This window comes from Saprospiraceae bacterium, assembly GCA_016717265.1.
In the GTDB taxonomy this organism is placed as follows: Bacteria; Bacteroidota; Bacteroidia; order Chitinophagales; family Saprospiraceae; genus Vicinibacter.
On the sequence record JADKFX010000001.1, the window covers coordinates 3,213,329 to 3,328,671 of the forward strand.

The following is a 115,343-nucleotide window of genomic DNA, read 5'->3' on the forward strand; positions in this document are numbered from 1 at the left end:
AACTAAAAAGGAAAGAACTGTTTTAATATTTTTAGAACTAAAATTCATACAGTGATTTCGAAGAGATGCAGGATCGGTTATTAAGAGAGCTATTCGTTTTGAATGTTTAAACACGCTGTAAGTTATAGCGGTGTTGCCATAGTTAGAGCTAAAAAATCCAATTTGGAAACAAAGTGCTTCCATTTGAATCAGAATTTATAGCGTTTGTGATGATTCCGGATTTATAGGCAAAAAGATACCACTTGATTTTTAAATCTAGATGGATGCTATAAAACCTTAAAATTGTAAGAAAACAAAATCTTAAATTCAAATTAAAAGCTGAATTGCTGCTGGTTCTTATAATTCGCAATTTGTAATTGATATTTGATAATATATTTGTACCGCTTTTTAAAACCCGCTAAATCTTGCAACCAACAGATATTAAAAATCCCGAATACTTTCATAAAGTAGTGGACTGTCAATATGCTTGCCCAGCTCATACCCCAGTTCCTGAATATATTCGGCTCATAGCTGCTGAAAAATATACGGAAGCATATATGCTCAATTGGGAGTCCAATGTATTTCCAGGTATTTTAGGTCGAACCTGCGACCGACCTTGTGAGCCAGCGTGCCGAAGGGGTCGAATTGAAGAAGAACCTGTTGCCATATGTAGGCTAAAAAGGGTCGCTGCTGATTTCAAAGGAGATGTCCGAAAACACATGCCACAAGGTCCATTTCCGCCAAATGGTAAGCGAATTGCCTTAATTGGTGGTGGACCTGCATCTTTAACAGTAGCAAGAGATTTGGCTCCATTAGGTTATGAAATACATCTTTATGATGAACAAGAATTTGGCGGTGGTATGATGCGAAGTCAAATTCCATCTTTTAGGTTACCGGATGAAGTACTTTCAGAAGAAGTCAATTTTATCTTAGAATTAGGCATTCATACCCATTTTAAAACCTATGTTAAGAGTTTAAAATCGATTTTAGAAGAACGATATGATGCTATTTTTATAGGTACAGGAGCACCAAGAGGCAAAGATTTGGATATTCCTGGCAGATGGGATGCTAAAGCGAATATTCATATAGGAATAGAATGGCTGGCGAGCGTAGCATTTGAGCACACCAGTCAAATTGGGAAAAAAGTTATTGTGGTTGGTGGTGGAAACACTGCCATGGATTGTTGCAGAACTTCCAGACGTCTTGGTGGTCAGGATGTTAAAGTAGTTGTGAGAAGTCCATTTTCTGAAATGAAGGCATCACCCTGGGAAAAAGAAGATGCAATGCATGAAGATATCCCTATTTTAGATTGTCACGTACCTAAATCGTTTCTAATAGAAGATGGCAAATTGAAAGGTATGTGTTTTGAAAAAGTTCAAGTACAATTAGATGCTTCCGGTAAACGAAAACTGATACCTACAGGTGAAGCAGATGTAATTATAGAAGCAGACGAAGTTTTATTAGCAATTGGCCAGGAAAATAGTTTTCCTTGGATTGAAAGAGATCTTGGAATTGAATTTAATCAATGGGAATTACCGACGGTTGATGCGATCACTTATCAGTCGAGTTTAGCTTCCGTATTCTTTGGGGGAGATGCTTCTTTTGGACCAAAAAATGTCATTACAGCGGTAGCTCAAGGTCATCAAGCCGCTGTTTCCATTGATCTATATTGTCAGCATAAGAATCTTAACGAACGGTTACATCCAATGGTGAATCTTGTTTCTCAAAAAATGGGTATTCACGAGTGGGCATATGATAGTAAAATTGTTGATGATATTCGGTATATCGTACCGCAGGCTGAAAAAGCAATTACTCTTAAAGATCGCAAAAAAGAAGTTGAATTAGGGTTTGATCTTCAAACAGCTTTTAAAGAAGCTCAAAGATGTCTAAACTGCGATGCACAAACCATTTTTACAACCAGCCGTTGTATTGAATGCGATGCTTGTGTCGATATTTGTCCAACATCCTGTATTTCATTTGTTCCAAATGGCGAGGAAGAAGATTTAAGAACCCGATTAGGCGCTCCAGCAAACAACCTTTCTCAAGACTTGTATGTTTCAGAAGTACTGCCAACGACTCGGGTAATGGTAAAAGATGAAGACGTGTGTTTACATTGCGGACTTTGTGCTGAACGTTGCCCAACTTCAGCATGGGATATGCAAAAATATTTTTATTCAGTGACTAAAGCCGGTTCATGCAATCACATCCATTAATTAATGACTTTGTAGTTCGATTTGCAAACGTAAATGGTACCGGAAGTGCTAGTGCAAATAATATGTTTGCAAAAGCTATTTTCAGAATGGGTATTCCCGTAACACCTAAAAATATTTTTCCTTCAAATATTCAGGGATTGCCAACTTGGTTTGAAGTCCGGGTTAGTGATCATTTTTATTTAGGAAGAAGAGAAGGAATTGATATTATGGTTTGTGTGAATCCACAAAGTATGATGCAAGATGTTGTCAATGTAAAACCTGGAGGATATTTTATTTATGACAGTTCAAAACCACTTCACAAAGAATTTATACGAGATGATATTCACTACATAGGAATTCCATTGACTGAAATTACAATTCGAGAATATACAGATCCTCGACAGCGAATGTTATTTAAGAATATTATCTATGTAGGTGCTTTGTCTGCCTTGATTGATATTGAAATGGAAGTTCTAAAAAACCTGGTGGCAGAACAATTTCAAGGAAAAGAAAAACTAATTGCACCGAATCATCATGCACTTGAATTAGGAAGTCAATATGTAAAAGATCATTTCAAATGTCCACTTGAGTATAGATTAGAACGAAGAAATTTATTAGATCATAAAATATTATTTGAAGGAAATGCTGCTTGCGCTCTTGGAGCCATTTATGGAGGCGCAACAATTGCAGCTTGGTATCCAATTACACCATCGACTTCTGTAGTTGATGCCTTTTCCGATTATGCAGCTGAGTACCGAATAGACCCTCAAACGGGAGCTAAAAATTATGCCATTGTTCAAGCAGAAGATGAATTATCTGCAATGGGTATGGTGATCGGTGCTATGTGGAATGGAGCCCGTGCTTTTACCGCAACAAGTGGACCCGGTGTATCCTTAATGCAGGAATTTTTAGGTCTTGCATATTTTGCAGAAATCCCTGCTGTATTAATTGATGTTCAACGAACAGGCCCGTCAACAGGAATGCCTACGAGAACACAACAATCTGATATTCTGGTTTCAGCATATGCATCCCATGGAGATACAAAACAAGTGTTACTATTTCCAAATTCTCCAACAGAATGTTTTGAATTAACTGCTTTGTCATTTGATTTAGCCGAACAATTACAAACTCCCATTATAATTCTTTCTGATTTGGATTTAGGAATGAATGATCATGTTTGCGATCCATTAAAATGGAATGACGAAACAAAATATAAACGGGGTAAAATATTAGATGCTGATGCATTGGATAAAATTGAAAAATTTGGACGATATCTTGACATTGATGGTGATGCTTTAACCTATAGAACTATACCTGGTACGCATCCAACCAAAGGTTCTTTTTTTACCAGAGGTTCTTCCCGTGATGAGTATGCAATTTATACTGAGGATGGAAATGCATATAAACGCAATATGGATCGCTTATCAAAAAAATGGGAAACCATTAAAAGCTATGTACCAAAACCAGAATTATTTCAAAAGGAAAATTTGTCGAAATTTGGAATGTTATTTTTTGGTACCAGTCATTATGCTGCTTTAGAAGCAAGAGATTATCTTGCAAAAGATGGATTATCATTAGATGCTATTCGATTAAAATCATTTCCATTTCCTAAAGAAGTCGAAGATTTTATTGAATTTCATGATGTCATTTTTGTGATTGAACAAAACCGAGATGCGCAGATGCGAAGTTTATTAATTAATGAATTTGATTTAAATCCTGAGCGGTTAATTCGCATTTTAAATTATGATGGAATGCCAATAACAGCCTCTAATATTCAAAACCAAATTCAAAATTATTTCAAAGCCAGGTCAATTGAAATTCCAAAACTTAATTACGAATTTGAAATAAAGTAAAGATTCAAATTATAAAACCCTATTCTGAAAACTCCTAAACTATAAAAAGCGGATCCATGACTTACCTAAGACCTAGTTTCAGACATCCTGAACTTCCTATAAATACTTTAGGATATCACAGGAAAGATTATGAAGGATCCTTATCAACTTTATGTGCAGGTTGTGGACACGATTCTATCAGCAGTGCATTAATACAAGCATGTTTTGAACTAAATATCGAACCGCACCGTTTAGCAAAACTTTCTGGAATAGGTTGTTCATCAAAAACTCCAACCTACTTTTTAGGGAACTCCCATGGTTTTAATTCCGTTCATGGCAGAATGCCAAGTGTTGCTACTGGAGCTAATCTTGCAAATAGAGATTTAATTTATCTTGGTGTTTCTGGCGATGGTGACACCGCTTCTATTGGCATGGGACAATTTGTACATCTCATCAGACGAAATTTGAATATCACGTATATCGTCATGAATAATGGATGTTATGGATTAACGAAAGGGCAAGACTCTGCTACAGCAGATCAAGGTTCCAAAAGCAAAGCGGGTGCTGCGAATTTATTTCAAAATATTGATTTACCAGGTTTAGCGATGGAATTAGGTGCAGGTTTTGTCGCCCGAAGTTTTTCAGGTGATAAAATTCAATTAATTCCATTAATAAAAGCAGCTTTGGCACATCCTGGATTTGCATTAATTGATGTAATTTCTCCTTGTGTTACGTTTAATAACAATGTTGGATCCACAAAATCCTATGACTATGTACGGCACCATATCGATGCTACTGCGACTTTTGATTTTGTCCCAATTGCTACCGAAATTAAAACTGAATACGAACAAGGAACCACGCAAGAAGTAAAAATGCATGACGGCTCCTATCTTCGTTTTAATAAACTACAAAATGACTGGGATCCCTGCAATAAAGAATCTGCAGTTCAAGCACTGCATCGGGCAAATCTAAATGGAGAAATACTTACAGGACTTATCTATATAAACGAAGATTCCGAAGATTTACATTCCTTACTAAATACAAATAAAGCGCCTTTAAATAGCTTACAAGAAACGGATCTATGTCCAGGCCTGTCTACCCTTCAGCAAATTAATGCAAGCTTGAAATAAGCTATTTCCAAACGAATTCAAATACCTGCTAAATAATAAAGCAGGATTTCTTTACTCCTCCAACAATTGGGCTAACTTTGTATATATAAAGCTACTATATGTTTAATGCATTATTAAAGAAATTATACCCACATCTACTGGTTATCCTGATTTTCATAGTTGTTATTTCTTATTTTTTTTATCCACACTGGCAAGGCAAAGTAATCCAACAAGGAGACGTGTCATCATGGCAAGGATCCGCACGAGAAATCATAGATTATAATAAAACACATCCCGATGACCCAGCACTTTGGACAGGTACTATGTTTAGCGGAATGCCCTCTTATCAGATATCAACACCCATGGATTATAATTTTTTTAATTATATTCAAAAGCTATTAGCTCTTGGTTTTTTAACCGGGCCAATCGCGATTTTCTTTTATTGTTCGGTTTCCTTTTATATTTTATATCTGGTATTAGGTTTGAATATTGGTTTTGCTTGTGTAGGTGCATTGGCAACATCTTTAGTAACTGGTAATTTCATAGTATATGAAGCGGGACATATACCAAAATTAGTAGTGTTATCCATGATTGGTTTTATTCTAGCAGGGATGATCTTATCCTATCGCGGGAAATGGCTTCAAGGTGCTGCATTATTTGGATTAGGAATGGGCATAAATATTTTGAATAATCACGTTCAAATGAGTTATTACACCTTCTTGTTAATGCTCCCACTAATTTTTTCATTCGCTTATTTCCATTTTAAAGATAAAGACATTAAAGGATTTTTAATACCGAGTGGAATTTTAACAGGGATAACGGTGCTTGCATTATTAGCATCATCCAGTACAATTTTTCCAACCTATGAATATGCAAAAGAAACAATGCGCGGCGGACATATTTTATCAACTAAATCAGGTACTACGGATACAGATATAAATGCAGCCGGATTACAATGGGATTATGCAATGAATTGGAGTAATGGGCTTGAAGATTTATTTTCCTGTATTATCCCAGGAGCTGCTGGTGGAGGAACTTCAGAACCTATAGAAACAACTTCTGCAACTGTAAAAAATCTACGAAAACAAGGATATAATCCTCCAAAAAGGATGCAAGCCCCACTCTATTGGGGTTCGCTACCTTTTACAAGTGGTCCGTTTTATTTCGGTGCAGTGATGTGTTTATTATTTGTACTTGGTTTATTTACTGTGAAAGGTCCAATTAAATGGTGGATAGCAATTTCTGTTACACTTGGTTTATTACTCTCCATGGGTAAACATTTCGAAATGTTAAATCATCTTTTATTTAATTATCTGCCGTTGTATAGTAAATTCAGAGCCCCTAGCAGTATACTTTCAGTGGTCTCTTACTTTTTTCCAATTCTTGGCATGATGGCGATTTATCAATTGACACAAAAAGAACAAAAGGATGAAACGCTTATAAAAAAATTATACTATAGTGTTGGGATCACTGGTGGAATCTGTTTATTCTTTGCTGTATTAGGACCTAGTTTTTTTGGTTTTTCACATCCCTCTGATCCAAGCTATTTGAAACAAGGTTTCGATACGGAGTCGCTTATTGCAGATCGAAAATCATTAATGCAAAGCGACTCCATTCGTTCTCTATTATTGATTCTAGCGAGTGCCGGTATCTTGTGGTTGTATATTAAAAACAAAACAAGCACCCTCGTAGTTGCTTGCGTATTAGGAGCATTAATTTTATTTGATTTTGGTGGTGTTGCAACAAGATATGTACATAAAGAAGATTTTATATCCAAATCTAAAAAAGAGCAATCTCAAAAACCAAGACCTGTTGATAATCAAATTTTAAGCGACAAAAGTACGTATCGGGTTTTGGATTTAACCGTAAATACTTTTAATAGTGCAATGCCTTCCTTCTTTCATAATCATGTAGGTGGTTACCACCCTGCAAAATTACAGCGCTATCAGGATATTATTGATCGGCATATTGATCCGGAAATAAATCAGCTTTTTGCTTTTTCTCAAAATGCTGGATCAGATAGTAGTTTAACTGCTTCCTTATCTACACTCAGTGTTTTAAATATGCTGAACACTAAATATTACATTTTAGGTCAACCTGGAAAAGAAGTTGCTTTACCAAATTCATCTGCAATGGGTAATGCCTGGTTGATTCAAAATATTAAATTTGTAAATTCACCAGATGAAGAAATAGCAGATCTCGAAAAAAATAATTTAAAACAGTTTGTTATTATCCATAAAGAGTTTGAATCTAAAATTTCAAAAACACAATTTGATGGAAATGGATCTATTAAATTGAGTTCATACAGCCCAAATAAATTGACCTACGAATTTGATAGTCAAACAGATCAATTCGTTGTTTTTTCAGAGGTTTGGTACGGACCTGATTTAGGTTGGCACATTATGATTGACGGAAAAGAAACTGAATTGGTTCGTGCTAATTATGTACTTAGAGCAGCACAAATACCGGCTGGCAAACACCAAATCGTTATGGAGTTTAAACCCCGTTCATTTGCATTAGGCAAAACACTTTCCATGCTTTGTTCACTACTTTTGATAGGACTCATTGGATTTGTAGGATATAGAGAATTTAAGAATTTAAAATCAAGCACTATCAATAAACATTAGAAAGGGAAAAGTTTTTTAAAACGAAATAAGATGAAAAAATCAGTAATTTTTTTAATTTTATTAGGCACTTTATGCTTGAGTTTCAGGATAATAACTAGACATTTCTTTGAGACGCCGGCTGATTTAGTTCATTTTATAAGAGGATTTGGAGTTGGAATTATCATTGCTGCATTGTTACTACAAAAAAAACTGGAAAAGAAATCTCAAACCTAGAAGAATTTTTAATAACTATTCTGGAATGTAATTTAATAGTATTTCTTTTATAAAAAGACTAATTATTAGTGCGGTAAATTGAACTAAATTATTTGTTCAATCGGTATCCCACTTTTCTTGAGTAGCATATTAAACAAACAAATTTTATTTGTAGAAAAAGAATATAGGTAAAACTTTTGATGAATATATCCATGGACCTTATCTCGTAATGGAGAATACAAATTCCCACGCCATTTTCCCCATTTTTTATTTGTTGCTGAAATGCCCGTTTATCCAATATTGAATGGATTGCAATTACAGTGCATTTCAGTGTGTTATTTTTCCAGCATCCTTTCTGGATTTTTTTTCTTTCAAATAAGTGCTTATCAAAGAGAAAAACTGACTGTATCGAAAATTATAACGGGACACCAGATTGTCAAGGAAGAATGCAGCAGCAGCATGGTGTCCTTTAAGAATTCTGCAGAGAACAGGACCCAAAAAAGGATTGAACAGGAGTTTGTGCACGATATTTCCCTGCCGGATGATATCTGTTATAAGACGAATTTTGAAAAGGTAGGCTTCTTCCAGATTGTCATATTGATCGCGATCCAGAATTGCCTGTATGGCCTTTTGTCCAGATAAGATTGCGAAATAAATGCCTTCCCCGTTGACAGGATCCACGAACCCAGCCGCATCTCCAACTAAAAGAATATGATCTGAAGCAAGCCGCTTCGGAAAGCTGCCATAAGGTATGAAGGCACCTTTTACTTTAGCTGAATCGGTTACTATTCCTAAAGTATTCAGAAACGAAAGCAGTTGTTCTTTCATTTTTAGGCTGTTACTTTCAGGACCACCCACGCCCACGGTATATCCTTCTTTTTTTGGAAAGACCCATCCATATCCATTGGGTATCACTCCGAAATAAACACTAACCAATTCAGGATTCCGATCCTTAAGTTGACCAAATCCGATCTCCTGTTCCAGGCAAAAACCGGATGAACGGTAATCATAATCCAAAAACTTACGGATACTGCTGTTTGCCCCATCGGCTCCAATCAAGTAAGTGTAATGAATGCTATACGCTGAAAGATGTATGCTGCGGTTAGTCGTATTGATAAGGCTTAGTTGAATGTTAGACTGATAAACATCGCCACCCAGATCTTCAAATTTTTTTAGCAACAAATGATCAAACTCCTCCCGATATGTAAAATAAAGAGATATCTGAACATTAAAATCAACTAAAGCATTAGACCCATTTTTGATTTCAACCTGATTCGATTTAAAATTATATAAGCCATCCAGTCGGATATCTTTGCAGATCTCAGTTACGAGATCCAGTGTCTTTTGCGTAATTAATCCTCCGCAGAGTTTTTTTCTGGGAAATTGACTCTTGTCCAGAATGCAGCAGCTCAATCCATGATTTCGTGCAGTAATGCCCGCAGCAGTTCCAGCCGGACCTCCACCTATAATCACTACATCATAATTCTTCTGCATGAGCTAATTTTGCAAGTAGGAATCCATTATTTCCAAAAATAAGTTCTGCTAAGCCCGAGTTGAACAAGGGGTCAAGTGCTGCAAGGTACACTATAAAATCTTCAACAGTAGCAGTTGATCCCTTTTATGAAATCCTCTTACTTTCAACACAGATGGAAACAATTGATGAAATATTTTGAGAACTTAGGTTTTGATAATTTTTATCTCAAAATTATCCCTATTTCTATTTTTTCCTTAATATTTAAGCTAAGCTTTATAAATTTCTAAACTAAAAATTTAGATTGTAATACTACAACTACTTTGGCAACCATTATTATCAGTCACAGTAACAGAATAGGTGCCTGGATTCATAACTGTAATACATTGTGAAGTTGCACCGGTATTCCATAAATAGTTAGTATATCCAGTAGAAGCACATAGCGGAGTTGAAACTCCTAAACAAAATACAGCGCCACTAGTAATGGTACATGCAGGTGCTGGCAAAGAGCTTACAGTTTTAGTACAGGTACTTGAACATCCGGCATTTACCGTTACCGTGTAGGTTCCTGGTGCATTAATTGTAATGCAACGGGTAGTTTCTCCTGTACTCCATAAGTAACCATTCCCTACGCCGATTGGGGCACAAAGTTGGGTGGTTCCACCTTGACATACCGTGTTACTTCCAGTGATTGTACAATCCGGTGCAAAACTTAAGGTCACCATATTTGCATTTAAATTTATAGCTCCGGCAATGGAAAGTCCTCTACCAAAAAGAGAAGCACCTGACGCCATGTTGATAGCACCATTAACCAAGAAAGTTCCTCTTAAAACAGATCCGGTAGCTTGTGATAGTGCACCATTTATTTGCCAATAGACATTACATAAATTGGCTTGATTTGCCAACACAATATTTGAAAATGCACTAGCAGAAAAAGCACCGTTTATTTTAAATATAAATAAAGCATTCGGATCTCCAAGTGCATCCAAAGTCAAGGTTCCATTCAATACAGAAGCACCGCCGAGACAATAAACATCTGGAGTTAATACTTGGCCACCTCCTAAAGTGGTTCCAATTACTGATCCACAGGTAATCCCACTCATAAACGTATATGCAATACCTACATCTGTGGCGGCTGTAGAGGAAACTCCATCCATGACATGAATATTTCCAATGACCGTGCCCGGAGGAAAACCTGCAAATGCACCATTATTGGTTCCTATATCACCCACCACCATAGTAGCTCCGGTATTACCAAAAGCACCTACAGCTGTAAATAAAGCAAATGTAGAGGCAGTCCCTAGATTTGGAGCTTGTGCATAAGTGAAAAATGGAGAGACAAATAGCAGAATCGCTATAGATAATTGACAAAGTTTCGTTTTCATATGTTCAATAATTTGAATACACCTATAAGGCCCTCCAGTCCAGAACAAAAACTCACTACTCAACTAACGGTTAAAGATTAAGACAAGCTTAAACTTCAAATTCTGATAAAATGCTAAAAATCCTTACTGTTAAAGGTCGTCATGTAAAATTATAAAAATAATTTAAATAAATACAAATTTTGTAAATATATATTTCTATAATTTTTTACATACCAAATAAAATATAATTATTAATGCAATTTATAAATAATAAATCTAATATTAGTCGTGTTTTCAGAATTTTAATAAAGCATTGTCGAATTCTGTTTTGTCTTATCATATTTTATTAAATGTATCTTAAACTACAAAAATTAAATAATTTCTGTATTAATCTCCTCTAACAATGCTGACAACCTTTCTGTTAGTTTGGTTCTGGAGTATTTTAGAATTTGAAATTTCATCAGGATCAAATGAATTTTCTATTATTAGTTTAAATGTAGCGTTCAAATTGTTCATTAGCAAATCGGCATCCTCAAAATTAGCATTCAAACCAGCTTTGGTTTCATTGAGAATAGTTACTACATCGCTTTCAGCTGGTGATATTGAGAAAATTGGTTTTCGTAAAAATAAATATTCGAAAAATTTACCGGTTATTACGCCTTTATGATTTGGCACCCCGATCATTAATAAAATATCAGCTTTATTCAAAAAGTTTTGCAATTCTAAATGTGACATTGAAGAATGAACGACTAAATGTTTAGCCAATTTTGATTTTCTCAAATCTTCAATTATGGTCTTGTCAATATTCCCTATTAGAAGTAATTGGAAATTATGACTGATCTCAGGTTTGCTTCTTAAAAATTCTGTCAGTTGTTCCCAAAATATCTTTGGATTCCTATCTGAACTTAAGACACCAGTATATATCATGGTAATTTTTCCATCACTATCCAAAAATGACTTTCGCTCAAACTCTTCATATCCATTCGTTATAACTTCAATTTTTCGGTTCACTCGCTTTTGAAGTCCGACCTTACAATCATTGCTCACAGTAACTACACAATTTGCTTCCTTTAATACAGAATACTCCAGTCTCAAATGAATATTTTGCGCAAGCTTACTTAAGTTTAATTGGCTAAAAAAATAAATCTGAGTCCAGGGATCTCGAAAATCCGCTAACCAGGGAATCTTATGTTTACGCTTTAGATTTCTTGCAATTAAATGTGTACTATGTGGTGGTCCAGTACTTACAATGACATCTACTTTATTGCGTTCTAAATACGAATTTAAATAATTAACTGAAGGACGAATCCAAAACATTCTTGCATCTGGTATAAAAAAATTACCTCGAATCCACAGTAAACATTTCTTAAAAAAGCTACCTTTTTCTAATTCGGCCATAATTGTAGGATCCACTTTAGTATCAATTCCAGAAATTTTTCTGTACATAGCATATGGCTCCCAAACAGATTTCTTAAGAACTTCAATTCCTGGAGGAATATGTTGACTCAAACCTTCATCAAGATATGGATATTCACCATTCGAAACTGTATATATGATTGGTTCCCAACCATATGAACGAAGATGTTTTGCAAAATAAAGCCAACGCTGCACACCAGAACCTCCAGATGGAGGCCAATAATAGCTAATTATTAAAACCTTTTTCAATTGTATTTAATTAGTTTAGGTTTAACACTTCGGGGTAAAAATACAGAATATAAAGAGATAAGAACTAGCTTTAAAAGCAATAGCTTAACTAACTTTGCTTTTAATAATATGTGTGGATTATCTGGTATATACCATTTGGATGGTGCTCCAATTGAAACAACATCCCTCCTTAAAATGAACCGCCTTATAAGGCACCGGGGTCCAGATGATGAAGGATATTTATTAATCAATACAAAGACAGGAGCACAAACGCATCATTTTCATGATGATTCAATTACTGAAATAAAAAAGACATCAACACAATTACCTGAATCTACAACTTCAAATTTAGGAATCGCATTCAGGAGATTGTCAATTATCGATTTATCAGTAACTGGACATCAACCAATGTCTGATCATGAACAAAATTGTTGGATAACATTCAATGGTGAAATCTATAATTATATTGAAATCAAGAATGAATTACAATCATTAGGTCATCGTTTTATATCTGGTAGTGATACGGAAGTTTTATTACATTCTTATAAACAATGGGGAACTCATTGTTTAGAACGCTTTATTGGAATGTTTGCTTTTGTCATTTACAATCATAAAGAAAGAACTTTATTTGTAGCAAGAGATCGAATTGGAATTAAACCTTTCAATTATTATTTTGATGGAAATCGGTTTGTTTGGGCATCGGAAGAAAAGCAATTTTCAAAATCCAATCTTGTAACATTATCTCCGAATGAATTTAAGATGGTAGAATTTCTTCGAGACAATAAATCCTTTGAAGATACAGACACTTTTTTTAAAGAAATCAAACAACTAGCTGCCGGGCATTTTGCTTTAATAAACCAAAATGGGCTTACTATAACGAAGTATTGGGATTTGCCAAAGCAAGTAAATCAAATATCCTGGAACGAAACACAAAGCATCGAATCTATACAATCTCTTTTAAAAGATTCCATAAAATTAAGATTGCGCAGTGATGTACCTTTAGGTGTTGCATTAAGTGGTGGTATTGATTCATCTTCTGTTTGTTGTATTGCCAGAAGTTTAACAGACACTTCTATCCAAACCTTTTCTGTTTATTATGAAGGTATAAAATATGACGAACGCAAGTACATCAAGGCTGTTTTAGATACTGGTGGATTTAAATCTACCTTTTATTCAGGAAGTCATGATGTAAATTTAAATGAAATTAAAAACTGGATATATCAACAAGATGCACCCACTACTGGTGCAAGTCCATTTTCGGCTTTTCAAAATTACAAAAATGTAAAAAACGCTGGAATTATTGTTCTCCTGAATGGTCAGGGTGGAGATGAACTGTATGCTGGTTATCCTTATTTTATTAAATATTACCTGGCTCAATTACTAAAAGATCACAATTATTCTGCGTATGGTAAAACAATCTATGCACTCACTCAGAACCAGGGAATTAAAAAAGTTTTATCCCATGCATATCTTTCCTGGAAAGTTTTACAAAAAAATAGTTCCGTAGTTCGACAATTAGAACATCAAAAATATGCAACCAGGGATTTATACCCGAACACGCTCCTTCAGAATAATTTTCCAAATGAAGATTCCTTTATTGACGCCGCATTGTCAAGATCCATAAAACAAACACATCTACCTCATATGTTACGATGGGAGGATCGGAACTCTATGGCTAATTCAATTGAAAGCAGAGTACCCTTTCTTGATCATAGATTAGTTGAATCTTCTTTTAATATACCTGCGTCACTTAAACTTCACAATGGTGTTAATAAGTACATTCTTCGACAAAGCATGAAAAATATAGTTCCTGATATAATTTTAAATAGAAAAGATAAAATCGGATTTGGAACGCCAACTACGCTCTGGACTCATACTACATTAGCACCTGGAATTCAAGATATAATTCAATCGAAAGAATTTTTAGATCGCCCCTGGTGGAATGGAAAAGCAATACGACGTAAATTTGAAAAAAATCCTCACACATTTGGCGAAAATGAACTTTGGAGAATCCTGTCCAGCGAATTGTGGTATCAATCCTTTTTCAATTAATTTAAATTTACAAATGAAATCATTAGAAAAAGGAAGTTATTCATTTTCATCTATTCTGGAAGTCTCCAGACAATTGGAACAAGATATCATACACTTGGATTTTGAATCGCTAAATCTTCATGAGCGTGTAAAAAGTTATTTTCGATTTGACTTGGGTAAAATTAAATATGTGAGTGAATGTAATGCTTTCATATTATTTCATATTCTGAATGATTCTTTAATAAATATTCAGGACCATATAATAATTGATCATGGAGCTGGAATTGGATTTTTTTCATTTTTGGTTAAACGTATTGGTGCAAAATGTATAAGCCATGATATTTCTGAAGAATATCTTGAAGGCATAAAAATACTAGCCAAAGAATTGAATGCTGAACCTGATTATTATATACTTGGTGATACCGATATATTAGTTGAATATTGCAATTCAAATATGCTTAAACCTACTGGCCTAGGTTCTCGAAATGTCATTGAACACCTGCCAGACTATACGCAATTTTTTAAACAGTTAAGCGTTTTAAAAAGTGATAAATTTAATTCCGTAATAACCACTTCTGCAAATATACATAATCCTATTGTTAAACAAATCCACCGTAAAATCCATTCAAAATATGAAAATCTTGGTAGCAATATGGATATGGATAACCCCACTTTAGATACTGCAAATTGTGGAATGAAACTGCGATCTGAAATTATAAAAAACCAGTTTCCAGAATTAGACCAGAAGCTAATCGAGAAGTTAGCTAAACGAAACCGTGGTTTCGCTCAAGCCCAAATCATCGAGCGTACTCAAGCTTATATTCAAACAGGATTGCTTCCTGTTTTATCTCAAGATTCAACAAATACCTGCGATCCATATACAGGTGCTTGGGTGGAACGATTGGTTTCTGTAAAAGAGTATGAACGAGCTGCACAAAATGCACAATTTAAATTTAGTATAATCACTGGTTTTTACAATACGCAATACCATTCAAAAATTAAAAATATAATAGCCATCATCTTAAATAAAATTTTAAAATTAAATCCACCCTTTAAGCTTCAATTATCTCCATTTTTAGCGATGAAATTGGTAAAATGATACGATTTAATTTGATTTTAAATATAAATTAAAAATGAATTCAACTCCTATAACTTACCTAATTTATTTCACCTATGCAGTTCTTAATATATTTTCCATAGTATAATGAACTTTTATAAAACCAGTTTTTTAAGCGGTCTTTACTCTGTAGTCAATCTTATTACTGGATTGGTAATTACGAAAGTAAGCGCCAGTTTAATTGGCCCAATTGGTACAGCATATATTGGAAAATTTGCAAATATTACTGGACTGATTCTTATTTTTTCTACGGCTTCTATTGCTACCGGAATTGTTAAATATGTTGCACAATATAAAAATAATGAAACCGAACTAAAAAAAATAATAAATACAGCATTCGGAATTATTTTGATAGGATCTGTCCTCGGCATGATAGTCGTTTTTACATCTTACAAATTTTTGAATATTGCTGCTTTTAATAACCAGAATTTTGAAAACGTATTTTTACTTTATGGAATATTTTTACTTTTTATTTCACTTCAAATTATCATCACCAGTGTTTTAAATGGTATCGGAGAAATTCGAATGTTGAGTTATGTGAATATTTCAGCCGCACTACTTAATTTAGTGATTACTACCTATTCAATATATAATTTTCATATTGCTGGCGCTTTATTTTCGAATTCCATATTTGGAATATTGACAACAGTCACTGGATTGTTTGCTTTCAAAAAGCTTAACATGTTAAATACTCAATATTTCAATCCAAAAATTGATTTGCCATTAGCTTTTCAATTGATCAAATATGGAGTATTTGCTGCTATTACGTCCTTTAGCTGGATGTGGACTATGATTTTTATTCGGGAAAATATTGAACATCAACTTACTACAAAAGATGCAGGTTTATGGCAAGCAATGTTTAGTTTATCAGATCGCTACCTGACGGTCATAACGAATATTATGATTGTTTACTTTATTCCAAAATTATCAGAATTATCAGAAACGCAGGACCTGGTGACTGAAATCCGGAAAGCATTTAAACGTATTGTCCCTATTATGATTATCTTGTCTGGCAGCATTTGGTTATGCAAAGACATTATTATCAGCTTGTTATTAGCAGAATCATTTCGGCCTATGAGGGAACTCTTTAGCTTTCAAATGATTGGTGATGTATTTCGGATTACGGCTTCTATTCTAAGCTATTTGATAGCATCAAAAGCAATGTTCAGATCAGGACTTAAAGCCGATTTGACATTTCATCTTAGTCTACTTTTGGGATCCTATTTTCTTGTAAATCAATTTGGATTAGTTGGAGCAAGTTATGCGTATGCCATTGCAACCTTTTTGTACTTGTTAATCAATTTATTTATTTTCAAAGATCTTATGGTATTAGTAAAAAAAAGTGTATTACCTAAGCCCTGGCTTAAATAAAAATTTATGGAGGAAGCTGTTCATAAATTTAAAATCCAAAAATTAAGATTTCAATATTCTTAAATACTCAATCCAAGGTCCTGTATCTTCTTTAAAGTGTTTTGCCATGACTCTTGAAATTTGGCAAATATGATCCAGATCATGAACCACCCAGGTAGACAATAATTGATGCAATGTAACGTGGCCGAAAGAAGGATGTATGCCTTTCTTTTCAAGGTCAAATTGGGTCAGCTGCATTGCTCTAAGCGCATTTATATTTTTAAGTCGTTCCAATTTAAATTCACCCAACAATTGGTTATTTGACTTTCCTTTACAATTTTCAAATTGTGCCAATCTATCAAAATTAGCAAACGTACCTTCCCCATTAAAATTCAAAATAACTTCAATCCTTTGAATCCAATTTGTTTTTTCAGCATGTACAAAATGACCTAAAACATCCGTTGCCGACCATGTTTCAGGACCTTCATTCGGGTTTGTCCAGAATGCCGACAAGTCTTTTAAAAAAGATTCTAAAATTCCTGGAGTGCGCTCCAATAATTCTATAGTTCGTTCCAAATCAAAATTCATAATTTGGTATTAATGAATAATAAATGATAAAATACCAGTTAGGACCATAGTAATACCAGTAATGATTCCAGCATTATGTTCCCATGTATGGGCATTTATTCTTTTTATGCTTCGGAAGGCAATCCATACCCAAATGACCATGCCAAACAAGCTAATAATTGCATAAATAAATACACATAATAAGAGTGTTCCCCAACCATATAAACTTGCATTCATAAAATAAGCCTCTATTTCAAGACAAGGAGACAAAAACATAAATGCCAATAAGGCATAAAGAATTTGCTTGCGTGTCTTTGTGGGGTCCATCATGTGGTCATCAATATGAAAATGATGATGCGTATGATGTCGATACATAAAATAAAAGCCAGATGCAATCAATATTATAGGCCCTATCCAGAAAAATTTCTGATCATAAACAATTTGAAAACCAAACAGAATACCCCCAAGTAAGATACCCAATAAGACAGTACTTAATACATGTGCTAAGCCAAGATAGAAGGTATACCTAATCGTTTCTCGCTCTGACCATTCCTGTGCTTTAGCCAAAGCAATGAGCGGCAGCCAATGACTTGGTATAAGTGCGTGTAAAACACTTATTAAAAAAGTGCCAAAAAGAAGTTGATACATGTGAATGGCAAAGATCCATTATTCAGTACAAATTATCAAAACTTTTTAATTATTAGAATTGTGCACCCCCTTCCCGAAGCTTAACCCTGCCCATTTATTTAAGATCATAAAGCACTAAAACCGGGTATTTTAGTTTTTTGACAACAGAAATAGTATGACCTCTAAAAAAAAGATAGTAAAGAAAATTATGACTATGTGGAAGTAATACTAATAATGAAGATTCTGATGCTTGCATAAAAGCCTCTAAAGAATCTGTTAAATTTTTTGAAAAAATATATTTAATTCTGGTTTTTAACTTTCCAAATAATAATGCAACCAATTCTGTATGCTTTTCCTTAAAAATTGGATACTTCTCATCACTAATATGTACAAACTGCACAGTAGCAGATTTAATAAAACTAAAGGACTCAAAAATAGCTAAAGATGCTTTATTTAGTTTCAAATGAAAATCCGTAGCAAAGCATATTTTTTTATTATAATCTTCATATTTAAATCCTTGTGGAATAATCAAAAGTGGTATTTTAGATAAACCTAAAACAAATTGGGTATTGCTGCCAACAACGATCCTCGAAATGTTTCCGGAACCAATTGCGCCCATTACCACCAGTTCTGCTGCTTGTTCTTTTGAAATTTTTAAAATAGAATCTGCTACAGTGCCACTTTCGCAAATTACCCCAGTAGCTAATTTTGACAGATTATTCTTTTGCTTAAATTTGAATAAATAATCCTCTGTAGCTTTCTTTCGTTCCTCCAAATATATTGAATAATCAAAAATTTGGTAGATATTATTATCCAATCCTGAATATGGCGAAACGACATGCAATATAATTGCCTTAAGCTTTTCCTTTTTCGACAAATTCAAACCAAATAACAAAGAAGATTCTGAATTTTTTGAGAAATCAATTGGCAACAAAATAGATCTCATGATTATAGAATTATAGGTATTAGAAAACTAGAACGAAATCAAAATTAGTGCGATATATATATAAGAAGAGCACATAGCTCATTTGTTTGCATGATTATTGTCATACTATAAAATAAGAAAAGTCTGTAAAACCCAGCTTGTTCAATTTAAAATAGCCTACAATGCCCCGTTAAAACCAAACCCAAAGTTGTTTTGAATGCCTTCCTACCGTTATTTGAGGTTTATTTGATAACAATCACTAACCAAACTGATTACAATCAATATACTAAAGCTCTGTATTCTCTATTTTTACCATTAAAATTCATTAAATCTATTAAAGAATTTGATATGAAGAGAATTCTGGTACCTATTGATTATTCTAATCCGTCACTGCAAGCGGCCAGATATGCCTTTCACTTTGCTCTTGAAAGTGGTGCCACTTTGGATTTTCTGCATATCTTTTCAATTCCTGTTTCTGCCGTAGATTCATATGTATACGTACCAGATCATGAAGAAATAGAAGCAATCAGAAATAATCACTTAAATCATTTGAATGAAATTGCTTCAGATCTCAGACTAAAGAGTGCAATTTCAATCCAAATAAATGTCCATTGCGTTTATGGTCATCCAATCGAACAGATTCTTGAATTTGGTAAACAATATAAAAATGACCTTATTATTATAGGACTGCAAGGTGAGGGTTTCCTTAAAGAGCGATTTGTAGGAAGTATAACAACCCACTTGTTTAGAAAATCCCATATTCCAGTTATAGCAATCCATTCTACAACAACCTATTCAAAAATAAAAAATATTCTCTTTGCATATGACCTTAAACCATTTTCAAATAAACAATTATTAAAACCACTGGTAGAACTGGCAAACTATTTTAATGCACATGTGCATGTACTAAATGTTACAGACGAATTGGAAATATTTCCTAACATCTCTGAACAATTACAAGCCAACCACTTAAATCCTCCATTGAATTTAAATAATACTTCCTATCATATTGTTGAAAACGAGAACATCGTAGATGGAATTAAGGAATACTTAGCTATGAACACCATAGACCTCATTGTTATCATTTCTAGAGAACATTCTGTAATTACAAATATCTTCGACGAGCGGATTTCAAAGAAAACTGCATTCAATTTAGATCTACCTATTTTAGCATTCCATGATTAAAATCCAGCTATGAAAATCGAAATCATTGAAACCAATTCCATTTTGGATATACAGAAATCCTTTTCTAAAAAATATCCATTTCTTAAAATGGAATTCTTTACTAAGCCCCATCCTATTCATGGGGGATCAAGGAAAGAATTCATAATTTCCAATGATACACTTATAAAAAATTGTCGAACAAAACATAACGAAGGTATTTTGGAAATATATCCACATACTATAGTTGCTGAACTTGAGAAAAATTTTAATGACATATTTGGTCTTTCAATACAAGTCTTTAGAAAATCGGGTGATGTGTGGATTGAAACAACTGTGACAGATGACTGGACATTAGAAAAACAAAATACGGAGGCAGAATCGTTTCATAATGACCTCCAGGAAAGGAGCAAAACGGATCGGAATCATTTGCTATCGTAAATAATAAACAATATTATTATTGAAATTTAGACATTGTAAAATAATTCTTGGATTCTATTATGATCAAAAATTACATATTAGGACTCATAAAATTTAAATCCAATAATTGTAAATTCTTGTGTAGGCTTGCTTAAAAGAATTTAATCCAGATAAAATTAATCTAAATATTTCCAACTTCAGATACAATTACTATGTAAGCCTTACCATCTAGTAATTAAAATTTAAAAATACTGTTTACCGGAATGTGCCTGATTTTCAACCAAAATATTATATTCTAGCAACTAACCCCAATAAAATCAATCATTTATTTTAGTATACATTCACTAATGAAATTGATTTCACTATGCATAAATAAAATTATAAAAAAATGCTCCAAATAAACATTGAAATAAAATAATATCCCAAAATCCATTTGAAGCATATCCTCAAAACGCCTATTTATGCTTTACTATAAATAGACGTGATTATAAAAAATAAAAACTCAAAATTTAAACCTAAATGAATACTTTTCTCTGCCTTTTTGATGCTTATAAAATTCAAAATTAGAATTTGATTCCGAATTTAAAAGCACTCTTTATAAATTCATATCTTCAATTATACATAATCCCAAAATATAAAGGAATTATAGATCCATTGGCAATTTGCTTAGAATTTCCTATTTAACAACCAAAACTGGGCATTTTGCATTTCTTAAAACATCTTCTGCAACACTACCAAGAAATACTCTCTTCAGTCCTTTTCTCCCATGTGAACCAATTACTATAAGATCTGCATTTAGCTTGACTTGTACTTGTATCACAGATTCTCCAATATCATTGTTTTCCTCTACTAAAAAATCAATTTTCAATCCCGGATTATCAGCAATTAATTTCTCCTTTAATTCGGAAAGTTTTAATTGCTCTTCATCTCTCATTTTATTTAATAAATCCATTGCCAACAAATTGTTTCCCAAAATTGGACCCCCTCCATCAAACATAAATGGATTTACTAGGACATGCAAAACAGTAAGTCGCTCTCCACTTGTTTTAGTTAATCTAACTGCATAGTCTAAGGCTTTTTCAGCAAACTCAGAAAAGTCAAAAGGACATAAAATTTGACTAAAAGATCTCATATCTAATTTATTTTACCAAATATACAAATAAATAGTGTGCTATACAAAATTTCATATCCATTTTGTTTCTATTAAATTAAAAACAAACCAAATATCATTTAGAAGTCATAGAAATTTCATCACAATTTAACTTTTACTTGCAGTAGCCACATATCTCAGAATGTCATAAGGTGTTAAGAGTCCCATCAACTCTTTTCCATCCACAATTGGAAGACAATGAAAATAATTGGTTAAAAACACTTCAATCGCAAGCTCAATTCTATCTTGTGGCTCTAATTTTCCCAACCTGACTACCATAATTTGCTTTACTTTAGTAAATTTCAATTTTTGGTCCTCTTTTATATCAATACTAATAGGATCCATATCAGAATTAGCATACAACTGTAAATCAGATTTACTAATTAAGCCTACAAGATCCTTAAAATGCACTAGGTATATGATGTATTGAATGCATATCAAATAGTTGCTTCACCGTTAACAAGTTATCCTCTGGAGTCACTGTTATCAATTCTTTCGTCATGATGTCACTTACAGGATTTTTCAAATTCATAAGCTATATTTTTTGTAAAAATAGATGCAAGTTCGATCTAAGTTCATGATCTTTGTCAGCAAAATCAATGATAGCAATCATATGGATCAACACGGCTTTCATAAAAATAGCAATTTTTTAAGTTCCGTTTTTGAAACGGCCATTGATGCTATTATAATAATTAATAAATTAGGTATCATCCAATTATTAAATAAAAATGCAGCTGCAACTTTTGGATACGAAGTTGATGAACTCATTGGTCAAAATATCAATATTATTGTTCCTGAACCGGATAAAAGTAAGCATGACCAATATATAAAAAATCATTTAGAAACCGGAATTAAAAAATTATTGGAATTGGACGAGAGGTAACGGGATTAAAAAAAGATGGCCATATATTTCCAGTTCGTTTAGCGGTAAGCAAATTTATCATAGAAGATCAAATTTATTTTACAGGAGTGATTCATGATCTAAGTGCGCAAAAGGAAGCGGAGAATAAGTTGTGGTATGTAAATAGAAATCTTGAAAATTTGGTGGACTCCAGAACTGGTCAACTTCAAGAAAGTATTAATCAATTAAGTTCAAGTAATCGTTTTTTAGAGCATGAAATTGATTTCAGGATCACCGTTGAGCAAAAATTAAAAGTGAGAGAACAAGAGTTGCTTGATGCCCTGGAAAAAGAACGCGATTTGAGTCTTTTAAAATCCCGCTTTGTATCTATTGCATCTCATGAATTTCGAACCCCTTTGGCAAATATACTAAGCTCTATTAATCTAGTAGATCGGTATGAAAGTGCTGAATTCGTAGATAAACGCAAAGTGCATATTTCTAAAATCAAAAACAACATTCATTATTTAAATGGAATTTTAAATGAATTTTTAACCCTTACGAGAATCGAAGAGGGCAAATTTGAACTTAAGATTGAATCCTTTGAAATACATGGCATGCTGCATGAAATCATTGAAGACTTTAATTTAATCAAGAAAACAGGACAAACACTTAAATTAAATACAAACAACTTAGAAGGCGCCTTAATAGAAACTGATAAAACCTGTCTAAAACACATTATGAATAATTTAATATCGAATGCTATTAAATATTCTGGTGAACATGCTACTATTGAAATTGAACTTTCTAAACTTAATAACTTTTATAATATTTTAGTAAAAGATAACGGGATAGGAATTCCAAATACTGAACAAAAATTTATATTTGATATTTTTTATCGCGGTTCTAATGTATTAAATATACAAGGAACCGGACTCGGACTAAATATTGTAAAAAAATATCTGGATACAATCAAAGGTAATATTCGATTTGAATCCATGGAGACCGAAGGAACACAAATAACAATTCAATTACCTGAAATATTTAATTATGAAAAAAATTCTGATCATTGAAGATAATACAGAAATGCGAGAGAATATTACTGAAATTCTGCAGCTTTCTGGATATCATGTTTTCGCAGCAGCAGATGGTGTGCTTGGAGTACAAGCAGCTCGGGAGCACAAACCTGATCTCATTTTGTGTGATATTATGATGCCTAATTTAGATGGTTTTGGAGTTTTAAAAATCTTAAATCATGATGAACTATTAAAAAACACACCCTTAGTGTTTCTAACAGCCAAAGCCGAGAAAGAAGACTTTCGTAAAGGCATGAATTTAGGCGCTGAAGATTACTTGATCAAACCCTTTGAAGATTCCGATTTATTACAAGTAGTTGAAAATAAATTGCATAAATATGAAAATTTATCAAAGTCTCGAGCTTCCAAAATATTAACCGGACTTATTCATTTTGAAGAATTTGTAAATCTAAAGCAAGTTCAGGATTTAATAACGCATTGTGAAACCAAGGAGTTTGGAAAAAAATCAAAAATCTGGATGCTTCATGAAAACATTAATAATATATATTACATCGAAAAAGGGATGGCCAAAGAAGTAATCGAAACGGTAGGAGGAAAAGAACTTATTCTGGATTTTTATCGAGCACCATGTTTTATGGGTTTATATCATTTATTTCAAACAAAATACAAATCGACTACAGAAATTATAGAACCGTCATATATTAAATCAATTTCAAAAAAATTGATTGAGGATATTATTCTAAAAGAGAATTTATTGACATCATATCAACATCACTTTGCTGAAAGATCCCAAGATTATGTCCAACGATTAGCGATAAATTCCTTTGGCAATGTCCGGGAAAAAGTAGCGTACCATTTATATAATCTTTCCAAATCTTTTCAAGAATCTGCAATCCACCTGGGTCGTGAGGATTTAGCTTCCTATTGCGGAATTGCAAAAGAAACGCTCATTCGCACCTTGACAGAATTTAAGGAAGAAAAATTAATTCAGTTAAATTCAGAAGGCATAATTATTCTGCAATCGCAGAAATTGATTTCCTTCTTTCTATAGATTTTGAGCGGCTTTGCTTTTTTGGAATTTTAAATTGTATTCCAAACATTGCACTTAATAATATTGGCAACGCTAAGAATGCTAATACAGGAATTCCGATATACATTGGAACAACAACTGCAAGCATCATCAGATAAAATCTCATAATCAGTTGATCGATTGATAAATTGTACATACTTTTGAATTTTATACAAAATTGTAGCTTAATTAGACTTCAGGCAATGACGAATATCACCGTGCTCAATGAATTTTATCAGGATTGTGCAAAACGTAAGTTATGAAAACAATCATAGAACCTTTTCGAATAAAATCTGTAGAACCCATTTATTTTAATTCCAAAGAAGAGCGCAAAACGATTCTTGAAGGTGCATCTTACAATGCATTTCTCATCCATTCCCAGGATGTCCTCATTGATCTACTCACAGATAGTGGCACGAGCGCCATGAGCAGCAATCAATGGGCAGGAATTATGCAAGGCGATGAATCCTATGCTGGAAGTCCAAGCTTTTTCAGATTTGAAAAGGTAATCCAACAAATTACTAGTATGCCATTGGTAATACCAACACATCAGGGAAGGGCTGCAGAGAAAATCCTCTTTAGTATTCTGGGAGGTAAAGGAAAGTTTATTCTCAGCAACACTTTATTTGATACCACCCGGGCAAATATTGAATTTTCTGGAGCTGAAGGTATTGACCTTTTATGCGCTGAAGGAAAACTTCCATCTGTACCGTCTCCATTTAAAGGAAATATGGATGTGGAGGCCTTGAAGCAAGTTATTAAAGAAAAAGGATCAGAAAATATTCCATTATGTATAATTACAATAACTAACAATTCAGGAGGTGGACAACCTGTTAGCATGCAAAATATTAGAGCTGTAAAAGAGATCTGCATACAACACAAAATTCCTTTATATATTGATGCCTGCCGGTTTGCTGAAAATTGTTACTTTATAAAATTGCGAGAAAAGGAATTTAATGACAAACCGGTTTTAGAAATTGTTAAAGAATTATTTTCATATGCAGATGGTTGCACGATGAGTGCAAAAAAAGATGCTTTTGCAAACATAGGTGGTTTTCTAGCAATGCATGATGAAGAGCTAGCACAAAAATGTCGTAATTTATTAGTTATTACAGAAGGCTTTCCTACCTATGGTGGACTTGCCGGAAGAGATCTGGAAGCCATAGCAATCGGACTCATGGAGGTCATGGATGAAAATTATCTACAATACAGAATACGCAGTATTGAATATCTTACGAATAAATTAATAAATGCAGGGGTTCCTGTAATGCAACCTGCTGGTGGGCATGCTGTTTATATCGATGCAAAAGAATTTTTACCACACATTCCTATAAACCAATATCCAGGGCAAGCTTTAGTTTGTGCACTTTACGAAGAAGGTGGCATTCGAAGTGTTGAAATAGGATCTTTAATGTTTGGAAAATATGATGCATCGAATCAGTTGATTTCAGCGCAAATGGAACTCGTACGACTTGCCATTCCAAGACGGGTTTACACCCAAAGTCACATTGATTATGTTGCGGAAGTAATTCTTGAAGTTTTTGCAAATAGAACTGCAATCAAAGGTTTAAAAATAATTGAAGAAGCTCCAGTCTTAAGACATTTTACGGCAAAATTAAAACCCATTTAATTAGCAATTATTAACATTGACTGAATAAAATATACTTCTGTAAATTCATAATAAAAAAGTATATTGTATGCTTATTGCCCAATTTTATCTAATAAAAGAAAAATTTCAAAACCAAAAAAAAAGTCAAATTGCATGGAATCATTAAAATGTAGTGACTACAATAAATTTGGCTAAATATTCAATTTCTCTGTCAATCTTTCAAAGCACAAAAAAAGCCCCCACTATTGTAGAGGCTTGTATTGAAAAACTTTATTTATCACTCGATATTACGATATCATTGGAAAATATTTACCGTTAAAACGAAGACTAAAATTTATTGCGGTTACTTTTTTGAAGCTGTTGGAGCCGCTTTAGTTTGTTTTACTTGGTTTGCAGCTTCTTGTTTGCCAGCAGATTGTGCTGCATCCGTTTTAATTTCAGTTTTAGCTTGCATTGCCTGTGTATATTCCTTTACCATATCATTCATCATGGTAATGACATTGTCTTTTGATGCTGTTAAATCTTTTTGCAATTGCTTTAATTCTTCAGAATTTAAAATCTCTGAAATACGCACTTGTGTAATTTTCAACCAGCTATTCATAAATGCTTCATAATTTGGGGCTTTCCCTTCAGTTTGATATAGTGTCCAGAAATTTTCCATAGTTTCTGTCATACTGTCTTTAGCTTTACCATACACTTTATTTTGGAAACTCATGTTCTTTTCGATATAATCAAGGAAAGTTTTTCTTCCATTGAAATATTTCTCAGACATTGCTTTAACATCCGCTTTCAAATTAAAATCTCCAATAATTGGTTTGGACTGATCAAATTGTTTTAAAAAGTCTGCATACAATTTTCCAATAGGTTCTAAAATTGTATTTTTAGTATTTGTCTCTACCTGACCATTTAAATTGCTAACTGCATTTTGAGCATCTTTTTGAATAGATTCTAATTTCTCAAAATAAGTTTCGTAAAAGCTATCAAAAGCTTCTGTAGACTTTTTCAAATTCTCGATTGAGTTTAAACCCATCAGACTATCTACGATTTTATTAAAAGAATCATTTGGAAAGAATGAATGAAACTGCTCTTTTGTAAACATTCCTTTCATAACTCCATCTTCAAGAATTTTTTTCCAATGGATTTGCATATCTTCATATGCTTTGAAAAAATGACTTAGGAATGCATTATCACCAGCAACCGCTGCAAATGGATTTTTAAAATCACCTGTAAATGCTTTTTTCGCATCATTTATCATGGCTTCCCAAGATGCTATTGTTTGCTTAAAAGATTCTGAAAATGTTTTATTGTTTGCCTGGAATTTTTCGAAGGCAGTTCCGTTATAGGATTGGAATAAATCTTGCCATTTTTGAGCATATTCTTGTTGCATACTCAACCAATTTTGAAAAAATTTAGGAGCATTCTGCATATTTTCAGTCATATCCTTTGGATTCACCTGGCTAAATATGTTTTGATTTGCTTTTGCATTTTCATTTAACAATTCAACGCTAGCCTTAAAAGGTGTTGTCATAGCCTGAATTGAATCTTCCAAGATAGTTTTAGAATTATTAGTCCACTGACTGATAGCTTCTTGTTGTTTTTTTACTAGGGTTTCAAATGTTTCTGTAGGATTCATGATTAATTTTTTTATTTTAATTAAATATTGTATTTCTACATGCAAAGTTATGTCAGGTACATAGCCTCCTAAGCGAAAACCATGCGAATAAGGCTAAATTAAGGGTGAACAGCTAATATAGCTAGGTGAATAAGCTTTATGGAATTACATAAAGAGCAATCTGGTCATGAGATCTTCTTTATAGGCTGGTCCGATGGGTATTGCTTCTGAATCAATGATCAATTCTCCTTCTTCAATAGCTTCAATAAAATCGATATTTACGATATAGGACCTATGAATTCTTTTAAAACTAGTGTACGGAGTCAATTTTTCTTCCATTTCCTTAAGCGTATGCCCTATTAAGTATCTGGCATCTTCGGTTTTAATGATGGAATAGACATCTTTTGCCATAATCCAACGGACTTGGCTGAACTTGATTTTTTCCAAGCGATTTTTAACTTTTAAAAAAATACCGTCATAAGTGGGTTGGCTTTGATTGGATTCAAGAAGAATTTTGAACTGACTAAGATTTATAAAACTTTTGAACTCGTACTTTAAAGACCAACTGATAGAAGGATTACTACCGTCAAATATTCCCAAGAGCATTTGTTTAAAGCTTTTTAATTCAGGGGTTTCATCCAGGATTTCCTGAAGCTTCGACTCAGAATCCAGATAAATACAAATGAGTTTATAATTACTAAGATTGTCTTTGGGGTTAAAATCCAAAGCGTTATGATAGATTTTCAAATGCTGAAAAACATTTTGATCCTTTGTAAATAGAGCAAACTCAGCCAATACAGTAGGTTTGAAGAATTAATATAGAATCGCTCACTAGATTCTAAAAGTCAAAACTACAAAATTATATCTTCCTTTTAATTAACATTGTATTATGAAATGTTTAGACTCGAAATTATCTTTAAGTTTTATTTAAATTAAACCAAAAATCATGAATCCAGGAATTAAAACAGTTGCTTTAGTAACCGGCGCTACGGGAGGATTGGGCACCGCTATGTGTCAAAAATTATATCAAGATGGTTATACGGTACTTGCAAATTATCGAAATGATCAAAAAGGAATGGAATGGAAAAAACAAAACCATGATTTAGGTTATGATTTTACAATCGTTAAAGGAGATGTGACTAATTTTGAAGATATCGGCCGGATGATGGCTGAAATTAAAGACACGCATGGAGGGGTTTCAATTCTAATTAATAATGCTGGAATTACCCGGGATACACCTTTATGGAAAATGTCACTAGACCAATGGCAGGAAGTTATTTCTTCAAATTTGAATAGTGTATTTAATTGTACACGCCATGTTATCGAAGATATGATTCAGAAAGGATTTGGGCGAATTATTAATATTTCCTCTGTGAATGGTCAGCGAGGCCAATTTGGGCAAACCAATTATTCATCAGCAAAAGCGGGTATGCATGGCTTTACGAAATCGCTTGCTATGGAAGTAGCTAAAAAAGGAATCACAGTGAACACCATTTCTCCAAGGTTATATTGCTACTGATATGGTCATGGCTATTCGGGAAGAGGTTCGAAATAAAATCGTCGAACAAATCCCAATGGGCCGACTCGGTGGAACGGAAGAGATAGCACATTTAGTCTCTTTTTTAGCATCCGAAAAAGCAGCTTATATCACCGGAGCCAACTATGCAATAAATGGAGGACAGCATGTGTATTAGAAGGTCTTAGCTTGGTTCATATTGTTACTTTCATTAATAAGAAATTATTGAAAACAACCAAAAAATTGAATTTAGATACATTTATTTTAATTATACCATTTTGTATTGCTTATTGACTATTGATTATTAACTATTGCTTATTGACTATTGACTATTAACTATTGATTATTGATTATTGCTTATTGACTATTAACCATTGACTATTAACTATTGACTATTAACTATTGACCATTGACTATTAACTATTGCTTACTGACTATTGACTATTGACCATTGACTATTGACTATTGATTATTGACTATTGACTATTGCTTATTGACTATTGATTATTGGTTCACTTTCCTATACAGAACGTAATTTAAATTGATTATCAATTAGTTATAAAACATAGGTACAAATAATAAACAAAAATAAAATGATAATTACATCAATCACTTGGAAACACAATTTGAATGGTAATTATCACAGCTCTATTGCTTGAATTACCACTTTGAATAACCTTCCCACATATATCTGAATTACTAATTAATCCTGCACATTGAGCTAAAATTTGAGCTTTCTTATGGTAGGCACGGAGAAACCCAAGGGCTAAATTTTTATTCCAAGGACTCGCATCTTCCTTACATAAATCTTGAAAATAATATGGACCCTCCTTTTTGTTACATGACTTAACAACTTCGTTTAAATATTCATATTCTGTATTAATAGCTACTTTGCCATCATAGTTAGTTAAGTCAGCTGAACCAATAAAATCGATATTAATTTTCGGTTTAAATTTATCTAAATTACTTTCACCTAAACTTAATTCTTGATTTATAAAATAAACAATATTACTAATAAAACTATTTTCAACTTCTTCAAGGTCGTATGTAAACTCTCCCAAAGGGTAATAACAGATTCCAGATCTAATATCAATCAAATTAGACCTTGGAGTAAAAACAATAACTATTTCTTGTCCTTGTCTATTAAAAGTTATGTCATTATCTGGCATTCTGTACTTATAAATTTTATAAACAAAATCATTTAATCCACCTTTGATCAATTTTTCAACCCAATCCACATACATATTCCTTCTTATATCAACAGGAAAAGTATCCCTTTGATTTGCAATTTTATCATTAATAACTTTTAATTTAATATTTAATGAAGGGAGGTAAGGAAATATCTTTTGTGCTTTCAATAATAAATCTAATGCCAACGAATACTTTCCTTCTTTTTCATAACTCTCCGCTTTAAGAAGTAAGTCTCTATAAATGTCATTTTTCTTCGATTCAAGTCTTGTAAAAGATATATAATTATCTTCACCTCCACAATACTTAATCAAATTATAATAATAAAGTAAAGAATTTGACAAATCATCGCTGTATTTGATCTCCCCTGATAAATTCTTACTACTTGTGCACTGCAAAATCTTATCCACTTTTATAGCTAAATCATTTCTTATTTCATAGATATCTAATCCATAAGAATTAAAAAACTTTATGTCATTCAAACTAAACAATTTATTATCAACCATATTCATAAAAACAAATAAGTCGTCATCTAATTGTTTTCTCCTTTTCTTTTTTACTTCCCTGTCAGTTTGTTTAGGTGATTTTATATCAATATAATATGAGTTTGCAACCTTAATATAATTTAGTAATAAAGGATGTTCCTTGAAAAACTTTTGATACTTTCTATTACAATTTATTAATTTATGAAAATCCTTATTATTCGGACTGACTCCATCATAAGTATCCAGAATACCAGGCGATGCTCTTAGTTTATTAGATAAGCCAGAAAATGCTTTTCTTATTTCATTAAATATATCTTTAGGTTTTAATGTCCCGTTAATTTTAATTGACTTTCCAGTATCAATTCTATAAAAATTTGTGCTTTTTAAATCCAAACTATAAATCGAATCTGAATAATATTCAGCTTGATATGGCAATAAATATTGATAGAATAGATTCTTGTTAACTTCATTATAAAATGTCAAATCATTTTTGTCATATAACTTTTTAGTTACTTCACTCAAATTTAAAGAATCACCGTCCCCTCTGAATTGTACCCTTTTAAAATTATCTACAATAAAAACCCTACCTTTTAGATTAAATACATCCAGGACCAAATTACTACTGTCCTTAAAGTAAAATCCTATAATTCTTTCTGCATCATCATTAAATCTTGAAGAATGTTCAATCTTTTCAATTAGTTTAAAAATATCTTTTGAAATCTTGGGCATGTTTTTCTTATCCTTAATTTCTGAATTTATTAGGTTAATATATTGTTTAGAAATTTCTTCAATTTGATTAAAGCTATCAATACTATGGTGATATGCCGGATGAAATCCAAAAAACTCAATTCTTTGACACAGTATGTTGACTGGAAGAAATAATAAAAACAAATAAAAAAATTTAAAATCTAATTTCATAACTCTGTTTTGTCGAACTATTCTTAAAGGTAATTTTATCTCCCTTATAAATATTACTTGCTAAATACGACCCATTAGGTTCGGGATAATCTACTATTATATCGTTGATTATTACTATATCAAAATTAAATCCTATTTTTTCAGGGTAATATACCGTTGGTTTTATTTTATCCCTCCTTATTTTCGCCATATTCGATATTGGTTCTTTCTTAATTACCTTTTTGGATTCATTTTTATGAATAAATTCATCTTTATGAACATTCGTATCAATAGGATAGATTTCAACTTTTATATTAACTTTGTCCCTAATATCTTCTACATCATTATAAGCAAATGTTTTTAGTTTTAGGCTTACGTTTTTTATTATTTTTTCACAAAAATAATAAATTGGTTTACCCACTTTACTAACGGTAGAATATTCCTTTTCAATTAATATTAAAAAAGTTACTATCGCTATAATAACTAACAAACTCTGTATTGCTAGATATGCTTTTGGATATTCGTTTTTGAGTACCCTAATATACTTATCATATTCTGTTTCATTCATCTATTTACATTATTAATTTATATTATTCAATCATCATATATTATAGCACAATCATTCTAACCAGCAACCATTTCAAATTATCTTTTTAAATTAGGAGCACCAAGTTTCTTGCCTATCTCAACCTAAAAATCCTATTTATTACTAAATCGATATATAAAAATATCTCCTGTTTCACTTAAAAAACCATACTCTATATAAACTGGAATCCATCCTAAATCATTATAAATTGGCCTTGAGAAAAGAAAAATACCCTGATTTCTGGTACAGAAATTTTCTATTGCTCGAAACAACTTGCCCTCAGATGAATGTCCTCTGTTAAAGGTACTTTTTTGAGGGAAAAGATTTTGATCCAGATTGCCACCCATAGAATGTGCAATAAAATGCCCTCTGTCGTAGCCAGGCTGGTTTGCAATAGTTTTCATTCTGTATATATCACGTTTAACTTCACTATTTTTTGTGAAACCAAAAGCAGCTACAACCCTGTCACTTTTTATTTTATTTGATTTTATAGATTCAGAATAATCTTGATATTCTTGGTGACAATCATACAAATAGTGGAAGCCACAACTATCTTTAAGGGTAACTAATTCGATTTTCGATTGCGTAATTAATTTATATTCAGAGCTCCACATTTTGCACAATTCTTCTATTAGGTATTCATTCACAATATGTGTAAACCCATTATGAGGCATATTCTGTAGAATCTGTAAGTATTGCTTAATCACCATCAGTTATAAATAGTCTCAATAATTAGGTTTAAGTTCATTGATTGAATTTATTTTAAATGAATAATGACTCTTACATCTTAAATAGAATAGAATCATTTAAAATTCAAAATTAATATAAGAAAACTCACACCACCATCACCTTCTTACACTCCTCCCCAAACTGACTAATAATCCTCACTGCAATCTTTTGCCCTTCCTTTTTGATTTCAATTGGATGAGAAATATGTCCACACAATCGATCAAAGGCTTCATCATCGATTTCGATTTTGAGAGTTTTTTCTTCTTTCTTTTTGATACTGTCTTTGTCTAAGTTGTCTAAGCCTTTCTTCAATAAATTCACAAGCCAAATCTAATAATAATCAGACATATATTTATTAATGAAGTTGGAAATATTAAAAGTTTTAATGAAATTTGAGGTAATAACTTTCAAAATGGCAGACGTTCATTCCAAATCGATACGCTCATACAACATGAGCCAAATCCGGTCTAAGGATACCAAGCCAGAACTTATAATTAGGAGGTTTCTACACTCCCAGGGATATCGATTCCGGTTACATGATAAATCTTTGCCGGGAAAACCAGACCTTGTTCTGAAGAAGTTAAAGACTGCTATCTTTGTTCATGGCTGCTTTTGGCATGGACATAAAGATTGCAAATATTTTGTTGTCCCAAAGACACAGACGCAATGGTGGCTGGACAAGATAAATGCGAATAAAAAGAATGACAGAACCAAAAAACTTTCACTTGAAAAATCAGGATGGAATACCATTACAATATGGGAGTGCGAAATTAAGCCGGCCAAACAAGAAAAAACACTAAATAAATTATTGAAAATATTAAGTACGTTATCAAAGTGAATCTTACTAATCTCATAAAACTATATTCAGATAAAGGATGCAACAAGGTTTATGTGAAAACGCTTGCAGCAAACGACAATTCAAAAAATCAGGTTTATCTCGGAGGTAACTTTGAAGTACTCAATATTTTTCCAATAAGAAATATTACTCAGGAAGATGTCGGAGACTGGTCCAGAGAAAGATTTAAAACCGGGTTGGACTTCTTCTGGATTGATGAAGACGGACAAACATATCCTGCTCCTTATTCACAATTAATCCTCTATCCAAAATATCCGGAAGTAAGATTTTCCGGGTTTCTCAAAGGCTGCAAAAATGCTCCTTCAGATTTAATGGCCAATAGAATTGTAAACCGGCTTCTGTTTTTCGGAGTTGATAATGATGGTAAAATTCTTGGATATGTCACATCTCCGGGCTCAGCATTAGCCAAAGAATTTAATTCCACCCCAAATCTTGAAATTGAGGGAGTGTTCAGGGTTTTTAATATTCAAAAAGGAAAATTACAAAGAGATTCCAAAGATCAGTTATTAGGAGAACTTAAAAGAATCCATAATAAAGGTTGGATAAAATCAAAACGACTGGGATCTGATAAAGGAATCCTACCTTGCGAATCTTCAAATTGCGGAGGATATACCTTAGAGGCAGAGCTTGGCATTACACCTAATGGATATTCCGAACCTGATTTCCTTGGCTGGGAAGTCAAACAATTTGGTGTGGCTAATTTTTCAAGTTTAAAAAATGCTGTCATAACATTAATGACACCTGAGCCAACAAGTGGTTTTTATGTTAGCCAGGGTGTTGAGGCTTTTATCAGAAAATTCGGATACATTGACAAAAGAGGCAGGGAAGATCGTATGAATTTTGGCGGAATCTATAAAGCTGGAAAATTTCATCCCGCAACAAAATTGACTTTAAATGTACGGGGATTCAATGCAGAAACCGGAATCATGACTGATCCAACCGGAAGCATTGCCTTAATTACAGAAAATGAAGTCGAAGCTGCCACATGGTCATTCTCATCATTATTGAAACATTGGAACAAAAAACATGCAAAAGCTTCCTATGTTCCTTCAAGAACTCAAAAAGAACCGGCAAGAAGTTATTCTTACGGTGGCCAGATTATTTTGGGTACCGGAACTGATTTTACACTATTCTTGAAGCAAATGGCATTAGGAAATATTTATTATGATCCGGGAATCAAACTTGAAAATATGTCCACAAAACCAAAAACCAAAAGGAGAAGTCAGTTCAGGATCAAATCCTTGTATCTTCCTGAACTTTATAGAATCAATGAAATTGTTGATTTAATAAAGGAATAAGCTTGTACAATAAATTTATTATATTAAACATTGTTTTTATATAAAATCTGACGATATTCGTGCCGTTTTAACAGATTTTGATGGCTAGGAGAAAGGAGAAACCCACTTATTCAGGAATTAAAAAACAGCTTCAAATCACCTCAGGAAAGGTATTTGATTTAGGATTAGATTCTTTTACTCATTATCTTCATAACCAGACCCATGGAGGTTCTGATTGCTTTAAGGAAAAGGCAGAGAAATACCTATCCAAACGATTTGATATACTCTCACTCACAGAAGAACCTGACTTTCAGTATTTAATACCATTTCATTGGGATGTGCCCTTTCCTCCTTTATCAAATCCTAAATTTTCATTTATAGATCTTTTTGCCGGAATTGGAGGGTTTCGTATCGCATTTACAAAAGCAGGAGGCAAATGTGTTTTTACTTCCGAATGGGATACAAACTCACAAAAGACCTATGAGGCAAATTTCGGAGAAGTCCCTTTCGGAGATATAACACAGATCCTGGAAAAAGACATTCCTGATCACGACATACTACTTGGCGGATTTCCCTGTCAGCCATTTTCAATTGCAGGAGTATCAAAGAAAAACAGCCTTGGAAAAAAACATGGTTTTGCTGACGAAACTCAGGGCACTTTATTTTATGATATTGTTCGCATCCTTAAAGCAAGACGTCCAAAAGCATTCCTTCTTGAAAATGTGAAGAATCTGAAATCACATGACAAAGGGAGAACCTATAAAATCATAATTGAAGCTCTCAAAGAACTTAATTACATCGTCTTCGATCAGATAATTGATGCTAAACACTATGTTCCACAGCACAGGGAACGGATTTTTATTGCAGGATTTAACAAAGACTTTTTTGATGATTCAATTATTTTCAAATTCCCTGAACCACCGGAACAAGCATTAAAAATTCGGGACATACTTGAAAAGAAACCAGATCCTAAATATACATTGACAGATAATCTATGGAAGTATTTACAGAATTACGCCATAAAACATAAAGCTCAGGGAAATGGCTTTGGTTTCGGACTTGTAGATTTAGATGGTATTACCAGAACTCTAAGTGCCCGTTATTACAAAGACGGATCAGAAATTTTAATTCCACAAGGGAAAGGAAAAAATCCCCGTAGACTTACTCCGGAAGAATGCAAAAATTTGATGGGTTATCCGGACAATTTTATTATTCGTAAAATAGGGGTTTCCGATACTCAGCTTTACAGACAATTTGGAAATTCGGTTGCTGTTCCTGTAGTTTCTGCGGTTGCAAAAAAGATGATTGCTTTTATCAATCAAAATATGAATACAACCAAACAATCGAGTGTAAAATATTCTATTCCAACATTATGAATGCTTTAAATTTCAACTCTATAATTCTAAAAAGCTCTCAAAGCCTATTCTTTTCTATATTTCTTACAAAATACAATCAGGATTGACTTTCCAAAAGCAATGGAATTAAATCAGATAGACTCATTAACCATTGTTGTTAATTATGTGTATATGTTTCTTCTAATTGTCTCGGCAATACAAGTAGAAGACTGTTAGCTCTCATTTCGTTTGTCGGGTTCCCACTGATGGAAGGATGAAGTGTAAACAAGTGCTTATCACTTATCCTTCTTGCTTCCGTAAGTAATTGCCTCCATTTGTCATTACACGCTGATTTTACTCCCTGTATAGTTAGAATAATTATAGAAAATACAGAATCATGAATGTATGCTAACTTCAATATCGCTTTCAAAGATCATCATGCTTTTTATTTGAACCCTTATACTTTTCGACAGGGTAATTTAGTTCATTAATTTTTAATTTATCAAAAATAATTTCTTTGATATCAAATCCATAAGTGTCTGCTAGCAAAAATGCGTTGTAAAACACATCTGCAAGTTCAATTTTTATTTTTTCAATATCTGCTTCCTCTACGCTTTTCCATAAAAACACTTCAAGCAATTCAGAAGATTCAACATTTAAACTTATAGCAAGATTCTTTGCATCGTGAAATTGCTCCCAATCTCTTTCATCACGAAAGCTTTTAATTCTTGTAATGATTTCATTTATTTCCGATTTCATCCTCTATAAATTTTATTATTATGCCAATCAATATATTGTCCATTTGGCTTGTCTATCTCTCTGTTTGGAAGAAATAATAATTCTTTTCCATGATATTGGTAGTATTCTTTTCCATTTTGAAATTCCTCCTTAATTCGCGAACTTATTTCAACTTTATGCTCATTTGTAATAGTCAAATATCCCCCATCAAAAAGTTTATGCATATCAGATCTTAACAAAATACCATTTGAAATAAAATGTGGCCCAGACTCTGCGTATGGCTTTATATGAGCTGCTTCCAAAACAGGTAACGTTTTTTCTCCCGTTATTGAACACCTTCTTGAATACGCATCAGTAACCAGAACCCGGAAAGCACCTTGTCCAAGCCTCACTTTTGTTAAAACAGAATTTCCATAAGCAGGAGTTGACGATTCTTCCAGTAAAAATTGACTTTTACCCTCATCAACAGGGTTTATGTATAAATATTTTTCCAACAATTTTTCGACTCTTGCCCAAATGTTTTTTCCTACAATATCATTAGTGTCATATGATTTCCCTTGAACTATACTTTTTCCCCAATCAACTGGTGTTTCAATCCAATCTTCTTGCTTAAAAAATAAGGGATTTGTCAATACAATACATCCAATTATAGGATTAATATTTAATTTATCCTTCCTGTAATTTAAAATCATTCTCCTAAATTCATCATATGTATCACACCCATTCCTATTGTAGAAAGTATCCCAAGCCACAGACATTGGTAAAAAAGTATGGCTTGAAAAAAATCCAACACCGCCTATTGCATTGAGTGGACTTTTTAATTTGAATAAAAAAGGTGCTCCAGATTGCAATAATTTAAAACTAACGGTGCCACCTGGCTGCCAGAAATTAATATCCTCTGGATTGATCTTTGAAAGATATTTAAACCAATTATTATCGGTCACTCCTAAATAGAACTTCATAAACAAAGTTTAAAAAAGCTATGCAATTGGCTTTTCCTTTAAAAATCAAGTCACTGGTTATTCTTGTATTTTGATAACAATCAGTTTCATTTAGTTTGATGTTACGAAATAAGTTTAAAATACGTTGACCAGGATTGGATTTATCGGTTACTTCATTCAGCCAAAAGGCTGTCTCTATTGCCTCTTGTTGTGCAAAGAATAGCTTCATTGTTGCATGTCTTTATGTATTCTTAAACCAAAAACTTAATAATTCCTTAGTAACTCTTGAGGTGTTTGGATAAGTATCCCTCCAAATCCCCACTTCTTTCCGGCAAAGGTTAATGATATGGGTATTATACTCCTCCGGATTATCATTCCAATCAAATACCTCCTTCTGCCCTTTTTGTCTTGTTGGGATTACTGCTGAATCGGCTTTAAATATCCTCCTGCCTTCCCTTATTAGACTATAATCCAAACTGCCTTCGCTGTCGGTATCATAATGGAGTTTGGGCTCCTCGTAAGGGCTGTTTAGGATAGGGTTGTCGGACGCCATTTTTAAGTCAGGTCAGTATAAGAGGGCTAAAATACAATAAAAACTTAAAAAAGCCCTCATTTTTGAAGCCAAGCCCATTTAGATCTCTTTGTCTGTTGGTACTTACTAATTCCCAATATTCATCTTTCTCTCCATCATTAGTTTAAAATAACCTCCAAAAAGTCCATTGCAAATATCTGTATCCTGAATTGCAAAGCCCATAATCTCGTCGACTTTTAAGTCAATATTATGTTTCTCGATTTCTAGTTACAAATGACTATAAAAAGTATCGAAACAAAAACAAAATTGAACTTGATTAATTCCTATTTGAAAATGATCAAACAACCTTGAAGGATGAATAAATGTATTTGTCAAACCATCCTCAAATTTTGGTGTGTCAAAAATATTTTTAACCATCAAATATTTTTCCTTAAAATAAGAAAATGTAATTAATTCTAATGCAACGAACATGCACAATAGATAAATGAAGTCATTTTTATCATTAATGATTACATCTTTGCTTGGAAATCCAATATAAACCATACCCTCTCCTTGATTTATATATGGAGATTGCTCATGATTAGTTAATAAAATCTTTAAATTATTATAGAACGTATTAATATTTAAATTTTTCTGTCCTTAATTTTACATTATCCTTTTGTAAGAGTATCTATATCTTTTCTTTATTAAATTTAATACAAACTTCATTAAGATGTTCGATTTTCTTTATTAATTCAATTAAGTGAAATGGATAACTATGGTTTCCATTCGTAAACATCACTATGTCTGGCTCACTTATATGACTATTTATTTGAAAAACAATGTACTCAATTTTAATCATGTCATTAAAAAAATCATCATCAAGTATATCTTGAATAATTCGTTTAGAATTTGAGTCAATGGAGCTTCCATATATTCGTTGAAAATCCATCAAAGCAATTCTATTATTATTAAATCTTTTCTGAAAATACTTCCACCAAATCTCATTAGGGTAAGCATTCATTGATCTTGATGGAAATTTCTTCAATTTAATTTTATTTATCTCTGCAATAAATTCAGGGAAATAAAATTTCCTAATATAAAATGAGTCACCAAAGCTGGAATTTGAAATTAATTTTACAGAATCTAAAAATTCCTTCTTCAAGTAAAATGAACAAGAAAAATATATTTGATCAATTGGATCTATTAGACTAAAAATAATATCACGCATTTTTGTATTCGCAAGTTTGTTCATCTCTACCCTTTCCTTCTCCTCATTCAATATTTCCTTAAACTGAGTAATTTCAATAAATATACTTAGCACCAATGCGACAAATCCAATAAACAAAGCTATACTTCCTCTCCTTGTTAATTTATTTTTACTGCCTTCCTTGATGTAAGTTTCATTGAACGAAGTAAAAATTAACAACAAGAATGTTAATATGACAAGTAAGATTTTAATTAATCCAATATATTCAATCATGCTCATTGCAATTCTTTATCTATATTATTATCCAATAATTCTTGAAGTTCAGGAGGAACTACATAATCAGTCAAAGCCTCCCCAGTTGCAACTTCAACCCAATCCATCTTGTCTGGTTCATATTTCCAATTCTGAAATTGATCCAATTCCTTTTCTAATTTCTGATATACCTTATCCTTTTTAGGACGATCAAATCCAAACCTATCAAAGATGCGGTAAGGCTTCAAAGCTATAAAAATATTGTAAAGTGCAGCTATATAAATTTTATATGGGATTTTTAGCTTCGACTTTTTATCGACATCGTACTCTCTGATTATCTTACTTTCATACTTTATTATTTCTATCAAATCCCGTTCTTTGTTTTCAACTGGCCGCATAAATTGAGCACTTGGACTTGTGTATCGCCTGGTCCAGATAGCAAGCCATTCCTTTATTAATGTTTTAGCCATTTCTTCATTTTGCACTATAACATGAAGATGGGGATTATAGCTTAGTCTTTGTGGGTTAAAATTACATTCGATGGATTTTAAGCCTACAAATTGAAATCCACGTCCTCTTTGACTTCTCTTCCGGTATTTATCCACAATCAATCTAAATGCTTTAATCACTGCCTTAACAGCTTTAAGAAGTGAGCTTTTGGAGCAAGACCTAACAGTCAAGACTACAAAATAGGGTTGTTCCCAGGTTTTCAAAACTGGTAAATACTTATGAATCATTTCAGCCTTACGAATGCTATTGCAAACAGTACAAAACCGATTTTTACAATACTTTCCATAGAGTTTGTTTTCTGAACTGATTAATCTATTTTGACAATGATAGGTATTCCAGAATGCTTTCACACTAATTTTATCTCCTATCTTATAAGCCAAATCTATCAGGGCCAACATCAATTTATTCGTTATAATTTTTTTCTTTGCCCTACCTTTCAAAGCCTTTTTGTTGTTCATGTCCGTGCCTTCTCCCCGGACCACTACGACTGGATTATTCATTATTGCTGTCCCTTTTTGCACTAATGTATTGAGAGAGTTTTGCCCTGAACTGTTAGAATTATTGTGCCTTTTCATATCAGACTTTTTTCTTTTTTAGATATTTCTCGGCTTCCACTGAAATTTCTTCATGGGTTTTTCTTCGACCGGATTTGATCCAAGCCATTAGTTCTTGCTTTGAGAAATAAAGCCTACGTCCTTTTTTCGATACCGGAATTTTTGATTCATGAACCAAACCATAGATAGTTGGCACAGTGAGATTGAGCATCTCGGCTGCCTGTTTGATGTTCAAGATAGTATCAGCTTCTTTTATTGAATGACTTGGCTTATGAAGCAATAACTGCTCGATGGTATTAAGCTTTTCATAAATTTCTGAGACAACTTTGGGTAGTTCATTAAATGTTATTTCGCTCATCGCAAATATTATTTATGTCAATAATATTGCAAGTATAAATCCTTAATTCTATGGTCAAATCATATTACACAATGCGGGCAAGAAGACAGGCAACACGGACAAGAAGTTTGGCAATGCGGGCAAGACAGAAGGCAATTCCGTCAACAGATTACCAATTATCTTTGACTTTATTGGACTTAAAGAAAGTTTCAATCGTAGAGAGCTCCCAATTGTCAAAACAATCTATAAATAGTTGAATAAATTTTGCTTTTTTATTAGGGTAATTATATTCTCTGACCGCCAAATCAAATAACTCATAGAACCTTTTTATAACAAGTCCTTTTTCTCCTCTTGAACAATTTATCTTTTGAATTGGCTCTTTGATTTCATTCAGAAATCCTCTTTTAAGAAACGAGACCAATTGATCTTGGGTCAAAAAGTTATTCCCATTTTTGCTTTTCCGGGTTGACAAGACTTCAAAATGTTTTACAACTTGCGCCATTGGTAAACCTTTCCAAAATTTATTTTCAGAATTACTAATTTCAGTTAGTATTTCTTCAATATCTTGATTTGCCAGAGGCCCAACTGGATTTTGAACTATAATATTTGTTTCATTAGCTAGTTTTAATAAATCCAAGTACTCTGATAAAAGTTTTATTAGTCCCAATTTGCATGTAGTCCAATCAGGTGATTGATTATCCCGATTTAAATCATCTAGGCATAATTGGATAAGTAAGATTTTTCGTTTATTATTTTCGATTAGTTCAACTCTAAGCTTTATCTCAGAAAACATCCGATACACATCAGGATTCTTATAGGTATCCCGATATACTGTATGACCAAAATCAGTAAATGGATGCTCAATAAATACTTCCTTAAAAATTTGGTATTCTTCCTTCGTAAGTCCGAGAGATGTAGCCTTTATTAAAACATCCCGAGTAAATGGGCAGCAGCCCTCTCCCATGATTTCTTTACCATCTGATTCAAAATTTTCCTTGAGCCAATTGAAATATTTGTACATAGCTTCGACCTGGATGCACCTTGAAGAATAATCATTTGTTTCAAAGTCAAATATTTTAGCTCCAATACCCCGGTAATCTTTGATTCCTTCTACGATTACCCTTTTAAATATATCCCTTTTGCCCTGAATGTCAACAGAATGATATGGAGTAAAATCATAATAAGTAATTCCTTCGCCTTTATATTCCTTATTGAACGCAACTTCATCCTTAGAAAAAAATTTTGTAAAATCAGGAAAATTCATCAACGGTAAAACAAGTGTCAATAGTATTTGAATATTATTTAATGAATAGATAGGTAATTTTTCTTCAAAGAAAAGTTTTTTATATAATTCCAATTCAATCTTCAATAATCGGTCTTTGGCTCCACTTCGATTGTATCTCTGTTGGAAAATATTTATATATAAGTTAGTTAGTCTTTCAACTCTTAACTCATAATTTCTTTTTTGATGTTCAATAATTTTATTATATTCTGTGAAAGGTAAATATGCAATATATATTAATTCATTACTAACGGGACTTACTATTCGTAACCTCCCCGACTCTACTGACATTGAACTTGCTCCGTCCATCCAATCTTCATAACAATATTCCTTTACTTCTACTTCATATTGTTTGCCATCCTTATCATCAGTTAATTTTTCAAAATACGATTTCATTACTCCAAAATTTACAAAGCTTAAAAATCCAATTTAATTTTATCAGCCGCTTCCCGTTTAGTCCTGTCGATGATCTTAGCATAAATCTGTGTAGTTTTCAAATTCCGGTGTCCAAGCATTTTGGAGACAGTGTAAATATTTGTATCCTTGCTCAATTGAATGGTAGCATAGGTATGCCTGAAACAATGGAATGTAATATCCTTTGTAATTCCTGCTATTCCGATCCAATTGGATAAATGCTTGTTTTCATATGCAGAATAATTAAGACCTTTGAATACTTTCTCATTAGGTGCTTGCCTTATTCCAAGCATTTCGTAAGTTTGATCAGAAATAGGTAGGACTTCTGCACCTTTTGTTTTTTGTTGTTTGTATTTGATTATATATCCCTGGCCTTCTAAATATTCAATTTCACCCCAAACAAGCTTTTTTATGTCACCAAATCGCATTCCGGTAAGTGCGGAAAACAAAGCCGCTCTTTTCATAAGTGGGTTTTTGCAATCGGTTTTTACGAGCATATTTAATTCTTCAATAGACAAAAAGTTCCTTTGCGTTTCCGCTTCCTTAATTGATTTGATTTTTCCATTCAAATCAAGCTGTAATAATCCATCTTTGAAAGCTTGTTTTAAGGCTGCTTTTACTTTATTGAAATAAGATGATGCTGAGTTCTGCGAGAGTCTTGATTTATTGCTTCTGTTACTTTTTACTGTTAATAAATATTCTTTGAAATCATTTAAAATGGATTCATTAAGGTCCGCAAACTTTAAGGTCCCATTCGTAAATTTCAGAAGATAGAGGTAAGCTGAGTTCCAATTATCATAATTTGAATCAATGCGTTTATTCATCAATTGTTTGAAGTATTCTACAAAATTTCGTTCGCCAAGTTCTTTATTTTTTAGTTGTATCTTTTCTTGATCTGTATATATTTCCGGTTTGTTTAATCGGTTCTCCGTTTTTTGTCTCATCTGTTGTGCCAGATATTCGGTCTCTTTATTGTGTAACTTATCAATGGGATTTTTGGGATTGTCAAAAATATAAAGACCTAAAAATTCCCTCCTGGTAAGTTTTCCGGTTTTAGGATGTGGAATTGCAGGATAAAAATCTAAATAGAAACTTTGTCGGTTTCCGGTGATTGATTTAGTCCTTAACTTCACTTTAATCATTTCCTAGAATATTTGTTTATGCTGATATCTATATTTTCTCCTAAGTATAGGATTAATTAATATTAATCGAAACAAATTATCCACTTTATCATATTCAATGATATAATCTTCCCTAATGGTTTGCTCACCTACCACTTTTAATTGCGTAATTTCATTGAACCACTTTTCATTTACAATAGCTCCAATTAAAACAGAACCTGTTAGATCAGCCTGATCCAATTTTACATTTGTCAGATTAGCAAAACATAAATCGGCGTCTTTCAAATTAGCCAAAAATAGATTAGAATTACTTAAATTAACATTTCTCAATGAAGATTCTGACAAATTTGCCTGAAACAAATTGGCATTAGTCAAATTAGAATTATTTAACATTGCTTTAGATAGATGGGAATGACTTAAATTAGCTTCGGACAGATCGGAACACACTAAATTGGCGCCAGATAAATTGGCATACGTTAAATCAGCTTTTTTTAAAAAGTGTCATTTAAACTTAACTTCCTTTCTCCTTCTTCGATTAGTCTTTTAATATTACCAACAATTCTATGCTTTGCTTCATTCTCATACCATCCCTTATAATCATTTATCTCGTCTTTAAGTCTTTGTATCCTTTCACTTTTACTTTTAACCTTATCGTATAATGATAATAAAATGCCAAATATGATTAAATCATAAAAAAGACCATGAGCTTCAACTTTTATATCATGCCAACTAAATTTGTTGTCAAAGCAATCAATAAAAATTAGTAAAACAAAAATAACTATTGCTGAAAACAGAAAAAAAGATGCTGGATTTTTAAAATTCATCTTTAGTAAGGACTTAATTTCTAACATTGACTTCATTTTTTATAAATCTAATTGTGTGGCTAATTTAAGAATTTATGAATTAGTTCCTTAGGAATTTAGAATCGCCAATCTTCTTTTAATTTTTGAATACAATTCTTCTTAATAACTTGTCGCAATGCAGAATCAAAAATTCCATACTTGAGCTGCACTTCAACCAGATTGTAACAGTCAGCAATTTCATACTTCATGGGTCCGGGATTCTTCTGTGCCTGTTCTATCAAAGATTTCGATTGCTCAAACAGCTTGTCTATTTCGGAACGCTTTACCCTTGTAATCCTTTGACCAAGATTTACTGCCTTAATATTACCACTTTCTATGTAATAATAAATCGACCGGACAGAACAATTCAGCAATTTAGCAACTTCTCTGACTTTTAGAAACTCTTTAGACTTTAAATCCTCAAGTGGCTTAGCTTTGATAAGCTGGGTTTCAATATTGCTTTGCTCAACCTTCAGTTTTCTTCCTCTCACTTTATAGGCTGCTTTGGCGCAAGCATCCCCACAAAACTGGGTTACAGTAGTTTTGGCTGTAAACTCCTTACCACAATGCTGACAGATTCTTTGTACCTTGATATTCGAGCTCATTCAGTCCATTTGAAGTCTTTAAGTAACTTTAAGTGCAATTAAACGCAAAATAAAAAGGACATAGCCCCATATTTTGTACCTCACCGGCTCAAAGGTACAATAAAGGTACAAATAATTCCTAAATTGGGGAAAATGTCAGAAAATGGTCAAAAATGGAACAATTTTATATTTGCTTGATTTACTTCATTTTAAATCAATAAATAGGTGTTAATTAGTGGTTGAATGAGGTACAGTTACTTTCCGATACAAATTGTTAAGTGAAAATGTAAACCCTTATTAATAAAGGCTTTCAGGGGTTGCGGATTTATTTGGGCAACAACTGGGCAACAAAACCCACTAAAACAAGTGCAAGTACAGCACAAAGAAAAGAAAAAATGTTGTTTAGTGTAGAGTGTGTTTGTCCTTATCATAAGCAATAAGCGAAGATAAGTTTTTACACTATCTTAATTGACTAACAACTGCTTCCAATTGTAAGCCCATATACTGGCAGAACTCTTCAACGGTAACAACTTGGTGTTGCTGCTTGTTGAAGTACTCTTTAATCCTCTTAATAAGGTATCTACCATATCTGTCGCTTTTGCCTGTGATTATCTGAATGTCTTTCGGATAAATACACAGTCTATTCATTTAACTAATACTCTTTTTATACTCTATCCATACATCAGGTATAAAGTAAACATTGCAAAGATAATATGTTTTTGTGAGTGGTAAAAGTGTGTTTGTTGGAATAATGTGGCAATAACGGAAATGTCGGAAGTGGTTATTTGCAGAGCCTTATAAAGCGTTATAGTTTTGTATCGTGATGAAGAAAATAATTGTATCGGTTTTGTTTTTAACGGCTTTTACAGCCGCTTTTTCGCAAGAAGAAGCAAGGGTTATGAAAGTTAAGGATGGCGATACATACGTTCTTAAAACAACTGCAAAGGAGCATACAATAAGGTTATTAAATGTTGATGCTCCCGAACTAAATCAACACTGGGGATTTAACTCTTGGCTCAATGTAAAAGCCTTGATACTTGGTAAGGTGGTAAAGTTTGAAGTATTGAAAACTGATGTGTACGGTAGAGAATTGGCAATGGTATATGTGGATGGGCAAAGACTGGATGAAATACTTATTGCAAATGGTTGGGCTTGGCACTACATCAATTTTGATACTGATGCAAGGCTTGAAGATTTGATGCGTAAAGCATCAAGCGAAAGAAAAGGACTTTGGGAATGTGGGGCTGAAAAAGTTTGTCCGCCCTGGCTATTCAGAAAGTATAATGCAAGAAACAGATACAGGTTTTGTAAAGGCTGTATCGCAACAAAAAAAGTAATTACTAACAATTTAAATAAATAACAAAATGGCAAGATTAAAAGGCTTACTAAAAATAGAAGGTACATTGGATAACCTTACCTTCTACAAAACACAGGATGGACATCTTGTGAAAACAAAAAGTGGTGTATCTGGTGACAGAATAGCCAATGATCCTAACTTTCAGCGTACCCGTGAAAACGGTAGCGAATTTGGAAGCTCTGCAAGTGCTGGAAAATTACTCCGCAATGCTGTTCGTAATTTGATGATGAACGCAAGTGACAACCGTGTTACCAGTCGTTTAACGCAAATAATGACACAGATTAAAAACTACGATGCCACTTCTCCAAGAGGTGAAAGAAATGTAGGTATCGGAATTGCGGACCCGATGGCACAAGCCTTATTGAAAGGTTTTGATTTCAATGATAGTGCAACTTTGGGTAGTGTTGTATTTGCTCCGTTCACTGTAAACACTGGTACTGGTGATATTGCTTTCCCTGCATTCACTCCTATCAATGATATTTACTACCCTACTGGAGCAACCCACGTTAGTTTTAAATCTGCGTTTGCTGATGTGGATTTTGTAAACAACGTGAGTGCAATTGAATACAGCCCTGTGCAAAATTTGCCAATTGATGGTACAAACACTCCTATCAATTTACTTCCTGCCGGTGTTCCAGCAGGTGCAGGTACAAAACTTTATTTCTTAACAATAGAGTTTTTCCAAGAGGTAAACGGTATTCAATACCCTTTAAAAAATGGTGCTTACAACGTGTTAAACATTGTTGAATTAGCCTAATAGCTTTCTTTCTTATCGGTTAAATAGAAGCCCTGCCCTAGTGGTGGGGCTTCTTGTTTTAAAGCAATAGCAAAGCCCTAAAAGGGCAATGCTGAAAGCTCACGAACACCTGATGGATAACACCAAACGAAACAACCACAAGGAAGCTGATAAACCTTGATGCCAAAAACTGGCTGATGGGCTAACCGAGACCTGCGGATGTAACGCTGATAAGCAAAAGGTGAAAGCTGCAAGTGCTGATGGAGAACCTGCGGAGTAAAAGGACAAATGCCTAACTGGCTGCCTGCTGAAATACGTGGATGATTTTGCATAATGAAATAATTTATATGCTTCTCACAGCAAGGGGGATAAAAAAACCAAAAGGAAACGGAATAAATGATAGCCTTGTGCGTTGGCTTTGTGTTTATGCCGTAGTCTTTTGGTTTTTTTAGTGTTGGCTTTGTGCGTCTGCCCCCCTTGCTATTTTTGCATATAAATTTTTTATGGTGCAAAAGCATTTCCCCAGGTTATGGCAGCCACTACGGCTACCTTTTAAAGTGCCTGTACATCATTGCTTTTTTTACATCGGCTAAGAGTGCCAATGTTTCGTACATCTGTTTTTCTTTTCGTTCTATCAGCTTTACTTTATGGACATCTTGCACAAAGGCATATTTATTTTTGCTGACTGCTTCGGCTTGTGCCTTAATGGTGCTTTTAAAATCACTGATGCGGATAAATGGAATAACTGAACCAGTAAGGAACTGATGAAAATGTTTTGCCTTCCATAAGCCGAAAGAAAGGGTTTTGTAAAAATCCATATCATCTGAATTTTTGCAGGAAATTACAAAGCAATTTGGGCAAGGCTTTTCAAGTGGTTTGCCACTATTTAAACCTTTGCATAAAATGTAAACATCAAAATTGCTTGTTTGATTTTTTGGATTGAATGTGTGAATTTTTGGACTGTGCATAATACTTGCTTTTAAGTTTGTATCTGCTTTTGCCCTTGCCTGTGCTGTGCTTCGCTTACGCTCCGCAACACATATATAATTTGACAAAGAAAAAAAACAGAAAAAAAAAGAAAGCATTCTGATAGGTGGCGTGGCTAAAAAACCAAAAGGAAACGGAATAAGTCCCGAAGGGTGAAAGGCAAATACCAATAAAAAATAAAAGATTATTTGCCTTTCATTATGCCGTAGTCTTTTGGTTTTTTTATCAGCGTGGGCTTGTGTGAGCCACCTAATTTTGCTGCACTTTTTATTTTTATTTTTTTATCCTCTTTTCAAAACTGTATTCAGGATTTCAATAAAAATTCCATTGATAAAAACCGATTGGCTTAAATCAAAATCACTATTCAAAAAACGAAATGTCTTTAGTGCGTTGGATTGGGGCTATATGTCGCAGAAAAAATAAAGCATACCATACTGTGGTAGCGTAGGGAAAAAGCAAGTGTATGACTGAATGGAATGTTGCAAAAAGTGCGGAGGTGCTTGGAGTGGCTTGTAGCTTTTGCTTGTGTGTTATTGCGTTTTTTGTAAATTATTTCAACACAAAAAACATTGAAGCGTAGGCAAAGCAAAAGCCAAGACACGGAAAGCAAAGGGTTGGTTTTGCAATATGGAATGAGGGAATACTCTTGCTGTGCGGTGCAAAATAAATGGTGAAATGAATGGAAGTGTAATGTAGTGGAAGGTAGTGTAGCGAAGCGAAACGCTGTAACGAAATGGAACTGGAATGAATGAACCTTTTATTGCACATTGCCATCAACAACTAATGCTTTATTTTTTTCTGCACCGCTGAAAAGGGTGGTTGGGGTGTGTGGCTTCGGGGGGCTGTGCGGTGGGAGAAAAGACGGCTTCCATTTTATCAAAATGGCTATGGTATTGGCTATTTAACATAATGTTATTATGTGACAGCCTGTGCGGTTGGATGCTTGCATAAGCGATGGCAAAAGGCTGTGCGTAGCGAACACATAATGCCACATTATGTTATTTAGCTTCAGGCAGTTTTTATACTGGCATAAGCGGAACGGTGGTGGTGGTTGGAGTGTAGCGTTTTTTTGTTGCTATGCTGTGTGTTGGCTTGGCTCTTTGGCTGTGGAGCAAAGCGGAACAGGCAATGTGCCAAATGCTTGGGGAGCATAGCCACAAAAAATATGACAGTTAAAAACTGACTGCAATACCATAGAGTGCTTTGAAGAGTTTGCCTTGTGTGTTGGCAAAGCACTAAGCCGTCTTTTCTGTGCGGTGGGTCGGGGGGCTAGTGTTGACGATTAGTAAATGTGACATAATTTGACGAATTGTACGAATTACAAATGTGCTTACACCTGTTGATCAGAATTTGTAGTTGTAGCCAAGTCTTATAACTTGTGTCTCGTAATAATCTGTGCTAATGTATTTGAAACCTTGACCTTGAATTTCTTTTTTGATAATCATCGTGTTTAAAATATCTGTTGCGTTAAGAAATAATTCGCCTTTCCCTTTTTGCAAACTCTTTTTATACCAAAGTCTAAAGAGAACCGTTGGGCAATTTTTCCTTGTGGAATAATGTCGGGAGCCAAATAAATTGCGGTTAATTGTGCATCAAAGTTTTTAGGCAAATGAAAAGTGTTATTCAGTTTTATGTTTCCTGAAATAATTTCTTGTATGGCGGCTGAAAAGGTATTTGGAACAGGATATTTATTTTCAACACTAAAAGCATTGATTTGATTGTGATAACCATTAAGATTTAAATTAAAGGAATACCATTTTGCAACTTCCTGTGTCAAAACAATTTCTAAACCAGTATTATAACTTCTACCTGCATTTTGAAATATTGCGTATATCAAATTGCTGTTTGGAGCAATGCTCGAAATACGAGTAATAGTTCCGTCCGCAAATCGGTGGTAAGCGGCAGAATAAAAATACCCTTTGTTCCAACTTGTTTTATAACCAAGTTCAAATGAATTTGTAAACTGTGGTCGTAGAGCAGGATTTCCAACTTTAATAATTTCTGCATCATCGTATTTAGGAAATATTCTTATGTCCACTTCATTTGGCCTGTCCACTCTGCGATTATAGAAGAATGAAATTTTGTTGCGGTCATTTATTTTGTATGCTAATCTTGCATTAGGAAATGGCTGTGTATAATTATATCCATCACTTTTATAAGTGTTGTGATTTGGATTTACATCATATTGAATTTTCACATATTCTATTCGTAAGCCTAACTCTGCTTCCCATTTTTTGTTTTCAAATATATAGTTCCCATAAACGGCAGGTATTAATTCTTTGTAGGTTGCCCAGCCACCTGCACTGGTGTCTAAAACAGAATTTACTCCAGGAATAAATTGCATATTAGTTGGGATATTTCTATTACGAAGTTTTACACCTGTTTCAATTCTACCATATTTCAAAGGTTTTATGTAGTCAAAATTGAAATCATAAACTTGCTCGTCTGATAATAATTTAAAAGCATCTGTTCCGGTTGTTGTTGGTAAATAGTTGTCATAAAAATATTTTTCATCTTCTCTATGAAATGTATAATTAAAACCAATATTCAATAAATGCCCTGCTTGTTTAAATTTATGCTGATAGGCAGCAGTTGCCATTACCGTTGTTTTTAGTTCGTCCTCCAAAAACTGCCACAACCTTTTTCTTACTGTATTGTCTGCATTAAAAAAAGGTTGGTCGCCTCTGTCAATTATTTTTCACTACCGTATAATGCTGAAATAGTAAGTGTGTTGTTTTGATTAATACTCCAGTCAAAACCTGTCTTTGAAGTAAAAAAGTTGGTATTCCGATTTCTTTTTAATTGCTGATTAATAATAGTTCCATCATCATACGTTCTTGTCACAAATTCATTCTTGTTTAAAGTTTGCGTATAAAGATTGTCTGCTTGAAAAAATACGTTGATTTTCTTTTTTCTATAATTAAGTGATATGGATGGATTTATTTTAGGTGTAAATTGATATTGTGGTCTAATGGTTGGCAGGTTTTCTTGCCTAACCCACAACGAGCCTAATCCAGTTGTGAAACCAACTTTACCATTAAATCCTTCTTGTTTGTTTTTCTTCATTACAATATTGATGATGCCCGCATTTCCATTTGCATCATATTTGGAGGAAGGATTGTTAATGATTTCAATTTTTTCTATTGCCGAAGAAGGTATGTTATCTAAACCCGATTGACTACCAAAACCAGTTAATGCAGTTTGTTTGCCATCAATTAACACCGTTACTTTATCATTACCTCTTAATTGCACCTTTCCATCTTGAACTGTTACGCCTGGCAAATTTTGCATTGTTTGTAAAACTGAACCTCCACTTTGACTGATGTTATCTTCAACTTTAAAAGTCTTTTTATCCATTTTACCGCCTACTTCATCTTGCTTTGCTACAACAACAACTTCAGTTAGTTTTTTATATCTTCTTCTAAATCTATAGTGGCAACATCCAAAAATTCCGAGAGGCTTCCAACATAAATAGATTGCCTTTTAGTAACATAACCAATAAAAGAAATTTCAAAGTAATAGTTGTTTGGTTTTACATTAGAAAGCGTAAAACGTCCTTCTTCGTTACTTACTGTTCCTGTTACAAAGGCACTATCCTTTTCGGTTTTCAATACTACATTTACATAAGACAAAGCGGATTTATTCGCTTTGTCTTTGATTAAACCAGATATGGTAACGCCTTTGTTTTGACTAAAGGCATTAGAAGTTAAAAATGTAACTAAGATTACTATTGAAATTAATTTTGCTTGCATTGTCCGTAACTAAATTTAGTTTTTGATTTCTTTGATAAATTTCCCGTTACTATCAAAAAGAAGATCCATTCCCTTGATTTCTGCTTCGTAAGTTAATGTGCCTTTCGCATCGGAAATTTTAGCAGCCTCTTTTACCTTCTGACCTTTGTAGTTAGCTTTTACATATTCTAAAACACCTTTGGGCAATTGGGTTAATTTAATCTCCACTTCGGTTTCTAATAGGTTGCCTTGTGCATCAAATAAAACCGATTGTTCCGTTTTGTTCAACTCAAATTCTGCTTCAAAATTGACACCTTCCTTTTCCCACTTTTCTACTTTTGCTTGGGGGAAATTCTTTTGAAAAGCTGTTTTAACTGGAGCAGGAACATCTTTTTCCTGCAATTTTTGTGCGAAGGTGAGTGATGTAATCATCGCTGCAACCGTCATTAATGCTAATTTTTTCATTGTCTTGTTTATTTATTTGTTTAAAATTTACAGGACAAAGTTGCAACCCGATTTAGAAGAAAATTAGAATTTTTAGAAAGCCACCGAAAAAGAATGAAAATTGTTTGCAAATGAGTAGGAAGTCTTCCAGTTATTCTGGTCTGCAATTTTCTTGATGATAGCCAAACCCAAACCATTACCCTGTTCGGATGGATTGGATTTAGAAAAGCGGTTGAACAGTTTATCGGCAACTAAGGTTTGTGATTGACCTGTGTTTGAAAATGTAAGAGAATGATTTGAGAGAGTAACTAAAACCTGACCATCACTTACATTATGTCTGATAGCATTTAAAAACAGATTGCTGATGAGAATTTCTGCTAAAACTGGATTTGATTTTACTGCAACAGCTTCATTCATTTCTGTTTTTATAATTAGGTTCTTTGCTTTTGCCTGTTCCGTAAAAAAGTCAAAGTGCTTTTCAATTGCCTCTTTCAAATTAATTGTTTGCTTCTCGTTGTAAATGTCGTTTTCCATTTTAGATAGCAACAATAGGTTTTTGTTCAAACGATTTAGACGTGAAACGCTATCGTTCAAAGAACTAAGCATTTTATATTGTTCCTGTGTGAAATCAGCGTTTTGGATAAGTGTATCAATTTTTGCCTGAAAGACTGCCAAAGGCGTTTGCAGTTCGTGAGCAGCATTTTCAATAAATTCTCTTTGACTATGGTAGATTGAAGTATTCTTCGTAATCAATTTTTCAATACTGTTATTTAAACGATTAAATTCTTCAATATTTGTTTCTGTAAATTTTGGGTGATTGGATTTATCAATTTCAAATTTTTCAATTTGATTTAAGGTTTCATAAAATGGTTTCCAAAGATTGATGGATAATCTTTTTGTGATTACAAATAAGCCAACAAGTAATAGTGAAATGATAACCAAAAAAAGTATTGCTATGCTCTTCATTAAATCCTCTTTTTCCACTAAGTTAATTCGTGCTGAATAGGTATATGGATTTCCCTCTATTAGAATAGAAGCATTAAGCTCACGGTATGGTTCTATTTCAGCGTCTAAAGCATCATAGTAAGAGTTATAAAATATAGTGTCTTTATCAGAATTTTTAAAGGGCTCAATTTTAATATTTCTATTGTATTTATTCCAATTTTGAATATCAGCGTTTTTTAAGGTAGGCAATGAATATTTTACAAATTCATTTTTATGCAGTATAAGTGTCTCGTCCGTTTCTTCAATGTATAATCTCTCTGTAATATAATAGAACAAAGGTGCGGACACGATTAAAAGCATCACTGAAAAAAGCAAATAAACCTTTGATGTTTTATGTAATAGTTTTTTAGTCATTCTGCCATTTGTAACCTAATCCGTAAACTGTTTTTATGTAATCGCTGCAACCTGCAACTTTCAATTTGTTTTTTAGGTTTTTGATGTGAGCATAAACAAAATCGTGATTATCCAGCATATCAGCCATATCGCCTGAAAGATGCTCGGCTATGGCACTTTTTGAAAGCACTCTGTTTTCATTTCCAATTAGATACAACAGCAAATCAATTTCCTTTTTTGTGATGTCAATTTTCTTGGTGCTTACTCTTACTGTTTTGGAAAGTATATCAATTTCAATTTCATTGAAAGCAACAAGATTGTTGCCTTTAAAGTTTTTTCGCCTGATAAGGGCTTGTATTCTTACCAATAATTCGGATAAATGAAAGGGTTTTGTTAGATAATCATCTGCACCCAAATTGAAACCTTCTATTCTTGTTTCTAATGTTTCTTTTGCCGAGATAATAATTACGCCTTCGGTTTTGTTTTGTCTTTTCAGTTCTTTCAATATTTCAAAACCGTTGCCGTCAGGCAACATCAGGTCAAGTAATATGCAGTCGTAGTCATAGATTGAAATTTTGTCAATAGCTGTTTTTGCATTATTAGCCCATTCACAAACAAAACTGTTGCCTGTCAAATAGCTAATTATGCTATTTGCAAGTTCTTGTTCGTCTTCTATGAGTAATAATTTCATTTTACAAAGCTCTTCCCCAATTTTGAATTAATTTAGAATATATCAGTAATTACAAAAACCAAAGGTTACTTTTCCCAAATTTGGGTAAGTTTTCGTTTTCAAAGTGGGGGGGTTAGTTCGTTTCTTCCATTTGTATGTCAAAAGCCTGTTGAATTAAATCCATTACATTATCCAATTCACTCATTTTGCTGATGCCTACTTCAATATCCCCATTTCCCCATCTGCCTTTGTCGGTAACATCTAAACATAAACCCAATGGATCATCAATTTGATTAAACTCAATATTCAATGACAAACGTAATCTTGCTTTTTGTGGTACAATATCAACGAAGTTGGTATTGGACTTGAAAGCTATGTATAGCTTTTTGTATTCCTCTTTTACCGAAGCATCAATGTTTAATACTCTTTTCTTTAAAGCATAGTATAATTCAAGCATATCGCCTTTTAAATGCTCATAGTTTTCAATAGTGTAAACGCTAACTTCTTTTTCTTCACTGCGTTTGTACTTATCCAAAATTTCTTGTGAAAGATTTGGGGCAACCCAAATTTTAGATGCTTTAGCAGCTAATTCAACTGCTCTTTCCTGTATCTTTTCTTCATTCCAAACATTTACTTTTTGCATAAATGAATTTAAACGAAGTGGTGAATGGTCAAAGCCTCCTTCAATTGATTTCTTAATGTCAAAAGGGTTATCGCTTAATTCAGGATTGTAGCCGGTTAGTGTTAAGTTACCCAATGTATGTAAATACTTCTTCTGAACTTCTTGCCAATTATCGCCCAACATTGCTTGCCATTTTACATTCAATTTTGGGTTCTGTGGCATTATGTGTTCTATGGTGTAATCGTCTGTATTAAATATTTCCTTCCTGTTGTAATTTTCTAAGTTATGCAACAAGTAATTTCGGGAACGGAAATTGTAAACGTCTTTTAAACCTATTTCCTTTTCAAATTCAGTATCGTTAGGGAAGCGTTTGTAATTCTCCATCAATTGGAATGTAGCTTTTAAACTCTCCAGATAATGTGATGGATTTATGGACTTGTATAATGTAGCAAATGTTTTGTTCAAGCTGTTTGTTGGAATACCACAAATTGCTCTACGGAAAACATAGTTTTCAACCAGCTTTATTATTTCTTTAAAATCTTCTTTTGTAATTATTTCGGTTGCATAATCATTGTAAACTGGCAGTAGGAAAGGATAAGATACATCTACTTTTAGTTTAAGGATATTGGTAAACAATTTCTTCAAATCTGTATTTGCTTCTTTCCTTAAAACCATATTTACATAGTAGCCAGAGTATTTAAAAATATCCTGTACAACTTCGGTAATAGTTTTTGGTGCTTTGTTGCTTTGAACATAGGTTTTAAACTCTTCGTAAACCTTGTCTATTCTTGGTATTGCTCCTGTTTTAACTGAAAGGTAATCCCTCATAAACCAGTCAAACTTTGTTGCATATTCATTGCCGTAGCTTTGCTCCATTGGAAACCAATATTTTTCGTACAACTCGGTTTGCAGCTTTATATCCTGCCCCATTAAAATATAGTTTCTAATTAGGTCGGCTTGTGATAAGTCCAAACCTGTTGAGTTCATACTCTCAAATATCAATTGCGGATTATCTTTGTCCTTCTCTAATGCTACATCAACAATGAATAATCTTAGCACTCCATTATAAACTTCCTTTACATTTTCTTTTGATATTTTGCCTTTGAAAAATCTGTAATTCTCAACCAAACGCAAAGAGTATTCCCCAACTGGCTCAATTCCTTTTATTAGATTGATTAGAGTTTCTTTATCCCTTTTGGTAAGCAATAGTTTGTATCGTAATTCGCTTTCTTCCTCTGGGTTAAGCAAATAGTAATTCTGTAATTTGGTGAAGTTGGTATCTATATCAACATCGTTGTCCCTTATAAATTCAGATAAAGCAATAATCAATAATGAAACTGTGGTTAACCGCTGCTGTCCATCAATAACCAATAGTTTAGGCACATCAGAAACGGTGTGTATGTTTTCTTGAAAATATACCACTGAACCAATAAAATGCCCTTGTGTAGCTCCATCTGTGCTTACCTTTAAGATGTCATTGAATAGTTTATTGCATTGAGGCAACAACCAACTATATGTACGCTGGTAGATTGGAATTACAAATTGTTTAGGACCTTTTATTACGGTTAATAAGTTTGCTGATTTTGCTTGCATTTATTTTTAATTAGATTTTTGTTTATAAAAACCACAAATTGCTTTTGCCAAACTCTGGAATATTATCATCATCAAAGTATGGGTAAATTCTTGCCACCATTTCCGGGTACAATGTTGTTACTGGTAAATTCTGTTGGCTTATGCTTTTCCAATACATTCGGCTGAACTGATACACTTGGTCAATTAGTTGCTGTATGGTGTTATCATCCTCTAATAATTCGGGCTTTGTACTGCGGAATGATAGTTTGATTGGGAAATGATAATCTTTAGGCTTTAGGACAGAATTTGAAGTGTATCTGATGCTGTTAAACAATAAGTATTTATGTGAACCTACTTTTACAAATGTTCCACTCATAGGCATCTTACCCATTGTGTCGTTTATATCAAAGCCTACAATTTCTCTACTTTCGGTTTTGTTTACTGTGATTACAATAACTGGCAAATCTGCTTTGCCCAATGTGCCTAACATATTGAGTATTGGCTGTAATTCTTTCTTGTCGGATATTTCTTTGTAGAAATGAATGATAACCCTGTTTGCATTTGGTTTACGTTCTAAAAATATTTCTACTGCATTGCGAATTGATCCTGCAAGCATTTCGGTATCTCCTTCTCTAAAACAATTGAAGTTTTCAAATACACCATAGTTACCAAAACAAAAGGCACTACCAACAAATCTTTCTTCTTCATCCTGTGGTTTAAATGCACCTATACCAATAATTATTTCATCTTCATTATCGGCTTGTAAACGCCAGGGAATACCGCCCATTTTTGCCAGTAACGCTACATAGATATTTGAAAGGAAATTGTAAAAGTCCTCTTTGGGTAAATGGTCTTTGTAAAGCACCTGTGAGGATATATCTTTTTTTAGTAGTAGTTCTTTGAGTTTGTAATAAGCAATATGCTGTGGATGCTCTTTATCGTCTTTTGAAATGGGGCTTATGTATATGGCAATGTATCTTGTATTTGCTTCGGGTACAAAATTGCCTAACTGCTCTGCGACCTGTTCAAATATTTTATCGTTGTCCTCAAATATTATTCGTTTCTCTTTTGCAATGCTTAATGTTTGATTTATAAACCTGCTTAGATTCTTGGTGTGTTTTGGTACTCCGTTTACTTCTTTATGCCAACCGTTTATGATATACTCATAAATTGTATCTTGAATTAATTTACCATCTTCTCTATTGTATATAAATAGTAGCTTAACGTGGTTTTCGGTGTTCGATTTATATGGCTTGTGTTCGTACATACCCAAAAATGGGTTGATGTGAGTGCCATTTAAAAATTGCAGTTCGTTACTCTGTTTTCTTGTGTAATGTACTTTTTCTTCAAACAAATTAAAAAAGCCGTCTCGGTGAAGTTTGAATAGCTTTTTAAAATCGGGTTTGTTAATGTATGTTTTATAAAATGCCTGTATGTTTTTATGGTAAGGCAAATAAGCATTGTGGGGTTTGTTTTCTCTACGTTCTATTTGTTCGTTTTCCAATAAGTATGCACCTAATTTTCTACCAATAACCGGAAACAAAGTTTCTCGGTGTTGGCGAACATCATCAGGCATTGCATCGTGTTTGTACACAACTCCATTGCAGTTAATGAGTTTGAATAAGTGTGTATCAATGTCGCCTAAATCTTCAATGCTTTGGTGCATAATTCGGGTTGTACCATTGTATGCAATGAGCAATTCGTAACCTGTGGAAATAGTTTTGTAAGTAACCTTTAATGTGAACTTATTGTAGGTTTTATAGGTTGGGTGTGTAACGCTTTCATCTACTATCCAAACCTCTACATCATCAATATAATTTGAGTGTAAAACAACTCCCTCAATACCTTTGAAGTAATTGAAAATTTGATAGCGGAAATACTTTTGTGAAAAATCAATTGCTTTGAAAACATCAATTTCGGTTTCTATATCTGCTCCTTCGGTGGTAACAAAATCGGAATAATAAGACTTTAATTTTGCCTCTCTACCTTCAGGAAATTCATCCAATATTTTATCCCACTTAATGGATGCACCATTAGGAATTTTACTGCCAAAAAGGCAAATTTTAGTTTGCTTACTACTGGTGTAAATGGAATGATATTTAATTGAATTTGCTGCATTGATTACTTTTTCTTTTTATCAGATTTGGTGGGTTTAGTTATTTTTTTTATTTCGTTTTCAAAATCGCTTACAAAGTTTTGGTCTTGTATTACCCTAAATTTTGCATACTCTTTTTCTACCAATTTCATTGCTACTTCGTGGCTTACTTTCCCTGCATCCTTCAGTATTTGATATTCGTTGAATTGTAAGAAAGCATCTAATCTTGTTACCCAGTCTGCCATCTTCATTGGTATTTGTCTTTCAGCTTGCAGTTCTGCAAAATCCAAATACATTGTAACGATACGTTCCAACTCTTTGATTTCTTTTTCCTGCATATAGTTTTTTGCTGTGCCTATATCACCTTTTAATACTTTGCCAGTAGGTGCATTTTTCCAAGTGGTTAAACCCATATTGGGTTTACTGGCATCGGCTCTCTGTGCTATTAGTTCGGCTGCTGTTTTGCCTGTAATAGCCCAATGCAATTTGTTTTGAACCGTTTTAAAGAACTTCTGTGTTATTTCTGCCTCTTTATTGTAGTCAATGCTGCATTGCTCGTATATGTCGGTAATTTTGAGGTAAAAGCGTCTTTCACTGGCTCTTATTTCCCTGATACGTTCTAAGAGTTCATCAAAGTAATCTTTGCCAAAGCGTTTGCCTTGTTTGAGGCGTTCATCGTCTAACACAAAGCCTTTGATAATGAACTCTCTAAGGGTTTTGGTAGCCCAAATACGGAACTGGGTGGCATTGATTGAATTTACCCGGTAGCCTACGGCTATAATGGCATCTAAGCTGTAATAGGAAGTTTTATAGTTTTTGCCATCGGTGGCAGTTGTTTCCAAAATGGAAATAACTGAATTTTCCTCTAACTCGTTGGTTTCAAAAATATTGGTTAAGTGCTTGCTAATAGCTGGCACTTTTACCCCAAATAATTCTGCCATTGCCTTTTGCGTAAGCCAAAAGGTTTCGTTGTTAAAAACTACTTCTATTTTCACATTACCCGTTGGGGTGGTGTAAAATATGATGTCGTTATTTTGATTTTTATCTGCCATAGTTTTTAAAACTTTACAATTGTTTCTAAAGGTTGATTGGTTGATTTAATGAAAACTTCCTTTAAATAATTTTTATCCTTTTTACCATCTGATGTGCTGTATATTTTCTCATAAAAATCTTTCAAAGAAATCTGTTTATCCTCCGTTGCTTTTAAATCACCATCCTTATACATTAAGTATGTGGATTTAACTCTTAACACACAAATTTCTTTGGATGGTTCTTTGTAAATTCTTAGGTTTTCTTTAAGTGTTATTTCAAACATATATGTTTCAGGTTTCTTACTATCTACTAATTCAAAAACCAATACTGTGCCTTCTGGTAGTATGTGTTTTAGTTTTATTTTATTGAAATAGATTTTAAATATTTTGATACAGTCGTTTATTTCACTCTTAAACATTGGTGTATCATAATCATCGTGGCTACCAGAGTTTAGTAGGAACTTCCTGAATTTATCTAACTGATTGAAGTATTTATGCTGCAAATCATTCATCACAGAAAAATTCAAACAATGTTCTATCATACCACTTAAATCAAAATCTGAATAGTCTTCTGAAATTGTTTGCTTTTTTGAAAGTATTTTTTTGCAAAATTCCTCTCCTGCTTTTCTTAAATTATTTGCTGCTTCAGGCAAATTATTGCTTTTATAAAAATCTTCGGCTTTTTCTAAATATGTCTTTGAAGGCTTAATATGTGGTTTTGAATTGCCCAGCTCATCTTTTGTTTCGTACATTTCAATGTACTTCCAATTATCCTGTTCCAAAATATCTATCTTATGTTTTGCCATTTGGTAAAACATTCTATCGTGGGTAAGAATGATAATTTGGTAGTTGTCTATAAAATCTGCTGACAACAATAGTTCCAAAACCTTTTCTCTGTTTCGCATATCAAGGCTGATAAGTAAATCATCCAAAATGATAAACTTTAAACAGTCTGCTTGACGCTTTTCGGTAAGAATGGCTAACCTGATGGAAATGGCTAATGCTGATAATTTAGCTTCGTTTAAGAACGAATGAGGCTTGTGTAAAGCATCTTTTTCATTTTCGTATTCAGGTATATTTATTCTTAAAACAAATGGAATGGGTCTGTAAGTAGTTTCACCTTTCTCGTAATATGCCTCTTTTTCTAATTCTAAATAAAAAGGAAATTCATAACCCAGTTGCTTAAAATGTATTGGTGCTTGAATGTTGATGTACTCAATTAGCTTTTTTAAGCTGTCGTTGAAAGTTCTTACCAGTGTTTCAAATTCTTTCCATTCATTACTATTCTTGTAGGCTCTTATTTTACGTGGATTGGCACTTCTTACACTATCAACAATTTCGTGGCCTTGCTCTATTTGTTGCCAAATTTCAAAAGCATTACTAAACTCTTTTAATACAGTATTTCTTGTAATTTGAACTTTAGAAAATTGTACATACTTAAAAATGTCTTCTACAAATACCCAAAACAAATCTATTGGGTCGGAATGCCTGAATGCTGAAATGCCAAGCAACATTTTGTAGTTAATAAAATCGGAAGCATAGTTGGCTGTTTTAGCTTCTACGTTTTTATTAATTGCCACATCTGTTTTAGAAATACGATACGTTTTCTCTGGTGTATCGGTTGTTTTAAGTTCAATAAAACTATTGTAATTGTCTGACCCGGCAGGATCTTCTTTGGTATGAATATTTATTAAATTGTCTTTTAGCTTTATAGTTTTGCAGAAGTATTTTTTTATGTCGTCATCGTTTTCTTTTAGTGATGCTTCAAACAAGGTGTAGAATGCCCAATAAATAGAAGATTTGCCACTGCCATTTTCACCATACAACAAAAGGTTGCTACTGTTCATAACAATAGGCTGCTCTTGCTGAAAGAACTTGAAATTATTTAGCTGTATGGATTTTATTCTATTCTTCATTGGTGGTTATTGCGTAGCTAAATTTATTTTTGAAATAATGTTAGGGCTTTTAATATCTACAATATTGATACGCTGTCTTACTTGATTATCGGGGGTTTGTAACCATAAATAAAACTTCTTTATTTCCTCTGCCTTTTCATTACCTGCTATTAAATTACCTATCTGTTTCGGGTTAATAAACTGTAAGACATCTATACCCACATCTCTCATATGCTTTTCAAAATACAATTCGTAAACCATCATATTGAGGACATCTTCTACGTGTGCAGCAATTCTTTCATTTGTTGTATGGGTAAATAACTGCTCTGAATTTTTATCATTTAAAAAAAGTAGATAATCAACAAGATTTACGAAGGGAGTTTGTTTAGCAGGTTCTAATAATTTAATAAGAAGTTTTTCAACGTTTTCTTTTTTTACTTCTGCTAAGGCTTCTCCTTTCTCTGGATTTAAAGTCTCATAATAAAAATCCATTAATCTTGAATTAATGATGGCTAAAACATATTTTAGGTTGTAATTTTTATCTTTGGGATTAACAATGTGCAAGTTGTTCATACAAACAAACTTCTTAGTGTCTAATGTTGCTATTAGCCTATCTGAAGTTTGACGGATTACTATTTTTTCAGGCAAATCAAAATTTGCACTATATCTGGGTTCTGCCAAAAAATCACCGTATTGTATCCACCTTTTACCATCCCACAGAGTAACATATTTATTTATGTCTTTTCCTCTTAGTAATTCTCTATATGTATCATCTAATTTTTCAACTGCATCAAAAATTCTCTCATCAACCACTTCTTTAGTCTGTTTAGGTTTCCCTTTACCAACTTGATATGGTTTCATTCCAATAACTACATTGCAAATACTTGAAAGTGGATTATCATTCTGCTTTATCACATCAATAATTGCTTGAGAGCTTTCATTGATAAATATGTTTATAGGTTCACCATTAAGATTTTTCCATTTATCTTGATTTATTGTTGTTATACTCGGCTTTTCAATGTCAATGTATTCAAGAATTTGAACTAAGTTGTTATTAGAAATTTGTTTCTTAAAAATTACGACTTGCGTATCAACAACTGCATTTTCAAAAACACTTTTATGGTAATGAACAATGTTTAAAATTGTGTTATGGTCAACTATGTATTTTCTGAATTTTTCAAGTTTCAAATTTATCAACCAAGTATTTGGAATAATAAAGGCATTTACCGCATTAGGCTTCATCATTTGAAAACTCTTTTCGATAAATAATAAATAAGTATCTAACTGGTAATCTTGATGCTTGTATATGCTGTAATAAAGTTTTTTATCGTCTGCTGATAATTTTGCACCATAAGGCGGATTGCCAATAACAATATCAAAGCCATCATTTACACCAAACATCCACCAAGCATCAAACCAAGTGCAACTCGTATCTTCAAAAGGGCTAAATTCTAATAGGCGTTGGTACACTGCTGCATCATCTTTACTGACCCATTCTTTGGCGGTAGTCAATAGCTTTTTTTGTAGGCTTGTAAACTTTGTTTCCAAAGCTGTCTTTTCTTCCATACTGGCATTAAAATAATCGTGGCGTACCTGGGCTAAACCATCAGCTATTTCTTTTGTGCCACCCATATCCAAGTTTTTTATTTTGCCTAATGGTATCAACGTATTGGCACAAACAATTTTAAAACTTAAGTTGGGCAATGGTTGTGGTTCGGTTTCTTCTACTACTAAACTCAACCAAAAACGCAACCTTGCAATGTCCACCGCACCTGCATCAATATCTACCCCGTAAATACTTTCTTCAATGATGTGTTTTTTTATTTGAGCATCGGTAGTGCCTTTTTTAAATCCTTTGAGTTCTTGTAAATAAATTTGAGCATTGAAGATTTCCTGCAACAAGCCCATAGGGAAAGCTCCTGAACCAATGGCAGGGTCGCAAATTTTTACCTGCTCCAGAGCATCTATTATTTTAAAAGCATTCTTTTCTGCAAAAACTATTTCTTCTTTTGAAAGTTCTTGCTGCTGAATGATTTTATTGATGGTTTCTTTGCCAGTTTGGTTATCTGCAATGTTTAACTCATCACTTGCTATTAAGTATTCTTTCAGGCTCTCCCTGCACATATAATGTACTATCTCTTTTGGCGTATAGAAAGCTCCTTTGTCTTTGTTATCCTCCAACAAGTTTTCAAAAATATGTCCCAACATTTCGGGGTCAACGGCTACTGTGTGTTCATCAGGTGCATCTTCGTATATGGTGAAGTTGAAATTATTAAAGGTGTTAAACAGATTTTCAAATATTTCTGTTGGCATAGCCAACTTATTAAATTTTCTATCGTGGCTATCGTCAAACAAACCACCATTTAAGTATGGAAAACGAAGTGTGTTTGTTTCTTTTTCTGATGCTGTATTGTTTAAGGTTTTAAAAAATAAAGGAACAAGCTCCTGCGAATAAAAATCATCTTTGTGTTTGGAATTTTTGAATAAGTCAAACAAATAATCCTGATTGCCTTCCCCCCATTTTTTGCCTTGTCCTACTGCCAACCAACCTTTCTTTTGAATGAAATATAAAAACACAATACGCCCCATCATTCGTTTGCAAAAATCACGGGCTTGCTTTTCATCATTACCAAATAAATTTCTTAACTGAAAATTTGCAGGGTGTATTACTGTTTCAACAAACTTGTTGCCTTTTTTAACATACCGTTTACCAGTAATAAACTCTACAAAATCCTCATAAGATTTTTTATACTCGTTGAAAAAATCTTTACTTAATTTTTCTACAGAGAATGCCTCTTCAAAATCATTTAAAGTAAGGAATTGAAATATATTGCCTTGTTGCTTTTGAATGAGCTTGTCAAAGCGAATGGCTGCTGTAAGTGCCTTTTCGTTTTTACCAAATAAGTAAGTATAACGCTTGGGTGCTGTTTCTTTATCTTCAATGGTATCTGTTTCTTTGTTCTTTACTTTACGCTTGCTGATATAACTAAAACGCCATTTATCGCCTTGCACAAAAACCACCATTGCACCTGCTACCTGTTGCGTTATGCTTTTAATCAGATTTCTTAATCCTACACGGTTTCGGGTAAGTTTTACATTATCATTTAACTGTACTTCAAAGATGCCTATTTTGGTATATTCGTTTACTTCGTAATTGCCCAGTGAGTAACATTTTTTACTAATGGTTTTATCCATTAACTCTATACTGTGGGCATCGCCAAATAATTTGCCATTGGTAAAATGGCTTTGTAAAAATACTTTCCACTCCTTCTGATTATAAGGACTTTCAAGCAATTGTCGTATTTCTGTTATTGTCATTGTTAGTTCCTATTATTAAACAAAAGTTTCTGAAATAATTATTTTCGGTTCTAATGGCGTAGCATCTTTTTTTACTGTACGCTTTATTTTAGAAGTGTATTTTTTTGATAATGCAATAAGCTCTAATTCCAACTTGTTTGCATTGGGTTCATTACGCAGCTTGTAAACCTCGTTTGTAAGGTTGGCATACGTACCGTTTTTAAGCAATGGCAATAAATTAATTGCAGCTTGCTTGCTTTCCTCTGTGCTTAATGTATCGGATAACCAATTGCTTAATCTAACTACAGATGTTTGCGTTCTTACATCGCTTGTATCATCTTTACCGCCTACCATTTCAGGGGTTGTTATATCTTTTTCAAACTGGTTTAGAATATGATTGATTTGCTTGTAATGGATTTCGGGAATTGGTAAAATGCCCTCTTCCGTTTTCTTGGCTTCAAATGCTTTTACAGCTTTTTCAAAAGGCAAAGGGTAAGACTTATTTTGAGTATGCAGGTAAATGTTTTTGTAATCACCATTTTTTACAAATGCAATACTTTGTTCATTTCCACCTCCATCACGAATACAGCGAATTTTTAAAGGCATTTTTTTAATAGCAGTAAAATGTTCTTCGTTTTGTTCTTTGAACTTGCGAAGCCATTCTAAATACTCTGTCCTTATATCCTTATCCTCTTCTTTTTCCTCAAACATTCGGAACTGGTCTATTATTTCATCCAGTGTATAAATCTTATTGTCCTCTCCAAAAGTGCTGTGGCTACTTTGCAGTTTTGCTAATGATTTTTGTCTTAAATTAATTCTATCATCGCCTTGCTCTGAAGGGTAGAAATTATAATTGTAAATAGAATGTGCTTTTGAACCAATTCGATTGATACGCCCTAAACGCTGAATTAATTTAGTAGGGTTCCAGGGTGTATCATAGTTTACAATTACATTAGCCCTGTGCAGGTTGATACCTTCTGCCAATACATCGGTAGTGAGTATTATATCAAAGTCGTGTTTGAAATTTCCTTCATAGTTGGCATCAAAGTTTTCACGTATGGTTTCAAACTCTTTGTTTCTATTTTCGGAAGTAATGCTTAATACCTTGTAATTGGTTTCTTTTTTGAGCCTATCAGTAAGGTAATTTAGGGTATCGGCACTTTCTGTAAATATTACCAGTTTGCCCAATTCATTTTTAGTGCTGTCAAAATATTCTGTTTTAAACAAGTCAATAAACACATTCCATTTAGGGTCGTTGTGGTCTTCAATGGCTTGCCATTTTTCGTTTAAAATAGAAAGATGCTCATAGTCTTTTTTCAGCCCTTCAATAAATCCCTTTTTGAAATCTGTTTGTTTGAACTTTTTGTTCTTGGGCTTATCGTCATCAATTTTGAATATTTCAATTTCAATTTCTTCATCTGTATAACCCTTATTCAACAAGTCGGTAATATCCAAATCTGGTGCAATAAAAACATTATCCCTTTCATACATTTCTATCATTTGCAAGGTTGAAGAAGTAATCTTGCTTAGTGATTTTTTAAAGGCATAAAAGCTGCTTTCCAGCCTCTTAATTAACTGGGTTTGCATAATGAATGCTAATGACCTTGAAATGGTTTGTGCATTCTGATAAGTACCGGCATTGGCTTCATCCGTTAAATAGGCAATAGCTTGATAGCGGAAAAAATCAACTCGGTTTTTATCAATAATAGCGTTGGCTGTATCAATAAATAATTCTGCCAACTGGTGTGATAACTGATATTGATTTGCAAAAGGATCAGCAACTTTTGGAAATATAATGCCCTGTTCTATTAAGTCTTTTGCATAACGTTCATTACGCCTTAAATCTGTTCTTGTTCTGCGGATGGTAATGTCCTTTATAACTTTATCCCTTATATCCGTAAAAATTTCCTGTATAGCGTTTAAGTCTAATGGGGTTTGCTGAATGAGTGTTTTGTATCGTACAATATGAGGGTAAAAATATTTTTGCAAATTGGGTTCACTCAAACCACTATTTCTAATGTCTTGAAATAATGAAATGAGGTAATAAATATCTTCGGGTTTATTGTTTAATGGTGTTGCAGAAATTAATACTACTCTTTTTTCAAAGCCTTCAATGTTTCCTATATTTTCTCTGCCACTCTTACAAATGATTTGCAAGTTTTGAAACTGTTGGCTTCTATGGTTACGGAATTTATGGGCTTCATCCACTAATATTAAATCGTAGCGTTCTTTATCGCTGTAATTGTGGTCGCCCTCCACAATTTTATTCAAACTGCCGTTGGCAATAAAATGGCATTTCTCGTCAATTCTAAATTCTTTAAAGGTGCTTTTCCAGTTCTTTTCCAAAGTAGGCGGATATACTACCAACACTTTAGTTTTAGGACCATTATTGATAATGAATTTCTTTGCCAACAAAGCTGCCATAACTGTTTTACCAGTACCAACTACATCAGCTAAAAAGAAACCATTGTATTTAAGCAATAATTCATACCCTTGATTTACTGCATCAACTTGATAGCTTAATTTTTTAAACTTTTTCAGTGGAATATCGCTGATACTGTCGGGGTCGTACTCTATGTTTTTACCAAAAAATTCTATTAGAAACTTTACATACAACTCAAAGGGTGTAGGGGTTGCTTCTAAATACGTTTTCTTAATTAATGCCGGTGCATCTACTGGAAGTATTGGGGTGCTTTGCAACCACAATTTTTCAAACTCTGTATCTGCAAACATTACATTTTCATAATCCCTCAACTCAATATTCATTTCGTAATTATGTTCTACATCTTCTAAGCCTAAACCTTGTGCAGAAAGATTGGAAGAACCCATAATGACCATACCATTAGGGTTATGCTCATTGAAATTTGGAGAAAGGAAAATATAAAATTTAGAATGTAGCTTTTTTGAATTGTGTGCCCTTATTTCTATTCTGCCCGAAGCAATATCATCTATCAATTGTAAAATACCTTCTTCAATGTTCTTACCATACTTAGCATTTATAATATCATCTTGTATGCTTTCAATAAAACTTTGTTTGGTGTCCTTAGCGTTGGAGTTGAATAACAAACCTTGCTTTTGTGCTAATGCAATAAATGGGTCAACATTAATTCCTGCAATGATTTTTACTTTTAAATCAGCAGGGAAATGTTTGCGAATAGCAAAATACCCAGAGGCTCTAAAATAACCTATTACCGATTTGAAGTACTCAATGTTTTGCATATGCTCAAACACACCTACAAATTTTTTATAGAGAGTATTTTCGCCCTGATTTGTAAAAAAGTTTGATGCCATTTATTTATCTTTCTTTATTTTTTTAGTTACTGATTTCAATGCTTCGTCTGCCATTGGTTCGCCTTGAACCATATTATACAATTGGTCGGCAAGCCAAAGGGTTTGCAATTCTTCTACATCAGCTTTGAGTATTTGGGCTAATAATGGTATTTGCTCTTTCTTTAATTGCCTGTCGCCTCGTTCTACTTTGCTAATAATAGAAGTGTCCACATCCAACTGGGAAGCAAGCTGCCGCAGCAACATATTTTGCTTCGTTCTTAGTTCTCTTATACGTTCACCAAACTGTGTTGCCATTATAATAATATTGTCTTGACAAATATTGGCAAATATAAGAAAACAAAACCAAATAACTTAGCAAAGTGAAAAACTATTGAGCAAATGGGGAAATGAGGATTTAAGGAAAAGCGGACTACGCTTCCTCATATCCTTAAATCCTCAAAGTAGAACTATTGAGGATTTTTGGCGTTGGGGTTGGTGTACTGGTCGTGACCATCGTACTGGATAATATCAGCATCTTTAAACTCCTTGATGTAACGCTGTGCTGACTTGTCGGTAATGCCCAAACTTAGGGCTGTGGCTACATAGGTTTGGCGGTTGAAGTGGTAAGGCAGGTTTTCTAAAAACTGCTCTTTCTTGTGCTTTGGTTTTGGCTTGTATGTTTCCTGGGCTATTTGAGAATACACATAACTGCTGTGCTTTACCAATATAGTAATCATATCCAACGTATTTTGAAAGTCGGTATCGTTACAATAAATGGTCTGTTCTATGTTTCCATCTTCCATAATTCGGAGTGCTGAAAAAATCATCATTATACGGTAGGCAATTAAGCCCAAACGCCTTACTGAACTGATAATCTCTTCTTCTTGGATATTGACATACAGGGTTTGCATTTTCTCAAAGAATTGATTGAATTGCAATTGCTGTGATGGGGTCAAAGAAAAGTGTACATCGGGGTTGGCTTGTAAAGTTTGGTACAAACTGAAAAACTCATTGCCCAGCTTTTCAAAATGCACATCTAAACCGTTTTCTGTTTTAGAGGCAAATACATCTTTCCAAATCAATTTCATATTCATTACATAGAACATAAAACGGCTGAATAAACCATTTTCAGCATTGGGAATGAGGGTTGTAATTTGCTTGGGTGTACCTGAAAGTAAAGCTGATAAACAAGGTCTGTCAATTTCAACATATTCCTTGTCTGTTCTGCGATAGTATGAGATAGGTTCGTGTTGAAAAGCATTGCGAAAACCATCGCTAAAGTCTCCGTAATCGCTTTTAAATGCTTTGGCAAGGGTATCACCCTCTGTTTCAAAAATAAGCCCTCTTTTGTCGCTATCGCCCAATATTTCTAAAAAGCCAGTTGCACTGTTATTGGCAGGAATGAACAACATTTTTTGAGGTGGTTTCTGTGGCTTTTCGGTGTTGGCATCTTTACCCTTGTTTGCGTTGTACTCTTGCATATCCACCTCAAACTGTTGCTTCATTATCTTGGCTTGGTTTCTTAGTGCTAAGTGTATGGGTTCAACCAATTTTCGGCAATGAATTAAAATGCCTTTCCCTGCTGATGCTTTGGCAGAAATGAAAATGAACAAGTTTGTATTTACTGGATTATCGCCATACTTACCAATGAGTTTAGGAAATGCCACACTTAACGTAACCAATGAGCCTAACAATAAAATATCCCTTTCTTCTTTGGTGGTGGCTACTCCTGTAATGTGTTTTAAAAACTCTGGTATTGTTTCAAACACTGCATCGGGCAAAGTAGGCATTTGTTCTTCGGGCTTTGCTTCCTCTTGATCCGTTGCTTTTTGCTTTGGTTCAAATTTTTTGTGTTCTTGAGTGTGGTGTGAATAGGCACTATTTACGGCAGTCTTAATTTCTCTTTCAGATAAATCAAAATGCTGTGTACATAGTATTTCAGTATCGGATTGCGATAAACCAACTCTGTTGCAATTAGAAGCAAGCAGATAAATATAATTATTTCTGTTTCCATCGGTGTATGATGCTTTTTGGTTTGTGAATTGAATTTGTTGATTGAATAAAAATGTAATGTTGAGGTCTTCGGGTTCTGCCGTTTCTATTGGAACAACTGGAGCAATAGCCGTAGGCGTTTGCGATTGTTGTACTTGAATGAATTGGGGCAAAGCCACAATGAATTTCTCGTTTTGGATGGTTCGGTATGCGTTGGGGTCGTGGCTCATAAAACAAAGCCTTGTAACATCTTTGCAGCTTGGGTCTGCCTTTAATCCTGTGGCATCTTCATAGTACTTCTGCACTTGCAAATAAGCAATGTCGTGGTGTTCCAGTTCGGTGCTTACCTCAACAAATACTTTTAAGCCGTTGCCACTTGGACTGATGAAGCAAAGTGATGTGTAGGAGATTTTACTAATGATTGCAAACGCAGTTTGCAACTCTTCCTGTGTTAGTTTGTCAAAATCTAAATGCACAAAGCCACTGTACATTTCAAGAAAAGGCATTTGCCTTTTTTCGCTGAATACAGCCGAAGGCGTAAAAGCTAATAACTGTTTCTTTTTTTCATTAGCTGCCTCCTTATTGCCTTGTGCAATGAGATTGCGGATTTCTTCTACTTCCGTTTTGTACTTGTCGGAAATAATGTCTTTACCTATCAGCAGTAGAGATTTTTTTTCTACCGGGACAGTAAAGTTTTTAAATATGGTACTTGATGCCATTTCTTTTCTTTCTTATCGGTTAAAAAATTCTATTTGCGTTTGTTCTTGAGTATGTACTCGGTAGCCATAGCATCAATTTCATCAGTAGATGATTGACGGTTACGCTGCAACCAGTCGTCTAACTCGGAACGCTTGAAATAGAGTTTCTTTCCCTGGGGACAGAAATGGGGAATACTCTTTGTACTTGTAAGTTTGTACAAATGTGAAGGACTTACATCAAGGAATGTGCAAGCCTCGTTGAAGTTTAATACTGTTTTTTGCAGTAAGTTTTGCTCATCTAATTTGTTTGCAATTTCTGTGAGCTTGTCGAGAATTAAATTTTCTGTTGCCATCTTTTTATATTTTTTAAATTGATGGAACAAAACTCTACAATGCAGTAGGGGCAAAGGTTAAGGGGTTATTCCCTTAATCACTATTCATAATAATCTTAATGTTTTTTATTGCATTTGTTTGAAGATTTTATCAATAGTTGCTTTTTCTTTCGGCTCAACTGCGTTCTTATTATTACTTGCTGAAAGATTATTTGCAGTAATTAGATTGTCGATTTTAGAATAGAACAATTGCGATTTTTCAATATTGGCTAAAGTGAGATTATGAAAGTAAGGTTTGAATTTATTGACGATGTATCTAAAGTTCTTGGTTTCGCAATTGATTTGGATTTTCACAGAATTGGGCAATATGCTTTTTGATATTAATACTTTCAACAATTCATCTGCACTGGTAACATCTTCATTCAAAAATTCTACTTGGTGGCACAATTGATTTACTACTGATTTCAACTTTTCAAAATCATCTTTAAAGCCAAAGTTTAATACCTCTTGTCCTTTGAAATCAATATCCGCAGGGGTTAATGGTTTCAACTCTTGTATTAATGCCTTTGGTAAATTCAAATCCAACAAATAAAAATCTTCAATACTGGTGGGGCTATCAATACTGTCTTTGCTCAATTCCTGTATATCAAAAAATAAAATAGTAAGGTGCTGCCTTAACAACTGCAATACAAAATGAGGTAAGGTGCTTTGCTCGGTAGGTGCTTCCTCAAATCCTCTTTCCTTAATCTCCTTAACTGTGTTTACTGTAAGTGCTTTGATGTTCTTTAATGCAATGGTGGTATGATACACTATATCCACCTTTTTGCTGTACTTCTGCATCTTGGCATTAAAAGCATTGTAAACACGAAGTGTTTCAAGGCTGATAACTGCATTATAAAACTTGCTTACTGCATCGCTGTAAGCTGGAAAATCTATTGCGTAGCAATGGTTTTTCAAAGTGCTTGTACCCTTTGTATTTTGCTTTGTAAGCCATTTGGAGAGGTCGGAATAATCAGCCAACAATATTTGAAGCTGTTGCACCAACTCGGCTTCTGTAGTGGGTTCTTTACTGCCTACCTTTTTTATTTTCTCGTTGATGGCTTTTGTGCCTTTGGCATCAAAAGTCCAGGGCATAAGTTCTTTGAACAAAATGCTATTCAATATTTTTATTTCCATTATAAGCCAATATTTATTTTGTTAGCTGCTACTGTTTTCTTTTCATCAATTACATTAGCATAAATCTGTGTTGTTTTTAAATGCCTGTGTCCAAGCAACTTTGATACTGTGAAAATATCAGTACCTAAAGTAAGCTGCAATGTGGCGTATGTGTGCCTTGCACAGTGGAAAGTGATGTGCTTTTCAATACCTGCTTTTATCATCCATCTATACAAATCAGCATTGCGACTATCGGAGTAAATCAAATCAGGAAACACCGGGTCGGTTGGCTTTCCTTTTTCTCCTAATAAATTGTAGGCTTCATCAGATATGGGCAATGTTTCAGATCCTTTTGTTTTTTGCTGTACGAAACGGATGTAATGCCCTAACTCTGTTGATTGTTGCATTTCACTCCATTTCAATTTCTGAATATCGCTGAAACGTAACCCAGTCAGACAAGCAAAAATAAAAGCCCTTTTCATCAACTCGTTTTTACATTCGGTTTTGGCTAAGGTCTTTAATTCATCAAGTGTTAAAAACTCTCTTACTGGTTCGCCTTGTGGCAAGCCTTCTACCATTTCGGCAGGGTTGGTTTTTAGTATGCCATCCCTCACAGCTTGTTTGAGTGCTGCTCTGAACTTATTGAAGTAGCTGTATTTGGTATTGGTTGAAATTGCCTTTTTGGTTTTGGTACTGGCTTCTTTCAATAGGTAATCCCTGAAGCCATCAACAAAGGCTTTATTGATTTGGTTAAATTGTATATCTCTTGGGCAATACTTTTTCAAGTGCTTGATGGTGCTATCCCAATTGCCATAATTCCCTTTGCTGTCTTTTCTCTTTTCAGCCAATGCCTCCATATACATAATGAAGTACGTTTTTAGCTTCTCCTTATCGTGGAAATCATAAGTGCTGTTTTGTATCTCCAAATGCCTTTTACTGCGGATGGTTTCAGCCAATGCCAATATCTTTTTATTCTCCTCTTTTACTGCATTAGTGAGCTTCCCTTTTTCGGGGTCGGGTGTTAGGTACAAATTCAAATACTCGTATTGGCGTTTGCCATTGGAGTAGTACTCTAAATAAAGGCTTATTTTATCGCCTTTGAGCCGTTGTCTTAATGTTACTTTCATTTTCTTATCAGTTAAATAAATTATCAATTGAAGCCCTTTTGATGATGGTGCGACTGCCCAGCTTTGCCACTGGCAAACGATTACTTTTTATCATCCGTTGAATGGTCCATCTGCTTGCACCCAATAGGGTAGCAACTTCCAGTATGCTTAAAAATTCTTTCTCTCTTAAATTAGTGTGATTACCTGCTATCGGATTGGATAGGGTTTCAGTAGCAACTACTGGAGAAGGGGAAACAATTTTGCTTTGTTGGTTCTTAAATTCTGCGTTTACTTTTTCTTCTCGTTTGGTTTTCTTGTAGGCTGCACTGTTGCACTTATGGCCACAATACTTCGTTGTGGTCTTTTGGGCTATAAAAGCCTTACCACAATGATTACAGAATTTAGGAAGTTTAATTGTACTACTCATTTGTTGCTACTTGTTGCAGTATGTTGCTGGGTGGTGCTACTTGGTGCATTATTTCGCCTGACTTCCATCAAACTGATATGTGGGCAACAAAATAGCCAATTGGGCAACAACTGGGCAACAAATATAAGTAAAAAAGTAGAGTTGGGCAACAAAAAAGAGAAAGAAAAGTGTACTGAAACTCAACAAAAACAGGCACTTAACAAACAAAAGAAAGTAAATTACTTTCCGATACAGAACTTACCGAATATATTTCCTAAAATTTCATCGTTTGTAATTTCTCCACTAATTTCGGATAAATTATATAATGCTTGTCGAATAGATTGCGCCAAAAGATCTGTTTGCAAATTCGTTTCAATACCTGAAATTGCTTCCTGAAGATTTTGTGCTGCTTTATTTAATGCACCCTGATGTCTTGCATTCACCACAATTAAATCTGTACTTATAGACTGATTTCCAATGGCAACTTGATATAATCGACTTTTCAAATATTCAATATTCATAGCATTCTTTGCAGAACATGGAATGATGTTTTCTTTATCCAAATTTATATCCGTAAAAGTTTCATAATCTATTGTCGGATTTAAATCCATTTTATTTGCTAAAACAAGAAAAGGCTGGCCTGGTTTAATTAAAGATTGAAGATCCCGATGCAATTCAATTTTAGAAGTTTTGATAACGTCAAAAACATAAATTAAAACAGATGATTCTGCAATTTTTTCCATCGTGCGCTGCACACCCAGAGCTTCAATTTGATCTTGCGCCTCCCGAATTCCTGCTGTATCTATCAAACGAAATAAAACACCCTGAATATTGAGTTTCTCTTCAATCGTATCTCTTGTTGTACCCGCTATTTCTGAAACTATAGCGCGTTCCTCATTTAATAAAGCATTTAATAAGGTAGATTTTCCTGCATTTGGTCTGCCAGCTATGACCGTTATAATTCCATTCTTGACAGCATTTCCTAAATGAAAACTGCCATTCAACTTCTGAATTTCAAACAATATCTCTTTAAGTAAATTCCGTAATTTGGATCGATCCGCAAACTGCACATCTTCTTCCCCAAAATCTAATTCCAACTCAATTAAACTAATAAAATTCAATAACTCTAAACGCAATAATTGAATTTGATTTTTTATCCCTCCTTTCAATTGATTCAATGCAATATCATGAGCTGCTTTTGATTCTGAAGCAATTAAATCTGCAACTGCTTCTGCTTGTGACAAATCTAACTTCCCATTTAAAAATGCACGCAATGTAAATTCTCCAGGTTTTGCCAATTTTGCGCCCGCATCTACTAGCGTTTGAAGAATTTCTTGCAATATAAAAGGTGATCCATGACAAGAAATTTCAATTACATCTTCTCCTGTATATGAATGCGGTGTCCGAAATACAGATACTAAAACTTCATCTAAAAGCTCCCCCCTTCATATTGCGAATCCTACCAAAATGAAGTGTTTGTCCGGATTGTTCCTGAAGCTTTTTACCATCAAATAGTTTAGTTGCAATTGCAATACTTTCAATTCCGGAAATTCGAATCACTCCTAATGCCCCAAATCCTGGTGGTGTAGCTATAGCAACGATAGTGTTTGTATCCAATTTATAGGTATTTCGGAATTAATTTATGCAAATCTATGTTTATGTATTGAAATGCTTGACCAAACGGTCTAATTTAATTATTTTCGCAGCAAAAGCAAATTTATGGGAACAATCGAAACGGTTAAGGAAGTTGGAAAAAAATGGTGGAAATGGACAAAAATTACCATCTGGATTGTCTTGATTTTAGGATTATCATTTCTTGCTTTCATTCTATTCGCTAATTATAGTGAAGGAACCCGGACTGGTTTTGTCACGAAAGTAAGTCATAAAGGATATATTTTTAAAACCTATGAAGGTGAATTAAATTTTGGTTTTTTTGGGAGTGCAGCTAAAAACGGTCAACCATCTGATAATACCTGGTATTTTTCAGTAATCAATGGAAAGGTTGCTGATCAAGTTGAAAAAGCCTCCCAATCAGGACAAAAAGTAACCCTTCATTATAAACAGAAATATTTAAAAATTTCAATTCGAGGAGATACTGAATATATGGTTTATAAAGTAGAACCAACCTTTGATACAAATGCTACTCCAGCTACAAATCAAAACCAATGATAAGCTATCCAGGAAGCAACATAAGCTAAGATTCCCATATAGATAAATTGAATTATAGGCCAGCGTTTTGTTTTAGTTTCTCTCCACATCACAGCAAATGTGCTCATACATTGCATTGCAAATGCATAAAATAGAATTAAAGAAATAGAAGTTTTTCTATCAAAAAACAAACTGCCATCTGGTCTTTTTTCAAGAGCCATTCGATCTCGCAATAAAATTTCACTATCATTAGATCCCAGGCTATAAATTGTAGACATGGTACCTACAAATACTTCTCTTGCCGCAAAGGAGGTAAGTAAAGCAATTGCAATTTTCCAATCAAAGCCCAGTGGTATTACCACAGGTTCAATAAATTTTCCAATCTTCCCGGCAAATGAATTTTCAAGTTTTTCAGCTTCCATTAATGAAAGTGTTTCAACAGAATCTAAAGATTTATGAGAGGCTTCCATGAAAACCTTTGCTTCTACCCTTTCCATTTCTCCACTCCATGAAAAACTGGACATAAACCATAATATTAAGCTGATAAGTAAAATGATTTTTCCTGCTTGCAATACAAAAGTTTTTACTTTATCAAATACTACAGTAATCACTTGACGCATTTGCGGGACTCGATAATCTGGAAGCTGCAATGCGAGTAAACTCAATTCATCTGATTTGATAAAATAACTTACAATCATTGCCGTAAACAAGGCCATTAAAATACCTAAGGAATATAATGCCATAAATGCAATTCCCTGGCTATTAAAGATGCCGAATAGTTCTTTATAAGGTACCACAAACCCAATGAGTGCAGTATATACAGGAATTCTTGCGGAACAAGGAATTAAAGGAATGACAAACATCGTGACCAGGCGATCCCGATGATTGTTGATATTTCTGGTAGACATGATGGCAGGTATTGCACAGGCACCGCCACTGATTAATCCAATTAATGACCGACCATTCAAACCTACTTTCTTAAGTAAATGATCAAACAAATAAACTACTCGAGCCATATACCCCAACTCCTCCATCCAGCCAATAAGGAAAAATAATAATGCGATTTGAGGTACAAAAACTAATACGCCTCGAAGACCAGGAATTAAACCTTTTAAAATTAAATCTGAAAACCAACCAGGCTCTAAAATATTTACTAGAAATTGTTGAAACCAAGAAAATCCTGTTTCGATCCAATCCATAGGATATTGTGCCCATGAAAAAATAGCCTGAAAAATAAAGAACATTAAAAAAATAAAAATACTAACGCCAAGTATTGGTTGCGTTAAATAATGGTCCATTTTATTTGTGATCGCATTAGATTTAACTTTTAAATTAATTTTTACAGAAGATACCCACGTATCAATTAATCCATATCGATCCATGGTTTCTTCTACCTGCAATCGCAAAGAATGTTCTTTCCCAAAATATTCTTCAATTTGTGAAGATTGTATTTTATGCCCATAATGCTTCCAAAGCAAATGATGATATTTATTTTTAAAACCAATATCCTCCTTCAATTTTTCAATTTCTTGCGTTGGAATGGTATATAAATTTTTCTTAGATAAGTAGATATGTGAAAATTGTATAATTGTTTGCAACCGATCCTTTAAGATATTCAGATTAAGATGTGATTTGGAACTTACTGGAATAATTGGACATTTTAGTTTTTGTTCAAGGATTAAGGTCCATTTATCAATCAAGGATTGTTCTGCCAAATCGCAGTTACTAAGACAAACAATTACAGGAAATTCAAGATCTATAATTTGTGTTAATAGCAACAATTGTTTTTCAAGCAATAAAATATCTGCTACATAAATAATTGCATCTGGATGGTGGGGGTCTTTTAAATCAATTAATGCTTTGGTGAGTACAAATTCATCATGTGTATTTGAATGCAAACTGTAGGCACCAGGAAAATCAATTAACTCCGTTACACTTCCGTCTTTATGGGTTATTTTTCCCATCATGGAGTCCACGGTTACACCAGGATAATTACCAACTTTTTGATGCAATCCAGTAAGCAAATTAAAAATACTTGTTTTGCCACTATTTGGATTCCCTACAATACCAACCTTATTATTCTTCAACCTCATTCTCCGTAGCTCTTAATTCCATTTGTTGAATTTCATTTTCCCTTAGTGCAAAGTGGCATTGATCAACTTCTATATAATAGGCACCTCCAAACATGGCTTTGCGAATGATCTTCAAGGTTTTACCTGGGTAAATCCCTAGAGTAATTAACCTAGCTGCTAATACAGGATCTTTGAAGCTGATGATTTGAAAAGATTGCACGGTATACTTTCTAAAATTTACAACAAATGTAATCCGAGCAGGTTTAGTCTTTAGGAGAAATCTTAAAAATAATTAGTTAATTGTCAGATATTTATATATTTAATTTTACAAATCCACCAAAATTTATTACTTTAGATGGAATTAACACTTGAAAAGCAGCGTTTTAATAAATTAAACGTTTCACTTATAGAGCAGATTTAATATGCAAATTGCAATCCCTTTACAGCCCACCGAACAAGAACTGATACATGCATGTATCGATCGGCAGGCTTGGGCTCAGCAAAAAATCTATGAAGACAATTATAGAAATATGATGGCCGTTTGTTTGAGATATTCAAATAGTTCTGACGATGCATTTGACATCTTGCATGAAGGCTTTTTAAAGGTTTTTATGAATATCAAATCCTACGAACCGGGCTCTCTTTTACAAGCCTGGATTCGAAGAGTTATGGTAAATACTGCCATCGATTTTTATAGAAAAGAATCCCGACGAACAACCTCTGACCTGGATGATGCCCGGACCCTTGTATATTCAAAAGGCAATCCTATTGATTCCATGGCAGCTGAAGAAATCATGAAAGCGATCCAAAAATTACCACCGATTTACCGATCCGTTTTTAACATGTTTGCAATAGAAGGATATTCGCATAAAGAAATCGCAGATACATTAGGCATTACAGAAAGCACGTCCAGATCAAATCTGGTAAAGGCGAGAACGAAACTAAAGGAATTATTACATGGCAAAATCTGAACATCCCTTCGATCAAAAAATTAAAGAGCAACTTGCGTCTTTTTCTGTACAAAAAGACCCTGATTGGAGTTTTATGCAACAAAAAGTAAAAGAAGCAGAATCTGATTTAGATTTTGATCAAAAAATCAAACAAGCACTTCACAATGCATCCGTAGATTCAAAAGAAATTCAATGGGAACAGTTTGTGGCTAAAAGAATGCGCCAGCAAGAAAGACAACGTAAAATTATTCAAGCTCGTGTCATAGAATCTATATTGGTATTATTATTATTGTGGACTTTAGATAATGTTGGCATTACGAACATCCTTCCACCGCACAATCAAACTTCAAATTTAAAGTCAGCGGTCGCAACTACCTTAAATCAAAAGCTTCATACTGAATCTAATGTTTATCTTTCAAAATCAAAACAACAGGATTTTTCTGTTGATAATTCTAGTATTGTAAATAATGATTCACACCCTGCAAATAAAGGTTTTGATCGTAAAAAAATAAAGAAAAACCAAAGTCCGGTTGAATTCAAACACTCAAAAAAACTTGAAAAACCAATCCTTCAAAGTGGCGTAAATTCGGTTGCTTCAACATATAATTCTGCAACTGAAACGATTTCACCAACTACGATATCAAAGGAAAAAGTTAACGGCCTCAATATTTCAGACAGAAACACAGGGAATGAAGTTTCCCCTCTAACATCTTTAAACCAGGAAAACATAAATCTGGAACCCATTATCATATTAAATGGACCAGTCGAATTTCAAAATGTTGAAAATAATTTAAATGATCTTCCACAAACTATAGAAACACCAGAAAAAATTATAAAATCTTCAAATGGAAAATCTATCTATTTAAATGTTCATTCTGGTCTCCTCTTAAATACTATTCAATCCCCATCTTTTTTTGATAACGGTGCTGCTTATCAATATCAATTAAAACCTGGCTTTCAATCTGCAATCAGCATGAGTGTGCGATCTAATAAATGGATGATTGAAAGTGGAATTGTATATCAAAAAATAACGTATAGCCCAAATATATCAGAAACGCTTGGAAGTTTTGAATTTGGTTATTATAAAATCTTATTTAGCAAAATAGAAGCTCAATTTATTTCCTTACCCATATTGCTTCACCGCAGCTTGATTCAATCCCGAAACTGGAGTATTGGTATAAAAGCTGGCTTATCGATTTCTGCTTCATTAAAAAATAATTTTCAACTGGATACATTCAAAAATATATCCGGAAGAAATAATCTTAGTTTAACATTTGGAAATGACCAATCATTATTAGCAAGTAGAGTCCGGGATATTTCAAATCAAGGCTTGCTGGATGGCGGAAATTTCGGAACAAATTCTTTTGCAAATTTAAATATCGGACTTCGCTTTCAACATAGTCTCAGTAAATTTGTGCAGATCTATACTGATTTTGAATTAACAAAAATGTTAGGAGAAATTGGTTTTGGTCCTAATGGCGATCGATTTATCTCGTCCAATTTCAATACCGGAATTGCAATTAAACTGTAATCTTATTATCGTTTATTACGGTATAAAATAAAGTCCGTAAATGGCTATTATGCTTTTCCATCAAATTTTAAAGTATTTAGTATATACACCAAAATAGTTGGTAAAACCATTACAAAGGTTTCCAAAATTAAAACAATTTAAGCATATTCACTTCTTCCATTATGCTGCTTTATGCAATATGCCAGCTACAATTTATCAACGATTTAGAATCTTGTTGAAGGTATATTTCTAAGAATTCCAAAGCTTGAATTTGTTTTTACTTCAGAATACTCGATTCTAATTTTTTACAAAACTATTTTGAAGGATAACTTCTCCTCTATGGTTTAATCCGACAAGACTATAATGTCCTGCATTTAAAGAAGTCAAATTCACTTCAACATGGAAAGGACATGACATTACTGTTTTACCAGAAAGGTCAATAATTTCTAAGGATTTTAATTTATCTACAGCGTCTCCTTTTATATGTAAGGCATTATTTACTGGATTTGGAAACAACATAAAATCTCCCTTATTAATTTCCCGATTCGCAACTGAAATATGATATCCATGGGCTAAAGCATAATCGCCGGAAATTAATTTTGGAATTCTTACAAATCCTTTTCTATCTGTTGGATTTACAATCAATTTATTATAATTATCATATTCTCTCCAAGGCTCAGACCAATCTTTTCGGTAAACCAATAAAAGGCTATCCTCCGATTTGTATAAAATATCCCGATCAATACTTAATGAATCTATACCATTATATTCAATTCTTGCATCCATTTCAAATTCACCATGTTGCACCATACTAACTTGCCAAAAATGATTACCTGAAATTTTATCAATATTTGCTTCCATTGCTTGGACGTCTGGCGCAACCAAATGATGTACGATATTGACATAATTACTATCTGTAATTATATTGACGTCACAGACCATTCCCGTATATGGAAGATCCGGTGTGCCTGTATTGCGAAGTATTGCATTACTTTGCAAACTTGCTAAATTCAAATCCTGGTTTTCGTTTACGATAAAGACAACAGGCGTATAATCATGCGGTAATAAGATATTCATTGAAGAAGATTCCCCACTTAGCTTTTGCCTAATAACCGAACGAACTAAATTTTTATCATACATTGTAATAGATACTGGTACATCGGTGTATAAATGTGCTGCATGATGTGCTTTCTGTTTAAATTGTACATACGCATAATGCTGGCCATTCATATCATAAACTTTAGAAGAGTCTATAAAAAAAGTACAATACCCCGGATTAAAAATAAAATCGTCGAAGTAAGATGTCATATTCACACCACTATTGCGATTTAAAAAATCACGAAATTCATAAGCATCCAACGATTTACCATTCAAACTATCAAAGATCATGGTACAAACATTTCTATAACGTTCATCTCCTAAATAGGCTCTCATATTATGCACCATAGCCGCCCCTTTACGGTAGGTATGCGTACCGTACGTTCTTTCATAAGGCATCGGCGACAAAGCCAAATAAGCACCATCATTTATATGCGCATTGAATATAATATTTGATAAATTGGCTTTAACCGTTTTAATAAATTCTTCTTTGCCATAAGCTTTTTCAATAAATAAATGACTACTATATTCCGCATTCCCTTCTTTTATCCACATATCTTTTGCATCATCCATAGTTGTAATATCACCCCACCAATGATGACCATATTCATGTGCATATAATTTTTCATTTTGAATTAAGGTCCCATTTTGAATTGTACTAATAGGATAGGCAACATTTGTTGGATGTTCCATAGCCCCTTGTGTTGTAGCTATGAATCCTACTCTTTCAAATCGATATTGACCAAACCAATATTCAAAAGCATCTATTGCTGTTCCAATTTTTCCAAAATGGCCTACCATTTTATTGAGGTCGGCAGGTTTTGAAATTAATTCAATTGGTATTTTTCCATTAATTCCTTGATGTTCACTTTTAGCAACTGCATAATTTGCAGCAGCAATGGATGACAAATACGTTGTAATTGGCGTACTCATTTTATAATGTCGTTTGATTTTACCAGTGCCTAAAAGCTCCTCAGAAATAAAGGTGCCAACACAATAAGCTCTTTTGTCAGGACTTGTGGTAACGAAATAATCAAACGTACTTCGTTCAACAAAATTATCAAAACATGGAAACCAGACTTTTCCAAAATTTGGTGGCGTCGTTGACAATCCAATTCCCAAATTATAGATATAATCATCGACAAAATAAAAACCTCCCCAAACAGGATCTCTACTTGGTATCCCTTGATAATATACAATTAATTCATCCTGGGTATCTTTAGATAAACCCAGTCCAAAATAAGCCGTAATGATATCATTTGAATAATCAAACTGAATTTTATTACCCCGAAAAAATATGGAATCTACTTGTAGCTGTTTAAGATCTAATTGGATCCATTGAATCTGATCTAAATTCGTCTTAAACTGAACGGTCGTAATGGCTTTAATATACTTTCCAACATAATTACTGATATCTATATCAATCGCATAATTTAAGATATCTATACTATCGCTTCTTTTATTAGAATTTTCGATTTGAGCCAACTCCAATGCGGTAGGTTTAGATCTACTTAAAGAATGTTGCAAAGCATGATGGCAAGGAATAAAATCATCTACAGGTTGCGCCAACAAATAATTACCAATACAATGAATCAGGCAAACAAATAATAATTTTCGCATATCGAAATTTAAATTATGTATGAATTTTAGATAATGGTTTCAAAATAAAAAGGATACCAATCAATACTAATATACTCGCTACAAAAAAAGGAGCTCCTGGAAAATATATCGGATTAGAATGATTTGTAAAAAAACTAAAAAGATTTGTCATTAATAGAGGGCCAATAATCGCAGTGACACTCATTAAGCCCATCATGCCTCCCTGCAATTCTCCTTGTGCATTTTGTGGAACTTGATTAGAAACCAAACCTTGAACCGCTGGACCTGCTAATCCGCTAAATGAAAAAGGTATTATAATTGCAAACATAGCCCAGCTTGCAGGTGCAAAGGCAAATGCCATATATCCAAGCATAGCAATGAACAATCCTAAAAAAATGGCTCGCTTATTTCCTAAGCTTGGAATTAAAATCCGACTCAATCCACCTTGCACAATAGCAGCCATTAAACCAACTACAGATAGTGATATGCCAATCATTTTAGCATCCCATTTAAACTTTTCCATACCATAAAAAGACCAGGTACTTTGTAATGCATAATGTGCAATATATACCAAAAATAAAGTAAAAATAAAACTTCTCAAAATGGGATAGCTAAATAATACTTTTAATGTACCTATCGGATTTGCTCTTTTAAAATCAAATTTTCTTCGATTTTCGATTTTAAGAGATTCCGGTAATACAAAATATCCAAAACATAAATTACATAATGCTAAAAAAGCAGAGCCAAAAAAAGGCACACGAAGTCCATAATTACCTAAAATTGCACCAATTGCTGGACCAATAATAAATCCGAGACCAAATGCTGCACCGATCAACCCGAAGTTCTGTGCTTTTTTCTCAGGAGTACTAACATCTGCAATATAGGAACCTGCGGCTGAAAAAGAAGATCCGGTAATACCAGCAAAAATCCGTCCTACAAATAACCAAGCTATAGAAGGTGCAAATCCTTGAAGCAAATAATCTAAGCCAAATCCAAATAATGAAAACAATAATACCGGTCTTCGACCGTATCGATCACTTAAGCCTCCCATTATTGGTGCAAATAGGAACAGCATAAGTGAAAAGGATGAACCCATCCAACCTGCAATTTTACTAGATTCGCTCAGACCTTTACCAGACAACTCTTGAATTAATTGAGGCAACACGGGAATAATGATTCCTAAACCAATAATATCAATTAAAACAGCTAAAAAGATAAAGGTTAAAGCCCTTTTACTAGTTTGCGACACTTCACTCATGATCCATCATACAAGATTGCAAAGATACTTAGATTATTTAGAAGTATGCCGCAACATAATATCGGTTTTTAAAATTAGAATAACCGGATCTCAAAAAATAATTCAAATGTAAATTTCAATTTAATGCTGCCTTAGATTTAGAAATTATAAAAATGAATTTAAATAAAAACTATAACATGAGGAATCAAGATATGGAATGCGCTACATTCAAAAAGTAATGATATTCAGGTTGCCAATCCAAGTAACTTCTTTAAATTTTTAGCAACTGTGGGTCCGTAAAAAGAATGAGCCGCTACTTTTGCATTTAAAATCAATTGATGTTTACGCGCAGAATCTTCAGTAACGCGAAGCAAGCCATTTAGCAGCGATAATTCTGAAGGTTCTGTAACCAATTCTGCGCAATCGAATTTTTGAATAAAATTTGTCAGAAAAGAATTTAGTGGAGAATGTGCAAGTATAGGTTTGCCTGAGAGCAACAGTGGAATCGTTCGGGTTGGGAAGATCGTTTGATATTCAACCTCTGTATATTCCCCGGTAAATCCATGCGTCAACAAACAAACATCATAATTTTCAAATAAAGCATTTACATTTTCTTGCTTTACAAAACCCCTGTGATTTATGCCTAATGCATCAAGATCCAATCCCCATTTCAGTTTTAAAATATTTTTATTCGTCGAAGTAAAAATATCAACCAAATAGGTATTTCGATTCTTTGAAAGGAGTTTCAACAATCGACCGGTAGCTTCTATATTTGAATTATTAAAGGTTCCAATTAAAATCAATCTAAATGGTGGAGCAGATTTAAAATTTACCTTTGATTCAGGATCTTTAGGATAGACATCAAATGTGTGTGGAAGTGTTGCTATTTTCTGAGCATACTCTGGATATTGTAGTTTATAATAATCCTTCATCCCATCACTCATCACAAAAATCAAACTAGAATCACTAAATACTTTGGCTTGAATTTTTTCAGCGATCCATTTGGAAAAACCATGTCTATTATCTACATATGTATTATGAAAATATGAAAATAATTTAATTTTAAAAAATCTGGCAACTAACCAGGATGCAAATAAAAAAAAAGCATCTGGAAAACTTGTTAGGATTGCAACAGGCTTTTCTGTTTTTGCTAATTTAAATAGATTCAATACAAAAATTGGAAATATTAATAATCGTGGCAAAAAGAAAAAACGATCTCCATGACCTTTCCAGTTTAACTCTGTAAAAAAATAATGATACAATACTCCATCATAAAACTTTGATCCTTGAAACAATTTTCTACTACCACCAAGGACTACGATTTCTTGTGATTCAAAATTTTTTGCAAGCTGATGGGTGATATAAGAACTACCACCTTGAGAAGGTGGGATCATCCAGGAAATATACCATAATTTTTTAGATGGTTCCTGAACGTTCAATGCATTCTGTTTTTCCATGATAAAACGATCTCTTGATTTATATCTTCTAGAGATTTAGAAATACTCCAGGAAGGATAGTGCGCTTTCATTTTTCTCAAATCGGAAATATAACAAATATGATCGCCTTCTCTATTTTTATCCTGGTATTTGAAATTCATTTTCTTACCAGAAATAGCAGACACGATTTCAAAGGCTTCTAAAATAGAGCAGGCATTTTTTCTTCCTCCACCAATATTATAAACTTCTCCAACTCTTGGGTTTGCAAAAAATTGCTCGATAAAGCGAACCACATCTAATGCGTGAATATTATCTCGTACTTGCTTTCCCTGATAGCCAAAAATTGTATATTCAGCTCCTGTTAAGTTTACTTTTATCAAATAACTTAAGAAACCATGCAACTCAACCCCTGAATGATTTGGGCCTGTAAGGCAACCCCCTCTTAATGCACAGGTAGGCATATTAAAATAACGGCCATACTCTTGCACTAAAATATCTGCAGCTAATTTAGAAGCTCCAAAAAGCGAATGTTTTGACTGGTCTATGGTGAATGATTCAGGAATACCATTTACATATTCTTCATCTGCAAAATCCCACCGGGTTTCCAATTCATTCAATCTCAATAAATTTGGAGCATCTCCATAGACTTTATTCGTAGACAAATGAACAAAAGGTGACTCCGGACAAGAAATTCTACAAGCTTCCAACAGATTTAAAGTGCCCCCTGCATTCACATCAAAATCATCAAAAACTCTGGTAGCTGCTAAATCATGGCTAGGTTGTGCGGCAGTATGAACTATAAAATCTGGTTTAATTTCTGCAACAGTTCGCAAGACTTCTACTCTATTTCTCACGTCTAATTCCACATGCCTAAAATGCTTGCAAGAATCTTGAAGTTGTTTTTGGTTCCACCTGGTATCCCCTTTGGGACCAAAAAAATCAGCCCGCATATTATTATCAATACCAACTATATTCCAAGCCATTTGATCGAAATAACGCACCACTTCAGAACCAATTAATCCAGACGATCCAGTAACAAGTAATTTAGGCATATAAGAAACAAAATTAATATGTAAACATATGTCATTCAAGGACAAAGATAAAAATTAAAAATAAACAAACATATTTTAATAAATATTAAATGAAAAAATAATTTTTGTAATTTTACCCATATAACACGAACACTATAAGACACATGCTACAGAAACACCAATTGCTTAAGCAATACTTTGGCTATTCTGAATTCAGACCAGGCCAGGAACAAATTATTGATGCCGTAATTTCAAACAAAGATGTATTGGTATTAATGCCAACAGGAGGTGGTAAATCCATTTGTTTTCAAATTCCTGCACTGCTAAAAGAAGGAATCACCTTAGTCATTTCGCCATTAATTGCTTTAATGAAAGATCAGGTAGAATCTTTAAAAGCAAATGGAGTTACCGCAGAATTTATCAATAGTAGTCTCTCGCCAAATGAAGAATTTGAAATTACAGAAAGGTGTTTTGCAAATCAAATTAAATTGCTTTACATCTCTCCTGAAAAGGCTTTATCTTTATCTGGAAGTATGCTTAAAAGACTTCCAATTTCATTAATTGCGATTGATGAAGCACATTGCATTTCACAATGGGGCCATGATTTTAGACCTGAATATGCCCTATTAAAAAATCTTCGACTCCAATTTCCTGAAATACCTGTCATTGCATTAACTGCTACTGCAGATAAAACTACCCGAAAAGATATCATTGTTCAATTAGCATTAAACGACCCACAACTATTTGTCTCTTCATTTGATCGTGCAAATTTTCATCTTTCTGTTAGAAGTAATATTAAAGAACGGGATAAAAATGAAGAGATTATTGCCTTTATAAAAGAACACAAAGATCAAAGTGGTATCATTTATTGCTTATCAAGAAAAGGAACGGAAACACTTTCTTCCATTTTAAATGCCCAAGGAATTCCATCCGCTTTTTATCATGCTGGAATGACAAGCGCTGATCGCTCTAAGGTTCAGGAAAATTTTATTTTTGATGATTTAAAAATAATTTGTGCCACCATCGCATTTGGAATGGGCATAGACAAATCAAATGTCCGCTGGATCATCCATTACAATTTACCTAAAAATATTGAAGGATATTATCAGGAAATAGGAAGGGCTGGACGGGACGGAGCACCTGCAAAAACAATCCTCTATTACAACATAAAAGATCTCATCCTATTGAATAAATTTGCTGCGGAAAGTGGACAAGCAGAACTCAATCTTGAAAAGCTCAAACGGATGCAACAGTTTGCAGAAGCCCGGGTATGTAGAAGAAGAATATTGCTAAGTTACTTTGGTGAAAACTATGAGCAGAATTGTAATTCCTGTGATGTTTGTAAAAATCCACCGACCTACATAGATGGTAGCCTAATTGCACAAAAGGCTATTTCCGCATTACTCCGTGCAAATGAATCTATTGGTATTAAAATGTTAGTTGATATTTTAAGAGGTTCTCTCAATGCCGAAATTTTAGAAAAAGGATTTGACAAATTAAAAACGCATGGTGCTGGTCGCGAACTTTCATTTGATGTATGGCAATCCTATATACTTCAATTATTACAAATAGGTGTTTTCGAAATGGCATATGATGAAGGATTTTCCTTGAAGGTGAGCGAATTTGGTAAAAAAGTAGTCATGGGCAATTTTAAGGTTGATTTAACAAGTGTATTGCCAAAATCATTTCGTGAAAAGTCAAATATTTCAACAGAAAAGGAAATTCCGAAATCAAATATATTTGAAGTGCTTAGGCAATTGCGCAAAAAAATTGCTACCGAAGAAGGATTACCACCCTATATCATATTTCATGACAGTACCTTATTGGAAATGGCAGATTTATTACCTACAAATCGATTAGAGATGATGGTCATAAGCGGTATGTCAAATATTAAGTATAGCAAATATGGCCATCGATTTGAAAAAATACTACAAGAGCATTCCAAAGTAATTGGTGAGGAAATAAAAAACAAGTTAGATGCTTTTATTCAGGATGAAAAAATCAATGAATATATTCAGGAACTAAAAAATTATCCTGTCCGCATTTCACATACAATCCTGGGTAAGGCATTACTTGGTTCAGAACGAGACTTGATGCCAGATGCATTAAAGCAATTAAGTTTTTATGGCATTCTAAAAGGCAAAACAAACTATAAAATCATCGGTCCCATACTTCAAAATTACTTTAAACGGAATCAGGTAGAAGTTGGCACTAGCTCTGAAATATCAGCCATAAATTATTTTAATGATCCAATTAAAAATGATTTATCTGAAACCGAAATCGAATCCTATAAAAAGCTTATACAAGGAATTCCAATTTCCAGGCCAGATGATGTCATAGATAATGATTACATTCTCACTACCCGAAAAGCACATCCCCGTGCATATGAATTTTGGAGTGAAGAGGAAAATGATTTATTTGTTAAACTCTGTACTAAAACAAATGATCTTTCTTTGATATCCTCCATTTTACTTCGCAATCCAGGTTCTGTGAAAAATCAATTTAAAAAAATAAATAAACATTAATTAGCACAAAGTCTATTATTTAAGACATTAGAATCAAAATAGATTGACGTATCTTTAAGATTCGTATTTATTTGGACAAACATAAAAACAAATTTATGCTAATCTTTAATCGAAAAAAATTACTAGATGGTTATGTAAGCCGATTTGGGCCTTTAACAAACAATCTGGTGGAAGCCTTTAGCTTTATATTTGACCATATCAAAAGCGATGTAAGGTTTACGGATTCTGAAACCGACCGAAGGAAGCTGGCTTATTGCATGGCTACTTTCAAATGGGAAACTGCACATACTATGAGACCCATTGACGAACGAGGTGGTGAAGCATATTTTAATAAACTTTACAATCCACAAACCCGGGTTGGAAAAATGCTAGGCAATACAAAACCCGGTGATGGAGCTTTATTTCATGGTCGCGGTTACGTGCAAATAACCGGCAGAAAGAATTATGCCAAAGCAAAAAAACTTACAGGTGTTGATCTTATAAATGAACCAGAACGCGCTAAAGATCCAGCCTTAGCATATCATATTGCAATGCAAGGAATGACAGATGGTTGGTTTACAGGAAAAAAACTGTCGAATTACTTTTTCGACAATACCGCTGATTATGTAAATGCACGTAAAATTATAAACGGCCTGGATAAAGCTGATAAAATAGCTGATATTGCCAGAGAATACAGTGAAATCCTTAGGGAAGCAAGATTATAAAAGATTCTCTCAAAATATATTAAAAGTTATTAAAAATGGTATCCACAATTTTTGAGGATATTACCGACGAACATTATTTTTGAAAAATATATAAGCTTAATTATTCCTGATTTAATATTTACTTCTGCTACTTTGTTAGTCACTCAAAAATTAGTCATCCAATTTTTTTATCTTACTTTCTATAGTGCCAAATTCAAAAAACCTGAATATATACATCAAAGTGCTAATATAAAATCCTGGCTTTTGTAATTTTGTTCCAAATGTCGCAACTTTCTTATCTCGTTCAATAATATACGATTCCCTTGCGGCATCTGTCTCTATGGCAGCAATGTCGACTGCAACACTCCACGCTGCATCGCGAGCGATCAACATTGAAAAACCGGCGATCGTATTCTGCAGGTGATCAACTTTTAATTCTGTGATGAATTTACTAAGTGGCCACATATCAAATAAATCTGATTTAACATCATGGATCAGCTCATTCAATATACTATTTATCTTATTAAAATCATTTTGTATATTTTGAATCTGATTGCCAGGAGCAATAGCAGCTGCAGCGACACCAAGATCCAGTCCGATATGTGCATTCATCCCAGCAATCAAATGGTGTATCACCATAGGCTTCCAGGAATGTGTTTCATCAAAGGCAAGTTGCCAGGAAGCCGAACAGGATATATTGCTTTTATATTGTTGATAAGCTTCCAAATATCGATTTGCAAAAATAACATCAAGCATTTCCATTCGCTTATTGTCGTCAAAATAATTGAGTTTAATCTTTTCTGAAACGGCCACCGTTACTTTTTTATACAATGCAGCAAAATAACCTGCCCTATCTCCATTCTGAACAGAATATTTTACAATAACATCCAATTGGTCAATAACTTCAGAGATCGTGGTTGCTAACATATGAAAAATTTTAATTAAAGATAGAAATTTTATATATAATTATTATAAATGAATTCCAATCAATATGTATTGCTTAGACTAAATCAAATTTTTAAAATAATTTATACTCCATGTTAAGTTAAATGTATCAAATGATTAAGAAATTTTAGAATAAGTATTTTAAACTTTCATACTTAAGCAGAAACTAATCTTATTAATTTAAATTTGAAATCAATACCATTTCAATTAATCTGAAGGAATGCGTGATACTAATTCCAATTAAAGTGGAACATCTGTAACTAATATTCTATTTTGTATAAGCTTGCTAAAAGACATAGCAAGCATCTTTGCAACATGGTTAGAATTCACTCTAATTCAGTTCATAAACTAGCACTGTAATGCTGGAATAATTAACCCTTATATGCTATTAGTACTGTTTATACAATAGCAATAATTAATGATATAAAAAGTATTTGCATTCATGAAACCAGTTTTGACAATTGTATTTCAACTTCTATTGCATTTATCCTTAAGTGCTCAAGGCAATCGGGTATTTTCAGGTGGAGAGCTTATAAACTATAGCATTGTAGATATTTCTGCAATTGATGGAATTGCATGGAGTACAGAAAGAATTGCATTACCTGGATATTTCAGTGTGGTTGATACTGCAACTTTTATAGGATGTAGCGATACTGCAAATATTGATGGTTATATAAAAAAATATGGCAATAATAATTTTATATTTCCAGTTGGGAGTGGAAATGATTTGAGGACATTAGAAATCTCAGCTCCAATTGCAAAAACAGAAACATATGCTACAGCATGGATTCTTGGAAACCCAAGTTTCACCTTAGATCCAACAGTACCAAACGAAGGAATACATTCCGTTTTGCTTGTTTCTGCACCAATTATTTCTGTAAGTACTATCGGGCAATGGGACTGGCAGGTAGGTGCTTTCGAAAACTTAGGAAATGGAACCACCGGAACTGGCGAAGGCCTTACGATCACTGCGAGTATTCCCGATATGACTTCATTTGCTGAAAAAAATAATTTACGTCTTGTTGGTTGGGATGGTTCAAGTTGGATAGATCTAAGCAATTCTGCAACAGCAAATGGAAACATTGAAAATAGCAGCTTAATCGGCACGATGAAAATGGGTATCACTGCCATTGCAATTGGGAGTATCGAATTATCACTTTTTATAAAATTAGAAAATTTTGCTGCAACTGCAATCAATTGCAATACAATCATAACATGGAGCACCTTAGAAGAAAATAATACGGAATCTTTTATTGTGGAGCAAAGTTTTGATGCCATTGATTTTCATTCTATTGCAACCTTAATTGCTACAGGATCAATGAATGGAACCAACAATTACAAGATAAGTCTATCACAACCATCAGGCATCGTTTTCTACCGTTTAAAAATAATAAATAAAGATGGCACTTCCAGCTATTCTAAAATAATACTAATTCAAAATAACTGTAACGAAAAAGATTATATGATTGTATATCCGAATCCTGTTTCGGCATATGAAAAAATAAATTTAAGATTTGAAACATACTATAGAGGAAATGCAGATTTAGTAATCTTCAACACATTAGGTCAAAGAATTTTAACACAACCAATCCTGGTGAATGGTGGAATTAACCTTATATCGCTTAAACTCGAGGAATTGACAGCTGCGGTATATTTTATCATTGTGTTAAGCGAAAACGGAAAACAAATTGGCAGCACTCAGAAATTTATTAGACAATAGATCCTTAAAAATATAAATTTGAAATATAAATTCTTCAACCAGATTTTAAAAATTGCATTTGTGAGCAGTATTGTTTTCAATTGTACAACACTTCATGCACAAATAAAAGTAGGAAACAATCCTTCGACATTAGATCCAAATGCGGCTCTTGAAATTGAATCTGTCAATAAAGGTTTACTGCTCCCCCGACTCGCATTAAGCTCAACAACCAGCACTACCCCTTTAAGCAGCTTTGTTCCCGGAATGTTTGTTTATAATATTTCAACAACAAATGATATTACGCCTGGTATTTATTATAGCGATGGCTTAAAATGGATAAAAGTAAACGCCGCAACTTTAACAAACAACTGGAGTCTTAATGGAAATTCCGGAACAGATTCCACAAATAGCTTTTTAGGAACCACTGATAATGCACCATTGCTTTTAAAAACTAATAATACAGAACGTTTGCGTATTACAGAAGATGGCAATCTGGGTATTGGTACAACCTCCCCTTTAGCCGCTTTGCATGTAAAAGGTCAGGTAATCATAGATAGCTTTAACACAGGCAATTTAGCAAACGACAATATAATAGTCGCTAATCAAACAGACGGCCGATTAAAAATGGTGCCATCAACCAGCTTCATTCTGGGTATGCACAAACGCAATGAAATTGTACAAAATTCAGGGCAAACAATTTTTAATACACCCTTGCAAATTGATAATCCCGATAAAATCATGCTCTATAGAAATGGAGTTATGATAGCATTTACTTTAAATAATTCCAACTCAATAGTATCAGAAATCCCTTGCTTGATGGGAGACGAAATAAGCATTTTACAACTTAAATAAATATTAATTCACTTAAAATTTTAAAAATTAACGCATGAAAAAAATTCTATTATTCTCAATTTTAGCCTTAACCTTGGGAACTTCCTTAATGGCGCAAAAAGTATCTACTAAAGTAATTGATAACAAAGGAACTATTAAATGGGTATTGGATAGTTCTACTGCTGTTATTACAAAAGCAGATAGTACCATCTTATATGTAACACCTACTCAATTGAGAGATAGCTTAGGAAATTTTGTAAGATATGCGGATACCGCTGCGATGTTGTCCACTTATATCAATAGTGCCGACAATGGGTTAACAAAAACCGGTAAACTCGTACAATTAGGTGGCACTTTGATTAAGCCAACTACAATTGTTACGACAGCAGCAAATTTTTTAGCAATCACAGGCTTGCAACCAGGATCCAATACAACAGATAGTGTAATGGTTGTAAATCCTACTACCGGACAAGTAAAATTCATTTCAGCTTCTTCACTTTTTAATTCACTTACATTTAGTAATGGTTTAACAAAAACAGGAAATCTTGTAGAATTAGGAGGTGCTTTAACCAAACCTACTACAATTAGTACAGATGCTGTAAATAATTTAAAAATTACAGGATTACAAAGTGGAAATTTAGCGACAGATAGTTTGGTTGTTTCCGCAGCTGATGGCACCTTAAAAAGAGTTACCGCAGAATCCATATTGCAAAGTGGTGATCAAAACTTTACATCAACAGCAGGACAAGCAGTTTATACAGTAACAAATATGCCAGCTACCGTATCAAAAGTTTGGGTATTTAGAAATGGGGCAAAGCTCATAGCAACTGTAGATTATTTAACAGTACCAGGTACTTGTACATTGACTCCAGCAATGGCAGTATTAGTTCAAACAGGAGATATTATAGAAGTACAATGGGTTAAATAACCATCTTCTATTAAAGAACTAAACGGAACAAAAATCCATACATTTATTCGTGTCCATTCAGTAATTTATTTTTCTACAAAATAAATTACTGAACACACAAATTCTACTGAATGAAAAAAATTATCTATCTAATTTTGATATTAAATTGCTTGCTTGAAAAAAGTATTGCACAAATAGTTATCAATCCAAAAGGAACAAAAATTAATGTTGACAGCAGTAAATGGAGCCTTCTTGGAAATAATATTTATAAAAAAAATACAGGCAATGTAGGAATTGGGACATCCAATCCACTTGCGCAATTGCATACTACCTTAGATGTTAGATTTGAAGGTATTGGTATCAATACCACAAATACAAAAATCCTAACAACGGATGGATCAGGAAATGTAACTACAAGATTATTTTCAAACTTACTTTTAGGAAATGCTATTAGCTCATTAAATGGTTTGACCGTTTCGACTCAAACATTTACAACTGGCAATACTGGAACTAATTTTAACATTTCTTCAATTGGTTCTGTGCATACATTTAATTTACCAGATGCATCCGCTCTTAATAGAGGTGCCTTGACTGCCGCGAATTGGAGTACATTTAATGCCAAAGAAAACGCTTTAACTTTTTCAACAGGATTGACAAGAACTGTAAATACTATAACTGTAAATACCAGTCAAAATATAAATACATTATCCAATCTTACAACCAATGGTTTGATAAAAACAAGTGGTGGAACAGGCGCATTAAGCATTGCAACTGCGGGAGTGGATTATTCTGCAGGAACTGCAGCACTTTCTACTGGAATTTTAAAATCTACTACAACAACCGGTAATTTAACCATAGCTGTAGCAGCAGACTTCCCATTACTAAATCAAAATACAACAGGTAGTGCAGCTACATTAACAACAGCTAGAAATATTCATGGTGGCACTTTTAATGGGAGTGCCGATGTTACCAATATTATCACTTCCACTTTTGGTGGGACAGGCAATGGTTTTACAAAATTTACGGGTCCGAATACCACTGAAAAGACCTTTACATTGCCCAATGCGAGTGCAATTATTTTAACCAGTGATGCAGCTGTAACAGCAATACAAGGAGGTACTGGAATTTCAAATTATACAACTGGTGATCTTTTGTATGCTAGTGCATCTACTGTATTAAGTAAACTCAATGCTGTAGCAACAGGAAATGCATTGATTTCCGGCGGCATATCCACAGCTCCTTTATGGGGTAAAATAGGATTGACAACACATGTTTCAGGAATTTTACCAATTGCAAATGGCGGAACAAATTCTTCCACTGCATTGAATAATAATCGGATTATAATTTCATCCGGCAATGCAATAATAGAAGCTCCAGCTTTATCTAATGGCCAATTATTAATTGGATCCACAGGCGCGACACCGGTAGCAGCAAACATAACTGCTGGAGGTGGCATTACGATAACGAATTCAGCAGGATCTATTACTATAGCTACAAATGCATCCACGGTAACACAAGTTACGGGTACAAGCACACTGACAACCAACAGCTCTTCAGATGTTTCCTTTAGCACTCCAATGTCGGTTACTCCAGGAGCAGGAAATTACCTTGTGTTTTTTACTGGGAAGGTATCCAATAACAGCTTTGGATCGAATGTAATAATATCAATTTACAACAATGGAACAAGGATGAATCATACAGAAATGGAATCCACATCCACTTTTAGCAATGATATCCAAACCATCGCAACGAATGGATTTATTACGAATCTTTTAGCGGGTCAAAGTATTGAAATGAAATGGCGTACCGGTGGCGGAACTGCTACAATTACAAATCGAACGTTTATCATCCAGAAGCTTAATTAATCATCTTCAGCATTATAAATTTCCAATATTATTGTATTCGTTTTCCAACTATTTTGGAGTAATATACCAAACAAAATATTAGTAATTACGAATCAAAGTTGGTCCACTTTATGTTGCCTATTTGCAAACAAGCTATAAAATTCTTAACGCATTATAGAAACTTGGTAATTATCCAGATTGTCATTTGCCGTAAAATTGAGGTTATCGATAGAAACTGCAAAATATGAAGTACCATTCTTAACTACAAAAACATCGCCTTTCGCTAATACTTTGGTATCAATCGAACCAACTTCATTCGATCCATTATCGAATGCATCAATAATATCTTCCTGGTAGAGTATTCCTGAATAGGTAAAACTAGAAGGAGGATTCTTTATGATAGATCCGTTTCTCGGAGTAAATTTTTTAACCCAGTCGAAATTAGATTGAGGATCGACGACTCCATAGTCCCGGACATGTGCATTCGGATCATTTCCTGAAACCACCTTTGCATTAAATAAATCCAAGCCACCTTGTCTAGGTCCGGAAAAATTATAAATGATCAATCCTTTTGCTGTTTCTGTAGCCGGTATAGCTGTAAAAATTACCCTAATAGTACGTACTTCCAAACTATCCTTTTCATCCGCTAAAGTAAATTCGTATACTGTGGTATCCGGTTTTTTGGAGGTATTGAATTCGTAGATATTAGTAATTCCATCTTTGTCTGTACCAATCAATAAAGCCGGATTGGCTGGAGCAGCGGTCGCATTTACTTTAAACGTGAGCGGTTGCAGTGTGAGTCCGTCCTGTTTTACCGTAATGGATTTTAAAGAATTGCTGCCTTTTGCGGCGGCGATACTAATTTTGATTGGGCTGTAGATTGGAATTGATACATCGCTGGTAATTAAACCGCTACCACTAACAAAACTCAGACCCGGATTAACATGTACCGGATCATCATCTTTCTTACAACAAAATATGGTTGTCAATAGCATTAATATGAAAAGTACCTTGTTTGAAGAAATTGGCTTCATATATTGATTTTTAATGTGAACAATTCTAAGTTTAAAATGGTCATGCAAAATAAGTAATAAAGCGGTTAATATTTACTAGGAATCGTAAAATAATGTTCATATATTAAATGAAGTTCAATTCAAAAGATTCTTTTTATCAAATGACACATACTTAGGCATCGATTATCTACTTGTAAACTTAAATTACAACATGAATCTTTTAGCTAATGGTACTCATAGCTACACCGTTAATTGGACTATACCAAGCAATATTCCGGCAGGAACTTTTTTCCTATTGGAAACGCTTGGTTATTATAATTCCGTCAAGGAATCCAACGAGAATGACAACAGTTTTTATTTTATGGATCATTTTATGTGCCACCTGGAATAAGTGGTGTTGTAGAAAATAGATCAAATAATCTTTTGAGCATTGAGGTACCGAATAATGAATCAACAAATGAATTGGAGGCACCTGAGGTCAATAGCCAAAATTCGTTCTAACCATTTATAATCATTCCCACATTCCACAGAATTGTAATGTAAGTGTTAGTGGTCTAATTATTAATGTATTTCCTGTAGATCCACATTCATCATATGTATTATGCAATTCTTTTGGTCAAGTTCTTTATAAAGGAAAAGCAAATCAAGAATTGATTCAATGTGAAGTAAATACTATCGGCATTTTTTTTAACCTTATTAGATGAATTTCAGAATAAATGTGTGCAAAAATTGCTTGTCAAATAAAAATATTTACTGTTTTATGATCGGATGACTAATTTGTATTCATAGTGGCAATCACAATTATTATAAGTCGGAAATTTAATTTTTGTTTCGCAACTGAAAATTCCATTTACCGGCTTATTTTTTAATGGAATGAATTTACTTGAGGCACTTCATCTATATAAACGGTTCCTCGGCCATCATTTCGACTGTACATAGTCAACCTAGAATTCCACAATTGTCAGTTAGACTGATTCTTTTAGGTCTTTAAGAAATTCCAATGATGTGTAAGATAATAAATAATACGATTTTTATTACATAACGAGTAATATTATACCCAAATATAGTATATTTGGGTCATATTGTACCAGTTATGAAAAAAACTATATTGCTTCCATCAACTGAAAAATTACTAATAGAACTTGGCGAGAACATCAGATTGGCGCGTTTACGCAGGAAATTAAGTGCTGAACAAGTATCTGAAAGGGCTAATATAGGGCGCAAAACTTTATGGGCAATCGAGAAAGGTTCTCCGAGTGTTGCTATCGGGTCCTATGCTCAAGTATTATTTGTTTTAGGACTGGAAAAAGATTTAATCAAAGTTGCAGAAGATGATAAGTTGGGCAGAAAGCTTCAGGATGCGGAGTTAGTAATAAAAGAAAGAGCTCCTAAAAAATCAAAATAGTATGTAAGTAAAATGGCAAAAGGCAGCGCAAAAATAGAAATACTGGTATATGCTCATTGGCAAGGCTTTTCAGAACCTAAATTAATGGGAATCCTCAGTGTTACACCAGCAAAAGCCAAAGAAGTATTTTCATTTGAATACGCTTCTGATTGGTTGAAATCTGGATTCTCTCAAGTGATTGATCCTGATTTGCAATTATTTTCTGGTTCTTATTTTCCAAGGGATGAAAAAACTAATTTTGGAGTTTTTCTCGATTCTTGTCCGGATAGGTGGGGAAGGGTTCTAATGCAAAGAAGAGAGGCAATTATAGCCAAAATGGAGAATCGAAAATCAAAAAATCTATTAGAATCAGATTTTTTACTTGGCGTTTTTGATGGTCACAGAATGGGTGCCTTACGGTTTAAACTTGATGTTGATGGTCCATTTTTGAATAATAATAAAGAGATGGTATCTCCTCCATGGACATTATTAACGGATCTTCAAGATGCAAGTTTGAAATTTGAAGAAGATAATGATGATGATTTGCAAAATTTAAAATGGATCAGCATGTTATTTGCACCTGGCTCCTCTTTGGGTGGGGCAAGACCCAAAGCGAGTGTTATAGACCCCACAAACAATTTATGGATTGCTAAATTCCCAAGCAAGAATGATGATAAAGATGTTGCTGCCTGGGAAATGATTGCACTTGAGTTAGCAAAAAAAGCTGGAATAAATGTTGCACAGGGAGAGGTCCATCAGTTCAATAACCGATATCATACTTTTCTCACAAAACGGTTTGATAGAACAGAAAGAGGTGAAAGGATTCACTTTACTTCTGCAATGACCTTGCTGGGCCATAAAGATGGAGAAGATTCCCATGGTGCAAGTTATTTAGAGCTAGTAGAATTTATTACAAAACATGGCAAAAGAGTAGATAAGGACCTGGAAGAATTATGGAGAAGAATAGTATTCAGTATATGTGTAAAAAATACAGATGACCATTTGAGAAATCATGGTTTCCTATTAACGGAAGCCGGATGGGTGCTTTCACCCGCCTATGATATCAATCCCAATGAATATGGGAAAGGCTTAAGCTTAAACATAAATGATCAAAACAATTCTCTTGATCTTGATCTAGCTTTAGAGGTCTCAAGCTTTTTCCGACTGGACATCACCAGGGCTAATCAAATAATTGACCATATAAAAAGCATTGCTAGCTCTTGGAGAGGATTAGCATTAAAATATAAGATACCTTCTGCAGAGCAGGAGAGAATGTCGGTTGCATTTTCGTTATAAAATATTTTTTAGTTTAGTTCTCAAAATTTAAGGAAGTTAGTCTACACAATAGAAATTGTTAGCGAAATTGTTAGTACAAATAAAAAGGAGCTACAAAATCGCTCTTGTAACTCCTTACTTTTCAGTCGATGCACCAGGATTTCCTGTCCCGATGCTAAGCGGGAGAACCTGGGACCCTGACGCTTGCAGCGCCATACCCTAACCAGACCTTTTTTCATGTAATTAAAAAGCTCTTGCAGTCTTGCAGACCCTGGCGCTTGCAGCGCCATACCCTAACCAGACCTTTTTTCATTTAATTAAAAAGCTCTTGCATTCTTGCCAGAGCTTTTTTGTCGGGGCACCAGGATTTCTTGTCCCGATGCTAAGCGGGAGAACCTGGGACCCTGGCGCTTGCAGCGCCATACCCTAACCAGACCTTTTTTCATTTAATTAAAAAGCTCTTGCAAGAATGCAAGAGCTTTTTTTTGTCGGGGCACCAGGATTTCTTGTCCCGATGCTAAGCGGGAGAACCTGGGACCCTGGCGCTTTTAGCGCCATACCCTAACCTGACCTTTTTTCATTTAATTAAAAAGCTCTTGCAAGAATGCAAGAGCTTTTTTTTGTCAGAGCACCAGGATTTCATGTCCCGATGCTAAGCGGGAGAACCTGGGACCCTAGCGCTTGCAGCGCCATACCCTAACCAGACCTTTTTTCATTTAATTAAAAAGCTCTTGCAAGAATGCAAGAGCTTTTTTTTGTCGGGGCACCAGGATTCGAACCTGGGACCCCCTGCTCCCAAAGCGTGTATTTTATGGTTTGATACGGTTTTAAATGGTCTTAAAGTATCTGTATATCAAGTATATATAAGTAAAATAGGTATGAATTAAGTCATAAAAATACATATTTTATGTGCAAATTATGTGCAAATTTTCTAATATCTTTGATCTATGAATACAACAGTTGCAATTTCATTAGATTCAAGACGAAGGAAAAAAGACGGTTCTTATCCTGTGGTATTGAGGTTAGGACATTATCAAAGAACCACTTCATTAGGTTTAGGCTTCTCTGTTCAGCTTGCGGATTGGGACGATAAAAAACATAAGGTTAGAGCAACTTGTAAAGCCGTTTCTTCAGTCTCTCGATTGAATAATTATTTTATAAAAAGGAAGTCGCAAGCCCTAGAGATAATATCTAAACTGGAAGAAGTCGGAAAATTGGCCAGTCTTTCAATTTCTGATTTAAGAAATTTCCTAGAAAAACAACCAGAGACAATCAGTTCGTTCTTTTCTTATACTGAAAAACTTATCGAGCAAATGTTGAAGGCTCGGAAAGTCGGAAATGCCAGGGTATATAAAAATGTATTTGGGGCATTCAAAAATTATCGCAATGGCAGGGATCTACGTTTTGAAGAAATTACTTATACTTTTTTAAAGGAGTATGAAACGTATTATCTTGGCCAAGGATTCAAATTGAATGGCCTTTCTGTTAACTTGAGAACCTTGCGGTCAATTTATAATAAAGCAATACTTGAAGGAATAGCCGATCAAAATAATTACCCATTTAAACGCTACAAAATACAGAAAGAAAAGACGGTAAAACGAGCAATCGACCAAAATGCCTTGCAACGAATCGTTCAGTTGAATTTAGAACCGGATAATCCTTGTTTTAATGTACGAAATTATTTTCTCGCCAGTTTTATGATGAACGGTATGAGTTTTATTGATATGGCTTTTTTGAAAGTCCAGGACATTATTAATGATAGGATTCGTTATCGGCGCCAAAAAAATGGCCGGCCTTATGATCTTAAACTGACGGATTCTTTAAAGGAGCTTCTTTCTTTCTATTTAAAAGGAAAAACAAAAGAAGATTTTGTTTTTCCTTTTATCAAACATACTCAATTATCTGATCAATATAAGGATATGTATCAATCTAGAAAAATGTATAATAAGGGGTTAAAAGAGCTAGCCAAGATTTGTGAGATTGATGATCATCTAACCTCGTATGTCAGCCGGCACTCGTTTGCAACTCATGCCATGCTGAAAGAAGTCCCTTTAAATGCGATAAGCTCGATGTTAGGACATTCTTCTCTTGCCACAACTGAAATTTATTTAAAGAGCCTGCCAATTGAAATTCTGGATGAATATCAGGATAAACTAAGCCTAACCAAGATTTAGAAGCAGAAAATACAAGCGGATTTAGATAATTGCAAGATTGCATTTCGCCATGGCGATATATTATCTGCCTTATGGCGAAATGCAATCTTGGCGGGAGACCCGCACCCCATCGTTCAATTAGAATTCTTTATATTTGAAAATTTGTTATATTTGCACAACACAATTAATATGCACCTAGAACTAACAAAATCAATAAAGCTTGAAAATGGTTGGCGTTACGATAATTTACCGCCCGAAACTATTACTTCTTTTAACATGATAACTACAAATTGTAATTTGTTATTTATACGGGAAAATAAAATTGCTGATATGAATGACGATAAAAAGATAATAGAAATTCTATATGATATTTTCAAGGTCCAATTTATCGCTCAATGTGATAGCAAGAATTATAAAAATCTAGTGGTTGCATTTTTTATTGAACCTAATTATGATTTTAGTTCTTTCGTAGTAGGAGAATTACCAAATAATATGTATAATACCAGGTCAGGAAATATCATTGATTATCATTCTTATACCGAAATTTGTGATATTACTGGTGAAGTTAAACTATCACTTTCGGATTATATTAAGAAGGCCATGAAGGAAGAAGCTCAAGTGAATTTTATTTCTCATCCGGGTTAGAAGCTATTTCATACCAACCATTTTTAACTTTTCATTCAGTCATTTTATTCTTATTAAAAAATCCCTGTAAAAGTAAATTTTACAGAGATATTTAGATTTCTTATTCCATTCGAATTATGAAATCAGCCGCCTTCTGTATTTCAGAAGCAACTTAAAAATGAACTTGCCATCTTCTTTCAATACTTTTAGCCATCCAGCTAAATAAGCAGCATTGTTTTCAACTACATTGTTATATCAATCTGACACTGGAACAAGGAAACGATGCACAAATTTTGCTCAAAGTTCTTCGCCGAGGCGAGACATCGTTTTCAATAATGGAAATAATGTTATTGGTAATCTCATCCAAAAGTGATGCACCAATTGATTTTTGAGCTTTTGGCTCATGTGTTGATTTCATAAAACTGATTTAAATTGATAAAGAATATTTTAACCAGTATATTCATCATACAGAGATTATTCAAGAGATAATTTATTGTCAGATTGGCAATAAAATTATAAGTATAGATGTTTATAAAAAACTACGACAGAACGAGATCCCATTCAATTTCCTCTGGTTCAATAAGATTTCCTGTTGTTGAATTAATATTGAACCTACTATTTCCTTTTGCGTGCATAAGAGGTAAAAGAATACAATTTATTACTTTAACACACTCTAATTTATCATCACAAGAATTAGGTAATATTGCAATATTTAAATCATCATTCTTGGATTTAGCACTCTTGAAAATAATCCCATCAATATTAAAACCAATTTTATTTAAGGTATATATCATATATTGAGAGACAATACCAGATGGTTTATATTCTTCTTCGGCTTCTTCAACAGGTATAGTAAATCGCTCACTTAAAAATTCCATAAATTCTATTGTCTTTCTACGAACCTCTTCATTAGCTTTACTCAAAAACTGCTCGAATGCAGCGAAGATTTCTTGGTGTGATTCTTTGTTATTGTTTAAATCATCGAAAGTAAAAATCGTCGCCAATCTTATTGGTTCTTTTATATACCACAAGCTAAAAGCAATGGAATCATTAGATGCAATTAATTTATCATAATTTGAAAACGTCTCTCGAAAACAAGTTTCCATTGCTGGGATGGTGTTTTCATAATTTGGCCCGTTATTTAGAGTTGCGTAAAACATTGGTCTTTCTGGAGTGCTCACTCTTTGATATTTTGTATTATATTCTCTCGGCGGATACCTTAATCTTTTAAAATTTGTTATTGATTCCTTACCTGAGGAATACGCTGTTGCTCTCACTACTAAATTAGGAAAATGATCTCGTGATGGAGGTGGCCAATAGGTAGCTATAATCGAGCCCATTTCACCTGCATTTCTAAACACTTTTTCAACAAAACCATCCGTATAATCTTTCGGATTGGTTGATCTTAAAGTTCTAATGAATTCAAACATACTTCCAAAAACGGTTAGATTTCTGAAAGGTAATTAATATTTAAACACTAAGTAATGATATTATTACACTTGCAAGGCTTGGCCCTTCTAATTGCCCCAGAATGATTGCATTAAAAGAGAATTTGAAAAGGAAAAAAACATCTCCTGCTTTGGCGGTAGGAATCAATTAGGTACATTTTATACCTTCCAAAACTTGTCAGCCATAATTTCTACATTTCTTTGATTACCGCTCTCCCTATACTTGTTTATTCTAGAAAAATAATCTTCTTCATCTAATTTTTTATGAGTTAGATCATAAAAATCCAGATGAAATCGATCGTCTCTTTGTTCTGCAATATAAGTCTGTATTCCCCTTGATTCTGCTAAGCTTACTAAAGCCCTTTTTAGATTATTTGATGCTTTACATCCAATATATATTTCCTCAACATGAGGAAATGATATTGAATTATCTAATAAAAATACTTCATTTTCAACTCCTATTATCAGACGCCATTCTTTTCATAATTCCAGAAGCTGGATTTTGTGATTAGAGATTTATAAATCTTTTTAAGGATAGATGAATTTGTCATAAAGTCATTTCGTAAATCCAAAAGTATCTTAAAATCCTTAAAAGTTATTGTAGGGACTCTGGAAGTATAAATTACAGGTAAGAACCCACAATTTATCAAATTTTTATGATCATTGTTTTCAAAGTTAGTTGAATATTTAACGCAAAATCCTTTATGACTATCTGCGTAATGGGACCACATCGTTAAATTCTTCCCTAGTTCTTCCATTCCATCAAAGACTGAAAAACATGTAATATGAAATGGTATATTTCGAATTGATTCCATGAGATCTCTACACTTTCTACGTACATCATAATTGTACTCATTTATTTTGTTTGATACATCAGCGTTCTTTTTGATTTTAAGATTAAAGAGCATTGTCTCAAAATCATCAGAATGACCTAATTCTTCTCTATACTTACCTTTAATCGGTGAATATTCTAAAATTTTAAGTTCAACTTCGGTAAAACTATCTTCACCGATTAATTTATTCTTCTTAATGTTTTTTAGGATTGCATACTTAATAAATTGTTCATCTTCTTTGCAAATAAAACTATCAAATGGATCATTAAAATTTCGCGGAAATGTTAAATGTAATCTATTTAATTGTAGATTTATTAAATTATGAATTGAAGGAGAATAAAAATTTGTAAAGATTTTTAGGAAGATGTTCTTTTTTTGATTCAGAATATTCATTAAGCGTAGCATCCACACCAATTTTAAACATGGAGTCTATATATTTATTAATAAAGTCCCTTTGCCAGATTCCCTTATAATTTCGGCTACGGTAGTCCGTAGAGGAATAATCAGACGGCTTATCAAATAATCCCACCAACAAAGATTTAGTTATCTATTAGGGGCTCTATTTTAAAAATCCGAATTTCACAGTTCTCTCCGTAAAGTTCTTTAGCTTTCAAGGTAATCCATTCTATCGGGTCAATATTATTAGGTAATTCGCTAGTGGTTTTTCCTACTCTTATAGTATCAAAATTCGTAACGAGTTCGAAAATTTCGGCAACCTTTATTGTTTCCTTCAAATCTAACGATGTTATCACAAAAATAAGACCAGCTTGACCTGAATCAGAATGGACTTTAACTCTATAAGCTTGATATTTCTGTTGGTTCATAAAAGTATTAGTTATAATTTTCAAATATATAAAATTACCTCGCTAAGTTAGTAAAAGTCTGTAGAGGAATTGTAAAAATTATTGACTAAAATAAAAATCCCTACAGAGTCTTTTAGACTTGCAAGGATTGTAGATTTAGTATTTGTACATGTAATTATACGCTGTCTAGCTGACTTCGATTTAAAATATAATCAGCCGCCTTCTGTGCTTCAGAGGAAACTTTGAAAATGAACTTACTATCTTCCTTAAGCACCTTGAGCCATCCGGCAAGATATGATGCATTGTTTTTAATGACATCATCATAGTCGATTTGCACACTGGAGCAAAGAAATGATGCACCCATTTCAGCTACCAATTCTTCTTTGCTATAAGGTATGCCTCCGAATTTTTGTGGATTCATTACTTCCTCTCTTGCCAGACGTGATGCATGACCGGTTGAGTGAACAAGCTCATGAAAGAAGGTAGCGTAATAGTACTCGGCTGATTCAAACTGCTCTATGGAAGGCATATTTACAAAATCTAGCACTGGTGCATAACATGCCCTATTTGCGTCAATTTGCCTCAATTCCGGCCTTTTAGGCATGTTCTCGATGATTGACTCACATCTGGCTATTTTCTCATTAGGTTTAAGCTCAATTTCCGGAATCTTAAATTCAAAGCCTTCAATATCCTCAATATTGAAAACAGCGTAATATTTAATGAACTTTAGAATTTGAATTTCTTCTCCAATCTTCCGGTGTTGAATTGCTTCTTCCTTAGTTAATGTTTTATCATTTCCATCTTTGTAATACACATCGAAGTAAATGACTTTCTCTGCTTTTGCATCCTTTTCGATCATTCCACCTTGTTCCTTGACTTGATTGAAGGTTAAGAAATATGGGATTGGATGCATGGTGTTATTCATTAGGATCAGATTGATACCTGTGTAGATATGATCTGTACCATAATTCCGAGCCAGTCCATAGGTGCTCCATGTTCTTCTCCAAGGTGCTACACCTTTTTCAATCATGGCAATTATCTTGTTAGTCACTTCTTCGTAGAGTGAGGCAATAGCAATTTGTTGAACCTTAGGTTCGGTTGTTGTTTTCATTACAATAAGTTTTAAAAGTGAAAAAATGATTTGCTTAGAGCATACCTTCATCAGCGAAGGAATAGAATCCGGAATGCGGAGTTAGAATAAGGTGATCTATCAGTGTTATTTCGTGAAATCTACCAATCTCTTTTAACTTTCGAGTTAACTCGATGTCTTGAGGGCTTGGTTTAGTTGAACCGGAAGGATGATTATGTCCGGCAATTACCCCGACAGAAAGGCTCTTCAATGCAGTTGCAAAAAGAATACGAGGATCGGCAACCGTTCCAGTCAACCCACCACGACTTAATCGGAATATACCTTTCACATAGTTGGCACGATTGAGAAACAAGACATTGAATTCCTCTACTAATTCCATGTCTTCACTCCAATTAGCTCGAAATATCTTTTCCGCTTCAGTTGAGCTATTAACTCTTAGAGGCTGGATAAAGGGTAATTTTGATTTGTAGATAACCTTAACTTCAGCTACCTGCAACAAAGGAGGTGTTATTTGGCTCTCGCCATTTGAATTTTTCATAATTACTGATTTAGATTGTTAAAGAAATATTTCTAAACCAGTGTATTAAGAATGGGAAGAGATACCAAGAAGGTATAATTTGCCAGAATGGCAAGTTGTGTTTTTGATGCAAGGCCATACTTGGAATCAAATGGAGCCACAATTCTGAGTCGGCTTTCATATAAATACTACAAATTTTGCAATAGAGATGAACCACTTATTACGAAAATACTAGAAAACTATAAGATATAATATAATGATGGATTTTATCCGTCAAAAATGTTAAAATCATTTTATGTCTTCACATTCACATGAGGTAATCAATCTTAACTCCAAACTCAAATTTGGCATTTTATTAAACACTCTTTTTACCATCATTCAATTCACTGTCGGTGTTATCTCTGGTAGTTTGGCTCTTGTATCTGACGCAGGGCATAACCTTACCGATAGTTTGAGCTTGGTTATCTCTCTATTTGCTCAAAAAATGTCTTATAGAAAATCAACACCAGATAAAACTTTTGGCTATGGTAGAGCAACCATTATTTCTGCATTGATAAATAGCGTTATCCTTATCGCTCTCGCCATATACATATTTTATGAAGCATATACTCGCATTATACAGCCTCAAGCCGTGAGCGGTAGTTTGATAGCGATTGTTTCTTTTATCGGCATCCTTGTAAATGGAGGTATTGCCTTAATGTTCCGAAACAGCGCAAAGGATTTGAATATGAGAAGTGCGTTTTTGAGTATGGCATTTGACACACTCGCATCTGTAGGTGCTTTGATAGCAGGTATCATAATCTACTTCACTCACTTTTTTATCATTGATGCAATTGTTAGTATTATCATCGGATTGATGCTTCTCTTTAGTGCGTGGGGTGTATTGAAAGATGCCTTACATATTCTCTTTGAAGGCACACCTCGTGGTCTAGATTTTGAAAAGGTAAAGAAAGATATTTTTGATGCGTTCCCAGAGATTATCAATGTTGACGATTTACATATCTGGTCAATATCTTCAAACAAGATTGCCTTGAGTTGTCATCTAGTCCTTGAAAACTGCGATATGAAAAAAACCGTTGAGATTGTAAAAGAAGTAAAAAAGATATTGCACGACAGATTTGAAATTGAACATTCAACTATAGAGATAGAACTTAACCCATGTAATGATGGGTTTTGTTAGAAGCTACTAATCCATAATTTTATCTGTTTATAAGTTGAAGGAAATTATTTCAATTCTATTCTTTGTAATTCATTAAACTCAAACTTGTAAGGATTACTATTAGCGTTACACCTACATCTGCTGCAATTGCGAAAACTAGATTGCTGTATCCGATGAATGCCAATGTGATGAAAATGAGTTTTATGGCAATCGCTCCGATGGTGTTGAATTTTATTCTTCGCAAAGTTTTTTTGCTGAGGCGAATAAGAAATGGAATGAGAGATAATTTGTCGTTCATCAATGCAATGTTCGCAGTTTCAATCGCAGTATCACTTCCTGCTACCCCCATTGCTATTCCTACCGCACTTAGTGCAAGTGCAGGGGCATCATTTATTCCATCTCCTACCATTGCGACACTGCCGTATTGTTGCATTAATTCTTTTATTTTTTCTGATTTATCTTCAGGAAGCAATCCACCGAATATTTTCTTGATACCTACTTGTTCGGCAACATATTTTGCTGCGTTTTCGTGGTCTCCAGTGAGCATTACGGGTTCAATGCTAAGTGCTTCTAATTCTTTTAATGCAGCTGCACTGTCGGGTTTTATTTCATCCATCAAACCTATGACGCCTGCTATTCCATTGCCAAAGCTCACTACTACACTTGTTTTGCCTTGTGCTGAAAGTTGCTCTACAATTTTCTCAGCTTTGTCGTCTATCGGCTGATGCTCATTGATGAATTCCAACTTGCCCACATAAATTGTTTCGTCTTCACACACTAAACACTTTGCCGTTGCTCCTTTACCCATAATGCTTTTAAATGCTTCAACTTTATGAGGTTCAAATCCTTCTTTTTTACTTGCATCAACTATTGCTTGTGCCAATGGGTGTTCACTGAAAATTTCGGCACCTGCAGTGCACGCCAATAGTTCTTCACGGCTAGTTCCGTTTAGTGGAAATACATCAGAGACAATTGGATTTCCGAAAGTGATAGTTCTGGTTTTATCTAAAGCAATTGCTTTAATTTTTGCCATTGCTTCTATGTACTTTCCTCCTTTTACAAGTGCTCCTTTTGCAGATGCGTTGCCGATGGCTGAGTAAATTGCAACAGGTGTGGATATGACCAATGCGCAGGGACAAGCAATCACCAATAATGTTATGGCTTGTAAGAGCCAATGGTTAAAATCCAGATTCAAAACAAATACTGGAATTACAAACATCAATACAGCCAGAAAAATCATTGAAGGAGTGTAATACTTTGAAAACTGCTGAATGAATTTTTGCGTATCGCTTTTATTGGCAGATGCTTCAAAGGTTAGACGGATGATTTTTGAGAAAGTGGTATCGGTGGAAAGTTTGGATGTCTCCATTTCAATAAAACCATTTTTGTTGAGTGTTCCAGCGAAAATAATATCGCCAGTGTGTTTGTCTTTTGGAATGGGTTCACCGGTAATAGCAGCTTCGTCCACGCTGGTTTCCCCCGAAATAATTTTTCCATCAAGTGGAATCATTTCACCAGGTTTTATCTGGATAATTGTACCGACGGAAATTTTATCAATTGAAACAGATCCATTTATCGATTTAACAAAAGCGGTTTTAGGAGCTTTGCTCACTAACGCATCCAAGGCAGATTTTGAATTTTCGATTCCAATATCTTCCAGACGTTCGCCTAAAACATATAAAACGATCAATACCGCAGCTTCAGGAAATTCCTTCAGATAAAATGCACCAATTACAGCAATGAGCATCAAAAGGTTAATGTTGCTGAAATTGAGTTTTGCTGCAGCTTTAAGACCATTCAAGATTACACCATAACCTATGCCTACAATAAAGACCAAAAATACAAACGGGGCATAGGGCATAGGAATTTGTATGCCGATGATGGATAAAACTTCTAAGACAATCACAATAGCAATTGCAAAAAGAAGAAACAGAAATTTCTTGTCGTTAATTGGAAGTTTCATTTTTATTGATTTTCTCTTCTTAGTATCAATTGAAGGAATTGAACATTCACTATTGAATTTAAATCATCAGGAACATCAACCTTTAAATCTCCCAAATCAATGGTAAGCGCTGCTTCCATTACACATGTGTACATTGTAAGTTTGTCGGTATGAGTGAACTTGATCTGTGATAATATTTTCGTTACTCTGTTATTAAATTTTAATTCTAATAGTACATTCAAATTGTATTCTTTGTGTTCCCAGGTAAGAAAATCTAGAGGTATATAACCTTCAATTGAGACTATGCTTTCTGCATTTTTAAATAAAATACTGTCAAGGTAAGGAATACCACTATTAATGGATTTCATTTTTATTTTTCCGTAAATATTTCTGGTTTTGCTGTCATAGTAGAATTCAAGTTTATGGCTTTCAGCAATAAAAACAGAGTCCTTAAATTCACCGGAGATTAATACATGGCCATTTAAAGTACGGTAAATATTTTGTGAAAAGCATATTTTGTAGGTGCACAATACAAATGCTAGAAATAGAAGGGCTTTCATTTTTTATCGAATTACTAATTTGTGTGTTTTGACATATTTTAATGCTTCTTGTATGTTCAGTTCACGAGAGTGATTGCCGGTCCTTGCATAAAAGTAAGTGCGTTGCTGATATTTGAGAAAAACCGGAATTTTAATGTGGCTTACTTCTACGGCGCATATATCTTTTTCATATCGCTCAAAAAATGTAATATGGATATTTTTGCAGCAATCTGTTCCGATGTTGAGTGAAACTAAATGCATAAGATATTGTTCGAAACCGTCCCTGTTTTTCTTTTTTAGTGACTCGTAATCATTTTCCAGACCTATAATGGAAGCATCATCTGCCACGCCAATCAACAAAAAACCATTCCGTGTATTCATAAAGGCAGCAATTGTTTTTAATACTGCAAATTCAAGATCTTTATTTACTTTATTTTGATTAAAGTCCCATCGAAACGATGATTTGAATTCTACTGTTTCACATTCTCCTTTTTTCAATAGCTCTGATAATGATAAAACTTGTTCCTTTTTGCTTGGTGCTGTTATCAAACGGTGTAATAAATATCCGATGAAACCTCCCGTTAAAAGAAAAAGGGATAGCATTATCAATTTATCAAAATGAATTTCAAGCAATAAATATTTGTAAGAAGAAACAATGACTTCACCTAATGGTTTAGTATGATTAATCGAATCGTATTTTAATAAAGAAATTATTAAAGGAAAAACAATAAACAAACTGGCAATGGCACCAACAGATGTCCAAAGAATTAATTTCAAAGATTTAGTTGTTTTCACAATAAACGTTTAATTGTTTTATCTTTTCCCATGCAAATTAATTTCTCAATAACTGTAAATGATAGAGTTTATCCTGAGATATCATTGGTAAATTAAATTGACCCCGACAGAGGAGTTGAACCTCCGATTATTTTTGCATCAAATTGAGCAAGAAATGTTTTACATTTAAACTATCGGGGGATACAAATCATTTATCAATGGATATGCCCATCGCCTGCCTGATGTTCAGATGTCTTTTCCTGTAAATCTTTTTGACACACTGGACATTTACCTGGTTGATTATATTTTCTGCCTTTCTCGCAATCTGTAGCACATTGGTATACGTGTTGATGGGCTTCATTTTCCTTATGTTCGTGCACGGATTGCTTGGATTCTTTTTTAGGTTCCGGATTTCCACAAGATATTGATCCAAAGGTTACTGTAGCAAACAGCGTAAATAAAATAGTAATTTTTTTCATTTTTGATTTAATTATATGGTTTAAGAATAATTGATTTTAAGTTTTTTGTATTGCACAGAGATAATACCTCTTAATTCAGGAGAAATCGCTCCATTCTCGACTACTTATTATTATCACCCAGTATCACAGGCGATTTTCCATCAGTTATGATGATTTTGGCATTTGGTGATTTCATCAGTTCTCTGGTAATATCAAGTGCCTTAAATTTAATAAGCTTATCAGTGATGGAAGTATTGATAATGTCTTGGGATTTTTTAATGCCTTCGGATTCTATGAGTAATCGTTCACTTTCTTTTTTTTGCTTTTCAACGGCAAAGTCCAAGGTTAGCCGTTGTTTTACAATTTCCATCTCTGCTTCTTTTTGTTGTTTCTCCAATTCGAAATCAAGCATTTCTCTTTTTATTTCATTATCAATCTTTGTTTTTTAGCCGTTACTTCAGCGTTGAGTTTTGCTTGAATAGTTTGCACTACGGCAGGAGGCAGGTCAACTTCTTTTAACATAACCAAATCCACCATAAAACCGTATTGACCTACAGATCTCATCATTCGTTCTTTTATACTGTCTTCAACTGAGGTTCTCGCGGTAATCAACTCCGTAGCTTTATAGCTAAGCCCTACAAAGCGGAGTGTTGTGATAAGATTATCCGCTATTACAATTTCTTGATAATCCGTACCGAAGCGTTTGTAGATACTAACTATAGATTCGGGCATAACATGATACAGGATGGTAATTTCAGATGATACTTCTATACCTTCCTGTGTATGGAAATTCAGTTTTTGGGAATAGTTCACTACTCGTGTATCGAAGCGTACTACTTTTTTACCGAACAAGGAGAAAAAGTGGTGCGGGCCAGGCTGGAGAACTTTGGGTTGTAGTTTTCCGAAATGCGTATCGAGTCCTACTTCTCCTGGGCGAACGATTGCACAGCTTTGTAATAGTAGCAGTGCTATTGCAAAATAAACTGGTTTGAAGTTTTTCATAATAATTGTTTTTAATTATTTAAATTGAATTCTTTATGGTGGAATGATAGTTTCATTTTTATAGATTTTCTCTTCTAAATATCAATTAAAAGAATTGAATATTACATTTTTAATTTAATACAAGAGTTCATCCTTTATTTTTTTTTGCGATGATTTGAGCATAAAATAAGTAACCAAAAATTCCACCAACCATAAGAAAGATTATGTCTGATATAGATCTATCAAAATCGATTTGCCAAAGGAAATATCTATAAGTAGAAATAATGACCTCTTCTAAAGGTTTACTGTAATTAGAACCGAAGTATAGTGTTAATGAAATTGCAAAAGGACAAATAAAAAATAAACTAATAACAGCACCTATAGTTATCCATACAATCGGTTTAAAATGTTCAATTGTTTTCATTTTAATTCATATTTATATTAATGTTCATGTCCTTCTCCCTTATTTGTCATTTTCGCTAAAATAAAAAAAGCACCATTGGTAACTATTTTTGCATCTTTTGGTATTTCTTTAAGTAAGGTTATTTCGCTGTATCCCACATCAGTAGTGCCTTTGCGGATTGGGATTTTTTCAAATGTCGTTCCTCCTTCTTCTTCATCATGCCCGTTTTTTTCTTTTTCATTGTGCTTATGGCCATGCTCATCATGCTGATGTGCATCTTCTCCGGCTTCATTATGTTCATGATGTTCTTCTTCACCATGGGCATCAGTAACGATAAAAATGTAATCCTGCCCTTCGTGGTTTACAATGGCATTTGTGGGAACTGCATCTACCGTTGCATTTTCTAAGCTAATCAATGCAGTGATGCTCATGCCGTCAATCAAACCTTGCTTGTTGCCTTTAACCATTGCGTGTACGGCAACTGCTTTTGTGTTTTGCTCAAACGTATTGCTGATTGCGTATACCTCGGCATCGTATTCTTTGCCTGGATTATTGGTAAGAGTAAAATGAATAGTTTGCCCAACTTTGAGTTTTTGCAAATCCTTTTCATA

100 protein-coding genes and 3 pseudogenes (2 of these 103 running past the window's edge) are annotated in these 115,343 nt (G+C 33.7%); 34 read left to right on the plus strand and 69 right to left on the minus strand.

Going from position 1 to position 115,343, the window contains the following annotated elements; genetic code table 11:
* On the minus strand, nucleotides 1–183 hold the 5' end (the start) of the coding sequence (locus IPO86_12635; protein ID MBK9728954.1) for a phosphatase PAP2 family protein. 855 nt of this gene lie to the left of the window's left edge; 183 of the gene's 1,038 nt are visible here — the first part of the coding sequence; its start codon is at nucleotides 181–183; its stop codon lies off the left edge, out of view.
* A 221-nt stretch (nucleotides 184–404) separates the two neighbouring features.
* On the opposite strand from IPO86_12635, the gene IPO86_12640 reads away from it, so the two are divergent.
* The 4 genes from IPO86_12640 to IPO86_12655 all read left to right on the plus strand — a co-directional run bounded on the left by IPO86_12640 (nucleotide 405) and on the right by IPO86_12655 (nucleotide 7,739).
* Nucleotides 405–2,192: an FAD-dependent oxidoreductase gene (locus tag IPO86_12640; GenBank protein ID MBK9728955.1), complete on the plus strand. Its 1,788-nt coding sequence runs from the start codon at nucleotides 405–407 to the stop codon at nucleotides 2,190–2,192.
* A complete protein-coding gene (locus IPO86_12645; protein ID MBK9728956.1) occupies nucleotides 2,174–4,024 on the plus strand; it encodes a 2-oxoacid:acceptor oxidoreductase subunit alpha in 1,851 nt (616 codons plus the stop codon). Before IPO86_12640 ends, IPO86_12645 begins: the two co-directional genes overlap by 19 nt.
* 56 nt (nucleotides 4,025–4,080) lie before the next feature.
* Nucleotides 4,081–5,133, plus strand: a complete 1,053-nt coding sequence (locus tag IPO86_12650) for a 2-oxoacid:ferredoxin oxidoreductase subunit beta (GenBank protein MBK9728957.1) — start codon at nucleotides 4,081–4,083, stop codon at nucleotides 5,131–5,133.
* Between the two features lie 98 nt (nucleotides 5,134–5,231).
* Nucleotides 5,232–7,739 carry a YfhO family protein gene (locus tag IPO86_12655; GenBank protein MBK9728958.1) on the plus strand — a complete coding sequence of 836 codons (2,508 nt, stop codon included), beginning with the start codon at nucleotides 5,232–5,234 and terminating at the stop codon, nucleotides 7,737–7,739.
* 519 nt (nucleotides 7,740–8,258) lie between these two features.
* Here IPO86_12655 and IPO86_12660 read toward each other — a convergent pair.
* From IPO86_12660 to IPO86_12670, 3 genes are all read right to left on the minus strand, one after another.
* Entirely contained in the window at nucleotides 8,259–9,425 is a 1,167-nt protein-coding gene (locus tag IPO86_12660) for a geranylgeranyl reductase family protein (GenBank protein ID MBK9728959.1), read from the minus strand.
* 276 nt (nucleotides 9,426–9,701) lie between these two features.
* Nucleotides 9,702–10,787, minus strand: a complete 1,086-nt coding sequence (locus tag IPO86_12665; GenBank protein ID MBK9728960.1) for a DUF3494 domain-containing protein — start codon at nucleotides 10,785–10,787, stop codon at nucleotides 9,702–9,704.
* Between the two features lie 366 nt (nucleotides 10,788–11,153).
* Nucleotides 11,154–12,431, minus strand: coding sequence for a glycosyltransferase (locus tag IPO86_12670; protein MBK9728961.1), 1,278 nt, complete (start codon nucleotides 12,429–12,431; stop codon nucleotides 11,154–11,156).
* On the opposite strand from IPO86_12670, the gene asnB reads away from it, so the two are divergent.
* The 3 genes from asnB to IPO86_12685 all read left to right on the plus strand — a co-directional run bounded on the left by asnB (nucleotide 12,432) and on the right by IPO86_12685 (nucleotide 16,929).
* Nucleotides 12,432–14,462: an asparagine synthase (glutamine-hydrolyzing) gene (asnB, locus tag IPO86_12675; protein MBK9728962.1), complete on the plus strand. Its 2,031-nt coding sequence runs from the start codon at nucleotides 12,432–12,434 to the stop codon at nucleotides 14,460–14,462.
* Between the two features lie 13 nt (nucleotides 14,463–14,475).
* A complete protein-coding gene (locus tag IPO86_12680) occupies nucleotides 14,476–15,540 on the plus strand; it encodes a hypothetical protein (GenBank protein MBK9728963.1) in 1,065 nt (354 codons plus the stop codon).
* A gap of 105 nt (nucleotides 15,541–15,645) precedes the next feature.
* Nucleotides 15,646–16,929: an O-antigen translocase gene (locus IPO86_12685; protein MBK9728964.1), complete on the plus strand. Its 1,284-nt coding sequence runs from the start codon at nucleotides 15,646–15,648 to the stop codon at nucleotides 16,927–16,929.
* 42 nt (nucleotides 16,930–16,971) lie between these two features.
* Here the strand turns inward: IPO86_12685 and IPO86_12690 are convergent, their stop codons facing one another.
* From IPO86_12690 to IPO86_12700, 3 genes are all read right to left on the minus strand, one after another.
* Nucleotides 16,972–17,496 carry a DinB family protein gene (locus IPO86_12690; GenBank protein ID MBK9728965.1) on the minus strand — a complete coding sequence of 175 codons (525 nt, stop codon included), beginning with the start codon at nucleotides 17,494–17,496 and terminating at the stop codon, nucleotides 16,972–16,974.
* A 9-nt stretch (nucleotides 17,497–17,505) separates the two neighbouring features.
* Nucleotides 17,506–18,123: a hypothetical protein gene (locus tag IPO86_12695; GenBank protein MBK9728966.1), complete on the minus strand. Its 618-nt coding sequence runs from the start codon at nucleotides 18,121–18,123 to the stop codon at nucleotides 17,506–17,508.
* Nucleotides 18,124–18,217: 94 nt separating this feature from the next.
* Complete coding sequence (locus tag IPO86_12700) at nucleotides 18,218–19,048, minus strand: universal stress protein (protein ID MBK9728967.1); 831 nt, start codon at nucleotides 19,046–19,048, stop codon at nucleotides 18,218–18,220.
* A 327-nt stretch (nucleotides 19,049–19,375) separates the two neighbouring features.
* On the opposite strand from IPO86_12700, the gene IPO86_12705 reads away from it, so the two are divergent.
* Nucleotides 19,376–20,212, plus strand: coding sequence for a universal stress protein (locus IPO86_12705; protein MBK9728968.1), 837 nt, complete (start codon nucleotides 19,376–19,378; stop codon nucleotides 20,210–20,212).
* Between the two features lie 9 nt (nucleotides 20,213–20,221).
* Nucleotides 20,222–20,629 carry a hypothetical protein gene (locus IPO86_12710; GenBank protein ID MBK9728969.1) on the plus strand — a complete coding sequence of 136 codons (408 nt, stop codon included), beginning with the start codon at nucleotides 20,222–20,224 and terminating at the stop codon, nucleotides 20,627–20,629.
* A 655-nt stretch (nucleotides 20,630–21,284) separates the two neighbouring features.
* On the opposite strand, the gene IPO86_12715 is transcribed toward IPO86_12710, so the two are convergent.
* The 3 genes from IPO86_12715 to IPO86_12725 form a co-directional block, all read right to left on the minus strand.
* Entirely contained in the window at nucleotides 21,285–21,740 is a 456-nt protein-coding gene (locus tag IPO86_12715) for a universal stress protein (GenBank protein ID MBK9728970.1), read from the minus strand.
* A gap of 126 nt (nucleotides 21,741–21,866) precedes the next feature.
* Nucleotides 21,867–22,169 (minus strand): CBS domain-containing protein, encoded by a 303-nt coding sequence (locus tag IPO86_12720; GenBank protein ID MBK9728971.1) that lies wholly within the window; start codon nucleotides 22,167–22,169, stop codon nucleotides 21,867–21,869.
* Nucleotides 22,159–22,260 (minus strand): hypothetical protein, encoded by a 102-nt coding sequence (locus IPO86_12725; protein ID MBK9728972.1) that lies wholly within the window; start codon nucleotides 22,258–22,260, stop codon nucleotides 22,159–22,161. Before IPO86_12725 ends, IPO86_12720 begins: the two co-directional genes overlap by 11 nt.
* 75 nt (nucleotides 22,261–22,335) lie before the next feature.
* Between IPO86_12725 and IPO86_12730 the strand changes: the two genes are divergently transcribed.
* The 3 genes from IPO86_12730 to IPO86_12740 all read left to right on the plus strand — a co-directional run bounded on the left by IPO86_12730 (nucleotide 22,336) and on the right by IPO86_12740 (nucleotide 24,684).
* A complete protein-coding gene (locus tag IPO86_12730) occupies nucleotides 22,336–22,641 on the plus strand; it encodes a PAS domain S-box protein (GenBank protein MBK9728973.1) in 306 nt (101 codons plus the stop codon).
* Between the two features lie 86 nt (nucleotides 22,642–22,727).
* Complete coding sequence (locus IPO86_12735; protein ID MBK9728974.1) at nucleotides 22,728–23,669, plus strand: HAMP domain-containing histidine kinase; 942 nt, start codon at nucleotides 22,728–22,730, stop codon at nucleotides 23,667–23,669.
* On the plus strand, nucleotides 23,647–24,684 hold the full coding sequence (locus IPO86_12740) for a response regulator (protein ID MBK9728975.1): 1,038 nt from the start codon (nucleotides 23,647–23,649) through the stop codon (nucleotides 24,682–24,684). Before IPO86_12735 ends, IPO86_12740 begins: the two co-directional genes overlap by 23 nt.
* On the opposite strand, the gene IPO86_12745 is transcribed toward IPO86_12740, so the two are convergent.
* Complete coding sequence (locus IPO86_12745) at nucleotides 24,644–24,859, minus strand: hypothetical protein (GenBank protein MBK9728976.1); 216 nt, start codon at nucleotides 24,857–24,859, stop codon at nucleotides 24,644–24,646. The two genes, IPO86_12740 and IPO86_12745, sit on opposite strands and share 41 nt — an antisense overlap.
* A 102-nt stretch (nucleotides 24,860–24,961) precedes the next feature.
* Here IPO86_12745 and IPO86_12750 point away from each other — a divergent pair, with 102 nt between their 5' ends.
* Nucleotides 24,962–26,332: a tryptophanase gene (locus tag IPO86_12750; protein ID MBK9728977.1), complete on the plus strand. Its 1,371-nt coding sequence runs from the start codon at nucleotides 24,962–24,964 to the stop codon at nucleotides 26,330–26,332.
* Nucleotides 26,333–26,654: 322 nt separating this feature from the next.
* Here the strand turns inward: IPO86_12750 and IPO86_12755 are convergent, their stop codons facing one another.
* Both IPO86_12755 and IPO86_12760 read right to left on the minus strand, forming a co-directional pair.
* The gene (locus tag IPO86_12755) at nucleotides 26,655–27,944 is read right to left on the minus strand and encodes a hypothetical protein (GenBank protein ID MBK9728978.1); all 1,290 of its coding nucleotides are present in this window, start codon (nucleotides 27,942–27,944) and stop codon (nucleotides 26,655–26,657) included.
* Nucleotides 27,945–28,088: 144 nt separating this feature from the next.
* Nucleotides 28,089–28,718, minus strand: a complete 630-nt coding sequence (locus IPO86_12760) for a LytTR family transcriptional regulator (GenBank protein MBK9728979.1) — start codon at nucleotides 28,716–28,718, stop codon at nucleotides 28,089–28,091.
* Nucleotides 28,719–28,869: 151 nt separating this feature from the next.
* Here IPO86_12760 and phbB point away from each other — a divergent pair.
* Nucleotides 28,870–29,617, plus strand: a pseudogene (gene phbB / locus IPO86_12765) (acetoacetyl-CoA reductase).
* A gap of 427 nt (nucleotides 29,618–30,044) precedes the next feature.
* Here the strand turns inward: phbB and IPO86_12770 are convergent.
* From IPO86_12770 to IPO86_12785, 4 genes are all read right to left on the minus strand, one after another.
* Complete coding sequence (locus IPO86_12770) at nucleotides 30,045–32,003, minus strand: hypothetical protein (protein MBK9728980.1); 1,959 nt, start codon at nucleotides 32,001–32,003, stop codon at nucleotides 30,045–30,047.
* Nucleotides 32,004–32,013: 10 nt separating this feature from the next.
* Nucleotides 32,014–32,577, minus strand: coding sequence for a hypothetical protein (locus IPO86_12775; GenBank protein MBK9728981.1), 564 nt, complete (start codon nucleotides 32,575–32,577; stop codon nucleotides 32,014–32,016).
* Between the two features lie 131 nt (nucleotides 32,578–32,708).
* Complete coding sequence (locus IPO86_12780; protein MBK9728982.1) at nucleotides 32,709–33,269, minus strand: hypothetical protein; 561 nt, start codon at nucleotides 33,267–33,269, stop codon at nucleotides 32,709–32,711.
* Nucleotides 33,270–33,429: 160 nt separating this feature from the next.
* Complete coding sequence (locus IPO86_12785) at nucleotides 33,430–33,645, minus strand: hypothetical protein (protein ID MBK9728983.1); 216 nt, start codon at nucleotides 33,643–33,645, stop codon at nucleotides 33,430–33,432.
* Between the two features lie 91 nt (nucleotides 33,646–33,736).
* On the opposite strand from IPO86_12785, the gene vsr reads away from it, so the two are divergent.
* The 3 genes from vsr to dcm all read left to right on the plus strand — a co-directional run bounded on the left by vsr (nucleotide 33,737) and on the right by dcm (nucleotide 36,833).
* A complete protein-coding gene (vsr, locus tag IPO86_12790; GenBank protein ID MBK9728984.1) occupies nucleotides 33,737–34,162 on the plus strand; it encodes a DNA mismatch endonuclease Vsr in 426 nt (141 codons plus the stop codon).
* A complete protein-coding gene (locus IPO86_12795) occupies nucleotides 34,159–35,478 on the plus strand; it encodes an MvaI/BcnI restriction endonuclease family protein (GenBank protein MBK9728985.1) in 1,320 nt (439 codons plus the stop codon). The genes vsr and IPO86_12795 overlap by 4 nt, the downstream gene beginning before the upstream one ends.
* Nucleotides 35,479–35,558: 80 nt before the next feature.
* The gene (gene dcm, locus IPO86_12800; protein MBK9728986.1) at nucleotides 35,559–36,833 is read left to right on the plus strand and encodes a DNA (cytosine-5-)-methyltransferase; all 1,275 of its coding nucleotides are present in this window, start codon (nucleotides 35,559–35,561) and stop codon (nucleotides 36,831–36,833) included.
* A gap of 136 nt (nucleotides 36,834–36,969) precedes the next feature.
* On the opposite strand, the gene IPO86_12805 is transcribed toward dcm, so the two are convergent.
* The 12 genes from IPO86_12805 to IPO86_12860 form a co-directional block, all read right to left on the minus strand.
* Nucleotides 36,970–37,221 carry a hypothetical protein gene (locus IPO86_12805; protein MBK9728987.1) on the minus strand — a complete coding sequence of 84 codons (252 nt, stop codon included), beginning with the start codon at nucleotides 37,219–37,221 and terminating at the stop codon, nucleotides 36,970–36,972.
* A complete protein-coding gene (locus IPO86_12810; protein ID MBK9728988.1) occupies nucleotides 37,218–37,550 on the minus strand; it encodes a nucleotide pyrophosphohydrolase in 333 nt (110 codons plus the stop codon). Before IPO86_12810 ends, IPO86_12805 begins: the two co-directional genes overlap by 4 nt.
* The gene (locus tag IPO86_12815; protein MBK9728989.1) at nucleotides 37,547–38,491 is read right to left on the minus strand and encodes an HNH endonuclease; all 945 of its coding nucleotides are present in this window, start codon (nucleotides 38,489–38,491) and stop codon (nucleotides 37,547–37,549) included. The genes IPO86_12810 and IPO86_12815 overlap by 4 nt, the downstream gene beginning before the upstream one ends.
* Nucleotides 38,492–38,711: 220 nt before the next feature.
* On the minus strand, nucleotides 38,712–39,023 hold the full coding sequence (locus IPO86_12820; protein MBK9728990.1) for a hypothetical protein: 312 nt from the start codon (nucleotides 39,021–39,023) through the stop codon (nucleotides 38,712–38,714).
* Between the two features lie 649 nt (nucleotides 39,024–39,672).
* Nucleotides 39,673–40,464, minus strand: coding sequence for a hypothetical protein (locus IPO86_12825; GenBank protein MBK9728991.1), 792 nt, complete (start codon nucleotides 40,462–40,464; stop codon nucleotides 39,673–39,675).
* Nucleotides 40,465–40,466: 2 nt separating this feature from the next.
* A complete protein-coding gene (locus IPO86_12830; protein ID MBK9728992.1) occupies nucleotides 40,467–41,528 on the minus strand; it encodes a protein rep in 1,062 nt (353 codons plus the stop codon).
* A 1-nt stretch (nucleotide 41,529) separates the two neighbouring features.
* On the minus strand, nucleotides 41,530–41,865 hold the full coding sequence (locus IPO86_12835; GenBank protein MBK9728993.1) for a helix-turn-helix domain-containing protein: 336 nt from the start codon (nucleotides 41,863–41,865) through the stop codon (nucleotides 41,530–41,532).
* A 148-nt stretch (nucleotides 41,866–42,013) separates the two neighbouring features.
* On the minus strand, nucleotides 42,014–43,522 hold the full coding sequence (locus IPO86_12840) for a hypothetical protein (GenBank protein ID MBK9728994.1): 1,509 nt from the start codon (nucleotides 43,520–43,522) through the stop codon (nucleotides 42,014–42,016).
* 20 nt (nucleotides 43,523–43,542) lie between these two features.
* Nucleotides 43,543–44,682: a site-specific integrase gene (locus IPO86_12845; protein MBK9728995.1), complete on the minus strand. Its 1,140-nt coding sequence runs from the start codon at nucleotides 44,680–44,682 to the stop codon at nucleotides 43,543–43,545.
* Between the two features lie 3 nt (nucleotides 44,683–44,685).
* Nucleotides 44,686–45,036: a pentapeptide repeat-containing protein gene (locus IPO86_12850; GenBank protein ID MBK9728996.1), complete on the minus strand. Its 351-nt coding sequence runs from the start codon at nucleotides 45,034–45,036 to the stop codon at nucleotides 44,686–44,688.
* A gap of 116 nt (nucleotides 45,037–45,152) precedes the next feature.
* Entirely contained in the window at nucleotides 45,153–45,512 is a 360-nt protein-coding gene (locus IPO86_12855; GenBank protein MBK9728997.1) for a hypothetical protein, read from the minus strand.
* A gap of 68 nt (nucleotides 45,513–45,580) precedes the next feature.
* The gene (locus tag IPO86_12860) at nucleotides 45,581–46,108 is read right to left on the minus strand and encodes a helix-turn-helix domain-containing protein (GenBank protein ID MBK9728998.1); all 528 of its coding nucleotides are present in this window, start codon (nucleotides 46,106–46,108) and stop codon (nucleotides 45,581–45,583) included.
* 802 nt (nucleotides 46,109–46,910) lie between these two features.
* Here IPO86_12860 and IPO86_12865 point away from each other — a divergent pair.
* Together IPO86_12865 and IPO86_12870 are read left to right on the plus strand one after the other, a co-directional pair.
* Nucleotides 46,911–47,447, plus strand: a complete 537-nt coding sequence (locus IPO86_12865; protein ID MBK9728999.1) for a thermonuclease family protein — start codon at nucleotides 46,911–46,913, stop codon at nucleotides 47,445–47,447.
* A 4-nt stretch (nucleotides 47,448–47,451) separates the two neighbouring features.
* Nucleotides 47,452–48,201, plus strand: coding sequence for a hypothetical protein (locus IPO86_12870; GenBank protein MBK9729000.1), 750 nt, complete (start codon nucleotides 47,452–47,454; stop codon nucleotides 48,199–48,201).
* Nucleotides 48,202–48,278: 77 nt separating this feature from the next.
* Here IPO86_12870 and IPO86_12875 read toward each other — a convergent pair whose 3' ends face one another.
* Together IPO86_12875 and IPO86_12880 are read right to left on the minus strand one after the other, a co-directional pair.
* Nucleotides 48,279–48,512 (minus strand): hypothetical protein, encoded by a 234-nt coding sequence (locus tag IPO86_12875; protein MBK9729001.1) that lies wholly within the window; start codon nucleotides 48,510–48,512, stop codon nucleotides 48,279–48,281.
* Nucleotides 48,513–48,725: 213 nt separating this feature from the next.
* Complete coding sequence (locus tag IPO86_12880) at nucleotides 48,726–49,148, minus strand: hypothetical protein (protein ID MBK9729002.1); 423 nt, start codon at nucleotides 49,146–49,148, stop codon at nucleotides 48,726–48,728.
* A 1,014-nt stretch (nucleotides 49,149–50,162) separates the two neighbouring features.
* Between IPO86_12880 and IPO86_12885 the strand changes: the two genes are divergently transcribed.
* A complete protein-coding gene (locus IPO86_12885) occupies nucleotides 50,163–50,321 on the plus strand; it encodes a hypothetical protein (GenBank protein ID MBK9729003.1) in 159 nt (52 codons plus the stop codon).
* Between the two features lie 189 nt (nucleotides 50,322–50,510).
* Here the strand turns inward: IPO86_12885 and IPO86_12890 are convergent.
* The 17 genes and pseudogenes from IPO86_12890 to mnmE form a co-directional block, all read right to left on the minus strand.
* Nucleotides 50,511–52,919: pseudogene (locus IPO86_12890) on the minus strand (TonB-dependent receptor).
* A gap of 15 nt (nucleotides 52,920–52,934) precedes the next feature.
* The gene (locus IPO86_12895; protein MBK9729004.1) at nucleotides 52,935–53,375 is read right to left on the minus strand and encodes a PepSY-like domain-containing protein; all 441 of its coding nucleotides are present in this window, start codon (nucleotides 53,373–53,375) and stop codon (nucleotides 52,935–52,937) included.
* Between the two features lie 60 nt (nucleotides 53,376–53,435).
* Entirely contained in the window at nucleotides 53,436–54,701 is a 1,266-nt protein-coding gene (locus IPO86_12900) for a HAMP domain-containing histidine kinase (protein ID MBK9729005.1), read from the minus strand.
* Entirely contained in the window at nucleotides 54,694–55,371 is a 678-nt protein-coding gene (locus IPO86_12905; GenBank protein ID MBK9729006.1) for a response regulator transcription factor, read from the minus strand. The genes IPO86_12900 and IPO86_12905 overlap by 8 nt, the downstream gene beginning before the upstream one ends.
* Nucleotides 55,372–55,483: 112 nt before the next feature.
* On the minus strand, nucleotides 55,484–57,565 hold the full coding sequence (locus IPO86_12910; GenBank protein MBK9729007.1) for a DUF262 domain-containing protein: 2,082 nt from the start codon (nucleotides 57,563–57,565) through the stop codon (nucleotides 55,484–55,486).
* A gap of 22 nt (nucleotides 57,566–57,587) precedes the next feature.
* Nucleotides 57,588–59,549 (minus strand): hypothetical protein, encoded by a 1,962-nt coding sequence (locus IPO86_12915; GenBank protein ID MBK9729008.1) that lies wholly within the window; start codon nucleotides 59,547–59,549, stop codon nucleotides 57,588–57,590.
* A gap of 116 nt (nucleotides 59,550–59,665) precedes the next feature.
* Nucleotides 59,666–60,691: a virulence RhuM family protein gene (locus IPO86_12920; GenBank protein MBK9729009.1), complete on the minus strand. Its 1,026-nt coding sequence runs from the start codon at nucleotides 60,689–60,691 to the stop codon at nucleotides 59,666–59,668.
* A gap of 5 nt (nucleotides 60,692–60,696) precedes the next feature.
* Nucleotides 60,697–62,586 carry a hypothetical protein gene (locus tag IPO86_12925; GenBank protein ID MBK9729010.1) on the minus strand — a complete coding sequence of 630 codons (1,890 nt, stop codon included), beginning with the start codon at nucleotides 62,584–62,586 and terminating at the stop codon, nucleotides 60,697–60,699.
* 6 nt (nucleotides 62,587–62,592) lie between these two features.
* Complete coding sequence (locus IPO86_12930; GenBank protein MBK9729011.1) at nucleotides 62,593–65,883, minus strand: N-6 DNA methylase; 3,291 nt, start codon at nucleotides 65,881–65,883, stop codon at nucleotides 62,593–62,595.
* 15 nt (nucleotides 65,884–65,898) lie between these two features.
* Nucleotides 65,899–69,153 carry a DEAD/DEAH box helicase family protein gene (locus IPO86_12935; protein ID MBK9729012.1) on the minus strand — a complete coding sequence of 1,085 codons (3,255 nt, stop codon included), beginning with the start codon at nucleotides 69,151–69,153 and terminating at the stop codon, nucleotides 65,899–65,901.
* On the minus strand, nucleotides 69,154–69,447 hold the full coding sequence (locus tag IPO86_12940; protein MBK9729013.1) for a helix-turn-helix transcriptional regulator: 294 nt from the start codon (nucleotides 69,445–69,447) through the stop codon (nucleotides 69,154–69,156).
* A gap of 152 nt (nucleotides 69,448–69,599) precedes the next feature.
* Nucleotides 69,600–71,843, minus strand: a complete 2,244-nt coding sequence (locus IPO86_12945; GenBank protein MBK9729014.1) for a DUF3987 domain-containing protein — start codon at nucleotides 71,841–71,843, stop codon at nucleotides 69,600–69,602.
* Between the two features lie 29 nt (nucleotides 71,844–71,872).
* Entirely contained in the window at nucleotides 71,873–72,175 is a 303-nt protein-coding gene (locus IPO86_12950) for a helix-turn-helix domain-containing protein (GenBank protein MBK9729015.1), read from the minus strand.
* A 105-nt stretch (nucleotides 72,176–72,280) separates the two neighbouring features.
* Nucleotides 72,281–73,330 carry a hypothetical protein gene (locus tag IPO86_12955; protein ID MBK9729016.1) on the minus strand — a complete coding sequence of 350 codons (1,050 nt, stop codon included), beginning with the start codon at nucleotides 73,328–73,330 and terminating at the stop codon, nucleotides 72,281–72,283.
* On the minus strand, nucleotides 73,330–74,436 hold the full coding sequence (locus IPO86_12960) for a site-specific integrase (protein MBK9729017.1): 1,107 nt from the start codon (nucleotides 74,434–74,436) through the stop codon (nucleotides 73,330–73,332). The genes IPO86_12955 and IPO86_12960 overlap by 1 nt, the downstream gene beginning before the upstream one ends.
* Before the next feature lie 7 nt (nucleotides 74,437–74,443).
* Nucleotides 74,444–74,842, minus strand: a complete 399-nt coding sequence (locus tag IPO86_12965; GenBank protein ID MBK9729018.1) for a helix-turn-helix domain-containing protein — start codon at nucleotides 74,840–74,842, stop codon at nucleotides 74,444–74,446.
* 218 nt (nucleotides 74,843–75,060) lie between these two features.
* A pseudogene (mnmE, locus tag IPO86_12970) lies at nucleotides 75,061–76,438 on the minus strand (tRNA uridine-5-carboxymethylaminomethyl(34) synthesis GTPase MnmE).
* Nucleotides 76,439–76,540: 102 nt separating this feature from the next.
* Between mnmE and IPO86_12975 the strand changes: the two are divergent.
* Complete coding sequence (locus IPO86_12975) at nucleotides 76,541–76,990, plus strand: hypothetical protein (protein MBK9729019.1); 450 nt, start codon at nucleotides 76,541–76,543, stop codon at nucleotides 76,988–76,990.
* Here IPO86_12975 and feoB read toward each other — a convergent pair.
* Both feoB and IPO86_12985 read right to left on the minus strand, forming a co-directional pair.
* On the minus strand, nucleotides 76,978–79,062 hold the full coding sequence (gene feoB / locus IPO86_12980) for a ferrous iron transport protein B (GenBank protein MBK9729020.1): 2,085 nt from the start codon (nucleotides 79,060–79,062) through the stop codon (nucleotides 76,978–76,980). The two genes, IPO86_12975 and feoB, sit on opposite strands and share 13 nt — an antisense overlap.
* Nucleotides 79,046–79,261, minus strand: a complete 216-nt coding sequence (locus IPO86_12985; protein ID MBK9729021.1) for a ferrous iron transport protein A — start codon at nucleotides 79,259–79,261, stop codon at nucleotides 79,046–79,048. The genes feoB and IPO86_12985 overlap by 17 nt, the downstream gene beginning before the upstream one ends.
* Before the next feature lie 202 nt (nucleotides 79,262–79,463).
* Between IPO86_12985 and IPO86_12990 the strand changes: the two genes are divergently transcribed.
* Both IPO86_12990 and IPO86_12995 read left to right on the plus strand, forming a co-directional pair.
* A complete protein-coding gene (locus IPO86_12990) occupies nucleotides 79,464–80,012 on the plus strand; it encodes an RNA polymerase sigma factor (GenBank protein ID MBK9729022.1) in 549 nt (182 codons plus the stop codon).
* Nucleotides 79,999–81,522 carry a hypothetical protein gene (locus IPO86_12995; GenBank protein MBK9729023.1) on the plus strand — a complete coding sequence of 508 codons (1,524 nt, stop codon included), beginning with the start codon at nucleotides 79,999–80,001 and terminating at the stop codon, nucleotides 81,520–81,522. Before IPO86_12990 ends, IPO86_12995 begins: the two co-directional genes overlap by 14 nt.
* Nucleotides 81,523–81,798: 276 nt before the next feature.
* Here the strand turns inward: IPO86_12995 and IPO86_13000 are convergent, their stop codons facing one another.
* From IPO86_13000 to IPO86_13015, 4 genes are all read right to left on the minus strand, one after another.
* Nucleotides 81,799–84,219 (minus strand): hypothetical protein, encoded by a 2,421-nt coding sequence (locus IPO86_13000; protein MBK9729024.1) that lies wholly within the window; start codon nucleotides 84,217–84,219, stop codon nucleotides 81,799–81,801.
* A gap of 13 nt (nucleotides 84,220–84,232) precedes the next feature.
* Entirely contained in the window at nucleotides 84,233–85,456 is a 1,224-nt protein-coding gene (locus IPO86_13005) for a TCR/Tet family MFS transporter (GenBank protein ID MBK9729025.1), read from the minus strand.
* Nucleotides 85,457–85,680: 224 nt separating this feature from the next.
* A complete protein-coding gene (locus IPO86_13010) occupies nucleotides 85,681–86,892 on the minus strand; it encodes a glycosyltransferase (GenBank protein MBK9729026.1) in 1,212 nt (403 codons plus the stop codon).
* The gene (locus IPO86_13015; protein ID MBK9729027.1) at nucleotides 86,871–87,923 is read right to left on the minus strand and encodes an NAD-dependent epimerase/dehydratase family protein; all 1,053 of its coding nucleotides are present in this window, start codon (nucleotides 87,921–87,923) and stop codon (nucleotides 86,871–86,873) included. The genes IPO86_13010 and IPO86_13015 overlap by 22 nt, the downstream gene beginning before the upstream one ends.
* 143 nt (nucleotides 87,924–88,066) lie before the next feature.
* Between IPO86_13015 and recQ the strand changes: the two genes are divergently transcribed.
* Together recQ and IPO86_13025 are read left to right on the plus strand one after the other, a co-directional pair.
* Nucleotides 88,067–90,427, plus strand: coding sequence for a DNA helicase RecQ (gene recQ, locus IPO86_13020; GenBank protein ID MBK9729028.1), 2,361 nt, complete (start codon nucleotides 88,067–88,069; stop codon nucleotides 90,425–90,427).
* A 95-nt stretch (nucleotides 90,428–90,522) separates the two neighbouring features.
* Nucleotides 90,523–91,131 carry a hypothetical protein gene (locus tag IPO86_13025; GenBank protein ID MBK9729029.1) on the plus strand — a complete coding sequence of 203 codons (609 nt, stop codon included), beginning with the start codon at nucleotides 90,523–90,525 and terminating at the stop codon, nucleotides 91,129–91,131.
* Nucleotides 91,132–91,281: 150 nt separating this feature from the next.
* On the opposite strand, the gene IPO86_13030 is transcribed toward IPO86_13025, so the two are convergent.
* On the minus strand, nucleotides 91,282–92,037 hold the full coding sequence (locus IPO86_13030; protein MBK9729030.1) for a hypothetical protein: 756 nt from the start codon (nucleotides 92,035–92,037) through the stop codon (nucleotides 91,282–91,284).
* A 460-nt stretch (nucleotides 92,038–92,497) separates the two neighbouring features.
* Between IPO86_13030 and IPO86_13035 the strand changes: the two genes are divergently transcribed.
* From IPO86_13035 to IPO86_13050, 4 genes are all read left to right on the plus strand, one after another.
* On the plus strand, nucleotides 92,498–93,775 hold the full coding sequence (locus IPO86_13035; GenBank protein ID MBK9729031.1) for a T9SS type A sorting domain-containing protein: 1,278 nt from the start codon (nucleotides 92,498–92,500) through the stop codon (nucleotides 93,773–93,775).
* 18 nt (nucleotides 93,776–93,793) lie between these two features.
* Nucleotides 93,794–94,606: a hypothetical protein gene (locus IPO86_13040; protein MBK9729032.1), complete on the plus strand. Its 813-nt coding sequence runs from the start codon at nucleotides 93,794–93,796 to the stop codon at nucleotides 94,604–94,606.
* Nucleotides 94,607–94,640: 34 nt separating this feature from the next.
* Complete coding sequence (locus tag IPO86_13045; GenBank protein MBK9729033.1) at nucleotides 94,641–95,513, plus strand: hypothetical protein; 873 nt, start codon at nucleotides 94,641–94,643, stop codon at nucleotides 95,511–95,513.
* A gap of 110 nt (nucleotides 95,514–95,623) precedes the next feature.
* Nucleotides 95,624–97,357: a hypothetical protein gene (locus IPO86_13050; GenBank protein MBK9729034.1), complete on the plus strand. Its 1,734-nt coding sequence runs from the start codon at nucleotides 95,624–95,626 to the stop codon at nucleotides 97,355–97,357.
* 143 nt (nucleotides 97,358–97,500) lie between these two features.
* On the opposite strand, the gene IPO86_13055 is transcribed toward IPO86_13050, so the two are convergent.
* On the minus strand, nucleotides 97,501–98,370 hold the full coding sequence (locus IPO86_13055) for a hypothetical protein (protein MBK9729035.1): 870 nt from the start codon (nucleotides 98,368–98,370) through the stop codon (nucleotides 97,501–97,503).
* A 1,072-nt stretch (nucleotides 98,371–99,442) separates the two neighbouring features.
* On the opposite strand from IPO86_13055, the gene IPO86_13060 reads away from it, so the two are divergent.
* The 4 genes from IPO86_13060 to IPO86_13075 all read left to right on the plus strand — a co-directional run bounded on the left by IPO86_13060 (nucleotide 99,443) and on the right by IPO86_13075 (nucleotide 103,806).
* Complete coding sequence (locus IPO86_13060) at nucleotides 99,443–99,754, plus strand: transcriptional regulator (GenBank protein ID MBK9729036.1); 312 nt, start codon at nucleotides 99,443–99,445, stop codon at nucleotides 99,752–99,754.
* Between the two features lie 84 nt (nucleotides 99,755–99,838).
* Nucleotides 99,839–101,029: a type II toxin-antitoxin system HipA family toxin gene (locus IPO86_13065; GenBank protein MBK9729037.1), complete on the plus strand. Its 1,191-nt coding sequence runs from the start codon at nucleotides 99,839–99,841 to the stop codon at nucleotides 101,027–101,029.
* Between the two features lie 926 nt (nucleotides 101,030–101,955).
* Nucleotides 101,956–103,182 (plus strand): site-specific integrase, encoded by a 1,227-nt coding sequence (locus IPO86_13070; GenBank protein ID MBK9729038.1) that lies wholly within the window; start codon nucleotides 101,956–101,958, stop codon nucleotides 103,180–103,182.
* Between the two features lie 168 nt (nucleotides 103,183–103,350).
* Nucleotides 103,351–103,806, plus strand: coding sequence for a hypothetical protein (locus IPO86_13075; GenBank protein ID MBK9729039.1), 456 nt, complete (start codon nucleotides 103,351–103,353; stop codon nucleotides 103,804–103,806).
* 518 nt (nucleotides 103,807–104,324) lie between these two features.
* Here IPO86_13075 and IPO86_13080 read toward each other — a convergent pair.
* The 5 genes from IPO86_13080 to IPO86_13100 form a co-directional block, all read right to left on the minus strand.
* Nucleotides 104,325–105,215 carry a hypothetical protein gene (locus IPO86_13080; GenBank protein MBK9729040.1) on the minus strand — a complete coding sequence of 297 codons (891 nt, stop codon included), beginning with the start codon at nucleotides 105,213–105,215 and terminating at the stop codon, nucleotides 104,325–104,327.
* A 482-nt stretch (nucleotides 105,216–105,697) separates the two neighbouring features.
* On the minus strand, nucleotides 105,698–106,471 hold the full coding sequence (locus tag IPO86_13085; protein ID MBK9729041.1) for a DUF2971 domain-containing protein: 774 nt from the start codon (nucleotides 106,469–106,471) through the stop codon (nucleotides 105,698–105,700).
* Between the two features lie 134 nt (nucleotides 106,472–106,605).
* Entirely contained in the window at nucleotides 106,606–106,890 is a 285-nt protein-coding gene (locus IPO86_13090) for a hypothetical protein (GenBank protein ID MBK9729042.1), read from the minus strand.
* 154 nt (nucleotides 106,891–107,044) lie between these two features.
* Nucleotides 107,045–107,980 (minus strand): DUF1738 domain-containing protein, encoded by a 936-nt coding sequence (locus tag IPO86_13095; GenBank protein MBK9729043.1) that lies wholly within the window; start codon nucleotides 107,978–107,980, stop codon nucleotides 107,045–107,047.
* Nucleotides 107,981–108,014: 34 nt separating this feature from the next.
* Nucleotides 108,015–108,497 (minus strand): JAB domain-containing protein, encoded by a 483-nt coding sequence (locus IPO86_13100; GenBank protein MBK9729044.1) that lies wholly within the window; start codon nucleotides 108,495–108,497, stop codon nucleotides 108,015–108,017.
* A gap of 274 nt (nucleotides 108,498–108,771) precedes the next feature.
* Between IPO86_13100 and IPO86_13105 the strand changes: the two genes are divergently transcribed.
* Nucleotides 108,772–109,656 carry a cation transporter gene (locus tag IPO86_13105; protein MBK9729045.1) on the plus strand — a complete coding sequence of 295 codons (885 nt, stop codon included), beginning with the start codon at nucleotides 108,772–108,774 and terminating at the stop codon, nucleotides 109,654–109,656.
* 55 nt (nucleotides 109,657–109,711) lie between these two features.
* Here the strand turns inward: IPO86_13105 and IPO86_13110 are convergent, their stop codons facing one another.
* The 8 genes from IPO86_13110 to IPO86_13145 form a co-directional block, all read right to left on the minus strand.
* Nucleotides 109,712–111,598: a cation-translocating P-type ATPase gene (locus IPO86_13110; protein ID MBK9729046.1), complete on the minus strand. Its 1,887-nt coding sequence runs from the start codon at nucleotides 111,596–111,598 to the stop codon at nucleotides 109,712–109,714.
* Between the two features lie 2 nt (nucleotides 111,599–111,600).
* Nucleotides 111,601–112,137, minus strand: a complete 537-nt coding sequence (locus tag IPO86_13115) for a hypothetical protein (GenBank protein ID MBK9729047.1) — start codon at nucleotides 112,135–112,137, stop codon at nucleotides 111,601–111,603.
* 3 nt (nucleotides 112,138–112,140) lie between these two features.
* Nucleotides 112,141–112,911: an ATP-binding protein gene (locus IPO86_13120; protein ID MBK9729048.1), complete on the minus strand. Its 771-nt coding sequence runs from the start codon at nucleotides 112,909–112,911 to the stop codon at nucleotides 112,141–112,143.
* Between the two features lie 194 nt (nucleotides 112,912–113,105).
* Nucleotides 113,106–113,369: a hypothetical protein gene (locus IPO86_13125; protein ID MBK9729049.1), complete on the minus strand. Its 264-nt coding sequence runs from the start codon at nucleotides 113,367–113,369 to the stop codon at nucleotides 113,106–113,108.
* Between the two features lie 100 nt (nucleotides 113,370–113,469).
* Nucleotides 113,470–113,760: a hypothetical protein gene (locus IPO86_13130; protein MBK9729050.1), complete on the minus strand. Its 291-nt coding sequence runs from the start codon at nucleotides 113,758–113,760 to the stop codon at nucleotides 113,470–113,472.
* 8 nt (nucleotides 113,761–113,768) lie between these two features.
* A complete protein-coding gene (locus tag IPO86_13135; protein ID MBK9729051.1) occupies nucleotides 113,769–114,350 on the minus strand; it encodes a prohibitin family protein in 582 nt (193 codons plus the stop codon).
* Between the two features lie 127 nt (nucleotides 114,351–114,477).
* On the minus strand, nucleotides 114,478–114,753 hold the full coding sequence (locus tag IPO86_13140; GenBank protein ID MBK9729052.1) for a hypothetical protein: 276 nt from the start codon (nucleotides 114,751–114,753) through the stop codon (nucleotides 114,478–114,480).
* A gap of 17 nt (nucleotides 114,754–114,770) precedes the next feature.
* Nucleotides 114,771–115,343, minus strand: partial view of an efflux RND transporter periplasmic adaptor subunit gene (locus tag IPO86_13145; protein ID MBK9729053.1) — the final stretch only. It continues 738 nt past the right edge of the window; 573 of the gene's 1,311 nt are visible here — the last part of the coding sequence; its start codon lies off the right edge, out of view; it ends in the stop codon at nucleotides 114,771–114,773.

Bases quoted from the DNA above. Each gene is read 5' to 3' on its own strand.
- IPO86_12835 (MBK9728993.1), bottom strand. From the start codon at position 41,865: ATGAGCGAAATAACATTTAATGAACTACCCAAAGTTGTCTCAGAAATT.
- IPO86_13060 (MBK9729036.1), top strand. From the start codon at position 99,443: ATGAAAAAAACTATATTGCTTCCATCAACTGAAAAATTACTAATAGAA.
- IPO86_12815 (MBK9728989.1), bottom strand. From the start codon at position 38,491: ATGAAGTTCTATTTAGGAGTGACCGATAATAATTGGTTTAAATATCTT.
- IPO86_12775 (MBK9728981.1), bottom strand. From the start codon at position 32,577: ATGAATGAAACAGAATATGATAAGTATATTAGGGTACTCAAAAACGAA.
- IPO86_13025 (MBK9729029.1), top strand. From the start codon at position 90,523: ATGCTAATCTTTAATCGAAAAAAATTACTAGATGGTTATGTAAGCCGA.
- IPO86_13080 (MBK9729040.1), bottom strand. From the start codon at position 105,215: ATGTTTGAATTCATTAGAACTTTAAGATCAACCAATCCGAAAGATTAT.
- IPO86_12880 (MBK9729002.1), bottom strand. From the start codon at position 49,148: ATGCACAGTCCAAAAATTCACACATTCAATCCAAAAAATCAAACAAGC.
- IPO86_12660 (MBK9728959.1), bottom strand. From the start codon at position 9,425: ATGCAGAAGAATTATGATGTAGTGATTATAGGTGGAGGTCCGGCTGGA.
- IPO86_13050 (MBK9729034.1), top strand. From the start codon at position 95,624: ATGAAAAAAATTATCTATCTAATTTTGATATTAAATTGCTTGCTTGAA.
- IPO86_12935 (MBK9729012.1), bottom strand. From the start codon at position 69,153: ATGGCATCAAACTTTTTTACAAATCAGGGCGAAAATACTCTCTATAAA.
- IPO86_13075 (MBK9729039.1), top strand. From the start codon at position 103,351: ATGCACCTAGAACTAACAAAATCAATAAAGCTTGAAAATGGTTGGCGT.
- IPO86_12645 (MBK9728956.1), top strand. From the start codon at position 2,174: ATGCAATCACATCCATTAATTAATGACTTTGTAGTTCGATTTGCAAAC.
- IPO86_13140 (MBK9729052.1), bottom strand. From the start codon at position 114,753: ATGAAAACAATTGAACATTTTAAACCGATTGTATGGATAACTATAGGT.
- IPO86_12955 (MBK9729016.1), bottom strand. From the start codon at position 73,330: ATGGAAATAAAAATATTGAATAGCATTTTGTTCAAAGAACTTATGCCC.
- IPO86_12680 (MBK9728963.1), top strand. From the start codon at position 14,476: ATGAAATCATTAGAAAAAGGAAGTTATTCATTTTCATCTATTCTGGAA.
- IPO86_12740 (MBK9728975.1), top strand. From the start codon at position 23,647: ATGAAAAAAATTCTGATCATTGAAGATAATACAGAAATGCGAGAGAAT.
- feoB (MBK9729020.1), bottom strand. From the start codon at position 79,062: ATGAGGTTGAAGAATAATAAGGTTGGTATTGTAGGGAATCCAAATAGT.
- IPO86_13010 (MBK9729026.1), bottom strand. From the start codon at position 86,892: ATGGAAAAACAGAATGCATTGAACGTTCAGGAACCATCTAAAAAATTA.
- IPO86_13065 (MBK9729037.1), top strand. From the start codon at position 99,839: ATGGGAATCCTCAGTGTTACACCAGCAAAAGCCAAAGAAGTATTTTCA.
- vsr (MBK9728984.1), top strand. From the start codon at position 33,737: ATGGCAGACGTTCATTCCAAATCGATACGCTCATACAACATGAGCCAA.
- IPO86_12995 (MBK9729023.1), top strand. From the start codon at position 79,999: ATGGCAAAATCTGAACATCCCTTCGATCAAAAAATTAAAGAGCAACTT.
- IPO86_12965 (MBK9729018.1), bottom strand. From the start codon at position 74,842: ATGAGTAGTACAATTAAACTTCCTAAATTCTGTAATCATTGTGGTAAG.
- IPO86_13045 (MBK9729033.1), top strand. From the start codon at position 94,641: ATGAAAAAAATTCTATTATTCTCAATTTTAGCCTTAACCTTGGGAACT.
- IPO86_12665 (MBK9728960.1), bottom strand. From the start codon at position 10,787: ATGAAAACGAAACTTTGTCAATTATCTATAGCGATTCTGCTATTTGTC.
- IPO86_12875 (MBK9729001.1), bottom strand. From the start codon at position 48,512: ATGCAAAATCATCCACGTATTTCAGCAGGCAGCCAGTTAGGCATTTGT.
- IPO86_13000 (MBK9729024.1), bottom strand. From the start codon at position 84,219: ATGCGAAAATTATTATTTGTTTGCCTGATTCATTGTATTGGTAATTAT.
- IPO86_12780 (MBK9728982.1), bottom strand. From the start codon at position 33,269: ATGCCTCATAATGGGTTTACACATATTGTGAATGAATACCTAATAGAA.
- IPO86_13125 (MBK9729049.1), bottom strand. From the start codon at position 113,369: ATGAAAAAAATTACTATTTTATTTACGCTGTTTGCTACAGTAACCTTT.
- IPO86_13090 (MBK9729042.1), bottom strand. From the start codon at position 106,890: ATGAACCAACAGAAATATCAAGCTTATAGAGTTAAAGTCCATTCTGAT.
- IPO86_12755 (MBK9728978.1), bottom strand. From the start codon at position 27,944: ATGAATCCTACAGAAACATTTGAAACCCTAGTAAAAAAACAACAAGAA.
- IPO86_12830 (MBK9728992.1), bottom strand. From the start codon at position 41,528: ATGAAAAGGCACAATAATTCTAACAGTTCAGGGCAAAACTCTCTCAAT.
- IPO86_13105 (MBK9729045.1), top strand. From the start codon at position 108,772: ATGTCTTCACATTCACATGAGGTAATCAATCTTAACTCCAAACTCAAA.
- IPO86_12910 (MBK9729007.1), bottom strand. From the start codon at position 57,565: ATGCAAGCAAAATCAGCAAACTTATTAACCGTAATAAAAGGTCCTAAA.
- IPO86_12905 (MBK9729006.1), bottom strand. From the start codon at position 55,371: ATGAAATTATTACTCATAGAAGACGAACAAGAACTTGCAAATAGCATA.
- IPO86_13085 (MBK9729041.1), bottom strand. From the start codon at position 106,471: ATGCTACGCTTAATGAATATTCTGAATCAAAAAAAGAACATCTTCCTA.
- IPO86_13005 (MBK9729025.1), bottom strand. From the start codon at position 85,456: ATGAGTGAAGTGTCGCAAACTAGTAAAAGGGCTTTAACCTTTATCTTT.
- IPO86_12950 (MBK9729015.1), bottom strand. From the start codon at position 72,175: ATGGCAACAGAAAATTTAATTCTCGACAAGCTCACAGAAATTGCAAAC.
- IPO86_12920 (MBK9729009.1), bottom strand. From the start codon at position 60,691: ATGGCAGATAAAAATCAAAATAACGACATCATATTTTACACCACCCCA.
- IPO86_12940 (MBK9729013.1), bottom strand. From the start codon at position 69,447: ATGGCAACACAGTTTGGTGAACGTATAAGAGAACTAAGAACGAAGCAA.
- IPO86_12745 (MBK9728976.1), bottom strand. From the start codon at position 24,859: ATGTACAATTTATCAATCGATCAACTGATTATGAGATTTTATCTGATG.
- IPO86_12825 (MBK9728991.1), bottom strand. From the start codon at position 40,464: ATGATTGAATATATTGGATTAATTAAAATCTTACTTGTCATATTAACA.
- IPO86_13100 (MBK9729044.1), bottom strand. From the start codon at position 108,497: ATGAAAAATTCAAATGGCGAGAGCCAAATAACACCTCCTTTGTTGCAG.
- IPO86_12700 (MBK9728967.1), bottom strand. From the start codon at position 19,048: ATGAGATCTATTTTGTTGCCAATTGATTTCTCAAAAAATTCAGAATCT.
- recQ (MBK9729028.1), top strand. From the start codon at position 88,067: ATGCTACAGAAACACCAATTGCTTAAGCAATACTTTGGCTATTCTGAA.
- IPO86_12845 (MBK9728995.1), bottom strand. From the start codon at position 44,682: ATGATTAAAGTGAAGTTAAGGACTAAATCAATCACCGGAAACCGACAA.
- IPO86_12860 (MBK9728998.1), bottom strand. From the start codon at position 46,108: ATGAGCTCGAATATCAAGGTACAAAGAATCTGTCAGCATTGTGGTAAG.
- IPO86_13110 (MBK9729046.1), bottom strand. From the start codon at position 111,598: ATGAAACTTCCAATTAACGACAAGAAATTTCTGTTTCTTCTTTTTGCA.
- dcm (MBK9728986.1), top strand. From the start codon at position 35,559: ATGGCTAGGAGAAAGGAGAAACCCACTTATTCAGGAATTAAAAAACAG.
- IPO86_12990 (MBK9729022.1), top strand. From the start codon at position 79,464: ATGCAAATTGCAATCCCTTTACAGCCCACCGAACAAGAACTGATACAT.
- IPO86_13070 (MBK9729038.1), top strand. From the start codon at position 101,956: ATGAATACAACAGTTGCAATTTCATTAGATTCAAGACGAAGGAAAAAA.
- IPO86_12685 (MBK9728964.1), top strand. From the start codon at position 15,646: ATGAACTTTTATAAAACCAGTTTTTTAAGCGGTCTTTACTCTGTAGTC.
- IPO86_13115 (MBK9729047.1), bottom strand. From the start codon at position 112,137: ATGAAAGCCCTTCTATTTCTAGCATTTGTATTGTGCACCTACAAAATA.
- IPO86_12650 (MBK9728957.1), top strand. From the start codon at position 4,081: ATGACTTACCTAAGACCTAGTTTCAGACATCCTGAACTTCCTATAAAT.
- IPO86_13055 (MBK9729035.1), bottom strand. From the start codon at position 98,370: ATGAAGCCAATTTCTTCAAACAAGGTACTTTTCATATTAATGCTATTG.
- IPO86_12750 (MBK9728977.1), top strand. From the start codon at position 24,962: ATGAAAACAATCATAGAACCTTTTCGAATAAAATCTGTAGAACCCATT.
- IPO86_12855 (MBK9728997.1), bottom strand. From the start codon at position 45,512: ATGTTAGAAATTAAGTCCTTACTAAAGATGAATTTTAAAAATCCAGCA.
- IPO86_12695 (MBK9728966.1), bottom strand. From the start codon at position 18,123: ATGTATCAACTTCTTTTTGGCACTTTTTTAATAAGTGTTTTACACGCA.
- IPO86_13035 (MBK9729031.1), top strand. From the start codon at position 92,498: ATGAAACCAGTTTTGACAATTGTATTTCAACTTCTATTGCATTTATCC.
- IPO86_12930 (MBK9729011.1), bottom strand. From the start codon at position 65,883: ATGACAATAACAGAAATACGACAATTGCTTGAAAGTCCTTATAATCAG.
- IPO86_12710 (MBK9728969.1), top strand. From the start codon at position 20,222: ATGAAAATCGAAATCATTGAAACCAATTCCATTTTGGATATACAGAAA.
- IPO86_13135 (MBK9729051.1), bottom strand. From the start codon at position 114,350: ATGAAAAACTTCAAACCAGTTTATTTTGCAATAGCACTGCTACTATTA.
- IPO86_12715 (MBK9728970.1), bottom strand. From the start codon at position 21,740: ATGAGATCTTTTAGTCAAATTTTATGTCCTTTTGACTTTTCTGAGTTT.
- IPO86_12885 (MBK9729003.1), top strand. From the start codon at position 50,163: ATGTTATTTAGCTTCAGGCAGTTTTTATACTGGCATAAGCGGAACGGT.
- IPO86_12865 (MBK9728999.1), top strand. From the start codon at position 46,911: ATGAAGAAAATAATTGTATCGGTTTTGTTTTTAACGGCTTTTACAGCC.
- IPO86_12975 (MBK9729019.1), top strand. From the start codon at position 76,541: ATGGGAACAATCGAAACGGTTAAGGAAGTTGGAAAAAAATGGTGGAAA.
- IPO86_12900 (MBK9729005.1), bottom strand. From the start codon at position 54,701: ATGACTAAAAAACTATTACATAAAACATCAAAGGTTTATTTGCTTTTT.
- IPO86_12840 (MBK9728994.1), bottom strand. From the start codon at position 43,522: ATGAAATCGTATTTTGAAAAATTAACTGATGATAAGGATGGCAAACAA.
- IPO86_12820 (MBK9728990.1), bottom strand. From the start codon at position 39,023: ATGGCGTCCGACAACCCTATCCTAAACAGCCCTTACGAGGAGCCCAAA.
- IPO86_13030 (MBK9729030.1), bottom strand. From the start codon at position 92,037: ATGTTAGCAACCACGATCTCTGAAGTTATTGACCAATTGGATGTTATT.
- IPO86_12810 (MBK9728988.1), bottom strand. From the start codon at position 37,550: ATGAAATCGGAAATAAATGAAATCATTACAAGAATTAAAAGCTTTCGT.
- IPO86_12960 (MBK9729017.1), bottom strand. From the start codon at position 74,436: ATGAAAGTAACATTAAGACAACGGCTCAAAGGCGATAAAATAAGCCTT.
- IPO86_12690 (MBK9728965.1), bottom strand. From the start codon at position 17,496: ATGAATTTTGATTTGGAACGAACTATAGAATTATTGGAGCGCACTCCA.
- IPO86_13095 (MBK9729043.1), bottom strand. From the start codon at position 107,980: ATGAAAACAACAACCGAACCTAAGGTTCAACAAATTGCTATTGCCTCA.
- IPO86_12945 (MBK9729014.1), bottom strand. From the start codon at position 71,843: ATGGCATCAAGTACCATATTTAAAAACTTTACTGTCCCGGTAGAAAAA.
- IPO86_12655 (MBK9728958.1), top strand. From the start codon at position 5,232: ATGTTTAATGCATTATTAAAGAAATTATACCCACATCTACTGGTTATC.
- IPO86_12925 (MBK9729010.1), bottom strand. From the start codon at position 62,586: ATGAAGAATAGAATAAAATCCATACAGCTAAATAATTTCAAGTTCTTT.
- IPO86_13130 (MBK9729050.1), bottom strand. From the start codon at position 113,760: ATGCTTGATTTCGAATTGGAGAAACAACAAAAAGAAGCAGAGATGGAA.
- IPO86_12725 (MBK9728972.1), bottom strand. From the start codon at position 22,260: ATGACGAAAGAATTGATAACAGTGACTCCAGAGGATAACTTGTTAACG.
- IPO86_12705 (MBK9728968.1), top strand. From the start codon at position 19,376: ATGAAGAGAATTCTGGTACCTATTGATTATTCTAATCCGTCACTGCAA.
- IPO86_12730 (MBK9728973.1), top strand. From the start codon at position 22,336: ATGATCTTTGTCAGCAAAATCAATGATAGCAATCATATGGATCAACAC.
- IPO86_12870 (MBK9729000.1), top strand. From the start codon at position 47,452: ATGGCAAGATTAAAAGGCTTACTAAAAATAGAAGGTACATTGGATAAC.
- IPO86_13015 (MBK9729027.1), bottom strand. From the start codon at position 87,923: ATGCCTAAATTACTTGTTACTGGATCGTCTGGATTAATTGGTTCTGAA.